The sequence below is a fragment of the Acinetobacter sp. YH12132 genome, from assembly GCF_013418645.1.
GTDB classification, from domain to species: Bacteria; Pseudomonadota; Gammaproteobacteria; order Pseudomonadales; family Moraxellaceae; genus Acinetobacter; species Acinetobacter indicus.
In genome coordinates this window covers 57,672-173,014 of record NZ_VPBR01000001.1, presented here as the reverse complement: position 1 = coordinate 173,014, position 115,343 = coordinate 57,672, and the positions used below count along the sequence as shown (strand labels likewise).

The following is a 115,343-nucleotide window of genomic DNA, read 5'->3' as shown; positions in this document are numbered from 1 at the left end:
TTTTCCTCAAAAGCAGGCATTGTTGCGGTTTTCTGCTACAATGCCGTCCTTGTTCAATATCAGTGTAAGTGAACACGTCTTATGTCTATGCAGCAATCCTACGCAAACATTCTTACTGCCGTTGGTGAAGATTTAAATCGCCCTGGTCTCAAAGATACGCCTATGCGTGCTGCTAAAGCATTTTCGTATTTAACCTCGGGTTATAGCCAGACGTTGGCTGAAGTGACCAACAACGCCGTGTTCCCGTCTGATAACCGTGAAATGGTGCTGGTCAAAAATATCGAATTCTATTCGCTATGCGAGCATCACCTGCTGCCATTTTATGGCCGTGTGCATATTGCCTATTTACCGGAAGGCAATGTTTTGGGACTGTCTAAATTTGCCCGTATTACTGAAATGTTTGCGCGCCGTTTACAGATTCAGGAAAACCTGACCCAGCAGATTGCAGAAGCCGTGGCTGAAGTGACCAAAGCCCGCGGTGTTGCGGTAGTGATTGACTCTGCACACATGTGCATGATGATGCGTGGTGTTGGCAAGCAGGAATCGACCACACGTACCGTGTCATTTATTGGTGACTTTAAAACTGATAAAGATGCACGCCGTGAGTTTTTAAGTGCCGTACCTGAAAGTTACTAAACCTAAATAATGCTGGAGCCTCGACATCTGTTGGGGCTTTTTTATGTCCTGTTTCTTATACTACCGCTGGTTTCCCTGTTATTTTAAGGAATGCAAATGTCTTCAATTTATTTAGCCGGTCAGGGCCTGACCCAAAGTGAATGCAGTGTCGACTTCCCGCGTCCGGATCGTTTGGTCAAAGGCAATCCCAAACGTGATACCTATAGTGCCTATGAACATCCCAATATGAGCTGTGGCATCTGGCAGTGCGAAGTCGGCGCCTGGAATATTGTCTTTGCTGACAATAAACAGGAATTCTTTAATGTGATTGAAGGCGTGGTGCGTATTCATGACCAGCACGGACAATATATTGAAGTTACCGCCGGTCAGGCCGGAATTATTCCACCGGGTTTTGTCGGTACCTTTGAAGTGGTTGCAGCAGTGAAAAAATATTATGTGGTGGTTGAGGCCTAAAATACCGCTTGAGCTTTTTGATGTTTTGGCTGGTTTTATCTTGCTGCTTTGATATAAAAAACGCCCGACAGTTTTGGGCGTTTTTTCATGCCGGGATGAGACTTAAAAGGCTTATTTGGCCAGATAGACCTGATTACGTCCGGCATTTTTGGCGCTATATAAGGCTGCATCTGCGGCATCCAGAAAACGCTGATAATCCGGATGGCCATCATACTGCACTGCGCCAATACTCACGGTAAATTTAAAACTCTCACCTTCAGCAGAACGGATTGGGGTATCTTCAACCCGGCGACGGATGGTTTCGGCAATCATCTGGGCCCGGTTCCAGTCACTATCGACCAGCAGCAATAAAAACTCTTCCCCACCAACCCGGAAAGCATAATCACTGCCCTTGCTCGATTCCAGCAGCACTTCGGCCATAAACTGCAAGGCCAGATCACCGGCGGCATGGCCATAGCGGTCATTAATCTCTTTAAAGAAATCGGCATCAATCGCCAGTAGACTTAAAGGTGAGCGGTTTTTGCGCGAGAACTGGATTTCACGAATCAGGATGGTATTTAAATAACGCCGGTTTAACAGCTGGGTCAGCGAATCATTGCCCGTGCCGATATATTCCGCCACCTGAAACAGCTGATCGACCAGATGCTGGATTTCGCGGTTTTTACAGCGAATCTGCTGAATCAGTAACAGCTTCTGCTGCTGATTGGAAGTGTCCAGCAGCTGCTGGTTCAACTGATCCACCTGATAAATCCGCTGGATAATAAACTCGACCTGCTCGGCGCTGGCAAAAGCATAGGCTGCTTTATGAATGAACCACAGGCCAAATTCAGATTTGGAGAGTGGCGGATGAAACAGCTGTGACTGGTCAGAAAAGGCTTTAAACATCAGCTCATTTTCCCAGTCCAGCAGACAACCGCGCTGGCGGTCTTTTTGCACGGCCACATCCTGCATGGCAGAAAACAGGCGGTAGGTGTGTTTCATATCATTATGAATTTCCACCTTGGCCTCATAAGTGCGGCACATAATTTCCGCGGCCAGGCTCAGCACCTGGGTCATATAATCGGCAGCAGCCAGTACATCGGCCTGCGGGGTTTGCAGAAAAAAGGCAAAACTTTTGCGCTGGATTTCGCGGATGCCGCGAATAATCAGCCAGGAGGGAACGCCAATACGCGCATGCACTTCCCCAACTTTCAGCTGCTTGGCGACAATGGCTTTAAAATCCTGCTTGAACGGAACTGCAAAACTGTCCAGCAGCCATTGCTGCAAGGCATTTTTCAGGCGGCTACGCACCAGTTCATCAGACAGGAAATAAGAGGCTTCCTGCTCCTGCATCATCTGTCGATAAAATTCGGCCACCAGCACCGTGACATGCTGTTGAATGAACTCGAAGCTATAGCTTAAATCGGTTTCAGAAAATTGCCCGCAAATCGCCTGCCACTGCGCTGCAAGTTCCTCTATACGCTCTTGGTTCATACAACCGCCTCACACAGATGAATTACAGCGCAGATTTTAACGCAGCTGTCACATAAGACAATTCTTTTGTGAATTAAATGAATATTCACTTAATAACAATCTGGATTTTCAAGCCTGACTTCACGACTTCAGCTTAAAAGAACCAGGCATAACCAAGACTGGTCTGATGCCAGTCCTGTTGATCCTGCTGCTGATATTCCCAGCCCAGACGAATCGCATGCTGCGGATTCAGCACATATTGCAGCTGGCTGTGCAGTCTCAAATTCCATTGCTGGGCATCTTCCCAGTATGGCAATTCCACTTGCAGCACACTATTCAGCTGCGGACTCCAGATATTCTGGCAGCCCAAGGTGGGTCCGACACCCACGCGCCAGCCACGACCCAGTGCTTTACCGGCCTGTAGATGGTTTTGTAGCTGGGCATAGCAAATATGCTCACGGTCGGCACTGGCCCAGCTATAGCCCATCTGGACCTGTAAATTGGCTACACCATGCTGTTCCTGAGTGCTGAACTGACCATGCTGATCGAGCGCTTCCTGGGTCCAGCCCAGATTAAAACCCCAGGACAATGGTGTTTTAAACGGCGTAATCGGGTTATAGGAGTTCACCGCCAGCACATCGAGCTGACTCAGTTTTAGGGTTTCATCCCGATATTGCAGCGCACCCTGTAAAAATAGCAATTGAGTCCCAGTGCGAAAACCACCTTGCGGATCGAGCAGATCATGATAGGCTTGCCGATGGCCCAGTTCGATAAAGGATTGTCCCTGCACTTCACCAGTGCTTAACGTCAGATTACGCGCATGATGGCCCTGGCTTGGATCAACGTTTGGGACGTCCGGCGCGCGGCGCTGCTTGTCGACCTGAAGCTGGCTTCGCAGGCTGAGTAATTGGCGTAAACGTGGCTGGGCAAAACCGGTTTCGACCTTGCGGGCTAAAAACTGCAGGTACAGATCATCGTAGGCCATTTCCAGTATTTTGGCCTGCTCTAATGCGGTATAAGACTGTAATAACGTATTTAAATCGGCAGATTCGGCAAAAGCCAGCTGATGTGCAGCTTGCGCCAGGTCTGTACCATGCTGGCGGGCTTGAGCCAGTAACTGGGTTTCTAGTGCCGGGCGATAGACCGTGTCTTTGACCAGATCTGAATCTGCCAGCGCCTTGATGGTTTCAACTGGAATCGACGCCACTTTAAACTGTTGCTGTAAATTCAGCTCTGGACGGACCAGATCAATCAGGCCCAATAAACGATAGGCACAGTTATCACTGACAAAATAATAGGGAAAGCTGACGTGCTTCATTTCCCAGATATGTTCCACCAGAAAACGGGTTTCATCCGGGCTTAAATCCAGCTCGTATTCCCATAAATCGCGGCTTTCCAGATCACCATATTCCTTAACCTTGCGGTAATACGGCATGAGGGAATATTCACCCGGATACTGTCCGGTCAGACCTTTCCAGGCATAGGACCAGCTTTGCTCACCCGGCACTGTGGCCGCATAATTTACCGCATAGGAAATCAGGTTCAGTTCCTGCTGATCTTTCGGGTCCAGTCGCAGCAAGGTATGCCCGAACATGGAGCTGGGATTGCCCATAAAATCGGTGGCATAAATTAAAGTGGTTTTGTATGGACGAATCTGGCCAATCCATTCATCCAGTTCCGGACAGGCCACGGCAGCCAGTTCCGTCTGTGGAATATTCAGTTGTTGCACCAGCCAGCGGCTACGTGCCGGAAAACGGCATTGTACCGATTGATTTGGCTCGGCCTGCTGAAACAGCGCTGCAATATTCGCCTGTAATTCCTGATTTAAATCGGGTGTTTTGGCCTCTGTTAAAAAATAGCCGGCATAGCTGACAGTACTCTGCCCGGAAGTATTGGCATACATTAAGCGTTGCCAGGTATTTTGCTGTGCCAGTTGCTGCTGTTCAGCACGCTGGATATACAACTGTGCCGGCGTTGAAGATTCAGAAGAAGACGTCGCGGCATACGCCACAGGAGATAACAAAGCAGCACATACAAAAGCAAGAGGTTTCATTCAGCAGATCAATTCTTATTCGGTTCTTATATAGAGAAAAACCCTGCCAGAAGACAGGGTTTTATGGGATGCTTAATTAGACGTAGGCTTTTAAGATGTCGTCTTGTGCCATCACTGACTGTAAAGAAGCCAGCACTTCAACAGAAGTCTGGTTGTCAGCTGAATAAATTTCAGAGAAGTTTTGTTTGGTCACTGCAAAGAAACGTGCTTTGTCTTCTGCTTTAATGCTCAGTAATTCAGCCAGTACGTTCAGGCTTTCACCCTCGCCTACAGCCATATCACGCGCCAGCGTTTCGGCATTTTCATTGGTAAATGTCACCACTTGCGCAGTTACAGTACCAGTACCGCTACAGCCTAAAGTACCGAAGGTAATACCGAACAACTGGTTTGCAAAAATACCATTGGTTGTAGCAGCTAAAATTTTAGGCACTTTACCAGACTGACCTGCCCAAACTTGAGAACCAATACCACAGCCGGCATCAGCGTCTGCAAATGCTGCTGTTGAACCTGCTGCCAATACTGCTGCCAAAGCTAATTTTTTTAACATAAAAGTCTCCAGAATTTATTATCTGAGTTTGTTATTGTTTCACAATGTGTAATTTTTATTACACTGTTTAAAGATAACGCATCCGCCAGCGAACACAAAACACTTTATACCAAAGTGGAAAAATTATTTTTCTGTATCCTTTAAGTGCGCAGGTTTCAGTTGCCAGATGCCATTTGGCTGACGATCACCCAGAATTTTCAAGACCAGCACCAGACTCAGCAATAACAGCAGATACCAGGACCCCAACTTGCCCCAGCCAACCATATGCCAGCTGTCGACCTGACTTGGATACAGCCAGATCTGGTAAAAGGTGCTGATATTTTCTGCAATCCAGATAATAAAGGCCAGTAACAACAAGACCGGTAACATCGGCAGCTGCATCCGGTGATGCTGCAATTCAAACTGGATACGGGTTTTCCAGAATATCAGTACGCTCCAGGCAAACAGCACATAGCGGATATCCGGCACAAAAAACTTGCTCATAAAATTAATATAAGACAGCACCGCCAGACTCAGCATATTGGCAAAACCCGGCAAGCGAGTAAAAGATACCCGATACAAACGCAAGGACCGGGCAAAGAAACTGCCGACGGCCGAATACATAAACCCGGCAAACAGCGGCACGGTCATAATTTTAAATACGGCCGGCTGCGGATACTGCCAGGACGCAATCGCCGGATGGGTCAGAAAAATTTCCATAATCATCGCCAGCAGATGAAACAGCGCAATGACTTTAGCCTCGGCCCAGGATTCCAGCTTGAGATACAACAGTAAAATCTGGATAAGGACCGCATAAAACAGCAAATAGTCATAACGGAAAAAACCGTAATAGTCCTGGCTACCCAGACTGGCGGTAAAAGCAAAAGCTATCAGCAATAAAATTCCAAATAAGGCAGCCGAAGCTGCCTTATAAGTGAATTCAAAACCTGATTTTAAAATTGTGATCAAGGTTGAATCCTAATATTGTTGCATCTTCTTAAAGGTACTTGGCACTGTATTCATGCACCGTATCAATAAAGACTTTCGGATTGGCCGGATCAACCCATTGGGTAATACCATGTCCAAGGTTGGCAATATAGCCAGTTTTTTCACCATGGGCATAGGCATCATCCAGCATGGCTTTGGTCGCCTTGGCAATTGAGTCCGGGCTTCCATATAACGTGGCTGGATCGAGGTTGCCCTGTAAGGCAGCACGGCCATTCACGGTTTGGCGCGCCACATTTAATGGCGTGGTCCAGTCCAGACCAAAGGCATCGGCACCGGTGGCCACCATTGGCTCCAGCCATTGACCGCCGCCTTTGGTAAATAGAATGACCGGAATTTTACGGCCATCTTTTTCACGTTGCAGACCCGCTACAATCTTTTGCATATAGTTCAGCGAGAACTCGATATATTCACGATGCGCCAGTGCCCCGCCCCAGCTGTCAAAAATCTGTACCGCTTGTGCACCAGCATCAATTTGCGCATTCAAATAGTCAATCACGGCGACTGCCAGACGGTCGAGCAAGGCATGCATCACTTCCGGCTGGGCATACATCATCTGCTTGGTAAAGCGGAAATCCTTGCTTGAACCACCTTCAACCATATAAGTCGCCAGCGTCCACGGACTGCCAGAAAAACCAATTAACGGCACCTGTCCGCCCAGAGCCGAACGAATGGTCGACACCGCATTCATGACATAGTCCAGATCTGACTTGGCATTAAAATTCGGCAGATTGGCGACATCCTGCTCGGTACGCACAGTTTTATGAAACTTCGGACCTTCACCAGCTTCAAAGTACAAACCTAAGCCCAAAGCATCCGGTACGGTTAAAATATCGGAGAATAGAATGGCTGCATCCAGCTCATAACGGCGCAAAGGCTGTAAGGTCACTTCACAGGCAAATTCGGTATTTTTGCACAAGGAAAGAAAATCTCCGGCCTTGGCACGGGTTTCACGATACTCAGGCAGATAACGTCCTGCTTGACGCATCATCCATACCGGCGTGGTATCTACGGGTTCACGCAACAAGGCACGTAGAAAACGATCATTTTTTAAGGCCGTCATTTACTTTCCTAACTTCGACTGAATCTTGCATCCATCATATCAAAAAGGCAGAAATTTTAATAACTTCTTTAGTCCTTTAAAAATGCCGGACTGTAAAAGATAAAAGTGATATTTACACAAAACAGATACTGCATCTCCTCATTTTTTCTGTAATACTTGTGTAGTTTTTAAAATGTAAATGAATAATTCTTAAGGTTGACTTACATGTTCGTTCGCACAGTACTCGCCATGAGTTTAAGTTGCATGTTTGCTGGTACAGCCCTGGCTGCAACCACTGCTGAACAGCCGTTGAATCCTCAATTGATTAGCGATACAGCGGTTGAAGATCCGATTGATCCGCTTGCAACAGACGCATCAGCGGCAGTCGTACCTTCAGAAGTTGAAACGCAAATTACGCAACAAGAAGAACAAGATTTAAACAAGGCTTCAGCGACCCTTGAAGACCTGCAAAATGCCGAAGATACCCAGGCTGATATCGGCAGCGCACCGACAACTGCTGCGCCTGCAACGACTTCAGCCAGCACAGCGCCAGCCAAAGCCTCCTGGACTTTAGATGGCCTGAACAATGCCAGCTGGTATGAAAATATTGGCAAAGGCCAGTTCCCGGTCTATGCGCGCGCGCATGTGATGCTCAATAATGCTCATGCTTCTCCGGGTGCGATTGATGGAACCAGCGGTAAAAATACCCTGAAAGCGATTGCCTCTTTCCAGCAGATGAACGGGATTAAACCGACCGGTGTGCTAACGCAGGAAACCTGGGATGCTTTAATTGCCCGTCAGGGTTCAAAACCGGCTTTCGTGGAATACACCATTACTGAAGATGACCTGAAAGGTCCGTATGTGAAATCAATTCCGGGCGATTATGCACTGCAAGCCAAAATGAAAGGCCTGCACTACACCAGCGTCACTGAAATGCTGGGTGAAAAGTTCCATATGGATGAGAACTTCCTGAAAAAGCTCAATCCAAATGCCAACTTTAACAAAGCCGGTCAAAAACTGATTGTGGCCAATGTGCGTAATGACCTGCCGGAAGATATCCACCTGATTGTGGCGCACAAAGGCGCTAAGCAGCTGTATCTATTTAACAGCCGCAACCAGATGATCGCATCATTCCCGGCCAGTATTGGTAATACCAACACCCCTTCACCAACCGGGACTTATAAAGTGACTGGTGTGGCACCAAACCCGTGGTACAGCTACTCGCCAAGTAACTTTATCCAGGGCAAAAACATGAAGCCACTGTCCTTACCACCAGGTCCAAACGGTCCAGTGGGGAATATCTGGATTGGTCTGAGCAAAAAATCCTTTGGTATTCACGGTACGCCAAACCCGTCGATGATTTCTAAATCCTATTCGCATGGCTGTATCCGTCTGACCAACTGGGATGCCAACGACCTGGGCCGTAAAGTCCGTTCAGGGGTTACGGTTAAATTCCTCGAATAATCTGCTTATACCCCATAAAAAGCCTGCCGATGCAGGCTTTTTTGATTACGGAGGTTTGAATCTATGACGTTGCGAATCTGGAACGATATGTTGCATTCCATGCCTAGAACAGGCACCAGGTAAAACACTAAGATAGCCTCAAGCTCAAAAAGAATTAGAGGATTATCTGATGAACGCCTACTTACATCGTAGTGAAGAACGTGGTCATGTTAAAGCCGGCTGGTTAGACACCAAACACAGCTTTTCATTTGGCAGCTGGTACAACCCGAAATACATGGGTGTGAGTGTGCTTCGTGTGATTAATGATGACCGGATTGCTGCCCACAATGGTTTTGGTACCCATCCGCATGACAACATGGAAATTTTAACCTGTGTACTGGATGGCACCATTTCACATAAAGACAGCATGGGCAATGAACGGCATATCAGTGCGGGTGAATGGCAGCTGATGAGCGCCGGAACCGGGGTTCAGCACAGTGAAATCAACCAGGGCGATGTACCAGTGCATATGCTGCAAATCTGGATTCATCCAAATGTGCGTGATGCAGAGCCAAATTATCAGCAAATTAAACTCGACCCACGTGAACAGCCGAACCAATGGCACCTGATTGTTGGCCCGAACGAACAGGCTCCAATGCATATTCGCCAGCAGGCTGAAGTGAAAACCGCGGTACTTGAAGCCGGCCAAAGCCTAAACGTACAGGCGACCCAGCAGCTCAACTATGTGCATGTGATTCGTGGTGAAGTGCAGATTGGTGAACATACGGTTAAAGCTGGTGATGCACTGTTATTCGCGGAACATGCGGATATTCAGGCAACCGAAGAAAGCCAGATGATCTGGTTTGACTTACCGGGCAAATAAGCCATTTTTCTCTCCCAGAGGTTATGATGATTTTGGCCCAATAGCCGCTCCATTGAGCGGCTATTTTTATGTCTTAAAACTGGCCTTGATTGACTTTTACCTGAGTGTGAACAGTCTATTTAAGCTGCACCCTTTGCAGCAACTCAAATACCATTTATGAAAATAAACTGAATAAAATCGGCCGATTGCCTGTTACCCGATAAAACTCTCAAAACTGAAACTATTTACATTCTCATTGGTAAAAACACTCCACATGAGAAAAATTCTCAGTTATGATAACTGCATAAAAATCATCCTGTGAATTGACCATGAATGCTTATACTGCAGCTCAGGCCAATGTCTTGACCATTCGGCAACTGAGCAAACAATTCGGCTCGCGTTTTGCGGTGCATCAGGCCAGCTGGTCTGCACAGCGCGGACAGATTCTCTGCCTGCTGGGCCATTCTGGCTGTGGCAAAACCACCATGCTTCGTCTGATTGCCGGATTAGAAACCCCAAGCAGTGGCTCAATCCAGCTTGAACAGCAAATCCTGTGGAATGAACAGCAACAGATTCCAGCCGAAGCGCGCAATATTGGTCTGGTGTTTCAGGACTATGCCCTGTTTCCGCATTTAAGCGTACTGGACAATGTCATGTTTGGCCTGAAAAAACTGCCCAAAGCACAGCGTCGGGCGGTGGCCGAGCAGGCGCTACAGCATGTTTCGATGCAGCATCATCTGCACAGCTATCCTTATACCCTGTCTGGTGGCGAGCAGCAGCGCGTGGCCCTGGCCCGTGCCCTGGCACCTAAACCGCAGGTGCTTTTGATGGATGAACCTTTTTCCAATCTCGATCATCGCCTGCGCGACCAGATCCGGCAAAATACCATCGAGATTCTGAAGCAGACTGGCACCACCACAGTTATTGTTACCCATGATCCGGAAGAGGCGCTGCAAATTGCCGATCAGATTATTTTGATGCATCAGGGCGAAATTATTCAGATCGGTACGCCGAAAGCCCTATACCGACAGCCAGCCACCTTATTTGCCGCCCGTTATTTTTCTGCCCTGAATGAAATTCCGGCGCAGCGTGTCGCGCAGCAATTACAGACCTGTTTTGGCGCACATCCCATCAGTGAAGCGCTGGCGCATCACCAAGAGCCAATCCGCTGCTGTTTCCGTCCACATCAGGTGCAGGTGTTTAGCCAGCCGACTACCGGTGCAATCCCGGCGACCGTGCTGTCCTCCAGCTTTATGGGGCATGCCGAACAGCTACGCCTGCAACTGGACCCCGAGACTATTATTCTGGCGCAGGTCAGCCCGGCACACACCGCTTATCAGGAACAGGTCTATGTGAGCCTCGATCTGCAGCAGTGTTTTTTCTTCGTCCAAGATTCACAGCCGGCAGCCACCACCACGACTGAAGTGGCCAATACTTTTTAAATTGACAATAAGGAATGAAAAATGATGAAAGTAACAATCAAAATTCCACTGCTGGCCAGCGGCCTGCTGGCGCTGAGCGGTCTGGCGCAAGCCGCGCAGGTAAACCTGTATACCACGCGTGAACCGGTGCTGATTCAGCCCTTATTAAAAGAATTTACCGAAAGCAGCGGCATTAAGGTCAATACCGTGTTTATTAAAGATGGCCTGCTGGAGCGAGTGAAAGCTGAAGGACGCCGTTCACCGGCCGATGTGATGCTGACCGTCGATTTTGGCAATCTGGTGGATCTGGTCGAAGCAGATCTCACCCAGCGCGTGAATTCCAAAGTATTAAATAATGCCATTCCGGCCAATTTACGTGCAGCCAATGGCCACTGGTATGCCCTGTCAATGCGTGCCCGTGCAGTCTATGCCTCCAAAGAACGTACCCCACTGAACGCCATTCATTATGAAGATCTGGCCAATCCGCAATGGAAAGGCAAAATCTGTATCCGTTCGGGTAGCCATCCCTACAATACCGCGTTAATTGCCGCCTATATTGCCCATCATGGTGAAAAAGCGGCAGAAACCTGGTTACGCGGGGTTAAAGCCAATCTGGCACGTCCGGCCAGTGGCGGTGACCGCGATGTGGCGCGCGATATTCTGGGTAAAATCTGTGATATTGGTGTGGCCAATACCTATTATGTGGGCACCATGCGCAATGGCAATGCTGAACAGCAGCGCTGGGGCAATGCCATTAATGTGGTGTTACCGCGCTTTAAAAATGGCGGCACCCATGTCAATGTTTCAGGTGCAGTTGTAGCCAAACATGCGCCAAATCGCAAAGAAGCGGTACAGTTACTGGAGTTCCTGGCCTCAGATCAGGCTCAGGCCATGTATGCACAAAGTGGTTATGAATATCCCGTCAAACCAGGCGTGAAGATTGATCCGATTATCGCCAGTTTCGGCAAGTTAGATATTGATTCACTGCGTTTAAGTGAGATTGCTCGCCATCGTAAGGCAGCCAATCTGCTGGTTGATAAAGTCCAGTTTAATCACTAAACCTGAATCATCAGATAGCGCGGGCAGACTGCTGCTCGTGCTATCAGTCTTGTGTCCATGTCCAGCCTGTTGATCCCCCTATGACCCAGAAAAAATCTCCTGTAACTGCACTTTTTTCACTCAGTGGCCTGTTTACCCTGCTGGCCTGTCTGCCTGTGCTGGCTTTGCTCTGGACGGCCTTACAGGGCAATAGCGAGATTTGGGACCATCTGCTGCAATATGTGATTCCTCCCACCCTGATTGAAACCGGCCTGTTGCTGTTTGGTGTCGGGATTCTGACGATTCTGATTGGTACCGGCAGTGCCTGGCTGGTCACGGCCTATCAATTCCGTGGCCGTGGTTTTCTGGACTGGGCACTGTTACTGCCCTTGGCCGTACCGACCTATATTATTGCCTATAGCTATATTGATATTTTGCATCCGATTGGTCCTGTGCAGACCCTGCTGCGGGACTGGCTTCAGCTAGAAATGCAGCAGCTCTGGTTTCCGAATATCCGCTCGCTCTGGGGCGCGATTTTTCTGCTTAGTTTTGTGCTGTATCCCTATGTCTATTTAAGCACCCGTGCCATGTTCCTGATGCAGTCAGCCAGCCTGATTGAAGTAGCGCGCAGTCTGGGATTAAAACCGGAACAGGTATTTTTCCGGGTTGCGATTCCGCTGGCTCGCCCGGCCATTGCGGTTGGTGCCAGTCTGGCCCTGATGGAAACCATCAATGATATTGGTGCCACCGAATTTCTGGGCATTAAAACCCTGACCCTGTCGATTTATTCGACCTGGACCAACCAGTCCGATCTGGCCAGTGCCGCCCAGATTGCAATTTTTATGTTGCTGATCATTAGCCTGCTGGTACTGGCAGAACGGCTGGGACGACGCAAACAGCGCTATATGAACTCGGCCCAGCGTAGCCGGCTGATGCCCGCCCAGCCAGTGACCGGCGCCAAAGCCTGGCTGCTATTCGGCCTAGGGCTGATTCCGGTGATTATTGGTTTTCTGATTCCGATCAGTCATTTACTGGTCGAATCTTATCAGCGTTTACAATATGCCGGTTTCTCTGAATATCTGCTGCAAGCCTCAATCAATACGCTTACCTTAGCCAGTATTGCCACTTTTGTGACCATGCTGATTGGCTTTATGATTGTGAGTACCGCACGGTTTAGCCGAAGCAGCTGGCTAAGCCGGGTTGCCAGTTTGGGCTATGCCATTCCGGGCACCGTACTGGCCATTGGCCTGATGCTGTCTTTGGGCGCGATTGATCACGCCGTGGCGGATTTTCTGGAATTCCAGCTTGGTCTGGATACCGGCCTGCTGTTTTTAGGCACCAGTTTCACCTTAATTTACGCCTATGCGGTACGCTTTCTAGCCATTTCAATTGGCGGGATTGAATCGGGGTATAACCGGATTCATGGCGTTTTTGATGATGCCGCACATAATCTGGGCCAGAGCAAAGGCGGGATTCTGACCCGTATCCATTTGCCTTTATTACGTCCTGCACTGATTTCAGCAGCCTTACTGATTTTTGTGGATTGTATGAAAGAGCTGCCGGCCACATTGTTGCTACGTCCGCTGAATATGGAAACCCTGGCCACGCAGTTATATACCGAAGCCTCACGTGGTACCTATGAAGAAGGCGCAATTGCAGCCTTATTGATTGTTCTGGTCGGACTGATTCCAGTGATTTTACTGGCACGGTTGGGGAAAACTGTACGTTAATCTGAACTAGATGAACTGGCTAAACTCTGCTTCAACATTGAGTGCAAGTTTAGCCTTCTCTCTTTTTATAGTGAAAATCGTTTAAAGATAATAGCCTTATAAAATAGAGATACACTTTTGATTTTTAATAAGCTTGGGATAAAGAATTTTATTCAGAAATAGTTTAGGCAGATAGTGCTTAGAATATTATCCTTAAATCCAATTATTTTTTTATTATTCAATAATAACTAAGAATCAAGAATTAAAAACCAATTATTCATCCGTTTAAAAAAATAAAACGGACAATAAAATACTTGGATTGTTAAGAGAAAATGCACGTATCTCAATTACAGAAATTGCGCAGAAAACCCGAAATTCCCGGGCCACGGTTCAAAAGCGAATCGAGTACATGGAAGCGACTAGCATCATTACCGGCTATACGGTACGCATTAAACCGAACCTGAATCCGCAGCTTATTCAGGCCTGGATGAGTATTATGGTGGAAGGCAACAAGGCACAGGCCGTCATCAAGGAGCTACGTCTCGATCCGGCTATTCAGACCTTACATACGACGAATGGCAAATGGGATTTACTGGTAGAAATCCAGTCCGACAATTTGGTGAATTTTGATTTAATTTTAAGTCGGATCAGAAGTATTTCAGGGATTTATAACAGTGAAACCAATATATTACTGTCAACCTATAAAATTTAAATAATTGATTTTAATCTTCATCTGTCGCATATACATTGCGACAGGTGAAAGATTATCGATGATTATTTTATAGAAAAGCAATCTATATAAATATTCGTTTTTCATATTTTATGGTTTTTTATTTTTAGATATTCGAAGCAAAATAATATATCTTAAAGGTATTTATATAATACCTATAAAATATGTTTAGCTCTCCTCTTTAAAATAAATCAGTTCCATATAAAGAATATAAAAATAAAACGGAGCGCAATAAAAAAAGCCCTGACAATGTCAGGGCTTTTTGAATTTGGCGGAAGCGGTGAGATTCGAACTCACGGAGGACTCACACCCTCGTCGGTTTTCAAGACCGGTGCATTAAACCACTCTGCCACGCTTCCAATGGCGGCTATCATATAAAGAAAATTTTAACTTGGCAAATATTTTTCCAGGTTTTCGCAACCGACTGTACAAAATAAAATCAAAATCGTTTAATTTGCTGAATTTTCAAACTTTTCATAGCGAATGTCGACAATATACCAGTGTTTTGCACCTGATGGCGTCTGCACTACTGCTTCATCATCCACACTTTTGCCCAGCAAGGCGCGCGCCATTGGCGAGTCAATTGAAATATGTTGTGGATGATGATCATAAATTTCATCAACCCCGACAATTCTTAGGGTTTTCTGCTCGCCATCATCATTTTCAATATCGACCCAAGCGCCAAAATAGACCTTGCCCTCCTGTTCAGGTGAAAAATCAATAATTCGCAGCTCTTCCAGCCGCTTGCCGAGGTAACGTACCCGACGGTCAATCTTGCGCAGCAGCTGCTTGTTATATTGGTAATCGGCGTTCTCCGAACGATCGCCGAGACTGGCCGCCCAGTTCACTTTTTTGGTAATTTCAGGGCGTTCTTCATGCCACAAATGCTGAAGTTCCGCGACCAGTTTGTCATGTCCACCACGGGTAATTAAGCTCGATTTCATGGCCTTTAACAGCAGAAAAATATGCCTGTAGCTTACCAAAAACTGCTGCCTTCTCCCCAATTACTCCACTTTTAAAGTTTAAAAAATATTTTTCCTAAATAGAATCATTTACTTATGAAACAGTTTTTTATTTTTTTATGGACAAAATTTGACAACTCAAATTTTGGTCTTTATTATGCGCACATCTTTTAATTATGATCATTTTTTAACCTGTGTGGCGTAGCCACATTTTTTATCTTTCATCCCATGTCATTTTGAATGACGTCATGAGTGCCCACCCTCTTATTGAATTTATCAAACTTGAAAAAGTCTGAGGCCTTTTGCCTCCTGCTTTGTAGGGCATAAATTACTTGTAGCGGAGACAACATGCACAGTAGTTCAACTTCTGGGTCGAGGCTTGGCCTTCACTCTTTTTTCAACTCTCTCCCTTTAAAAGTCTTAGTATTAAGCAGTGCGTTAATTCCGTTTCATAGTATTAATGCAAGTAAAGCAGCGTATCAGTTTGATCGCGTGGTCAATCACAATAAATTGACCGTGGTTTCTGTTTCGAATCCGACCACCGTGTTTCAGAACAGTCAGCATCTGCATGGCTTTGGTTATGACCTGGTGCGCAACTATGCGCATAGCCTGAATGTCAAACTCGAGTTTAAAACCGTACCGGACAATGCGACAGCGTTGCAATGGGTGGCGTCAGGTAAAGCCAACTTTGCCATGACCACTGCCAGTATTCAGAGCATTGAAAACAAGCATCTGACCGGTTTTTCGGCCACCTGTGGCGATTTAAACACCTTGCAGAAAAATGGCCTAAACAGCAATTTAAACTGGGTATTTAAACATGCCGATGATCCGCTGAGCCAGACCGCCAGTGCCTTTGTCTGCCGTGGCAAACAAAGCGGTGCCATCAACCAGCTGGCCTCGTTCTATAACCAGAATGTGGTTAAGCAGGAATCCTGGAATACTATCCAGCGTGACTTAAGCAATCGCATGCCTTTATATAAGGCCAGCTTCCAGCGCACTGCGCAGCAGTATGATCTGGACTGGCATTTACTGGCGGCCATTGGTTATCAGGAATCGTACTTAAAGCCGAACTCTGTTTCACCAACCGGTGTTCGTGGTTTGATGATGCTGACCAACAGCACAGCCAAAGCCATGGGCGTCAGTAACCGTACCGATCCAACCCAGAGCATTCAGGGCGGTGCCAAGTATTACAACCTGATGCTGAACCGTTATAAGCATATTCCGTTTCCAGACCGTAACTGGTATGCACTGGTGGCCTATAACATGGGTCCGGGTGCCGTGAGCCAGATTCAGAAGCGTATTCAGGCCACCGGTAAAAACCCGAACAACTGGGTCAACCTGTATGCTTACTTAGACGGCAATAAAGCCAAGAACGGACGTTATCGTCAGGCCTTACAATACGTGACCCGTATCCGTGCCTATCTGGAACACATCAAGACCACGCCGCAGCTGGTGAATATTTAAATGCTTCACCGTTGATCTTCAAGGCAAAAAAAAGCTTACCTTCGGGTAAGCTTTTTTGTGTCGGGTCACAATCAGGTGGTTTGCGCCAAAACGTTTTTGAACAGGTCTTTTTGCTCTTGGCTTGGTTTTGCAGTTTGCAATGCCATTAATTGAGACATATCGCCTTGTACTTTGATTTTACCGGTCATGAAGGCTTGCATGGCTGCAGCCATATCAAACTCCAGGAACACTTTACGTAAGGTCTCAGCATCCATATTCAGGGTTGTTTTTGCATTTGCAGACAATCCTTTCTGGATTTTGCCACCGTCTAAAGCTAATTCTGTATTGCCTGAAGCATCCGTAACAACCAAATTAATTGCAAGATTCGCAAGCGCAGGTGGTAAATTTAAGTCACCAGCTTGAGCCGTCAGGTTCTCTACGGTTGCAAACCAATCATCAGATAAAAAAGCAGGCATGATTATTCCTCAATTTATTTGTTCATTTGTGTCGCCTGTCCAGACAACATTTTTGTGAAGCAATGATGCTTGTGACCTGTTATAGCATGTAATCATAAAAGATGGCTAAGATTTTTTGTACGATGCGTTCAAATTTTATATTTTTAATACAATATTGAAATAATTCAAATATATAAAAAAAGCACTGAACTGAAGTTCAATGCTTTTTTTGACTATTTAGTCAGCTGCATAGCCTAAATTGACCATGTTGATGCGGTTGGACTGACCATCTTCATTCTCGTGCGAATAACTGCCTTTAAAGTCAAACTCGCGCTCGCTATCGAGTGCTTCAAAGTCAAACAGCTCGCGGTCTGCCAGTTGCGATGGTGATACATTTTGCAATGCACCAAAAATACTGTGCAGACGTTTTGGATGGGCATTGTCCCATTCACGCAGCATGTCATTGATAATCGCACGTTGCAGATTTTCCTGCGAACCACACAGGTTACATGGAATAATCGGGAACTGGCGCATTTGCGCGTATTTGATGATGTCTTTTTCTTCCACATAAGCCAGTGGACGAATCAGCATATTCTTCTTGTCGGAAGATAACAGCTTCGGTGGCATCGCCTTTAAGCTGCCGCCATGGAACAGGTTCAGGAAGAAGGTCGCCAGAATATCATCACGATGATGCCCCAGTGCCACCTTGGTTGCCCCAATTTCCTGGGCAAAGCCGTACAGTGAACCACGACGCAGACGCGAACACACTGCACAGTAGGTTTTGCCTTCCGGGGTCAGACGCTTGGTAATACTGTAGGTATCTTTTTCCAGAATATAATACGGGATATTATTTTCTTCCAGATAACGCGGCAGCACATCTTCAGGGAAGCCCGGCTGTTTCTGGTCCAGATTCACCGCCACCACATCAAAATGAATCGGGGCAATACGTTTAAACTGCAACAGAATATCCAGTAAGGTATAACTGTCTTTACCACCCGAAATACACACCATGACCTTGTCACCGTCTTCGATCATCTTGTAATCACGAATGGCATGACCCACCTGGCGACGCAGCTTTTTCAGCAAACGGTAATACGCAGAGCTGGTTGGCAGTTCTGGTTTAAAATTAAATCCTTGATCGGACTCAACTGGCGAGAACATAGACGAGATTTACCCATAAAAAAAATACCGCGCAATTTTAGCCGATTCAGTCCCGGCACGCATCAAAAGAATGTAATTTCCTGCTTGTCATTTTTTGTCATCTCGCTGTCTTTATTTTTATGCTAATTTGAACGTTTGCGTTCATCTTTTAAGCAAGATGCTTATCTTTTGGACTTTTCCACAGTTTTCCACAAAAGCTGTGGATAACTTTGTGGATTTAAAACAACTTGACAAGGTCACTTGCCTGCAATTGAAGGCTTCTATTTAAATTGATCATTTTTTAATCAATTTTATTTATAATTAAAATCAATGGTTTAAGTGTGTCAAGCAGACCAGAATAAAAAAAAATAAATATTTTTTTTTGATTGTTCTGTCAGCAAACAGGGCTTGATTTTTACAAAGTAAACAGGGAAATAAATGTAAAGACTCTTTTCATCAATGTTTTTTTTGTTAAACTCAAACCACCTGTTTGGGGACAGTATGAACTTCGTTACCATAATGAATACGATAATGTATAAAAGATTACATTTTAAACAACTGGCTTTTTGGGGATGTGTGACGCTGCTTGCGGTTGCATCGCACAGTCATGCCGGACAGATTTATGTCTATAAAGACAATAATGGCTCTACCCTGCTGACCAATCGTAAAAGTTCAGACCAGTCCCTGAAAAAAGTCAAAGTGACGTATTATCCCGACAGCAATATTCATCGTTATAGCAACTGGGGCAGCTCTGAAGCATCGGTCTTACCAAGCTATAGCCGCAATAAAAATGCCTTTGACCATATTATCCAGCAGGCCGCGCAGCGCCACGGTATTTCGTCTGGGCTGATTAAAGCCGTCATGCACACCGAGTCCGGCTTTAATGTCAATGCTCGCTCTCCGGTCGGGGCCCAAGGCTTAATGCAGCTGATGCCGGCCACTGCCAAACGTTTTCAGGTTTCTAATGCCTACGATCCTTATGAAAATATTATGGCCGGGGCCAAATATCTGGCCTGGTTACTAAAACGTTTTAACGGTAATACATCCTTAGCATTGGCCGGTTATAATGCCGGTGAAGGCAATGTCGCCAAATACGGCGGCATTCCGCCCTTCCGTGAAACTCAGGACTATGTGCGCCGCGTGACCAGCCGTTATCACAATCTGTACGCCGGTGGCGTCAGCAGTAGCGATCAGGGACCGTTACTGGCCCAATCCAATACGCTTTCTTCTGGTTCGCATTTAACCGCAGCTCAGCCTGCACGCCCATCGCGTGAAATTATTGTTGCTGCAGATGGCAGCTTTACCGATGCACCGGTCCGCTCCTATGCCACGGCACATGCCTCTGCCGCAGCCCGAATCACCATTTCGGACTAAGACGATTTTTTGTTGATTTTCACGATTTTTTCTTGAATTTTTAATACATTCACCGCATATTTACTTGCATGATTTATGAATCAGATTACATTTTCATTTTAAGAGGATTTACTCAATGATGCGGATTGGTTTGTTCTTGCTAACCAACCTCGCGGTACTGGTTGTAGCTGGCATTATTTTGTCACTCTTCGGTGTCGGTAGTTACCATGGCGCGGGTGGCTTAAATCTAGGCAACCTGTTGGTCATCTGTTTTGTCTTCGGTATGGTCGGTTCTTTAATTTCCCTGTTCATGTCTAAATGGATGGCGAAAAAAACCACCGGTACAGAGCTGATTGACCCGAATGCCCCACGTAACCAGGCTGAAGCGTGGTTATTAAATGAAGTTGCACAATTGTCGCAACGTGCTGGCATTAAAATGCCAGAAGTGGGTATCTTCCCTTCTTATCAGTCGAATGCCTTTGCAACCGGCTGGAACAAGAATGATGCTTTGGTGGCGGTTTCAACCGGTCTGCTGGAGCGTATGAACAAAGATGAATTACGTGCCGTACTGGCGCACGAAATTGGTCACGTGGCCAATGGTGACATGGTTACGCTGGCGTTAATCCAGGGTGTGGTCAACGCCTTCGTGATGTTCTTTGCCCGTGTTGCCGGTGATTTCATTGATCGTAACGTATTTGGCCGTGAAGATGGCGAAGCGCCAGGCATTGCCTACTTCGTGATTACCATTGTGCTGGATATCGTGTTTGGTATTCTGGCTTCGGCCATTGTGATGTGGTTCTCGCGTCAACGTGAATACCGCGCCGATGAAGCGGGTGCCCGTCTGGCTGGCAAACAGGCCATGATTTCTGCCCTGTTACGCTTACAGGCCGAATCTGAAATGCCAGATGCAATGCCAAAAGAAATGAAAGCCTTCGCGATTTCTGCCGGTCAGGAACAAGGGTTTAGTCTGGCAGCGTTATTCCAGACCCACCCGACCATTGAACAGCGTGTGGCGGCATTACAGCAGTTAAACCTGCCTTAATAATAATGCCCAACCGTTAAATAGACAAAAGCCTCCATATGGAGGCTTTTGTTTTTATGTGTGATAGATACTGGTTGGAATGATGACAGCTTACTTAAAGATTTAAACCCTGCATCCACTGCCAGACCCATTGCAGCCCGGCCAAGGTCGCCACCACCAGAATGATCAGGAACAACAGGCCTAATAAATCAGGAAGATGAATCCACAGCCAGGCCACCACAGGATTACGCCAGAATGCCGAATATTGCTGCTTCTGCTCCAGTTTTTCATGCAAGAAAGGATGCACCACATGATGGTCACTCTGGATATCATATTCCTGCCGGATATGATCATGCACAATATCCAGCGCCTTACGGCTAGGGCGAATAAAAATATCAAAAATCGTCCCGGCAATCGGAATAAAGCCCACCACCGCATCCATAACCGCCAGCTTCATGACCGGATTCAGTTTGGCTTGTGGCACGCCGACCTGTTTGGCTTTATAAATTGCATAACAGGTCAGCACAAAACCGGCCAGATCGCCGGCCACCGGAATGGTACTTAAAGCCGCATCAGCGCCCACGCCCTGTTTGGTAAACGGAATCCGCACCACCGAATCCATCATATTGGCAAACTTGGCCAGATCACGCTCCAGGCGAATCACCTCTTGCCGGGAAAGTTTGGGTTTGGTGCTGTGCAGCTCTGTCATGAATCAACCTGATTTTTATCTATTTATGTCATGTTTTTACTATACTCGAGCGCGCTGCTCAAACGTTTTACTGCTTTGTAAATACGGGCTAAAACAGCAGCTGGGAAGCAATAAACAGATAAACCACCACCCCGCTGGCATCGCAAATTGAGGTCACCAGAGGTGCCGACGCACTGGCCGGGTCCAGTTTCAGCTTATTGAGAATAAATGGCAGGCTCATGCCAACCAGACAGCCCATCAGTACAATGCCCAGCATACTTAAGGCCAACACCACCGCCACCATCAAATCGCCACGCACATAACCCAGTACCGACACGGCCAGTGCCATGGTGCCACCTAAACAAAGCGCCACCAGACTTTCCCGCCCGAGCAGATAGAACCAGTCACGAAAATGCACATCGCCGGTGGCTAAAGCACGGACCATTAAGGTCGCCGATTGCGCCCCGGCATTCCCGCCACTACCGACCAGCAAGGGCAAGAAGAACACCAGCACAATATGCGCGGCAATAATCTCTTCAAAATGGGCAATCCCAAAACCGGACAGCAAACTGCCAAACACCAGAAATACCAGCCAGAACACGCGCTGGCGATATAAAGATAAAATTGGTGCATTTTTCAGGCTCAGGTTGGGCAAGGATTCAATCGCACCGGATTTTAAAATATCTTCAGTAGTTTCGGCCTCGACAATGTCCATGGCATCATCATAGGTGACAATCCCGACCAGACGCTGCGCCTGATCAACAATCGGCAAGGCCAGAAAATCATAATGCGCCAGCTTCCAGGCAATCTGTTCCTGATCTTCATCGACCTGGCCCATCACCAGATCCGTGGTCATGAGATGCTGCAGCTGTACCTCTGGCGCGGCCTGAATAATCTGCCGCAAGGACACCACACCGAGCAGATGCTGTAGCGCATCTACAATATAAATCAGGTACAGGGTTTCCCGGTCTGCCGCCACCTGACGCAACTGTTCAATCGCCTGCTGGATCGTCAGCTCTGGGGATAAAGTCACAAAATCCGAACTCATGATCGCCCCGGCAGATTCTTCCGGGTAAGCCGCCAGCTGCTGAATTTGCTGACGTTTTTCCGGGGCCAGCTCGGCCAGAATCCACGGCTGTAGCGTCGGACTCAAACCTTTAAACAGGTCGGTCCGGTCATCTGAATGCATGGCACTCATCAGCTGCAACAAATCGGCTGGGTCCAGCTGTTCGGCAATTTGCGCCTGCACAGTTTTTGGCAAAAACTCAAAGATCAGCGCGGCCTGCTCCAGGGTGGGAATCAATCGAACCTGCGCTTGCAGCGACAGCTGTTCAATCCAGACCGCCAAATCGGCCGGATTCATATGCGCAATCAGGGTCTGTACCCGCTCTGGATGCTGCTGCAAAATGGCCTGTTCCAGTGCCTGAAGTTCAAAAGGATTCAGCATAAACCTCTCATCATTATTCTTGGTTATTTTTTAAAATGTAAAGTGATTTGCACTGCATCTGCGTGCTGCCGCAGTGTCCCTGAAGCAGCAGCATTTTTCTCTGTATAAACCCGGCGGATCAGGCCTGTTTCAGTTTAAAGATCGAACGCACCAGTACATACATAAAGGGAATAAAGATCAGCACCAGAACCGTACCGAAAATCACCCCACCCAGCACACTCACGCCAATTTCCTGACGGCTGACCGCACCGGCACCAAAGGCAAATACCAGCGGAATGACCCCGGCCCCAAAGGCCAGCGAGGTCATCAGAATAGGACGTAAACGCAGACTCGCTCCTTCCAGTGCGGCTTCCACGGCGCTGCGCCCCTGCTGCTGCGCCATCGAAGCAAACTCGACAATCAGAATCGCATTTTTACAGGACAGGCCGATGGTGGTCAGCAGTGCAATCTGGAAATAGATATCATTCGGGAACCCGGCCAGGTAGCTGAACAGGATATTACCACCAATACCCAGTGGAATCGCGCTCATCACCGCAGTTGGAATGGTCCAGCTTTCATACAGCGCTGCCAGACACAGGAAGATAAAACCAATTGATACCAGATACAGCAATAAAGCCTGATTGCTGGACTGCTTTTCTTCAAAGGACAAGCCGCTCCAGGCCAGATCGACACCGTCCTGCTGGTCAACCAGCTGCTGAATATCCTGCATGGCCTGACCAGAGCTGGCACCGGCTGCGGTATCGGCTTCCATTTCCAGTGCGGTATAGCCCATAAACCGGTTCACCACTTCTGGTCCGCCGCCCCAGCTCAGGGTAGAGAAATTACCAAACGGCACCATCTGCCCGTTGGCATTACGGACCGACCAGGCCTGCAAATCTTCCGGGGTGGCACGGAACTCGGCATCACCCTGCATAATCACCCGTTTAATCCGGCCACGATCAATAAAGTCATTGATATAACTGCCGCCCCATGCCGCCGACAAGGTGCTGTTAATCGCGCCTTGGCTCAGGCCATTGGCCATGGCCTGTTTCTGATGAATATTGACATTCAGCTCGGCTTTTTCCGGATTGGATTTTTTATCCAGATTGGCAAAGCTGGAATAACGGTCGGCCTGACTGCGCAGGCTCTGGAATTGCTGCTCCAGATAATCACGGCCCTGCCCATTTAAATCTCGCAGCCAAAACTGCAGGCCATCGGTCTGGCCTAAACCGCGCACCGAGGCCGGCATCCCAATCATAATCTGCGCATCTGGATGACGCTGGAAATGCTGCATGGCCCGCTCACGAATTGCCTGCGCAGCATTGTCACTGCCCGGACGATCATCCCAGTGTTTCAGCGCAATAAAGCCCTGCCCCAAGTTCTGGCCAGTGCCGGAGAAGTTACGGCCATAGCGAATCATCACTAGATCAACATTGGCCTGTTCCTGTTCAATAAAATAGGCACGAATCGTTTCACCAACTTCACGGCTTTTTGACAGGGGCGCGCCTTCTTGCAACTTAAATTGCACCGTGAGCATGCCCTGATCTTCACTTGGAATAAAGCTGGTCGGCAAGGCTCGATAGAACAAGGCAAATACCCCGATTAAAGCCACAAAAATCACCAGACAGATGGTGCGATGTTGCAGGGTCCAGCTTGAAGAACGCAGATAATGCTGTTTCAGATTTTCCAGTTTCTGATTAAACCAGGCGGCCCATCGGGCGGTTTTCTGCTTTGGCTTTAAAATTAAGGCACATAAGGCCGGGGTTAAAATCAGTGCCACCAGCAAAGATAAGGACATCGCGGCCACCAGGGTGATGGAGAACTGACGGTAGATGACCCCGGTCGAGCCACCAAAAAATGCCATCGGAATAAACACCGCGGTCAGCACCAAGGTAATCCCGACCAGTGCCCCGCTAATTTCCTGCATCGACTGGATTGCCGCTTGTTTGGCCGAAAGCTGCTGCTCATGCATCAAACGTTCAACGTTTTCTACGACCACAATTGCATCATCGACCAGCAGGCCAATCGCCAGTACCAGCGCAAACAGGGTTAAGGTATTAATGGTCATGCCCAGCACATACAGCACCGTCAGGGTACCTAAAATCACCACCGGTACGGTGATGGTCGGAATTAAGGTGGCGCGCCAGTTCTGTAAAAACAGGAACATCACAATCACCACCAGAATAATCGCTTCAATGAGGGTTTTTACCACCTCTTTCATCGACTCCTTCACAAACGGCGTATTATCGCGTGGATAGACTATCTTGTAGCCTTCGGGCAACTGTTTGGAGAGATGATCAATTTCCTGCTGGATTAAAGCCGAGGTCGCCAGTGCATTGGCGCCAGAGGCCAGGGAGATGCCCAGCGCAGCTGAAGGATAGCCGTTAATCGTATTAAAGGACTGATAATTTTCTGCCCCCAGCTCGACCCGCGCCACATCTTTTAAATAAACAAAACTGCCGTCCTGGGCCGACTTTAAAATTACATTTTCAAATTCTTCGACAGTTTTTAAACGTGAACCGGAGGTGACTTTGGCATTTAAATACTGATCGGTTGCGGTGGGTAAATCGCCAATACTGCCGGCTGCCACCTGGGTATTCTGGGCTTCAACAGCGGCCCGAATATCGCTTGGCATCAAGGCATACTGTTTCAGTTTTAAAGGATTCAACCAGATTCGCATGGCATATTGCGAACCGAAGACATCCACCTCACCCACGCCTTCAATACGCGCCAGATCCTGTTCCAGATGGGTCATCATATAATCGGACAGTTCAATATTGGAACTGTGACCAGCGCTGTCATACAAACCGATGACCATATGGGTATCACCCAGAGATTTGAACACATTCACGCCTTGGCGCTGTACATCTTCAGGCAAACGGTTAATGGCGCTGTTAATCGCATTTTGCACCTGCACCTGTGCGGTATCTGGGTCTGTGCCATTTTCAAAACTGATACTGATACGGCTGCGCCCCGAAGAATCACTGCTCGAGCTAAAATACAGCAGATGATCCAGCCCTCGAATCTGCTGCTCCAGCACCTGGGTCACGCTCTCCTCCACTGTTTCTGCCGAAGCTCCAGTATAAGTGGCACTCACGGTAATGCGAGGCGGGGCAATATCCGGATAACGCTCGACCGGTAAACCTAAAGTGGAAAAAATACCAAACGCCATGACAATAATGGCCAGGACTCCAGCAAAAATAGGACGTTCAATAAAAAATTTTGACAGCATAGATTTGGTCACATGATGGGGTTGAGCCAAGATTTGGTTGAGCACTTCTGAAGGCGCTTTACCCTAGCAAATTTATATTGATATTCAGTGACTAAAGCCAAAAATACAAGAAAATATTACATAAAGATGTGTTGAACGAAAAATAAGGAGAAAATGTGGAGATAAAAGATTTATCTCGCTCTAGCATCATTTACATTGTCGCTATTTTGCAACCTGTCATGAGAATGCAAGTTTTTCCTTCAACACTACGCATGCGTCAAATAAAATAGCAGCATCATCAGAGGACCGCATGCTAAGAAAAACACTGATACTGACCAGCATTCTCACTTTAACTGCTTGTAATAGTGATGATCGTGATAATCAAACGCATAATCCCACTCCAACGCCGACACCACCGGCCTATGTTGAACCTGAAATTATTATTGTCGGACATCGAGGCGCTAGCGCCTTGCGTCCTGAACATACCTTGGAGGCTTATCAAAAAGCCATTGAGGATGGTGCAGATTTTATTGAGCCTGATCTGGTTCCAACCAAAGATGGTTATTTGGTTGCTCGTCATGAAAATGAAATTGGCGGTACGACCAATGTCAGTGAACTGCCACAATTTGCAGATCGTAAAACCACCAAAATCATTGATGGAGTCAGCTTAACAGGCTGGTTTACCGAAGACTTCACCTTAAGTGAACTGAAGCAGCTGAAAGCCCGCGAACGTATTCCAGATATTCGGCCACAAAACACTCAATATAATGATCAGTTTTTAGTGCCGACGATAGAAGAAATTATTGAACTGGCTGATCAGCACTATCAAAAAACAGGAAAAATTATTGGGCTGTATATTGAGACTAAACACCCAACCTATTTCCAGGATTTAAATCTGGCCATGGAAGACCGTTTATTGAGTAGCTTGGCGAAATATGAATATTCGCGAAGTATTGCCCCAGTCTATCTACAATCTTTTGAAGTTAAAAATCTGCAATATCTACGCAGTCAGCTAGATCGTTTAAACACCTTGCAACATGCAAAAATCATTCAGCTCTACAGCGGACAGAGTTCTCAGCCTGCTGATGCACTAAAAGCAGGTCTGGGGACTACTTATGGTCAATTGGCCAGTGCAGAAGGACTTAAAACGGTTGCGCAATATGCTGATGGTGTGGGACCAAGTAAAACCTATATCGTCAGTAATCAGGGAGTAATCACCAATTTTGTGAGTCTGGCACATGCACAGGGCCTGAAAGTACATCCTTATACCTTGCGCCCAGAAAATGATTTTTTACCTGATCGCCTCGATTGTAGTCCAAATCCTGCTGAGAAGTGTGAAACAGGGGCGTTGGCCGAGTTTGAAATCTTCTTTAAAGCCGGTGTTGATGGTGTCTTTACAGATGATCCTGGACTAGGACGTCAGGCTGCAGACCTGTTTTTAAAACAGTAAAAATTCTCATATATTAAAAAAGACGCGGCATGCGTCTTTTTTCTACTTTCAAACAAAACAGCCTATACGATATGCTCAAAATGAATGGTACAGCCCATTAATAAATGCATCAATTCAATCTGCGATGTACACCCGGTTTTTTCATAAATATTCTTAAAATAGGTACGCACCGAGCTTAACGTCAGCTTGCAATGCTCTGCAATCTCTTCAAGTTTATAACCATTAATCAGCACCTCACATAACTCAACTTCCCGATTCGACAAGTGATACTGCTGCTTTAAATAATCTTTGGCTAAATAATATTTCTGCCCGGTTTCAGTCACAAAAACCGCGACATAGGCCTGTTCTGGTAGTCCTTCAGTATTTTTTAGCTGGCTTAAATTAAAAGGAATCACCGTTAGCATTAAGGTACTCTGATCAGCTGCTGTCAGCTCAATCACCCCGCCTGGTTCTTTATTCCATTGACTTAAGTCCGAACCAGCCCCCTCAATGAGCTGATCGAGTTTGGCCTGAAAACCGCGTTCTACCTTTAAACGATTATAACGGTCCAGCTCAATCAGATTGGAGCGATTGAGTGTTTCCTGAGCTTTACTGTTGGCATAAATTAAACAGGACTGCTGATCGAGTAGCAGCACGCCTGTTTTTAAGTGATCTAGAATATGACCTAAAGCCAGTTTCTGCTGCTTGGCCTGACAAAGCTGCCGATGAATTTGTAGTGCCCGGCGTAAATGCTTACCGATCCGCTTAAGAAATTCATGCTCTTCCGGACTATAAGGCTGAGCATCGGGCGCCCGGTGAATACCCAAGACCGCCCAACGATGTTGCCCCTGATCGAGTAAAACAGCTGCGATATGACAAATCCCAGTCGGCTCCAGACAGCGCTCATAAAAGATATATTCATCTGTGCCTGGCATCTGGCCATACGACTGCAAGTTTTGCTCAATGGTATCCCCCACCCCGGTTTGCTGCCATAACGGCGCATGCAGTTTCATATCAATGACTTTAATCCGTTCGTCCTGATAGGCATCAATACAGGCTTGCGGAATGTTATAGGTATGCACAAAGTCATAACTTGGACTTAACTGGTCCAGAGCGGTAAAAATCGCGGTTTTACTGTTGGTGTAGTGCACAATGGCTTCAATTACTTGCGGCCATAAACGCGTATCCATCGCGGCATCATAAATTAACCCAATGATCTGGTGTTCTTGTTCTTTCATCTCTCCCCCAGCTTAATCATTAAGCCCTACCAATTTAATACAAAAGCTCATCATACATTTAATTATTTTTGAACCATTTATCTATTTCTTACTTTTTTATGCATTAAGTTTAGTTTTACTGCATTGTGTTTTTTATTGACCTGCATATAAAAAAATCCCCGCAATTGCGGGGATTTTTATGATCGAATGACCAGCAGATGTATTACATCATGCCGCCCATACCACCCATGCCGCCCATGTCAGGCATTGCTGGTTTTTCTTCCGGGATTTCAGTGATCATGCACTCAGTTGTGAGCATTAAGCCCGCAACAGATGCAGCATGCTCAAGTGCAGAACGGGTTACTTTCGCTGGGTCAAGAATACCCATTTCAAGCATGTCGCCGTATTCACCAGTTGCAGCGTTATAACCGAAGTTACCTTCACCATTTTTCACAGCGTTGATCACAACAGATGGTTCATCACCTGCGTTTGCCACGATTTGACGAAGCGGCGCTTCGATTGCACGGCGCAGGATGTTGATCCCTACGTTTTGGTCATCGTTGGCACCTGTTACACCGTCAAGTGCTTTGGCAGCACGTACCAGTGCAACACCACCACCAGCAACCACACCTTCTTCAACTGCAGCGCGAGTTGCATGAAGCGCGTCGTCTACGCGGTCTTTTTTCTCTTTCATTTCAACTTCAGTTGCAGCACCGATCTTGATCACTGCTACACCGCCTGCCAATTTAGCAACGCGTTCTTGAAGTTTTTCTTTATCGTATTCAGAAGTCGATTCTTCGATTTGCGCACGGATTTGTTGAACACGCTCAGCGATTTGGCCTGCGTTACCCGCACCATCCACAATCACGGTGTTTTCTTTAGATACAGTTACTTTGTGTGCAGTACCTAAGTGTTCAAGCGTTGTTTGGTCTAACTGCATACCGATTTCTTCAGAAATCACAGTACCGCCAGTTAAAATCGCGATGTCTTGCAGCATTGCTTTACGACGGTCACCGAAGCCAGGTGCTTTCACCGCACATACTTTGATGATGCCGCGCATATTGTTCACAACAAGCGTCGCAAGCGCTTCACCTTCAACATCTTCAGCGATAATTAATAGTGGCTTACCTGTTTTTGCAACCGCTTCAAGAACCGTAATCAGTTCACGGATGTTGCTGACTTTCTTGTCTACCAGCAGGATGAACGGGTTTTCAAGTTCAGCAGTCAATGTATCTTGTTTGTTGGCGAAGTATGGAGAGATATAACCACGGTCAAACTGCATACCCTCTACAACGTCAAGTGCATCTTCAAAGCCTGAACCTTCTTCAACAGTGATTACGCCTTCTTTGCCCACTTTTTCCATTGCTTGTGCAATTAAAGCACCTACAGTGGTGTCAGAGTTTGCAGAGATCGAACCGACTTGTTCAATTGCTTTCGAATCAGATGCAGGTTGTGCAGTTGATTTGATTTCAGCCACTAAAGTTTTCACCGCGATGTCGATACCGCGTTTCAAGTCCATTGGGTTCATACCCGCAGTCACTGACTTGATGCCTTCGTTCAGGATGGCTTGCGCCAATACAGTTGCAGTTGTGGTACCGTCACCTGCAATGTCATTGGTTTTAGAAGACACTTCACGAACCAGTTGCGCACCCATGTTCTCGAACTTGTCTTTTAACGTGATTTCTTTCGCAACAGAAACACCATCTTTAGTGATGTGCGGTGCGCCGAAAGAACGGTCGATCACCACGTTACGGCCTTTAGGACCTAACGTTACTTTCACTGCATCTGCAAGAATGTTGACACCCGCAATCATTTTGCTACGAGCTGAATCACCAAATTTTACGTCTTTAGCTGACATGATTTACTCCAATTTTAAATCTTAACTAAATCTGATAACCATTGAGTTAGTGAGAAATTAGCCTTCTAAAACAGCTAAAATGTCAGACTCTTTCATAATAAGCAGTTCTTCACCGTCTACTTTTACAGTGGTGCCGGCATAGGTACCAAACAATACTTTATCGCCAACTTTCACATCTAATGCACGTACGCCATTGTCTGTGATTTGACCATTACCAACTGCAATGATTTCACCCTGAGCAGGTTTTTCAGCAGCAGAACCTGGCAATAAAATGCCGCCAGCAGTTTTTGTTTCTTCTTCGACACGACGAATTACTACACGGTCATGTAATGGACGAATGTTGCTCATAAATAACTCCATCAGACTAAGTCTTCGTTAGATAACTGATGACGACTTATTTATTCCTTTGGTCATCATCAAAATGAATTTTAGATGTCACTTTTGTGGGGATGGAAAAAAACGCTTCAAGGGGAAAAATGAAAAAAAATCTGTTTTTTGTCTTTTTTTTCGCCAGCCATCAGACCACTGTCGCTTTATTCCCCATATTTCTAATACGGTTCAAATTTTTGTGTGCGTTCATTAAAAAAATAGGCCTGAATTTCACCGCTGTCATGAATCACATTAAAGCTGTTATTAAAACGACGATGCAGACGATAAGACAGCGCCGTGCCGGCATGAATATCCAGCACCGGATGACTGGCCTGCAAATGATAAATCTGGTTTAAATCATAGACTGCGGACTGATGCAGATGACCATGCAACAGCCCGAACAGGCCATGCTGACTCCAGCTTTCCAGCGCCATTTTGCCAAGCATTGGACAGTCTTTTACCCCATGCGGATCATCCGGCGGGGTATAAAACGGTTGATGCGCAGCAATCAGCTTGATTTTATGCGCCGGCGCCGCGGCCAGAATCTGATCGACCAGCTGGATTTGCGCCAGCGAAATATGCCCGCGGGTATGGTAACGCCGCCGGATACTGTTTAAACCAATCAGAAAAAAATGCTCGGTTTCCAGCACAGTTTCCATCTTGCCAAAAAACAGCTGATAACGCGCAAATGGATTGACAAAACGGGTCCATAAATCGAATAGCGGAATATCATGATTGCCCGGCACCACCAGATACGGCCGCTCCAGGCTGTCGAGAAACTGCTTACAGTCATAAAACTGTTTAAAACGCGCACGCTGGGTTAAATCACCACTGACCACTATCGCTTCAGCCTGATGCTCCAGGCAAAATTGCCGGATGGCTGCCATGCAGACCGGCTTTTCGGTGCCAAAATGCAAGTCAGACAGATGCAGAATCATAAGGCACCATCATATTTAAGGCATTTTTTTCCACTGTGACTATTAGCGGTGGTCGCATCCGGACAATTTCACCATCAATGGCCACCTGCATGGTTTTTAGTTGTGCATGAATCACCACCTGATCTGCAGCAAAAGTATATACATCGGGCGCTTGTTCAATTTCCCCTTTCACCAGCTGCCATAAAATTTTAAACAAGGTCAACTTATCGCTTTTCGCCACCACAATGCCGGCCACCTTGCCCTGTGCCACCGCTGCAGCAATACGCAAATTCATCTCCGACAATTGCAGCTGGTTATTGCCAAAAAATACCAACGGAGTTTTCACCGGAAACAGCTTGCCATCGACTTCAACTTTTAATTTCAGCTCCTTGCGATGGCGAATCATTACATCCAGACCGGAGGTATAGGCATGTAAAGGAAAGCGACCCAGATAGCGGTTATACAGCTCCCTTTTCTGGATAAATAAAGGATATAGCCCCAGGCTGGCATTGTTTAAATAGATGTGTTCATTGATCCGCGCGATATGCGCCTTGCGTGGCCGGCCGGTTGCAATCACATGCGCTGCCTGAATAATATCTACCGGAATATCAAATACCCGGGCCACATAGTTAAAGGTACCTAAAGGTAAAATGCCCATGGGAATATCGGTATGAATTAGTTTGGCCGCCACAGCATTCAAGGTGCCATCGCCCCCTGCGGCCACCACCACGCCATAATTGTCCGGGTCCTGATGACGTAAAAATACCTGCGCCATTAATTCATCAAAACTAGAATACTGTTCGATATCAAAGGACTGGATTTCAAAACCGTATTGGGAAAAAATCTGGATCAGCTCTTCATATACCTCGGTTTTATGGGTCGCATGAAAGCCTGATTTTTTGTTATACACAATAGACAATGGCTTGAATTGTTCAGACATTTTGTCCACATCTTTAAAGCATTTGTTCTAATTTCAGCCAATTAAGTGGAAATTTAAAGCACCTTTATGTAAAAATCGAATTACCACCATTTATTTAATCAATAATGATTCTCAGAAAAAATTTAGATATAAATTATTGTTTTAAAAAGAAATAAATAAATTAAATAATATACATAAATATAAAAAATAAATAAGATACCCCCTTATTTAAACATTATCTTGTTGTTTTTTATAAACTTATCATTTAGATTGCATTAACTACCAAAATAATTCCTTTAGTCCTTTAGTCTTATTTTTTTCGTCATTTTGTGCTTTAATACAGCCACTTTTTTTTCATATTTCATCTGAGCGGTTCATTTCATCTCTCAGATTGTACTTTGTACAACAGTTTGTACACATTTTAGATAGGCCTCACCATGACCCAAGTGAACGCACCAGAATTCGTTCGTCACCCTAAGCTTATTGCTTGGGTGGAAGAGATTGCTAAATTAACAAAACCAGCAAAAATTGAATGGTGTGACGGTAGCGCAGAAGAATATCAACGTTATATCGACTTGATGATCGCTAACGGCACAATGCAAGCGCTTAACCAAGAAACTCACCCTGGTTCTTATCTTGCAAACTCTGATCCTTCTGACGTAGCTCGTGTTGAAGACCGTACTTACATCTGCTCTGAAAACCAGGAAGATGCCGGTGCGACCAACAACTGGGAAGCGCCTGCAGTAATGCGCGAAAAATTGAACGGTTTATTTGACGGTTCAATGGCAGGTCGTACGCTGTATGTGGTTCCATTCTCAATGGGTCCACTCGGTTCACACATTGCACACATCGGGATCGAGTTAACTGACTCTCCTTATGTTGCAGTCAGCATGTCTAAAATGGCTCGTATGGGTAAAGCTGTTTATGACGTATTAGGTACAGATGGCGAATTCGTTCCATGTGTACACACTGTAGGCGCTCCGCTTGCCGAAGGTGAAAAAGATGTTGCATGGCCTTGCAACAAAGAAAAATACATCGTGCACTATCCAGAAACACGTGAAATCTGGTCTTACGGTTCAGGTTACGGCGGTAACGCATTGTTAGGTAAAAAATGCCTGGCGTTACGTATTGCATCGTTCATGGGTCGTCAACAAGGCTGGTTAGCTGAACACATGCTAATTCTTGGCGTAACCAATCCTCAAGGCGAAAAACACTACATCGCAGCGGCATTCCCATCTGCATGTGGTAAAACCAACTTCGCGATGCTGATTCCACCAGCTGGTTATGAAGGCTGGAAGATTGAAACTGTAGGTGACGATATTGCCTGGATCAAACCAGGTGAAGATGGTCGTCTATACGCAATCAACCCTGAAGCTGGTTTCTTCGGTGTAGCACCTGGTACAAACACCAAAACTAACCCGAACTGTATGGCGACGCTGCACAAAGACGTGATCTATACCAACGTTGCTGTGACTGACAATGGCGAAGTATGGTGGGAAGGTCTTTCTAAAGAAGCACCTGCAAACCTGACCAACTGGAAAGGTCAACCACATACTGGCGAAGAAAAAGCAGCGCATCCAAACGCGCGTTTCACCGTATCTGCAGGTCAATGTCCTTCAATTGATGCTGACTGGGAAAATCCAGCAGGTGTTCCAATCTCTGCATTCATCTTTGGTGGTCGTCGTGCAGACACAGTGCCTCTAATTTCAGAAGCATTTGACTGGGTTGATGGCGTGTATAAAGCGGCAACCATGGGTTCTGAAACCACTGCTGCTGCGGTTGGTCAACAAGGTATCGTTCGTCGTGACCCATTCGCAATGCTGCCATTCGCGGGTTACAACATGGCGGACTACTTCTCTCACTGGTTAGAAATGGGTGAGAAAGTGGGTGCGAAAGCTGAAGCTGCAGGTAACAAACTGCCTGGTATCTACAACGTGAACTGGTTCCGTCGTGATGCTGAAGGCAACTTCGTATGGCCTGGTTTCGGTCAAAACATGCGTGTACTTGAGTGGATCATTGACCGTTGTGAAGGTCGTGCAGATGCTGTAGACACTCCAATTGGCCGCGTTCCAACTTACGAACAGCTGAACTGGACTGGTTTAGATTTCTCTAAAGAGCAATTTGAAACTGTGACAGCACAAGACAAAGATCAATGGATCAAAGAACTGGAAAGCCACACTGAGTTATTCAATAAACTGGGTGAGCGTTTACCAGAAGCATTGAAAAAACGTCAAGCTGAGCTTTTAGAAGCGGTTAAATCTGCTTAATTGCTGATTAACATGAAAGAGGTCGCGAAAGCGGCCTTTTTTATTGCCTGCCTATACACGCTACATTTTACCGGCAATAAATTTCAACACATCATTGAGGAAAGCAGTCGTCCCCAGGTCAGGCTTTTATGGCATACTTGAAAGTATAAATTAGAGATCATGAGCCATAATAGCGATGAACAATACTTATAAACTTTTAGGACTTGCCTGTACGGTTACCCTGCTCACTGCCTGCCAGAGTGGGCCACGCGAATTTAATGGCAATGTCGGTTATCAGATCGAAAGCCGCACTGACAGCACAGCCACCTTGGCTTACACCCTTGCAACACGCAACAATCAGCAATTAGATGAACAGCGCCTACAACGTGCCTGCCAGAAAGTGCTGGCCAGCAATAAAGTCTTTAAATTAAATATTCTCAGCGTCAATGAAATTGCCAACCCGGCGGCCGGTAATAATCTTACTGCTCCAGGACGTCAAATTGGCGATACCCGTGCCACCTTCAGCCTGTCGAATACCCCTGGCCTGCACAGCAGTGAAAATCCGGCCACACGTGATGCCCTCACTGCCCGCCCAAGCACTTTAACTGTGGTGCGCTATACCTGCTCTTAAGCTTCTGCAAGCCAATAAAAAAGACGCTGTTTACAGCGTCTTATAAAAACTGACATTACGAAATTCGGGCGACTCATCTAAATCGGGCCAAGTGGTGGCACTACGCTCATCCAGCTTTTCATATTTGGGATGGCTAAAGTTTTTCACCCGGCTGTCCGCCACCCACACTTCTGGGGCAAATTTTAAAAACTCATCCAGGAAAAAACGGTTGCATTGATCGTACAGCACATCCGCTGCGAGTAGTACATCAACCTGCTCGGCTTTGTAGAGATCATCCAGATATTCCAGCTCGACGCCATTAAGTTCGGCATTGGCCCGACAGGCATCCAGACTGACCTGATCAATATCACAGCAGATCACCCGCTTGGCACCTGCCATTTTGGCAGCAATCGCCACCACACCTGAACCTGCGCCAAAATCCAGCACCACTTTATTTTTCACATGATGTGGTTCAGCCAGCAACCACTGCGCCATGGCCAATCCTGAGGCCCAGCAGAAAATCCAGTACGGCGTATCATTCCAGATCCGGCGGATGACTTCATCATCGAGTTTATCGGTGGGAAAAACCGGCGGAATCAACCAAAGTGAAATCGGTGTTTCAGGCAATTGCTGTGCCTGCAGTTCACAATGTGGAATCACATCATGCAAAGCACTTAATAGATGTTCAGGGGCTTTAGGAAATTGAAAGGTGCAGCTCATTGGGTTTTTATTCTTTATGTATTTCAGCAAAAATCTGATGTTAGAGGTTTTACCCTCATCCCAACCTTCTCCCTGAGCCGTATACGGCGCAAGAGAAGGAGTATCCATTATTTTTACAATGAATTTTCCCTCTCCTGAGCAAGATTTAAAGCACTGCTTTTAAATCGAAGCGCAAGAGAGGGTCAGGGAGAGGTCAATTTATTAACCCAAAGCCTTCTCAGCCGCTTCTACGGTTTGACGAATCAAGGTTGTAATCGTCATCGGACCAACACCACCTGGCACTGGTGTGTAAGCAGAAGCGATGTCTTCGATACCAACGAGTTGGATATCACCAACACCGCCGCCTTCACGTGGGTGGAAGCCCGCATCAACGACCACTGCACCTGGCTTAATCCAGTCTTTCTGAATCAGTTCAGCTTTACCAACTGCGCCCACAATAATGTCTGCCTGCTTCACGAATTCAGCCAGGTTTTGTGTGCGTGAGTGACAGGTGGTTACAGTTGCATTGGCTTCTAGCAGCATCGCCGACATTGGTTTACCCAGAATAGCCGAACGACCAACCACCACTGCATGTTTACCCGCGATTTCGATGTTGTTTTCTTTCAGAATAGTCATGATGCCCGCTGGTGTTGCCGAACCATAGGCCGCTTCACCCATCGCCATACGACCATAACCCAAACAAGTCACACCATCGACATCTTTTTCAAGTGAAATGGCATCGAAGCAGGCACGCTCATCAATTTGTGCCGGTACCGGATGCTGTAACAGGATACCGTGTACATCAGGATTGGCATTGAGTTTTTCAATTTCAGCCAGTAACTGCTCAGTGGTGGTTTCCTGTGGAAGCTCGATTTTTAAAGAGTCCATACCGACACGGCGGCAGGCATTCCCTTTCATACGTACATAAGTTGCAGATGCACCGTCGTCACCTACCAAAATAGTCGCCAGAATTGGGGTACGACCTGTTTTCGCCTTTAATGCTTCTACGCGTGTTAACAAGTCAGCTTCAATTTGCTTTGCTAATGCACGACCATCCAAAACTAATGCCACGGCACATCTCCAAATGTTGATAGGAATCAATTTTGCAAATAATACATGATAATTTAGGCAATTTTCTTTCATATGCCGAATTTATGTGCATATGCGCGATTTATAGTATTGTTTTTTTTCCAGAGCTTGCTAATATGTGCATCACCAAGACGTGGCGGGGTGGCAGAGTGGTCATGCAGCGGACTGCAACTCCGTGGACGCCGGTTCGATTCCGACCTCCGCCTCCAATCTTGGTAAAAATGCCCGAGTGGTGAAATCGGTAGACACAGGGGATTTAAAATCCCCCGCCCTCAAAGCGTGCCAGTTCGAGTCTGGCCTCGGGCACCATTTTAACAGATCTTAAAATGGTGCAGTAAAGAATCCAGCGTCAAGCTGGTTTTTTTATGCCTGCAATTTAGCTTCTGCGTTGACCCTGTCCATGACCCCACAACAGCCCCTGCTTTTTCTACAACAGCTACAACAACACCATCCGGCTGCATTTAAACGCAATTTTCTGCTGTATGGCGCAATAAAAATCAAAGGCATGCTGGATGAGTGGAAAGAAATCCTCCCCTGGGTGCTGGCCCTGCTGATTTTTATTCCGCTGTCGATGGTCCTTGCAGATGTGATTCAGCAGCACTTGCCACAGTTTGATGCCGCACAAAGCAAAAGTATGGCAATTTTAGCGCTCATGTTGCTGTTGATGCTCACGACACCCTATGTGATTTATCAACTCAAACACAGTGCAGCGGCCTTATATCGCATGCTCCGCCATACCCCAATCAAACTGGCGATCGTGATTTTAGTGCAGGCGCTAAATGTCTATTACTGGCAAAGCGTGCTATTGCAAGGGATACTGTTCTTTTTTGCCCTGAGTTTTGGCTTTGTACGTTTTTATAAAGAAAACCTGTTTCGTCATGAGGCTACACCAGAACAGCAATACTGTTTGCAGCAGATTCGCCGTGCAGCGTACTGGTCATATCGTCAGCTTCGTAATACCCACCTAAAAATGTACTTTTATCCCAAAAGTTCGGCACGCTATGCAGACCTGGCGGTACAGCGGATGAAATATGCCAATCTGCATCAGCAAATCATGCAGGTTGAACACAAGTTTGCGCAGCAGATTAAATTTATTGATCTGGACAGTTATCTCAACGAAATCAGCCAATAAAAAAACCGGGACAATCCCGGTTTTTTTATAGAAACAGGGTTTAAGCACTGGCCGGCAGGTCTTTAATTTCCACCAGAGCCGGCGTGTATTGCAGACGGTGATAACGCGCATCATCCAGTTGATAATCTGCTGCTTTGACCGTGTTCACGAATTTCCACTCGGCCAGCATCTCATCTGCCGTAAAGCTGACGGTCAGATAACCTCGCTGATTCAGGTTGCAATAACTCAGCTCATCAATCAGGGTATTAAAGGCAAATTCAAATTCGTATAGCTTGGCCGCCGGAATCTGCAGATATTTTTCCATCCCCGGAGAGGACACCGAACTGGTGGCCAGCTCCACCCCGACAAAGTTCTGCTGGGCATCATACAGCTGTGCAGACCAGGCATTATGAGTATCGCCCGCCAGCACCACCACTTTTTTACCCAGTTGACCCAATATGCTATACAGTGCTTCACGCTCGTAAGCATAGCCATCCCAAGCATCCAGGTTATACGGCACCACGGTCAGAATACGGGCTTTTTCCTGTGCGGTTAAAGTGGGATCGCCCTGTAAATAACGGCTTTTTAGCGTCACCAGTTCTACCAGCATCCGCTCGACATTGGCCAAGGTCTCTACGGTTGCCTGACCACTGGTGATTTGCCCGAGCACCTGCAAGATTTCCGCCGGAATCAGCATTTTCGCCATCAGCACCTGTTGCCCCAGCACATTCCAGATGGCCTGAGATTGGGTCAGCTGCTGCGCCAACCAGGTAAACTGAGTACGGCCAAGCAAGGTACGGTTAGTGTCAGTTAAATCTGCGCTAAATCGGGCGGCATCCAGACCGATCGCGGTTAAATAATGGGCATAATCCAGCTGCTTGTGACGCGCCAATACCCGCGTATCCAGCATATTTAACTGCACCAGCTGACCGAAATTAAACTGGCGATAAATATTCAGATGGTCATTTTCAGAGACCGGACGAATTGGCATCCACTCAAAATAGGCCTGCAATGCAGCCAACTTGCGTGCAAAGAAATCACCTTCGTTGTCCTGATGATTCTCCGCCCCTTCCATCCAGGTATCATTGGTCAGCTCGTGGTCATCCCAGATTACAATAAACGGATGGCGCTGATGCACCGCCTGTAAGTCGGTATCCCCACGATATAAGGCATAACGCTTGCGATAATCATCTAAACGGATAATTTCCTGATTGTTATCTGCGGCCAAGGTACGTCCCAGTTTTTCCGCATCTTCAGTGGCATAACCATCGGCGCCATATTCATAAATATAATCACCCAGATGGATGACCACATCCAGATTTTCCTTGGCCATTTCCTTATAGACATGGAAATAACCGGCCGGATAGTTGGAGCAGGAACAGACCGCAAACTTTACAGCAGCAGTATCAAGCGGCAAGGTTTTGGTTTGGCCTACCGGTGAGCTTTGCGCGCCATAGCGGAAACGGTAGAAATAGGTCTGATTGGCTTCTAAACCGTCTGCATCAACTTTGACGGTAAAGTCCTGCGCCTGTGTGGTCAGCACTTTGCCCGTATTTACAATGTGCTGAAACGCCTGATCGGTCGCGATTTCCCACTGTACTTCCAGACGCATAGCCGTATCTTCGGGGCTAAGACGGGTCCATAGAATCACCCGGTCTGCCAATGGGTCACCACTGGCCACACCATGTAAAAATTGTATTTGTGGCGCATCAGGAGATGGATGCTCTGGATCATCATCGCCACAGGCAGTTAAGCTGAGTGGCAAAGACAGTGCCCCAAAACCAGCAATGGTTTTTTGAATCAGTTCACGACGGTTCATGTGCGTTGTCATACGGTTTTCCTGTTGTTTTTATTTGATCTACCTTAGAAAACCGAGGTTTAGCTTTGATCTCATTTTGATGAAAAAATGATGACAGTCGTTTCCTTCCCTGCCGAGAGTTTAGGCTAATACAATGATTTGCTTGAAAAGAAAGCAATTGTAAGCAAATTTACTTGCCAAGTTTTCCATCCTCCTCTATTATTGCGCACATGCCCGAGTGGTGAAATCGGTAGACACAGGGGATTTAAAATCCCCCGCCCTCAAAGCGTGCCAGTTCGAGTCTGGCCTCGGGCACCATTTTAATAGATCTTAAAATGGTGCAATAAATTACCCAGCGTCAAGCTGGTTTTTTTATGCCCGAAATTTAATAAAACAGATTGAATAGAAAGAGAAGAAATATAAAAAGAAGGATGAAATATCAGGTCACCCTACTCACCTTGCCAAGCTGTTTTTCAAGCATTTATGCCGCCGATGAATCAAGCATTTAATATGATCAAGAAACGCCCGTACAGCAAAGCAACCTGCTGAGTAGGTCTTGCAGGTAGATGAGAGGACTAAAGCATATCCGAAACAGAGCTGCTATTTACTGTACACTCTGTAAGATTGAGCGATAGAATCATCTCAAACCCAGATCACCCCATTATAAAAAAAGAGAGCGGCTTACCACTCTCGATTCGATACCAGCTCTTCCATTTCCAGCTCGAAATAGCCGGCATCTTGCAGCACCATCATCATCGCTTCGGCAATATAGTCCGCCGCAGTATCATCCAGTGATGAGTCCAGATCTTCAAATTGTGGTTTCATCTTGTTGATGACACTTACCGTTTCATGGGCGAAGTGATAAATATCCGCCTCGGACAAATTCGGCTTGGCGACTTTTTTCGCAAACTGTTCAATGGACTGTTTGATTTCAGCGACCAGAATATCGGGATAATAGTCATCGTCAAACATGGGGAGAAGTAAATCTGTAAACATACAGGCACTCAAAACTACAAAAGGTCAAATTCAAGACAGGCTATATAGCACAAAGCCCCTGAAAAGCCAAACTGAGCGAGATTTGAATACCTATATGATATAAAGCAGGCTGGTATAGAGCAGCCCTTAAGCCAATTGCATCGCCTGCCAGATTTTAATGGCATCGGCGGTAGCTTTCACATCATGCGCGCGCACCATACAGGCACCCTGCTGAATACTCAGCAAATGCGCAGTGGCTGAACCAACTGCACGTTGCTGTGGCTCTGCGGCATCCAGCACACTGCCAATAAAACGTTTACGCGACAAGGCAGATAAAATTGGATAACCCATGTCAGTCAGTTTATGGAACTCATTTAGCAATTGCAGATTTTGCTGGACATTTTTGGCAAAACCAAAGCCCGGATCAATCATAATGTTTTCAGCCTTGACCCCGGCATCCAGTGCATCCTGAACCCGTTGCGAGAGTTCACGAATAACATCTGTAGTGACATCTTCATATTGATCCAGATTATTCATGGTGGTTGGCTCACCGCGCATATGCATGATGATCACCGGAATATTTAATTCAGCTGCGGTTTCCAGCGCCTGAGGACGGGTTAAAGCCCGCACATCATTCCAGATATGTGCACCGGCCGCTACTGCCGCACGAATCACTTCCGGCTGTGAAGTATCAATTGAAATCACCACATCCAGTTTGGCCAGCTCCTCGACCACAGGCACCACCCGGCGGATTTCTTCATCAATTTCCACCACCGCTGCGCCGGGACGGGTCGATTCACCCCCCACATCAATGACGGTGGCACCTTCAGCAATCATCTGTTTGGCACGGGCAATCGCCTGCTCTTTTTCATTGTGCTGCCCCCCGTCACTAAACGAGTCCGGGGTTACATTCAAGATTCCCATCACATGCGGCTGAGACAGATCCAAAGTTAAAGCTCCAAAGCTCCATTGACGCTGCGGTAATGGCATCAGCTGCATGTTTTTCTCCTCATTCACAATAAGGCAAATATTGTCTTATGGATAATTCAGTAAAGTAAAGCCTTAGATGTCAAACTGCGGCTTATTTGCATATTGCAACAGCTTGGACAGTCGGCTTAATTTCACAAAAGGGATCATTTTTTTCGTCCGACAAAACAGCTGATAGATCCCCTATTAAAGACAGGAGATTATGACTGACCCTGATAACGCCCCGGCCGATGATTGAGGGCCAAAAAGATACCCATAATCACCGCTGCCAAGATAGACCACAACACCTGCTGATATGGCATCACCCCAAAAGCCAATGCAACGACCACACAATCAATGGCCATTTGTACCTTACCGGCACTGATGCCAGCTTTGTCTTGCAAATACAGCGACAAGATGGTGGCGCCACCCAAACTCGATTGATGCCGGGCCAAAAACAGAATACCGGTTCCCAGCATTAAGCCGCCAGCAATGGCGGCAAAAAGTGGATGCAAATAATGAATGTCCAGATATTGCGGCACAATATAGGTCAATAAAGAAAGTAAGGCCACACAAATAAAGGTTTTCAGCGTGAAGCTTTTGCCCAGTCTGCGCCACGCAAACCAGTAAAACGGCAGATTAATCAGAAAATACAGCAAACTAAACGACCAGCCAGTTGCATAGTGCAGCACAAAAGCAATCCCTGCGGTACTCCCGGTCAGCAGACCTGCCTGTTCATACAGAATCAGGGTAATTCCGACAAACAGCGTTCCTGAGAACAGTGCTAGGCTGTCATCCATATAACTATGTTTAAGCGGATGCATCGATGGTAGAGGCGCAGCTTTTAACGCGCTTGGATTAGATTGGTTATTCATGTTGAGAATCCCCTGTTCACCCTGTACTTGTGGTCTGTGGTGAATAGCATGTGTGTGCTTGTGGCACGTGGTATTTTTATTGCGTTTTTAATATGACAAAGGATAAAAATTTCTACAATCTTTAATTGTTGTCTTTTCTCCTGTCCGGGTTTATGGCTTGCATAGACCTTTCATCTAACCAATTGGGTCAGGTACCCATAAATACATGCAAATTTCATGCATAAAAAAACCACCCGAAGGTGGTTTTCTTAAAATATTCTTAGTTGGCTGGCAATGGTGGTGGTGTGCTTGGACCATTGCTTGGGGTTACATCAATCACCGGATTTTCTGCAACATATACTTTTGGTGGCTGTGGTTCACGGCCTTCCATAATGTCACGAATCTGCTCACGATCAATGGTTTCCCAATCCATCAGCGCTTTTACCATGGCATGGGCAATCTCTTTGTTGTTTTCCAAGATATCCCAGGCCACTTTATATTGCTCATCCAGAATGCGGCGCACTTCACGGTCCACTTCCAGCTGTGTCGCTTCAGAAATGGTCCGGCTACCCAGGCTGCCCATGAAGGATTGCTGTGAATCATCTTCATAAACCATCACGCCTAGTTTGTCCGACATACCGTATTTGGTCACCATGGCACGTGCCATTTTGGTTGCACGCTCAAAGTCGTTCGATGCACCGGTAGATTGCTGATTAATGAAAATTTCTTCAGCAATACGACCACCAAACAGGATTGAAATTTCTTTCAGCATCTTGTCTTTGTAATGGCTGGTCTGATCAAACTCAGGCAACTGCCAGGTTACACCCAGCGCCCAACCACGCGGCATAATCGTAACTTTATGCACAGGATCCGTACCCGGCAGCATTTCCGCCACAATGGCATGGCCTGCTTCATGATAAGCCGTCGCACGACGTTCTTCTTCACGAATCACCATCGATTTACGTTCAGGACCCATGTACAGCTTGTCTTTGGCGTCTTCAAAGTCATGCATGTCGACCGTGTTCTTGTTACGACGTGCAGCAAATAGCGCTGCTTCGTTCACCAAGTTGGCCAACTGTGCACCCGAGAAGCCCGGTGTACCACGTGCAAGGACTTTTACATCCACACCTGTGGTTGAAGGCAATTTTTTCAGGTGAACATTCAAGATTTGCTCACGACCTTTAATATCGGGTAAGCCCACCATCACCTGACGGTCAAAACGACCTGGACGTAATAAAGCTTTATCCAGTACATCGGCACGGTTGGTTGCGGCAATGACGATAATACCTTCGTTGCCTTCAAAACCGTCCATTTCGACCAGCATCTGGTTTAAGGTCTGCTCACGCTCATCGTGACCACCACCAGTACCTGAACCACGGTGACGACCGACCGCATCAATCTCATCAATAAAGATAATACATGGCGCGTGGCGTTTCGCCTGCTCGAACATGTCACGGACACGAGATGCACCGACACCCACGAACATTTCTACGAAGTCAGAACCTGAAATACTGAAGAATGGAACTTTCGCTTCACCTGCAATCGCTTTTGCAAGCAGGGTTTTACCCGTACCCGGAGGACCCACCATCAGGACGCCCTTAGGAATAGTTGCCCCCAGACGTTTGAATTTGGCCGGATCTTTCAGGAAGTCAACGATTTCCACGACTTCCTGTTTTGCTTCATCACAACCCGCAACATCAGTAAAGGTGACTTTAATCTGGTCTTCAGACAGCATTTTTGCCTTTGACTTACCGAAGCTCATCGGACCGTTCTTACCGCCTGCACCGCCACCCATGTTGCGCATAAAGAACATGAATAACAAAATGATTAAGAGCACAGGGAAACTTGCAATCAGCAACTGCATCAACAAACCTTGACGTTGAGGTGCAGTACCTTCAACAACAACGTTGTTTTCAATGAGGCTCGGCATGAGTTCAGGATCTTGAACCGCCGGACGAATACTTTCAAATGGTGAGCCATTGGCTTTTTCACCACTAATTCTTTCGCCATCAATTGTAACTTTTTTAATTTGACCAGCATCCACCGCCGCAACGAACTCGGAATAGTTCATTGACGTTGGCTTATCACTGCCATTGATGTTACTGAAAATCAGAATCAGTACACCAAGTATAATTAGCCACAATACGGCATTCTTGAAGAGATCGCTCAAAGCTTTATTCCCATATCAATCTAATTTGATCATGCCCTTTACAGGGTGACCTTAATGTTAAAGCTGAAGATCAGCCTACAAAACTCTTAAAAACGTACAAAATGCACAATTTTTAACGGCTTGGCAAGTAAACTTTATTTGAATGCCTTCTTCCGGCCCTGTCCGATCAAAAACACTTCTTTCGAACGTGCACGAGAAGCTGCCGGTTTTGCAGTCTTTAATACATCGAAGCTGTCGACGACCTGTTTGCGAAATTCATCGAAGCCAGAACCCTGGAACACCTTCACAACAAACTGTCCGTTTGGCCCCAGCACTTTTTGCGCAAAGTCCAAAGCCAGTTCACATAAATAGATTTGTCGTGGCTGATCTACTGCTCTATTACCTGATGTATTGGGGGCCATATCGGAAATTACAACGTCTACAGTCCGGCCATTTAAAATATTTAACAATTTTTCAAAAACTTCTTCCTCACGGAAGTCACCTTGCAGGAAGGTCACATCTGGTAAGGCATCCATAGGCAAAATATCCGATGCAATCACCAGCCCTTTGTCACCGACCAGTTTGCCGGCAATTTGCGACCAGCTGCCGGGCGCAGCCCCCAGATCGACCACCGTCATGCCGGGTTTGATAATTTTATATTTTTCCTGAATCTCTAGCAGTTTATACGCAGCACGCGCACGATAACCTTCCTTCTGGGCTTTTTTCACGAAAGGGTCATCCAGGTGCTCTCTCATCCACGCACGACTACTTTTGGATAATTTCTGGTTGGTAATGCGTGTTGCCATAACTCTCTAAATATTAAAAACCTTCTAATTTATAATTGTACGTGAAAATTGCCGCGCTTGCAGTACAGATGTGTAGTTAAATGGACGTAGAGGGTGTGATTTTTTCTATTATTTGCATCGATTATTTGCGCAGATTTTACAGCGTTTCAAATTGGGATTTGCTATACTAAGCCGTTTTTAAAATCAGGTTATTTTTATGGCGGCTTTATCTATTCAGGAACGCAAGCGTTTACGTCAAATCGGTCATGCACTCAATCCGGTTGTGATGATTGGCGGACAAGGGCTTACTGAAAATGTCATTGAAGAAACCACGCGTGCGTTAAACGACCACGAACTGATTAAAGTGAAAATTGGCGGTGAAGACCGTGAAGCACGTGCAGCTGTAATTGAGGCAATTGCAGAAGCGACTGGTGCAGAAGTGGTACAGACCATTGGTAAAATTGCCCTGCTGTATAAAAAAGCCAAACCGCAAAATCCAAAATTATCGAACCTGGTTCGTCACGCGCATCTGGCAAAATAATTTTTCCTTATGGCAAGTTATGAACTGAGTGCTTTTGATCGCCGTTTTCAGGCCATCTCCCTGGTCGGGGCGATTGAGCAGCAAAGCCCGTTTAACCTGAATATTGGTTACTGGCTGCGTGATCCGAACCAGTATGTGCAGTGGCCCGATCTGGTGTCTGCGCATCCGCGTCAGGATTTTCTCTGGCAGAACACCTGTTTTGAAGTGTTTATTGGGGTTCATGGGGAAGATTTTTATCGTGAAATTAATCTTTCTCCATCTCAAGCCTGGCAGGCCTATCAGTTTGAGGAATATCGCTATCCGGAAGATATGCCGCCGCAAGCCGCCTATGATATTGAGCTCAACCAGCTGAAACGCACCCATTATGGACTGAATGTCAGTCTGGACTTGGGCGAATTCATGGCCAAGCATAAATTAAAGTGGTCGGATCTGTTCATTGGTTTAACTGCCGTGTTAAACACTTCTGAAGGTGAACACTATTACGCCATGCAGCACAGCAGTCCACAGGCCGATTTTCATAACAAGCGCGATTGGCTGCATCAGTTCTAGGCATTATGTCTGAACTAAAACGCAGTATAAAAAAGTGAGGCACATGACCTCACTTTTTTATTGCCTGCATCGCACGCACCCGCTACAACACGCCTTAGCTTTTAAGGGTGGTGTCGGTTTCAGAAGCAGGTGCCGCCTCTTTTGCTGGTACAACTTTTTTCCAGGTTTCCAAGGTATGTTCTTTGGAGCGCTTGAAGGTTTCAGTTAACTGGTCTTTATGCTTGACTGAAATCTGGCTGACATCGGCTTTAAGCTCTTTGCCAATTTTATTCAAATCTTCAATCACCGCATTAAACTCGGTTTTCACGAACTCTTTTAGTTCACCAAGATCTTTTTGTGAGCTGCCAAAATGCCCCTTGAGCGATTCAATTTTCTGCAGTAGCTCCTTCTTGAGCTGACTGAGCTGCTCCTGCACGCTGCCATTAAATTTTTTCGCTTCGGTCTGCAGTTTTTCCTGGGTCTCCCCGACTGCTTCAGTAACCTGCTGCTTGGCCTCTTGCGCTGCCTGTTCAAGCTTTTCAGTGCCTTCTGCCACCACGTCTTTTAAGGAGTTTTTAGCCGCTGGCTGTTTTTGTTCTGCTGTCATTGCCGTTCACCCGCCTGTTATTATGAAAGACCACAGCATAGTAGAAACAGATAAAATTTAAGTTTTGATTTGTTAGACAATTATTAAATGCTTACATTTCTGTGACATTGCGTGACAAACATGCTTTTGCACCAAAAGAATACTTTTTTATTGGATATTCCGCTTCAAGAACGTGGACTTTTTCAGAGTTGGTGCGTATAATGCGCTGTTAAGTTCAAGCGAGCAGATGTGAGGAGGGTAGGTTGTATAGTAGCCTTCCTTTTTTTTCGTCTACTCGCTTTTTTACAGCCTAAATTTCAGGAGCTTTGGTTTGAGCACCCCCGCCATTTTAGCCCTTGCCGACGGTACGATCTTCAAAGGAACGTCAATCGGTGCATCGGGTAGTACGACTGGTGAAGTCGTTTTTAACACTGCCATGACTGGCTATCAAGAAATTTTGACTGACCCGAGTTATGCACAGCAACTTGTGACTTTAACTTACCCGCATATTGGTAACACAGGTTGTAATGAAGAAGACGCAGAATCTGGTCGTATTCATAAAGTATGGGCCAACGGATTAATCATTCGTGATTTGCCTTTATTGCATAGCAACTTCCGTTCTACACAGTCTTTAGCGGATTACCTGAAGCAACACAATGTGGTTGCCATTGCCGATATCGACACGCGTAAACTGACTCGTATTTTACGTGCAAAAGGTGCGCAAAACGGTTGTATTCTGGCTGGTGAAAATATCACTGAAGAAGAAGCAATTGCAAAAGCACGTGCATTTGGCGGCTTAAACGGTTTAGACCTTGCAAAAGAATGCTGTGACCCGAACGGTTTTGAATGGACCGAAGGCTCATGGGAACTTGGCAAAGGCTTTACTCAACCTGAACTTAAATTCCATGTGGTTGCATACGACTACGGTGTCAAAACCAACATCCTGCGTATGCTGGCAGACCGCGGCTGTAAACTGACCGTTGTGCCTGCACAAACCCCTGCTGCTGACGTACTTGCGTTAAATCCAGATGGCGTGTTCCTGTCGAACGGCCCTGGCGACCCAGCTGCTTGTGATTATGCAATTGAAGCTGTAAAAACTATTGTTGAAACCACCAATCTCCCTGTGTTTGGTATCTGTTTAGGTCACCAGATTCTTGCTCTGGCTTCTGGCGCAAAAACCATGAAAATGGCGCACGGTCACCACGGTGCCAACCATCCTGTACAAAACATCGAAGATGGTACAGTGATGATTACCTCGCAAAACCACGGCTTCGCAGTGGATGAAAGCAACCTGCCAGCAGTCTTGCGTGTTACCCACCGTTCACTGTTCGATGGTACTAACCAGGGTATCCACCGTACAGACAAGCCGGCATTCAGCTTCCAGGGTCACCCTGAAGCCAGCCCAGGTCCACACGACTGTGCCCCACTGTTCGATCATTTCATCGAACTTCTTGAAGCAGCTAAGAAGTAATTAAGGAGCAAATAATGCCAAAGCGTACGGATATTAAAAGCATCTTAATTATTGGTGCTGGTCCTATTGTTATCGGTCAGGCCTGTGAGTTTGACTACTCGGGTGCTCAAGCCTGTAAAGCGCTGCGTGAAGAAGGTTACCGCGTCATTCTGGTGAACTCGAACCCGGCGACGATTATGACTGACCCGGCAATGGCGGATGCAACCTATATCGAGCCAATCACCTGGCAAACCGTTGCAGCGATCATTGAAAAAGAACGTCCAGATGCAGTTTTACCAACCATGGGCGGCCAGACTGCACTGAACTGTGCCCTTGCTCTGGATGCCAACGGTATTTTAGAAAAATACAATGTTGAGCTGATTGGCGCGACTAAAGAAGCGATTGAAAAAGCAGAAGACCGTAAACTGTTTGACGAAGCAATGCGTAAAATTGGTCTGGAATGTCCAAAAGCTGCGATTGCGGAATCTATGGAAGAAGCGCTGGACATTCAGGCGCGCTTCGGTTTCCCTGTGATTATTCGTCCATCATTCACCATGGGTGGTTCTGGTGGCGGTATCGCGTACAACCGCGAAGAATTCCTTGAAATCTGTGAACGTGGTTTCGACCTGTCTCCGACTCACCAGTTATTGATTGATGAATCACTCATTGGCTGGAAAGAATACGAGATGGAAGTTGTTCGTGACAAAAACGACAACTGTATTATCGTCTGTTCAATCGAAAACTTTGACCCAATGGGCGTGCATACTGGTGACTCCATCACAGTTGCTCCGGCACAAACATTGACCGACAAAGAATATCAACTCATGCGTAACGCGTCTTTAGCGGTACTGCGTGAAATTGGTGTAGAAACCGGTGGTTCTAACGTTCAGTTCGGTATTAACCCGAAAGATGGCCGTATGGTTATCATTGAAATGAACCCGCGTGTATCGCGTTCATCTGCCCTTGCGTCTAAAGCAACAGGTTTCCCGATTGCGAAAATCGCAGCGAAACTGGCAGTGGGTTATACCCTGGATGAGCTGAAAAACGACATCACTGGCGGTACAACTCCTGCATCGTTCGAGCCATCAATTGACTACGTTGTAACCAAGGTTCCACGTTTCAACTTCGAAAAATTCCCGCAAGCAGATGCAACACTGACGACTCAGATGAAATCTGTGGGTGAAGTAATGGCAATTGGCCGTAACTTCCAGGAATCTGTCAACAAAGCCCTTCGTGGTCTAGAAGTCGGTGCTTCTGGTTTTGATGAAAAAATCGAAGTGGGTACTGAAGGTGCGCGCGAGAAAATCCTGCAAGAACTTAAAGTTCCAGGCCCAGAGCGTATCTGGTACGTAGCGGATGCCTTCCGTCATGGCTTCACTTTAGATGAAGTATTTGAAGCGACCAAAATTGACCGCTGGTTCCTGATTCAGATTGAAGACATCATCAATACTGAAAACCAGATCAAAACTTTAGGTTTCGGTGATTTAAACGCAGACAACATCCGTGCGTTCAAACGCAAAGGTTTATCGGATCTGCGTATCGCCAACCTGATGGGTATTTCACAAAAACAATTCCGTAAACACCGCTGGAACCTGGGCGTGACTCCGGTTTACAAACGTGTGGATACATGTGCGGCAGAATTCGAATCTGATACCGCTTATATGTATTCAACTTACGATGAAGAATGTGAATCGAATCCATCTGCGAAAGACAAGATCATGGTCATCGGTGGTGGTCCTAACCGTATTGGTCAGGGTATCGAATTCGATTACTGCTGTGTACACGCGGCGCTTGCGATGCGTGAAGACGGTTATGAAACCATCATGGTGAACTGTAACCCTGAAACGGTTTCTACTGACTATGACACCTCAGATCGTCTGTACTTCGAACCAATTACTTTGGAAGATGTGCTTGAAATCGTGCGTACCGAGAAGCCTAAAGGCATTATCGTACAGTACGGTGGTCAAACACCGCTGAAACTGGCGCGTGCGTTAGAAGAGGCTGGTGCACCAATCATTGGTACATCTCCAGATGCGATTGACCGTGCCGAAGACCGTGAACGTTTCCAGCAAATGATTCAACGTCTGCAACTGCGTCAACCAAACAACAGCATCGTAAAATCTGCTGAAGAAGGTATTGCTGAAGCGGCGAAAGTGGGCTATCCACTGGTGGTACGTCCATCATACGTACTAGGTGGCCGTGCGATGGAAATCGTGTACAACGAAGAAGAATTGAAGCGTTACTTACGTGATGCCGTTCAGGCGTCGAATGATGCCCCTGTTCTTCTTGACCGCTTCCTGGATGATGCGATTGAAGTTGACGTAGACTGCGTATCTGACGGTAAAGATGTGGTGATCGGCGGGATCATGCAGCACATTGAACAGGCGGGTATTCACTCAGGTGACTCTGCATGTTCGATTCCACCTTACTCGTTATCAAACGAAGTACAGGACGAAATGCGTCGTCAAACCGTAGCGATGGCCAAAGAGCTGGGCGTTATCGGTTTAATGAACGTACAGTTCGCGGTAAAAGGCGATGACGTTTACATTCTGGAAGTGAACCCACGTGCTTCTCGTACCGTGCCGTTCGTATCTAAGTGTATCGGTGAATCATTAGCGAAAATTGCTGCACGTTGTATGGCGGGTCAATCTCTGGAGTCACAAGGCTTCACAACCGAGATTATTCCTGAGCACTTCTCTGTTAAAGAAGCGGTGTTCCCATTCAACAAGTTCCCGGGTGTTGACCCAATCCTTGGCCCTGAAATGAAATCTACAGGCGAAGTAATGGGTGTGGGTAAAACTTTTGGTGAAGCATTCTACAAAGCTGTGTTAGGCTCGAATGAACGCTTACCAGGTTTGCCAACCGAAGGCGAAATCAAGCATGCATTCATTTCGGTACGTGATTCTGATAAACCACGTGCAGCAGGTATTGCCAAACAGCTTGCAGACTTTGGCTTCAAAATTATCGCTACCGGCGGTACTTATGATGTGATCAAAGCCGCAGGAATTGAATGTGAACGTGTGAATAAAGTAACTGAAGGTCGTCCGAATATTGTGGACCGCTTGAAAAATGGCGAAATTCACCTCATTATCAATACCACTGAAGGCAAACAAGCGCAGCAGGATTCATTCTCAATCCGCCGTTCTGCCCTGCAAGGTAAGGTCTATCATACGACTACCCTGAATGGTGCCGATGCGGTATGCCAAGCGTTAGCCATTAAATTGCCGATGGATGTTTATCGTTTGCAAGATTTAAGCAAAGGTTAATTGTCTACCGAGAAGTCCCGTCACCTCTCGGTGGCGGGCTTTTTTTCATTTATAGAGCTGTATTTTTCTAATATTCAACTTGAGGGACAACAATGCAACGTTATCCTATGACTCCTGAAGGCAAAGTCGCCTTAGAGAAAGAATTACACCAGTTAAAAACTGTTGAACGCCCACGTATTACTGCTGCGATTGCAGAAGCACGTGAACACGGCGACCTAAAAGAAAATGCAGAGTATCATGCAGCACGTGAGCAGCAAGGTTTCTGTGAGGGGCGTATTCAAGACATCGAAGGTAAACTCGGTGCTTGCCAAGTCATTGATGTAAAAGAACTTGAGCAAAATGGTCGTGTTGTATTTGGGGTAACAGTAACCATTGAAAACCTTGACACAGAAGAACGTAAAACTTACAAAATTGTAGGTGATGATGAAGCAGATTTTAAAATTAATAAAATCTCTGTGAACTCTCCAATCGCGCGTGGCCTGTTGGGCAAAAATGAAGGCGATGACGTAAAAATTGTCACCCCGCAAGGTGAAGTTGAGTACGAAATCGTCAGCGTTGAATACATCTAATCCTTAGATGGTTTGACATCCCAAAGCCCCTCTTCTGAGGGGTTTTTTATTATCTTTCAAACAAAAGTTCACGAAAAAATTACAGCAAATGTATATGCTTTAATAGTCAATATTTTTCTATAAATTTTAAAATGCAGCTTATTTGGTTCCGTCAAGATTTAAGAATTCATGATCATGCAGCTCTTTGGCATACTCGCGAAGCTGGCCCTTGCATTGCCTTAGTCGTGCTATCGCCAAAACAATGGCAAGTGCACAATGATGCGCTAATTAAAATTGACTTCTATTTAAGACAACTGAATTATCTAAAAAATGAACTTGCCACGTTAAATATTCCACTTGTTATTTTAACTATTCCATTATGGAAAGACCTGCCAAATCAATTATTAAGCTTATGCCAAAATCATAATATTCAAGCTGTTCATGCCGATATAGAATTGGGTGTAAATGAATTAAAACGCGATGCTCAAACTCAACAGCTATTAGAAAAGAATAATATTCGTTTTGAGTTGTATCATGACCGAACTATTTTCCCTGTTGGAAGCATTCGTAATAAAACTGGTCATCCATATCAAGTATTTGGTGCATTTAAAAAGCAATGCTATGAGAAACTCAGCATAAGCTTGCCACAATGCTACCCAACTATTGAGGTTCAAAAACCAATTCCACAGCACAATGACTTTACAAGAGAAGTTCCACAATTAAGTGATATTTACTCAAATTCAGAAGAAAAAGTAATCAGCGAAAACCTACAAAATCTTTGGCAAATTGGTAAGCATCATGCTTGGGAACTTTTAGATGAGTTTATTGAAAATCAAGTTGAGTATTATCATATTGAACGTGATTTCCCGAATTTGAATAGCACGAGTAAACTTGCAGCTTATTTAAATATTGGCATTCTTTCTATTCGCCAATGTTTACAAGCTTTGTTTCGCCACAGTCACGGCTGTATGGAATTTGAAAACAATGGGCAACAAATTTGGTTAAATGAACTCCTTTGGCGTGAGTTTTATCAGCATATTTTATTCGACTACCCTCGCGTATCGAAAAACTTACCATTTAAATTAGACACTCAACGCATTGTATGGCGCAATGCTCCTGAAGATTTACAGGCTTGGCAGCATGGGCAAACAGGTATCCCAATTGTAGATGCTGGCATGCGACAGTTACTTGCAACGGGTTGGATGCATAACCGTGTTCGTATGATTTGCGCGATGTTTTTAAGCAAAAATTTACTGATAGATTGGCGTTTAGGCGAATCATGGTTTATGCAGCATTTAATTGATAGTGATTTGGCTGCCAATAACGGTGGATGGCAGTGGTGTGCATCTACAGGAACAGATGCTGCACCGTATTTCCGTATTTTCAACCCTGTAAGTCAGTCGCAAAAGTTTGATGCAAATGGCGATTATATTCGTCAATGGGTACCTGAAATTTCACATTTAAATGCGAAACAAATTCACGAACCTTATGCGAAAAATCCACAACTAAAATTGGATTATCCAAAGCCGATTGTAGATTTAAAAAGCAGTCGTGTTCGTGCAATTGAGGCCTTTAAGCATTTGAGTTAACTTCGGCTATAATGGCGTTACGCTTGTTCTTTGATTGCTCTTATGGCTGAACCCTTAATTAATTCCCCTGTTAAGCATTGGTGTGAATTCGAATTTATTTCTAAAACTATGAAAAACCCTAATATTCACATTAAGGGAAACTATTCTTATTATTCTGCTTATTGGGATCAGGGTTTTGAGCGTTGTGTTGTGCGTTATTTGCATGACAAGCCTTCTACGCCTGAGAAGCCAATTGATCAGCTTTATATTGGCAATTTCGTGTGTTTTGGGGCGGAATGCGTGATTATGATGGGCGGTAATCAGTTACACCGAACTGACTGGATTTCTGCCTTTCCGTTTGATACGCGCAGTTTTGTACCTGCTGGCGATACTGTTATTGGTGATGGTTGCTGGATTGGCTCACGTGCCATGATTATGCAAGGCGTGACGCTGGGTGAAGGTGCAATTGTGGCAACTGGTGCGGTCGTAACAAAAGACGTTCCACCTTATGCCGTGGTGGGAGGAGTTCCTGCCAAAATTATTAAATATCGCTTTCCACAAGAAGATATAGAAAAACTGCTTTCCCTTAAAATTTACGAGATGGATGAAAAGCAGTTTTTAAAGATGCGGGAACAGTTGCAGACAGAGGATGTTGCTGCTTTGGTTGATTATTTCAAAGACTGCTGATTATTCCCTTGGACTTTTGCTTAGGCCAAGCATCAGGTCAAAACTTTCATCTAATCGATATTAAAACTCAAAAAACCTGAGCTAAACACATTCTAAAGCTAGACTTAATGAAATAAGCCTTCAACTTTAGTGTAAACTGCTGATTAATTACTCAAAAACATGTTAAATTAGAAAGGCTTAAACTTTCTTAAAAAAATAATTATCCCTATGAAATTACTGGGTTTTATTATTTAAAAATAAGCGCTAAGATAACATTAAGGCAATAGAAAGTGTTCCCTCAATTTTTTATTGTTGAATGACACAATAAGGAGAAATAACGATGGCATTTCAACACATTTTAGTTCCAGTGGACGGTTCTGAAACTTCTTACGCAGCAGTTGCCAAAGCAGTCGAGCTTGCCAAAGCTTTCGGCAGTAAAGTAACCGTTGCACAGGTGTTAACACTCGATCCATATATTGCATCAGAATACATTTCAGCAGGCCAGACCAATGACCTGATTGAACGTGCGCGTGTGTCTATTCTCAAAACACTGGATGAAGCCAAAGCAAAATTCCAGGAACAAGGTGTAGCAGTTGAGTCTCGTCTGCTTGAAGGTCAAGTGATTCATCGTGAAATTGCACGTGCTGCAACTGAAATGAATGCAGACCTGATTGTGATGGGTTCTCATGGCCGTACCGGTTTGAAAAAGTTATTCCTCGGTAGCGTCGCGCAAAGCGTACTGGGCGAAGGTAATGTTCCTGTACTCATCGTACGTTAATCTTTCCTCCAGAAAATTCCCTGTACCTGCGGGTATGGGGAATTTTTTATTTTTAGGGCTGCCATTGATACTGCTTTAAGCTCACCTTGTTATTCAGGACCACTACACCCTCCTGTATCAGTTTTAACGCCTGTATATTTTCACCCTGCGCATTGATTTTGCTTAGGCTAATTTTCCCTTGCGCATTTAGCACCCGATGCCATGGCAACACATGCCCCGGTGCCAGATGTTTCAGTACATAACCCACCAGACGCGCATGTTTCGGCAAACCGGCCAGTTTTGCAATCTGACCATAGGTGGCAACTTTACCAGGTGGAATCTGGGCAATCACCGCGGTGATATAAGCGGCCAACTCCTGACTGGGACGTGCTGGAATAGACATAAAAAGAATCTTAGAGTGTTGAAATCTATTGGGATGAAAAGCTGTGCTGGTTAGAAAAGCTAGGCTTAAAAAACTAGAGGACATGCAGTTGCACATCCTCCTGTATTCACCTTGAGTTAAAAAGCGGATGCAACACTTTAGATGGCTTGTCCAAAGGTATCGCAATCATTCATATTGCCCGACTTCAGACCAGTATTAAACCATTGCACGCGCTGGGCACTGGTACCATGGGTAAAGCTATCCGGCACTACTTGTCCGCTCGAACGTTTTTGCAAATAGTCATCGCCAATTTTATGTGCGGCATCCATCGCTTCCTGTACATCGCCCTGTTCCAGGAATTGAGTACGCTGATGGTTATGATGCGCCCAGACACCGGCCAGACAATCGGCCTGAAGTTCCTGACGAACCGATAACTGGTTGCCTTCGACCTGACTGGCACGCTGACGCATCTGCTGTACCTGTCCGGAAATCCCCAGAATGGTCTGAATATGATGGCCGACTTCATGTGCAATCACATAAGCCTGGGCAAAATCTCCAGCCTGATCCTGACGCGATAATTCGGTCTGGTTCTGCTCGCCGGAAATTCCCATCTGGGTGCGCATATCTTTAAAGAAACCAGTATCTAAATAGACTTTCTGATCGGCCGGGCAATAAAACGGCCCCATGGCAGCGCTGGCATTGCCACAGGCGGAACTGACCGCACCATTAAACATCACCAGTTTGGGTGGCACATATTGCTGGTTCAGCTGCTGGGCAAACACCTGCGTCCAGGTATCTTCGGTATCGGCCAGAATGGTACCAATAAACTCCATCGATTCCTGCTGCTCCGGCGTCGGATTTTCCAGACCACGCGTTTCCGCGCTCTGCCCCTGATTGGTCACCTGTTTGGTGGCCTGATAGGCTGTTTGCGGATCGACCCCAAAAAACTTCCAGGCCACAAAAGCCACCACCAGACCCAGAATACTGATCCCGCCGGCTTTGGCACCGCCACCACCGCGACGATCTTCTACATTGCTACTGACGCGACGACCTTTCCAACGCATAGCAATCTCCTTATTATCTTTATCTCTTGGCTAGAATTTTACATAGTTTAAGAGGCTTTGGAACGTGGCCAGACCTTTTTCACCAGACCAATTAGCGCCACCACAATCAAACCGGCAATAAAGCCCACAGCAAAATTGATCAAGGTTGGAGTAAGCGCACCAAAAATACTGCCGATATTGGGAATTTCCTGCACGTATTCCACACTGTCTTCGGTAAAGTGATGTACCAATGGAATAGCGTGGTTGATAATCCCGCCGCCCACCAGGAACATGGCCAGAGTCCCGACAATCGACAGGATTTTCATCAAGATTGGCGCAAAGGCCAACAAGCCGCGCCCGACCGACTGTTTAAAATTAGAAGCCTGTTCCGAGAGATGCAGCCCAATATCATCAATCTTGACAATAAATGCCACTAACCCATAGACCCCAATGGTCATGGCGATGGCAATAATACTCAGCACTGTGACTTTTACACCAAAGGCCGCGGTAGCTACAGTACCCAAGGAAATGACAATAATCTCTGCCGAGAGAATAAAGTCGGTCCGGACTGCCCCTTTGATTTTTTCATTTTCAAACGTGGCCAGATCGGTTTCGGTTTTAATTAATTCCTGCTGCGCTTCTTCGGCAGTTTTGGCTTTTTTCTTGTGCAAGGAATGCAGGACTTTTTCAACCCCTTCATAACATAAGAATAAACCGCCCACGACCAGTAACGGGTTAATCAGCCACGGCGCCACCACGCTAATCAGTAGAGCTAAAGGCACCAGAATCAGTTTATTGACAAAAGAACCTTTGGCCACGCGCCAGACCACCGGCAGTTCCCGCTCCGAACGTACACCGCTGACCTGCTGGGCATTCAGGGCCAGATCATCACCGAGTACACCGGCCGTTTTCTTTGCGGCCATTTTACTCATGACCGCCACATCATCTAAAACAGTGGCAATATCATCTAATAATAGTAATAAGCTACTCGCCATAATTTTTATCCTTATCGTGTTCTAGGCTTATTCTAAGGAGAAATCTTCCAAAACTTTGTATTTACTTCATTAATAAATCTTTAAAATTTCCAGACAATTGTTGATTCTGTTCGGCTTATCCCGTGACATTCAAAAATATTATGCCGTACAATGTAGCCCAATCATCGGTATAGAAATGTCGTAACAACGACTTGGAAGAGATAATGAGTAATCAAGATAATCGTCCTGTTATTTTGACTGGCGACCGTCCAACCGGACAACTTCACCTCGGTCATTTTGTAGGTTCTTTACGTTCACGTGTAGGTTTACAGGATTCTCACCATCAACATCTTTTACTTGCCGATGCTCAAGCCCTGACTGATAACGCCGACAACTTTGAAAAAGTACGTCGTAATATTATTGAAGTGGCGACCGATTACCTGGCCGTGGGCATTGACCCGACCAAAACCACCATTTGTGTTCAGTCTTGCCTGCCGGCCTTGAATGAACTGACCATGCTGTATTTAAACTTTGTCACTGTGGCACGTTTAGAGCGCAACCCGACCATTAAATCTGAAATTCAGATGCGTGGTTTTGAACGTGATATTCCAGCTGGTTTCCTGTGCTATCCAGTTGCCCAAGCGGCCGATATTACCGCGTTTAAAGCGACTGTAGTGCCCGTGGGTGAAGATCAGATTCCTATGATCGAACAGACCAACGAAATTGTACGCCGCATTAACCGTCAGGTAGGTCAGGACCTGCTGCCTGAATGTAAAGCACTGCTGTCGAATGTTGGCCGTTTACCTGGTTTTGATGGTAAAGCCAAAATGTCAAAATCATTGGGCAACACCATTGTGCTCGATGCTACTGACAAAGACATTAAAAAAGCAGTAAATGCCATGTACACCGACCCGAACCACCTCCGCATTGAAGATCCGGGCCAGGTTGAAGGCAACGTGGTATTTACCTACCTAGATGCTTTCGATCCGAACAAAGAAGAACTGGAAGAATTAAAAGCCCATTATCGCCGTGGTGGTCTGGGTGATGGTACCGTGAAAAAACGTCTGGAAGGCATTTTAAAAGAGCTGATTGGTCCAATCCGTGAACGCCGTTTAGAACTGGCCAAAGATCCGGATTACATCATGGATATCTTAAAGACCGGTACCGATAAGTGCCGTGACATTACTCAAGCCACTTTAGATGAAGTTAAAGCCGGTTTAGGGGTGTTCCGCTTCTAAGCCCCATGCTGATCTTGAAAAGCCTTTCCTCGCGAAAGGCTTTTTTATGCTACGTTTACAATGATGGAGAAAATATGGAGAGAAATGTCACACAATTTTTATAGAAGCAACAATCTTTAACATGAATTTACCTGAACGCTGCTGAACCCTGCCTCATGCCGGCGTATTCTAGTCATATGTTCTAGGAGCAATCCTAATTCATAACATTTCTCCTTTACCGAAACTGTGCAAGCAGATTCGTTGTTCTACGCAATGATCACCCCAATCATTGCGTATTTTTTTGCCTAAAATATGCAGGTTTTTTAGACAAAAACGCGGCCTAATGCTATGCTAGGCGCATTCAATAATAATATATATTTTGAATATCAATAATTTAAACACAACAGAACAATAGAGTATTCAGTTATGTGGGATTTGCTCACTCACCCTTCCAATCTGATTTTTAGTGTCTGTATCTGCCTGCTGTTTTTCTTTGCCCTGCTGGAAGTGTTTCTGTTACTGGCCGGTGGCGGCAGTCAGGGCATTCTGGACCAGTTCCTGCCAGATGACTTAATTCCGCATAAAGATGTAGAAGTGAATATTGATGGTTCTAGTGGCCTGTTGGTCCAGTTTCTGGACTGGCTGTACATTGGCCGGGTACCGCTGCTGATCTGGCTGATTATTTTCCTGACCTTATATGGTTTGTCTGGCCTGATTTTACAATCAGTGCTGTTTCAATGGATCGGTCAATATATTACAGCCTGGATAATGGCACCGGCCTGTCTGTTTCTGAGCATGCCCCTGGTGCGTTATAGCGCCATGCTGATTGCCCGCATTTTACCGCAAGATGAAACCACCGCCATTTATAGTGACGAGCTGATTGGCCGCACAGCCACCATTATTTTAGGTGTGGCTACTCCCAATTCTCCGGCAGAAGCCAAAGTGCAGGATCAGCATGGTCTGACCCACTATATTCTGGTAGAACCGGAACAGGACGAAAGTTTTCAACAGGGTCAATCCGTAATTTTAACGGGGAGAACCAAAATTGGCTTTTATGCCATGCATTTAAATTAACAACTGAAAAACACAAGAGATAACAATGTTAAGTTCAAATATGTATAACGTCTTGATTATTGCCGGAATTATTTTCCTGGCCTTATTTGTGATTGGTTTAATCCTGGCCCGCCTGTATCGCCGCTCTAGCAAGGAAATTTCCTTTGTGCGTACCGGTTTTGGCGGTGAGCATGTCATTCTCGGCGGGGGGGCGATTGTGTTACCGGTGCTGCATGAAATTATTCCGGTCAATATGAATACCCTGCGTCTGGAAGTGCGCCGTGCTGAAGATCAGGCCCTGATTACCCGCGACCGTATGCGTGTCGATGTCATGGCCGAATTTTATGTGCGGGTTAAACCGACCGCTGAATCTATTGCCACCGCAGCACAAACGCTGGGGCAAAAAACCATGTCCCCGAATGAATTAAAAAATCTGGTCGAAGGTAAATTTGTCGATTCTTTACGTGCCGTAGCCGCAGAAATGGCGATGGAAGAACTGCATGAAAAACGCGTCGACTTCGTACAGAAAGTACAGCAGGTGGTGTCGGAAGATCTGTTTAAAAACGGTCTGGAACTGGAAACTGTATCTTTAACCGGACTGGATCAGACCAGTTTCCGCTACTTTAACCCGCAAAATGCTTTCGATGCCGAAGGTCTGACCAAATTAACCGAAACCATTGAAGACCGTCGTCGTAAACGTAACGACATTGAACAGGATGCCGACTTAGCCATTAAAGCCAAAAACCTGGAAGCCGAACAGGCGCGCCTGCAGATTCTTCGTGAAGAAGAATATGCCAAGTTACAGCAAGAACGTGAAATTTCGGTACGCCGTGCTGAACAGCTGGCGGAAATTGCAGCCCAGGAAGCAGCCAAAAAACGTGAAGCGGAAGAAGCCCGCATTGCTGCTGAACGTGAAATTGAACTGAAACGGATTGGCTCAGCACGTGATGTCGCCAATGAAAATATTTTAAAAGAACAGCTAGTCCAAAAAGCCCAAGTGGAACAGAAGAAAACCATTGAGCTGGCCGAACAGGACCGCGCCATTGCCATTGCGGAAAAATCCCGTGCCGAATCTGAAGCCAAAGCGCAGGCCGATTTAGCCCGTGCTCAAGCGGTAAAAGCAGAAGAAGAAGTGATTACCGTACGTGAAACCCAGCGCGCAGAACGTGCCAAGGCAGTCGAGCTGGTGGCTGCCAAGCAGGCCGCTGAAAAAGATGCGATTGCCATTACTGTTGCTGCTGAAGCGGGCAAACAGGCGGCGGTCGATGAAGCGGAAGCGGTGCGGATTACCGCAGAAGCCAATGCAGAACAGCTGCGTTTAAAAGCGCGTGGTGAAGCCGATGCCAAAGTCCTGCTGGCACAAGCGATGGAAAAACAGTATCAGGTTGATGCTGAAGGTACCCGTGCAGTCAACGAAGCCAATAACATCCTGTCGACGGAACAGGTCGAAATGCAGGTACGTCTGGCCATGCTGAAATACCTGCCAGAAATTATCCGTGAAAGCGTCAAGCCAATGGAAAATATTGATGACATCAAGATTCTGCACGTCAATGGTTTAAATGGGATGGGCAGCGCACATGTCGATGGCAGCGAACACGGTCATGGTCAAGTGGCCCTGTCTGATCAGGTGGTGAACAGTGCCCTGCGCTATCGTTCGCAAGCGCCGTTAATTGACAGCCTGATGAGTGAACTGGGTATTCATGGCGGTGATATTAACGGTCTGACCCAAAGCCTGAAATCTCAGCCGAAAATCAATCAGGAAACTTCATCAACTTAAATGAGGTGAATAAAAAAACGCAGCTAAGGCTGCGTTTTTTATGGCTGTTTTTCAATGTTCTATGATGAAGACAGTGGCTGATGAACTTCAAATTTTTCCAGCTGTCCATCTTGATCATAATGTAAGGTCAGATTTTTGGCCTGCTGCAAATACGCCATTTCAGTTGTGTCGACCTGAAAACTTTCCGCCAGCTGCTCAGTCTGAATATGCTCCGGAAAAGCCCGGCGCTCATTATCACGAAAACGCAGCCAGTTATACACAGCCCAGATCAGCAGAATCAGAATAAACACCATAATCGCCAGCCCCAGATAAAACAGGCTGAACGAGCTTTGCGGCGCCGACATCACAAACAGCTGCTCATATACGGTATAGCCCTGAAACAGCCACAGCAACATAGTGATCAGAGGCAGGAATAACCAGATCCAGGCCAGCCAGCCCAGAAAGAATAGTCCATAGCCTGCGGCCTTGTTACGTACATAGCGCGGCTCATCAATATATTCTGGTAGCTCCAGCTGAGCTTCATCCTCAATCATTTTAAATTTAGCCATGCTCGTGCTCCTTGGTAAAACCACGGTCCGGGCTGACCCAGCGTGCACGTTTCTGCTTTTTCAGCAAAGTTTTTGGCACAGACACCACCGTGGTCAGCGCGGTAATCAGCCAGAAAAATAGCGGATACCAGATTACCCAGAAATAGGTTCTCAAGGTACGGTTTTTATCATATTGATGATCGATCATTAAGCTGACCAGAAACTGCAGCAAACAGGTCAGGCCCAAAATCACCCCGTACCACTGCGGCAGAATCGATTGAATCGCCCACTCACCCGGCAAGGGGAAAAACAGCCCATAAAAATACAGCACAAAGATGCCCATAATCACATAGGCCCATAGCACGCTGATGATCGATTCAATCACAATCGGCCACATCCGTCTAAGGCGCCATTTAAACAGTTTTGGCACATAGGCAATCAGCACTTCAATCCCGCCTTGTGCCCAGCGCAAGCGCTGTTTCCAGAGACCTTTAAACGTTTCCGGCATATAGATATAACACAGGGCTTTGGGCACATATTGCAAATCCCAGTGGTCGAACTGCAAACGCCACGAAACATCAATATCTTCCGTAATCATGTCATCACGCCAGTAGCCAATCCGGTCCAGCGCGGTTTTACGAAAACCGGCAATCGCACCTGATACGGTAAAAATCCGGCCATAGGTGCGCTGCGCGCGTTTAATCAATCCAATAATCGAGGAAAACTCACCAACCTGAATTTTACCCAGCACACTGGAGCGGTTAATAATCCGTGGATTACCGGTAACCGCCCCGACACGCGGGAAGCTGGTCAGCTGATGCATCATCCAGAATACCGCGTGTGGATGCAGCAGCGCATCACCATCAATACAGACCAGAAATTCATAGCGACTGACCATTGCCCCGGCTCTTAAGGCATAGGCTTTGCCCTGGTTTTCGGCCAGATGGACCACCCGCAGCTTTGGATATTGCGTGGCCAGTTCATCCAGAATTGCTGCAGTCCGGTCCTGACTGCCATCATTGACTGCAATTACTTCAAATTCCGGATACTGGCTTTGCATGGCAAACTTGATGGTACGTCTGACCTGCTCTTCTTCATTGAAGCAAGGAATGATAATACTGCAGCCTTCATCGCTCGGTTCAGGGAAATGATCCTGACGGTATTCCCGTTTAAAATAAAACCAGATCCCGCCTGCAATCCACAGCCAGGCCATCAGCAAGGGATATAAAAATGCAAAACCAAAATAAAAATCATTAAAACTCAATTTCGAGAACACTTCCATCATTGCGGCTCTCCCTGTTCCAGGACATAGGGATCACGATAACTCAGCGGACTTGCATTCAGGCTCAACGCCCGGTACAGGTGCTGATGCACGGCCTGCCCATGGGTCGGCTGATAATTATCAATACCAATTTTTTGAATGCCCTGACGTCTCAGCTGCTGATATATCTGCTGATAATGTCGCCACTCTGTTGCAGTGCTATCCGAATTGATCTGCAAGTTAATCATCAAATGCTGCTTTTCCCGCTCATTTAACTGGTTTAAAGCCTGATGCAGATTTTTGATGGCTTGGGGGGATGCCAACGGATCGACAGCCAGATACAGGAAATCGGCATGATCCGGCAGTTGCTGCAGCAGTTTTTTCAGTCCGTCAAGTGGCTGATTCTGAATCTCCAGCTTTAATGCAGTCTGATAGTTGTTACTGATATTGGCATAGTATTTACCCTGGCTTTTGGTCCGGTTCTTGATGCTCAACACCTGTTGCAGCTGTGCCTGACAGCTTGCACTCCATTCAGCCTGAAATACGGCGCAATGTAACGCATCGCCGGTTTCAATCATCAGCCCTTCAATCGAGCTGTTGTTTTTCACCAGATCTGCGGTCAATTCTGCCAGATCATAACCTTGCCGGGTTTCCAGACTCAGCGGCATTTCTGCATATACCCGATTAGCAATCCGGGTCCGGGCCTGCCATACCACCCGGTTCAGCAAATCCTGAGCCACCGGCAAGCTTCGATTCGGAAAATAAGCCACATCAATTTTACCATCGGCATTCTGATCGGCCACCGCATTTAGGACCAGCGTATTGGATTGAAAGGCATTGACCTGATTGAGCAGCTGGCTCAAATGTGCTTCTGATGCGGTGATATTGCTCCCTGCCAGATCTGCCAGGTTAATGCGTAATAAACTTTTACGCTGCTTATGCGGCGCCCGGCTATTCATTAAGAAGTCTTTAATTTCACCAAACACTTCTTCTGGTGATGGGTTTTCCGTAATCAGGGCACGCTGATAGGTGGTATCGGCATCGGCCAACGTCAATACACTGCCCAGACTAAACGACATTGGTAGACCGGCTTCACGGGCCAGCGCTTCAGTTTCCTTGGTCACCGCACCATACGGCCAGAAAATGGCACGGGTATTGATTCCCAACTCACGATCCAGAATCTGCTTTGATTGACGCAAGTCTTTTACCACTCGCTTCGCATAGGCGCGATCAGATTCATAACGCTGCTGGGCCGGGAAATATTCACGGGTAATCGCGGCTGGCTGCTGGTTTAGCTGCGGATTGGCAATAATCCCGTGATGCAAGTCATCACTGTGTGAGGCAAACTCGACCAGACCGGATTGCTGCATTTCACGCATCTGCGGCCAGTTCATCAGGTTGCCCTCCCCATAGGCTTCATAGGCATCTTTGGTATTGCCATTAATCCAGCTGGTCGGAATGGCAAAAACAGCCGGAACCTGATGCAGCTTTAATAAGGGGAAAATATGGCTATAGCTGCTGAGTGCGCCATCATCAATGGTAATTAATACTGCTTTTTCCGGTAAGGCTGTCTTGTGCTGACGGGCCCGCCAGACATCTTCTAGCCGAATGGGCTGCCAGCCATGTTCTTTAATCCATTGCAGGAACTGGGCAAAGTTATGGGTACTGATGGCGTATAAATCACGGTCACCCTGTTTGGCAACGTCATCACGCACATCATGAAAAGTTAAGGTAACAAATTCATAGGCCTGCGCATCAAGCGGCGCTGTAGTTGCTGCTGGCGCTGTGCTGGTCTCGGCCTGCACGGTCAAAGGAGAATAAACACATGCAGCGATACAGGCACTCAGGAGTAAAGCGGGTTTCATTTGCATTAGAATCGTCCTTCAAAGCCGAATACTGCATAGGTTTTTTCTTCTGTTTTGCCATCGTATGGATGGCTGCCCCAACCAATGCCATAGTGCAGTTTCCAGGTTCGTGACACATGCCAGTCATGGCGATACAACAGGTTATATATCGGCTCATTGGAATAGTCTTTCTGTCCAAATGTGCCCAGCGTCAGTTCAAAATGCTGATTAAAATGTTGCTCATAACGACGCCAGGTCATCCAGTCATGTTCCAGTTTCAGCTCTAAACTATGGCTGGATTCAGGATTAAAATAATCCACGGCGACGGGCTTATTTTTTCCATAATAGCCGCTGAGCGTGGCACGACTCAGATGATGCGGGGCCTGATAAAACTGCTGGCTAAAATAGGCCTGATATTCCTGACGGGTGTTGCCATCATCAATATCGGTCAATTGAAATTGTGCACCGGCTTTACGCGACTCGTTGGCCTGCCAGTTAAAACCCGCCCGATACGACTGTCCTTCATGTGCTTTGGCCATTGCCTGCAACGGAATATCGGCCTGGGTATTCACCGCCAGATGATATTGCCAATGATCATTTAACCAGTGTGACCAGTCCAGTGCAGCGCCCACACGGTCTTCATCTAAAGATTGAGACAGCAACAGGCTGGCATACTTGCGATCTTTGGACCAGGCCACACCCAGACCTAAACGCGGATCATCCAGGGTGCCATCTTCATAACGCCCCTGCCGATGCTGATGGTCAATAAAAACCTGATAATGCTCATTTAGCCACGGGCTGTTAAGACGGGTCCAATGAGTACGCTCTTCTGAACCTTTTAAACGGTTCAGCAACTGTTCCTGATCGGAACGACTTTCAGAAAAATAACTTTCATGCTGAATGCTGAAATGATCGCGATCCTTTAATTCTTTGCGGCTTAATTGCACACCGGTATCATCTGCAGCCGTCTGTAACAAGGCCTGATTCAGCTGACGCCAGCCCCTAATATCATTCAGGGCTTGGGCATTTTGCATCTGGTTAATCTGGGTGATTTGACTGACCTGATCCAGGCCATTCCACTGCTCCAGCGTTTGTTGGGAAGTCAGTGGTTTTTCACGCCAGCGCTGAATTTGTGCCAGATTGTTCTGATAGGCCAGATTATTCGGTGCAATTGAAACCAGGGTTTCAAAATACTGCTCGGCTTTGGCATGTTCGTTGCGGTAGGCATAGTTCAGCCCTTTTAAAGCCAGATACTGCTCCCGGTCTTCATGGGTACTGCGGTCCACGCCTTTGGCCTCGCTATAACGATAACGCGGTAACTGACGGTCCATGTCCTGAATCAGCTGATCAGCCTGCTTGAATTTTTCCTGTTCGATATAGGCATAATACAAACCAGCATACACCGTATAGTCTGCATAGTTCTTTTCCTGAAACAGGCTTAAATACACCGGTTCAGCCAGTTCCGGTTGTCGGGTGGCCAGATAGGCATCGGCAATGGCATGGCGTACATAAGCCGGCCAGTTTGCAATTGGCTGATGCTGCTGTTGCACAATTTTCAAGACCTGCTGATGACGCTTACGCTGTCCCAAGGCATACAGATAATCGGCATAGAATGCGCGCTGCAGTTCGGCGTCAGCTGCCACCTGTGGTTCATGTGCAGCCATATCGGCCAGTACCGCATCCAGCTCGGTATAGGCTGTTGCATATTCACTGCGCAGTTGTGCCGTTTTATAGGCCTGTACTGCATTCTGAATCCGGGTAGAAAACTGGTGCTGTTTGACTTGCAATAATAAACGAGGATGGCTCTGTGCTAACTGTTGTTGCAGCAGATAGTTCTCTGCTGCATGATGCTTGCCATTAAGCATCAGCGACAGTACATATTGTTCATGGCCTGCAATGCTGCTTTGCTTTTTTAATCCGGCTTCGGCTGCCTGCAAGGCTTGTACCGGCATATTCAGGATACGATAGGTATAAGACAGTAAACTCAGGTCATCGGCACTAAGCTGTTGCCATTGCAGGTTTTTCAGCAACGTTTTAGCGGCTGCTGCCTGACCCGACTCGGCTTCCAGTACCGCGTGCCAGACTTTGCCGCTGGCCTGGGTATTTAAAGGCTGAAACCGGGCCAGATACGCTTTGGCCTGAGCGTACTGCTTGGCATCACGGAGCACCTTGATAGCGCTGACCTGGGCATAGGCAGGAAAGGTTTTAGGTTGAATCTGCTGCGTTAGGCGGTATAAATCCTGTGGATGTACCACAGGCTGACCATAGGCCAAAACTAGATAATCCGCAATTAACTTTTGATCTGTGGGAAATTGAGCTAATAACGCCTGCAAGCGATTGAGTCCAGAGACCACCTGCCCGGACCGAACCATCTCCACCGCGTGCTCACGTTGCTGATCAAGCGTATTGGCATGAGCAGAAGAAAAAAATAAAAAAGAGCAAAGCGACAGACACTGAATCGGCATGATCGTTGTTATTTTGATCATATAAATTCTCAAGTTTCTGATAATTATTGCTCGATATTCTATTAAAGTGTGATGTAAATCACAATTACAAGGCAATCATTTTATTTGTTTTGTATGCTTTACTTTTTCCTCAATAGAAGCGTCATCATTATCTATGTTCTTTGCCATAAAAAACCCCAAGAACTGGGGTTTTTTAGTCAGGTAGGTTTTACACCAAACCTTTGGCCTGCAATACTTTCAGCATGGTTGAACCGAGCTCGGCCGGGCTACGGGTATAAGCCATTCCGGCACGTTCAAAGGCAGCAAATTTCTCCTCTGCGGTTCCTTTACCGCCAGAAATAATCGCGCCAGCATGGCCCATGCGTTTGCCTTTTGGTGCGGTTACACCGGCAATATAGCCCACCACAGGCTTGGTCACATGCGCCTGAATGTATTCGGCTGCTTCTTCTTCGGCTGTGCCGCCAATCTCACCAATCATGATAATGGCTTCAGTTTGAGGATCGTCCTGAAACAGTTTCAGACAGTCAATCTGGTTCATGCCCGGAATCGGATCACCGCCGATGCCGATACAGGTCGACTGGCCCAGACCCAATTTGGTGGTTTGCGCAACCGCTTCATAGGTCAGCGTTCCTGAACGCGAGATAATCCCGATTTTCCCTGGCTGATGAATATGACCTGGCATAATCCCGATCTTACATTCGCCCGGGGTGATAATACCCGGACAGTTCGGGCCAATCAGGCGTGTACCATTACCATTGGTTTCCAGATAGCGTTTGGCTTTTAGCATATCTAGGGTCGGTACACCTTCAGTAATTACCACAATCAGTTCAATACCGGCATCGACTGCTTCAACAATCGAGTCCAGTACAAAAGGTGCGGGTACATAAATCACCGAAGCATCGGCCTGAGTTTCACGAACTGCCTGCTTCATGGTGTTAAATACTGGCAGGTCTAAATGGGTTTGACCACCTTTACCTGGAGTTACACCGCCGACAACACGCGTGCCATAATCCAGCGCCTGAGCCGAATGAAAGGTTCCGTTTTTACCAGTGAAACCCTGAACCAATACTTTTGTGTCTTTATTTACTAATACGCTCATGATGCATCTCCTTAAGCTTTTACCGCAGCAACAATTTTTTCTGCAGCATCGGCCAGGCCATTTGCAGAAATTAAGGTCAGGCCAGATTCATCCAGTAATTTGGCCCCCAGTTCAGCATTGTTTCCTTCCAGACGTACCACCACCGGCACGCTGACATTGACTTCCTGAACTGCTGCAATAATCGCTTCCGCAATCATGTCACAACGTACAATCCCACCAAAAATATTGATTAATACTCCCTGAACCGAATTGTCGGCCAGAATAATTTTAAATGCTTCAATCACGCGCTCTTTGGTTGCACCGCCACCGACATCAAGGAAGTTGGCCGGTTGACCACCATACAATTTGATGATGTCCATGGTTGCCATGGCAAGACCGGCACCATTGACCATACAGCCAATATTACCTTCTAGCGCTACATAGTTCAGATCGAACTCAGAGGCTTTCAGTTCGCGCTCATTTTCCTGACTCTTGTCACGCAGCGCCGCCACTTCCGGCAAACGGTACAGCGCATTGGAATCAATGCCAACTTTGGCATCGACACATAAAATTTCACCGTTTTCACGTACAGACAGCGGGTTAATTTCAAACAGGGCAAAATCGTTTTCAATAAAGGCCTGATACGCCGCGGTCATGATTTTGACAAACTGGTTGATTTGTCCATCTTTTAAGTTCAGGGCAAACGCAACTTCACGTGCCTGAAATGGTAATAAACCGACTAGAGGATCAACTTCAACTTTAATAATTTTTTCTGGGGTTTCTTCTGCGACTTTTTCAATTTCGACCCCACCTTCGGTTGAGGCCATAAAGGTCACGCGACGGCTAGAACGATCCACCACGGCACCTAAATATAATTCACGCTCTACCGGATAGACATCCTGGGCCACCAGAATACTGTTCACCGGCTGGCCATTGGCATCGGTCTGATAAGTGACCAGTCGAGTACCGATCAGCTGATTGGCATACTCTGCCGCTTCTTCAGCCGATTTCACCACTTTCACACCACCCGCCTTACCACGGCCACCCGCATGCACCTGGGCTTTCATGACAGCGAATTTGCCACCGAGCTGTTCAAATGCCTGTACTGCTTCATCTGCATTGGTTGCAAGCAGACCTTCCTGCACCGGCATACCATATTTTTTTAATAGCGCTTTGGCTTGGTACTCATGTAGATTCATTTATTTACCTTTTACTACTTTTCACGTTTTTTTATGACTCGCTAAAACTCCAACATCCATCGTCGTGAGTATTAACATTTATACAGTTTTATCGTTTTAGTTTTAGATGATTATTCAAACAAAAACAACCACCAAATGAAAAAGAGCGGTCGAAACCGCTCTTTTTTTATTTATTTACGCTTACGCTGAATCGCGTGGATGGCACGTCCATCGACGGCCAGTGCCGCTTCGTGCACCACCTCAGAGAAGGTTGGGTGACCGAATGTCATTAATTGTAAATCTTCAACTGAAGATACAAATTCAAGCGCGATCATACCTTGGTGAACAATGTCAGACGCCGCAGGTCCAATCACGTGCATACCCAGTAAACGATCTGTTTTAGCATCGGCAACGAACTTCACGAAACCAGCACCTTCACCGGCAGCTAAAGCCCGGCCGTTGACTGCGAAACCGAATTGACCGGTTTTCACTTCATGACCTTTTTCTTTGGCCTGCTCTTCTGTTAAACCTACCCACGCCGCTTCAGGGTGTGTATAGATGACAGAGATGATGGTGTCATAGTTCACTTGAGCAGCATGACCGTGAATACGTTCAACTGCCATTACGCCTTCTTCCATGGCTTTGTGTGCCAGCATTGGACCGCGTACCAAGTCACCAATTGCGTATACGCCTTCAACAGAAGTCGCACACCAGTCGTTCACTTCAACCAGACCACGTTCAGTCAGTTTGATACCACAGTCATCAGCCAGTAAGCCTTCAGCATACGCACGACGACCCACACACACGATCAGCTTGTCGAAAGTCTGTTCTTTCTCTTCGCCGCCTTGGGTGTATTTTACAGTTACTTCACGACCGTTGACTTCAGTGCCAGACACTTTCGCGCCTACACGGATATCCAGACCCTGTTTGGTCAGCAGTTTCTGGTAGTCTTTTGCCAGCGCTTTATCCGCCATTGGCAAGAAGGCATCCATTGCTTCAAATACAACAACTTCAGCACCTAGACGACGCCATACTGAACCAAGCTCCAGACCGATCACGCCGGCACCAATCACACCTAAACGCTTCGGTACTTCAGGGAACTCAAGCGCGCCAGTAGAGTCAACAATAATGTCTTGATCAACAGGAGCTACCGGAATGTTCACTGGTACAGAACCAGACGCAAGAATTACGTATTTTGGTTCTAGAACCTGAGTTTCACCTTCGTGAGGAACAAACTCAACTTTCTTACCCGCCAGTAATTTACCAGTACCTTTTAACCATTCGATACCATTGCCTTTCAGCAACTGGTCAATACCGCCAGTCAACTGGTCAACAATCTTGTCTTTACGTGCCAGTAATTTAGACAGGTCAAAGTTTACTTCACCTGTCGTAATACCATGATCAGCCAGGTGATGAACGGTATCTTCATAACGGTGTGAAGAATCAAGCAGTGCTTTAGACGGGATACAGCCCACGTTTAAGCAGGTACCACCTAAAGATGGTTTACCTTTGTGGATGCGTTTTTCGATACATGCCACTTTAAAACCAAGCTGAGCCGCACGAATGGCTGCTTCATAACCGCCTGGACCACCGCCAATAACAACTAAATCAAATTGTTGAGACATTTTTATCTCCAATCAATCTCTCTAAATCCCCCCTTTTGCTCAAGGGGGAACCTTTCCCCTCTTTTTTAGAGGGGTTAGGAGAGATTTTTAATTAATAAATTATAAGTCAAGGATAAGTTTAGCTGGCTCTTCTAACAATTCTTTGATTGTTACAAGGAAACCTACCGCTTCTTTACCATCGATTAAACGGTGGTCATAAGACAGCGCTAAATACATCATTGGCAAGATTTCAACCTGACCATTGACTGCCATAGGACGTTCCTGGATTTTGTGCATACCCAGAATAGCAGTTTGTGGTGTATTCAGAATTGGCGTAGACAGCAGTGAACCGAAAGTACCACCGTTAGTAATGGTGAATGTACCGCCAGTCATGTCTTCAATCGCAAGTTTACCTTCACGTGCTTTCGCAGCATAAGCACCAATGCCAGATTCAACTTCAGCGTAGTTCATACGGTCTGTATCACGTAATACAGGAACCACCAGACCACGGTCAGAAGATACAGCTACACCGATGTCATAGTAACCGTGATAAACGATATCGTCGCCATCAATTGATGCGTTGACTGCTGGGTAACGTTTTAGCGCTTCAGTCGCAGCTTTTACGAAGAATGACATGAAGCCAAGACGCGCACCGTGGCGTTTTTCAAATGCGTCTTTATATTGCTTACGCATTTCCATGATTGGTTTCATGTTCACTTCGTTGAACGTCGTCAACATTGCAGTTTCTTGAGTCGCTGCAAGTAAACGTTCAGCTACACGCTTACGTAAACGCGTCATAGGAACACGTTTCTCGATACGCTCGCCTACTGCTGCAGTTAAAGGCGCAGCCGCTGGTTTCGCCTGATGGTTTGCCACATCTTCTTTGGTGATGCGACCGCCACGGCCTGTACCTTGTACGTCAGCAGCGTTGATACCTGTTTCAGTCAATGCTTTACGCACTGCTGGTGCCTGGTCCGCAACTGGTTGAGCACGCTCAACTACAGGTGCTGCACCTGCTTCAGTTTTCGCAGCGGCCTGTTCAACTTTCTCTTCAGACTGAACTGCTTGAGTTTGCGCAGCGCCAGATACAGCACCTTCTTCAAACTGTGCAATCACTTCATTTGAAAGTACAGTATCGCCTTCATTTTTAATGATTTGAGCAATCGTACCGTCTGCAGGAGCTACAACTTCCAGAACAACTTTGTCAGTTTCAATGTCACAGATCACTTCATCACGTGATACTGCTTCACCTGGTTGTTTGTGCCAAGTCGCGATTGTTCCATCTGCAACTGACTCTGGAAATACCGGTGCTTTAATTTCGGTTGCCATTACTTCGAATCTCCTGTTATTCAACTACGATCGCAAGCGCGTCATTGATGAGCTGAGCTTGTTGTTTTGCATGCAAATATGGTGAACCACACGCTGGAGCGGCAGAAGCCTCACGACCAGCAAAGCTGATACGAACCTGTTTACCAGCTTTCATCACGTCATCATATAGACGCGGCGCGATGAACAACCAAGCACCTTGGTTCTTCGGTTCTTCCTGAGTCCAAACCAGTTCTTTCACGTTTGGATAAGCTTCAAGAATTTCCGCAATGCGTTGTTCTGGGTATGGATACAACTGTTCAATACGAACAATTGCCGTGTTGTTCAATTCTTTTTCACGACGTTTTTCAAGCAGGTCGTAATACACTTTACCACCACAAAGTACCAGACGGGTCACGTCGGCCTTGTTGATGTTGCTGTCGATTTCGTCAATCACGGTCTGGAAGGTACCAGTTGCCAGCTCATCAAGAGATGAAGTTGCCAGCTTGTGACGCAGCAATGATTTCGGTGACATCACAATCATTGGCTTACGGATTGGACGAATTGCCTGACGACGTAAAGCGTGGAAAATCTGTGCTGGTGTAGTCGGGGTAATCACTTGCATGTTGTCTTCAGCACACAGCTGTAAGAAACGTTCTAAACGTGCAGATGAGTGTTCCGGACCTTGACCTTCAAAGCCGTGTGGCAGCAACATGGTTAAACCACATACACGTTCCCACTTGGTTTCACCAGAGGCGATGAACTGGTCAATCACCACTTGCGCACAGTTAGCGAAGTCACCAAATTGTGCTTCCCAAATGATCAGACCGTGTGGAATCGTGGTCGCATAACCATATTCAAATGCCAGTACCGCCATTTCAGACAATAGCGAGTCATATAAAGCAAAACGCGGCTGGTTTTCTTTCACATGGCACAATGGAATATAAGTTTCGCCATCAACCTGGTTATGCAGTTTGGCATGACGGTGCGAGAAGGTACCACGACCTACGTCTTCACCAGTAATACGTACCAGGTAACCCTGATCTAGCAGTGTTGCATAGGCTAGAGTTTCAGCAGCACCCCAGTTCAGCGGCATTTCGCCGGTCTGCATTTTCAGACGTTCGTCAATCACTTTAGACACCTGACGCTGCATCACGAAACCTTCTGGAAGTTTACGCATGCCTTCACCAAGCTCTTTTAAGCGCTCAGCCGGGAAAGTGGTATCCCATTCGTCAGTGTATTCATGGCCCAGGTACGGCGTCCAGTCCACAAACATTTTCTTGTTCGGTTCAAGAACCAGCGCATTGGCAACGTGATTACCTGCTTCAAGATCGGCACGGTAGTCTTCAACCATTTGGTCTGCAGCAGCGCGATCTAATACGCCCTGTTGTACTAGTTGGTCTGCATACAAAGTACGTGTAGTGGCTTTCTTGTTGATCACCTGATACATCAGTGGCTGGGTTGCAGATGGCTCATCCGCTTCGTTGTGACCACGACGACGGTAACAGAACAGGTCAATCACTACGTCTTTACGGAAAGTATGACGGAAGTCGTGTGCCAATTGCGTTACGAAGATTACTGCTTCAGGATCATCACCATTCACGTGGAATACTGGCGCCTGAACCATTTTCGCGATGTCGGTACAGTATTCTGTAGAACGCGCATCACGTGGATCAGAGGTAGTGAAACCAACCTGGTTGTTAATTACGATGTGCACAGTACCACCCACGGTATAACCGCGTGTTTGTGACATCTGGAAAGTTTCCTGGTTCACGCCCTGACCTGCAAATGCAGCATCACCATGTACGATTAATGGCAATACGTCATCGCCACCAATGTCTTTACGACGTACTTGACGGGCACGTACCGAACCTTCAACCACAGGTCCAACAATTTCAAGGTGCGACGGGTTAAACGCCAATGCCAAGTGAACTTCGCCACCTGGGGTCATTACGTTAGATGAGAAACCTTGGTGGTACTTAACGTCACCCGAACCTTTCTTGTGTAAAGATTTACCTTCGAACTCGCCAAACAGGTCAGCCGGGTTTTTACCCATGATGTTAACCAGCAAGTTCAGACGGCCACGGTGTGGCATACCAATCACGACTTCTTTACAACCAACCGCACCGGCACGTTGAATTAGTTCGTTAACCATTGGAATGAAAGATTCACCACCTTCCACACCAAAGCGTTTTGCACCAACGTATTTATTACCTAAATATTTTTCCAGACCTTCAGCGGCAGTTAAACGCTCAAGGAAGTGTTTTTTCTGTTCTGCATTGAAGCCATACTGACCACGGGCACTTTCAAGACGCTGTTGAATCCAGCGTTTCTCTTTGGTGTCAACAATGTGCATGTACTCTGCACCAATTGAACCGCAGTAAGTTGCTTCCATCGCTTCAACCATTTCGCCCAGCGTGGTATCTGTTTTACCAATCGCCAGGTTGCCTGTGTTGAATACGGTATCTAAATCAGATTTGGTTAAACCGTGCGCAGCAAGATCAAGATCTGGCACTTCTTCGCGTTTTGCCAAACCTAGCGGATCTAATTTTGCTTTTTGGTGACCACGATTACGATACGCTGCGATCAGTTGCAGGACGCCTATTTGACGACGTTCATGCTCAGAGCTTACCGCGCTTTGAGCCACAGACTGAATACGATTTGAGTTGCGACCCAATAAAAGGAATTGCTCACGTACATTGCTATGAGGTTGATCACCTTTTGGGAATTTATCGAAGTACACTCTCCAGTCTTCACCAACTGACTCTGGAGACGTTAAATACTGCTCATAAAGTTCTTCAATATACGCTGCACTATCAGCGGAAAGTTCAGTGTCAAGACGCAGAGCGTCAGCAACTTCTTGCATTTGTGGACCCATTTCCTATTGCAAAAACATTTTTCAGGATGCTTTTTAAGCAAAACCCATGATTGATAATGTCAAATTGGTAACATGACATTCGTCCCCATTCGACAACTGTCATGAGGCGTTATCACTACATTAGGACTACCCAATGTGAATAATGAATCATAACGCCCTGATTGGCATCATCACTCATTTTATACTCGGCCAAAACCGAGCAATTTTTTTGCAAATCGACTTAGAAAAATTAATTCGGCAAATTAGCTTTTCTAAATAGGTTTACTCTAATTTCTGGCTTTCTACATCTCTTTAAATGTTGAAAAAATGTACATAAATTCAACCTCAATTTTTAAATATAGAAGTTTATTAATCGTAACATGATCTCCAACTCTCAATTGATTTTTTTGACGTATACCCCCTATAAATTGGCGAAATACAAGAAACATATTTTGCTCTAACATATGGTGCTTTATTTAATAATTAGAAGCAATTAAGACCAAAGTCCAACGGCTTCTTTATTCCATAAAACAAAAGAGAGCACATCTTTCAATCTGCCCTCTTCAACTTGCGTTATATAATAACATCTTGCACCACTTTTTGCAGTCTCATGCCCCATTTCTGGGCGTATTAAAACAAAATACCATCACTCTATTACACTTTTTTAGAAGATTGATTTAAAACTATTCACCTGCACTTTTCATACCCAGTTTGTATGCAGCAATGCATCTCATCAGACCAACCCCATTCAAGTGTTCAATAAAACAGCATAAAAAAAGCACATCCAGAGATGTGCTTTTTGAATTCACCAAACTGGCGTTCAGATTAACCCGCAGTATCCAGAAGCATGTTACGGATGTGACCGATTGCTTTGGTTGGGTTCAGACCTTTCGGACAAACTGACACACAGTTCATGATGCCTTTACAACGGAACAGCGAGAACGGGTCATCAAGACGCGCCAGACGCTCTTGAGTTGCAGTATCACGTGAATCGATGATGAAGCGGTAAGCATTCAACAGCGCTGAAGGACCCAGGAATTTGTCCGGGTTCCACCAGAATGATGGGCATGAAGTTGAACAGCATGCACATAAAATACATTCATACAAGCCATCTAGGTGCTCACGGTCTTCCTGAGACTGTAAACGCTCTTTTGGTGGCGCAGGCTGGTTGTTGATCAAGAATGGCTGAATCTTGTTGTACTGGTCGTAGAACTGATTCATATCAACAACTAGGTCTTTGATCACTGGCAGACCTGGTAATGGACGAATGGTGATTTCATTTGGTAAATCGTTCAGGTTCCAAAGACACGCCAAACCGTTTTTACCATTGATGTTTACACCATCAGAACCACAAATACCTTCGCGGCAAGAACGACGGAACGTTAAAGTTTCGTCTTGTACTTTCAACGCCAAAAGTGCGTCAAGCAACATACGATGCTTATCAGTCAATTCCAGCTTGAATGTTTGCATGTACGGTGCTTTATCCTTATCAGGATCATAGCGGTAGATATGAAATGTACGAGTACCTCTACTCATCTTGTTTCTCCTGATTAGAATGTACGTGGTTTAGGTGGAATAGCTGCAACAGAAAGCGGCTTGTAACGTACTGGTTTGTACTCAAGACGGTTGTCTGCAGAGAACCACAGAGTGTGCTTCATCCACTCATCATCACGACGACCATAAGAATAAGTCGGGTGATCTGGTGGTAATTCAAAGTCTACAACAGTGTGCGCACCACGACATTCTTTACGCGCAGCAGCAGAAATCAAGGTTGCTTTTGCGACTTCGTATAGGTTTTCAACTTCTAATGCTTCTACACGTGCAGTGTTGAAGACTTTAGATTTGTCTTTCAGGTGGATATTGCGAACACGTGGTTCAAGCGCAAGAATCTGTTTCACACCTTCTTCAAGCAATGCTGAAGTACGGAATACACCTGCGTGATCCTGAACGATGTTACGAATTGCATCCGCAACTTCTTGAGCGTTTTCACCTGAAGTTGATTCGTCAAGTTTACGAATACGGTTCAGCGTGTTTTCAAGTACAGTTGTAGGTAGTGGTTCGTACTCGCCATCGTGCTGTTTAGTTACATACTCAATGATATGTTGACCAGCCGCTTTACCAAATACCACCAGGTCAAGCAGTGAGTTAGTACCTAAACGGTTTGCACCGTGTACAGATACACATGAACATTCACCAATTGCATAGAAACCTTTTACAGGTTTCGCAAAGTCACGGCCTTCTGCATTTGTAGAATATGTGTCAGTGTCTTTGTCGTAGTTAGCAACCAGTGGAGTCGTTTCACGAGATTCTGGAACAACAACCTGACCATGAATGTTGGTCGGAATACCACCCATTTGGTAATGGATTGTTGGTACAACCGGAATTGGCTCTTTGGTACAGTCAACGTTCGCGAATTTCTTGCCAATCTCGAATACAGATGGCAGACGTTTCATGATCGTGTCAGCACCCAGGTGCGTCATATCCAGCAAGATGTAGTCTTTGTTTGGACCACAACCACGGCCTTCTTTAATTTCCTGGTCCATAGAACGTGATACGAAGTCACGTGGCGCCAAGTCTTTTAAAGTAGGAGCATAACGTTCCATGAACGGTTCGCCAGAATCGTTACGAAGGATACCACCCTCACCACGACAGCCTTCCGTTAACAATACGCCTGCGCCCGCAACACCTGTTGGGTGGAATTGCCAGAATTCCATATCCTGTAATGGAATACCTGCACGAGCAGCCATACCAAGACCGTCACCCGTGTTGATATACGCGTTAGTAGAGGCACGGTAAACACGACCTGCACCACCAGTAGCGAATAGCGTCGCTTTAGCTTGGAATACCGCAATTTTACCTGTTTCCTGGTCAATTGCAGTTACACCCAGTACGTCGCCTGCTTCGTTACGGATTAAGTCAAGTGCAATCCATTCAACGAAGAATTGAGTACCCATTTTCACGTTGCTTTGATAAAGCGTGTGAAGCAGCGCGTGGCCTGTACGGTCAGCAGCAGCACATGCACGTGGCACAGCTTTTTCACCGTAGTTTGCAGAGTGACCACCGAATGGACGCTGGTAAATTGTACCGTCTGCGTTACGGTCAAATGGCATACCCAAGTGTTCTAATTCATAAACCACTTGTGGCGCTTCACGCGTCATGAATTCGATCGCGTCTTGGTCGCCTAACCAGTCAGAACCTTTAACCGTGTCATAGAAGTGGTAGTGCCAGTTATCTTCTTGCATGTTACCAAGAGATGCACCAATACCACCTTGCGCTGCAACTGTGTGCGAACGTGTTGGGAATACTTTGGTCAGTACTGCAACTTTCAAACCCGCTTGAGCAAGTTGGTAAGATGCACGCATACCTGAACCACCACCACCAACGATGACTGCGTCAAAAAATTGGTGTGGAATATTTGAATAATCTTCTTTAGGGTTAATCGCGCCCATGATATCTTCCTATCAATTCGCCCAGAAAATCTGGATTGCCCAGATTGCGTATGCAAAAACAGCAATAATCACTGCTGAAGTCAGCACTAGGCGTAAACCTGAAGCTGAAGGACCCATCTGACGAGTAGTCACGTAATCTGTGAATACCTGCCACATACCAATCCATGCGTGTGCAACAAGAGATAAGACTGCCAATAAAGATAAAATCTTCATTGGTAATGTCATCATAAAGCCGTACCACTGTTCAAAGTTAAATCCGCCATTCAGCAGAATCCAACCAAATACCACAACGGTATAAACAGCAAGAACAACAGCACTTACGCGTTGGATAAACCAGTCGCGAGAACCTGAACCCGTTAAACCTGTAGCACTTTTCATTAGAGAACAATCCATACAAAGGCTGCGAGAATACCAATCGCAGACAAGACTAATGCGATAGTAGCTGCAACACGACCACTTTGCAGTTCCTCTGCAACACCAAGGTCAGCAAGTAAATGCTTGACACCAGCGATGAAGTGATAGATTAATCCGGCTACAAATACCCATACGATAAAGCGGACAAAGAAACCGTTAAAGATTTCCTGTACTTCTGCAAAACCTTCTGGCGAAGACAAAGACTTGTCTAATAACCAAAGAAGTACCGGTACGAGTAAAAATACGATGACACCTGAAAGACGGTGTAAAATTGATGCAATAGCCACAGGTGATTTTAAGTTTACTGATAAAACTTGACCCATGGACAAATTGACAGGTCTGTTGCTTTTCACAGCGGGCATCCTGTAAGTAAAAACTCCATCCGGAGTTTGTTGGAATTAATTCGAAGGAAAGCTGGCATTGCTAGGCATTCGAATGCCTATATTCAAAACGACACTGAATTATAAAACGTCAACTATTAAAATACAAACAACCGCACTGGGCTTTTTGAACAAAAAATCCTTAAATAAGAATCATTAACAAATAGGTAATTTATGAAACACATCAACCGGATACATCTTTAAGGCATCATCTCACTGTTTTTTATTAATTTATTTTATATTTCTGCTATTGGTTTTAGCTATAATTGCAATTTTCACCGGACTGAAATATTTAGACTAAAGCAGCACAGTAAATGTCTAGACACTATATTATTGAATCTTTTCACTTTATCTTTGGGTGCCTGAATATTTTTTCCTTGAATATTTGCTATCAGGCAAACAACATGAAATATTTTCAGCGCCCTGCCCGTGCTTCCCGCTTCAGGCCGGCATTTGGATTTTGAGTCTTGCAAAAGCTGACAGATTGCTCTGACTTTACTTGCAATTTCAGCGCATCAGAACAAGTTAACTGGCTGAATGGCTGATTTAATCAGCTATTTTTTAACCAGTTAAACCTAAAAAAATGACAGACTTAGCGCTTTTATTTATGAATAACAAAGCAGCAGCAGAACCGGCAAAGCCCAGCTAAGTTATGAAAAACAGATACATTTCGGAAAGCTTAAAATTCCAGCAGCCTGGCTTTTCAAGAGCTTTTAACGCTAAAAAATTGCTTACAATTAAAGCATTCCTATTATTTTTTTCTGCACCTGTCCGGGAATTTGACTTATTATAGCGCGTCGGTGCTGTGATTTTACTCAGTTTTTCATACGAATATTTTTTGACTAAGCTGCTGTGTCAGCGTCACTTTTTATCCATAAGTATAATTGACAAAATTTCAGTACACACTAATCTTATAGCAAATTTTCGATCCGTCTGATTCGCGCATTAAAAGATTGATACTACGAGTCAGATCAACATTCACCAGGACAGGAGATCTATTGAATGTCTGAAGCAACTGGCAAGAAAGCCGTTTTACAGCTTGATGGCAAAGAAATTGAATTACCAATTTACAGCGGCACATTGGGCCCAGATGTAATTGACGTTAAGGATGTGTTGGCTGCAGGTCACTTTACTTTTGATCCTGGTTTTATGGCGACAGCTTCTTGTGAATCTAAGATCACATTCATTGACGGTAACAAAGGTGTTCTGTTACACCGCGGTTACCCGATTGATCAATTGGCGACTAAAGCTGATTACCTGGAAACTTGCTACCTGTTATTAAACGGCGAGCTTCCAACAGCTGAGCAAAAAGAAGAATTTGACGCGAAAGTTCGTAACCACACCATGGTTCACGACCAAGTTAGCCGCTTCTATAACGGTTTCCGTCGTGATGCGCATCCTATGGCGATCATGGTTGGTGTTGTGGGTGCATTATCTGCGTTCTATCACAACAACCTGGACATCGAAGATGTTAACCACCGTGAAATCACTGCGATCCGTTTAATCGCGAAGATTCCTACTTTAGCGGCTTGGAGCTACAAGTACACTGTGGGTCAACCATTCGTTTACCCACGTAACGACTTAAGCTACGCTGAAAACTTCCTGTACATGATGTTTGCTACGCCTGCAGACCGTGACTACAAAGTGAACCCGATTCTTGCCAAAGCAATGGACCGTATCTTCACTCTTCACGCTGACCACGAGCAAAACGCGTCTACATCTACAGTACGTTTAGCGGGTTCTACCGGTGCTAACCCTTATGCTTGTATCGCTGCGGGTATCTCTGCACTTTGGGGTCCTGCGCACGGTGGTGCGAACGAAGCAGTTCTTAAGATGCTGGATGAAATCGGCACTGTAGAAAACGTTGCTGGCTTCATGGAAAAAGTGAAGACTAAAGAAGTTAAACTGATGGGCTTCGGTCACCGTGTTTACAAAAACTTCGACCCACGCGCGAAAGTAATGAAAGAGACTTGCGACGAAGTTCTTGGTGCATTAGGTATCAACGATCCACAATTAGCGTTAGCAATGGAACTTGAGCGTATCGCGCTTTCTGACGAATACTTCATCAAGCGTAACCTGTATCCAAACGTAGACTTCTACTCTGGTATCATCCTGAAAGCGATTGGTATTCCGACAGAAATGTTTACTGTGATCTTCGCGCTTGCACGTACAGTTGGTTGGATCAGCCACTGGTTAGAAATGCACAGCGGTCCTTACAAGATCGGTCGTCCTCGTCAGCTTTACACTGGCGAAGTTCAACGCGACATCAACCGTTAATCCGGTTCGCGTTCAACGACGAAAAAACCACCCGTTTGGGTGGTTTTTTTATGGACATTCAAACTAAATGCGCGTTTCGACCAGACCGAGGCAACGCCAATATTCAGCGCAAAAGTACGTTAAGCTACCTGATAATGCTCCAGATCTAGGCGCTGTAAACGTCGCTTTAACTCGGCCAGTGACCACGGCCAGGCGGCAAAGTTGCGACCATTCTGGTCCAGATAATAACTTTGACAGCCGCCACGGTTAAACACAGTTTTCTGCACATGAGTCTGTACTTTGGCATTGTGGTATTTCAGCACATCCGGCTTGATTTCAATGCGCTTTAAGCCCTTGGCTTTCATTTGCAATAAACCACTGACAATATAGTCCAGTTGCGCTTCAGCAATGCCAATAAAGGAATCATAGACCAGAATATTCGGCCCGAGCACCAAAAAGGCATTGGGTAAATGCTGGATACTGGTGCCCAAAAAGGCTTCGGGTGAACTGCTCTGCCACAGCTCGGAAAGTCGTTGGCCTTGGGCATTCTGCACACGGCGACCAATCGGTGGATGTGACACCTCAAAGCCCGTTCCCCAGATAATCACATCGACCTCATGCCGGTCACCATTGGCGGAAATCACCGTATTGCCTTCAATTTCCACCAAGCCATGCGGAATTAAAGTGCTATTCGGGGCCTGCAAGGCCGGATAATAATCATTGGCAAACAGTAAACGCTTACAGCCGACCGAAAAATTGGGGGTAACCGCCTGACGTAAAGCCGGATCTTTGACCTGTAATTTTAACAGCTGCCGGCTGAGTACATTCACGGGCTCCAACAAAGGTGGATGACGCAGGCCAAAATTAATCAGATTCAAAGATTGCGATACCGCACCGCGCCAACGCTGCTGGATGGCCGGAAACTTGGCCAGTGTACTTTTCATCACCTGATTCAGAGGCAGATCAGGCTTTGGCAGGACCCACGGCGCTGTACGCTGGAAAATATATAACTCTTTGGCCAGAGGCTGAATTTTCGGAATAAACTGAATGGCCGAGGCGCCGGTGCCAATGACCGCAATGCGTTTACCACGCAGGTCATAGGCATGGTTCCAGCGTGCCGAATGGAACATTTCGCCCTTAAAACTGTCGATACCTTTAATTTTCGGCAGTTGCGGCTCGGTAATCGGGCCGGTAGAGAAAATCACGGTTCTGGCCCGATATCGCCCTTTGCTGGTGTTGAGCTCCCACATCTGTTCAGTCTCATTCCAGCGTGCATCTTGCAGTTCATTATGAAATTCAATCTTGGCATATAGCTGAAAACGGGTCGCCACATCTTCCAGATAACGCAGGATTTCCGGCTGCTTGGCAAATAAATGACTCCAGCCATGACTTGGCGCAAAGGAAAAAGAATATAAGGCCGAGGGCACATCACAACCACAACCCGGATAGGTATTGTCCCGCCAGGTGCCTCCTACCCGGCCGGCTTTTTCCAGCACCAGATAATCCTGATAGCCAGCCTGATTCAGTTTATAGGCCGCTGCCAGACCGGAAATACCCGCCCCAATAATAATGGTGTCATAGACCCGGCTTGGCATAGTAGTTGATCTACCGCGCTGCTCAGTTGTTTGAGAATTTGGCTGATTGGCCCCTGCCCTTGCTGATGCTGCACTGGCACTTTTGGCTTTTCGACTAGGCTTTTTGAGCACAAGATCGGCCGGCTCAGCGACCGTTTGCAACGTGACTTGATCATCTTGTTTCATTTTTTTCTACTCAGGATTTTTGTACATATTTATTGAATAATGGATAACCCACACCCAGCAGCTTGGTATATAAACGCGGCGCGGCACGCTTGAACCACCAGAACAGTTTGGCATCTGGCTGTGGAATGGTATACAGCTCGCCCCGGTCTAAATTGTTTAAGGTCTGCGCTACCACCTGCTCACAGCTGACAAAGGCATGATGGGTCAGCAAATGATCTGCCAGTCCCGAATAATGCGCAGGCAAACGGCCATTTTTCATGATATTGGTCGGCACCAGCGTTGGGCATAACACATTGATGCGAATATTGGCGCCACGTAACTCGGCAGACAGGGTTTCAGACAAGGCCAGTACGCTGGACTTGCTGACGTTATAGGCGGTCATTTCCGGCACTGCGGTATAACCAGCAGCCGAAGCGACATTAATAATCGCACCACCACCCTGCTGTTTCAGTTTCGGTACGAAATAATGACAACCGTGGATCACGCCCCATAAGTTGACCTGCATACACCATTGCCAGTCGGCCAGGCTGACTTCATCAAACTTGCCACCCAGCCCCACACCGGCATTATTGATCAGCAAAGTCACCGGATGGCCCAACAGCTGTTCAGACTGTTCAGCCAGTTGCTGCACCTGCTCGGCCACACCCACATCACATTGCAACGCAAAGGCCGCAGTAGCAAACTGGTGTTCAATCTGCTTGGCGGTTGCTTGAGCCGCCGCCAGATTGATATCGGCACAGATCACGCTGCCACCACGCTTGGCCAGTTCCAGCGCAAAACTGCGTCCAATCCCACTGCCTGCACCGGTCACCACCGCATAGGCCTGCTGGCTCAGTCGCACTTTTTTTGCAAATAATCCCATCATCCTTCTTCATCCTTACACTTTGAGCGCCGGGGTAAATTCCTTGACGAAATACGGCGTTAACACCCCGCTTTCCGGATGCAGCAAACGTTCCTTGTAATAGGCTAAAAAGGCCGAAGTATCATGGTCATTCGGATGAAAACCGGGACGCAGATAATCCAGAATATGCGCCCAGCTACTGCCATACACGCCATCTTGCAGACCAAAAATCAGCTTGATGCTACGCGGCAGGTCTTTCCAGTAACTCAGGCTAAACAAATTAGACGGTTTGCGATAAAACGGCACCAGCAGCGAGGCAATGGAAATCAGCACCAGGATGGTGATGAGCGCCGGGAAGAAACCGGCAATGCGCAAGCCATAACTGTTGGATAAAGACTGGAACACATCATAGGCAATGTCTTTGTGTTCCGATTCTTCCAGCATGTGCCACATCCAGATGGCACGCTGCTTTTCATCATGCGACTGGAAGAAAATTTCCTCATGATTCATCATGTACTCGGCCAGCACCGCGGTGAAATGTTCAATGCCAGCCATCAGCGACAGTTTCATCGGCTGTGGCAAACGGTTAAAGCCGTGATCAAAGACAAATCTGGCCCAGGAACGGAACAGCTCAACCGGCAGATCGGCATCCCGAAAGGCATCATTCAGCTCTTCATGCAATCTGGAATGTAGCGCCTCCTGGCCAATTAGGGAGGTGACCCGCTTTTTTAGCACGGGATCATTTAACAGCTCACGATGATAACGCGCGGTGTCAATCACCAGATCTTCGCCATAGGTCAGGAAAATCGACAGCGAGGCAAAATAGGCACTGGCCAGTTCGGCATTCAAGTAAAATTTGGGGTCTATTTCTTCGGCCTTAAAGTCGAATTTCATATGCCGGATTGGGAGGGCAGCCGACTGTTTCTCGGCATCAAAAGGTGTCGCGCTGAAAAAATGGCGAACAGGCTGAGGTAAAAACTGAGCAATCTGCATGGCTATTCTCTTTGTTTTGTCCATTTGAGCCAGGTCAAGACACCGTGGTCATCGACCTGAATGAGACCAAAACTAAGCCAGCCCTGCATTGAAACCAGTTGCCAAAATCGTCATAAAATTGGCAAATCGTGACTTTAAAAAATATTGTCTGACAATTTGCTCACACTTTTTTCCGCAGAGCTCATTTCCTTGTCAATTGGGGTCAGCGCCTATTTGGACACTCTGTCACTGCGGTTACTGGGCAGATAACGCACTTTGCGTTCTTTGGACTGATAAATCCACTGATGATCGAACAGGCCCTGATTCAGATGTTCAAAACGGAAGTTACCAATCGCTACCGCATAAAAACCGGTGCCCTGCTGTTTCTGCTGCTCGACTTGGGCCATCAGTTCTGTCGGTAACTGCCCCATGATGAAATCGGACACCACCAGCACATCGGCATTGTGAAAATTTGGCTGGGCCAGCATCGACAGGGCATGTTCGATGGCGGGAATAACATCGGTGCCGCCATGAAAAGACTGGCTAAGAAAGTGAATCAGATCATCCAGCGAATAGCCTTCGAGTAAATTCAGGCTGGTCAGCTGGGTCGAGAAGTTAATCAGATACATCGGGCGTTTGGCTTTCATGGCCTGAATTGCCAGATACAGACTCATGGCTTTGGCAATCAGCTCCGGCTGGCCGTGCATGGAACCGCTGGTGTCCAGACACAAAATCATCGGGCCTTTTTGCCCCAGACGCTTGTGCCGTGCTGTTTGATCCTGAATTACCCGACTGCTGTGCTGACCTTGCAGGTTAAAGCTCATCAGGTTGGATTCCAGATATTTCAGGTCAAATAAAAGCGCCAGATCGGGATCGGCCAGTAAGGCCAGCTCGCTCGGCAGCGCCAGATTCAAATCCTGCGCCAGCTGAATGCCGGTAATTTCTTCGTGCCAATGCTGCTCCAGCAATTCCAGCTCCTGCTCTGGCCGATGCTGCTGCACGGCCTGGCGCGGATAATGTGCAGGCTGGGCAGAACCGATTTTCTGACACAAGGCTTGCAGCTCACGATCCTCCTGCAAATAGCTGGCCCATTGCTCAAACTGCTGGATATCCTGTGGTTGTAACTGGCCTCTGGAATAGTCAATAAAAATACCGGTTTCGATGCCGGTGGCATCTTTGTATTTGGCCAGTCGCTGCATCTGGCTGAGAAAATCGCGAATCTCATCCAGAAAAGCATCCCGCTGCAAGGCCAGCTGCTCAAATTCCCAATGAGCAATGGCTTCGGTCAGTTTACGTTGCCATTTTTCTGTTAATAACTGTGCCTGTAGCTCGCGCTGTCCGGCAGAGAAAGTAGCGCTTTGAGTCCAAAACGGGCTTAAATCAGGCAGCCCCAGCTGAGCCTGAAAATCCTGATATTGCACCTGCATCTGCTGAAACTCGGCGCTATTGATGGAGGGCTGCGCCAGCCAGTGTTCCAGTTGCTGCTGCACTTCCCTATAAGGATGCTGCTGATCGAGACTGGATTTGGCCTGATAGGCCCAGGCCCGGACTTTATCATCCAGATGCTGACTGACTTTCTGATCATCCAGCCAGTGTTTTAAGGAGGAGTCGGCTAGTTCCTGATACAGCTGTCCGGTCAACTGCTCTAACGCTGTATGCTGACGCTGATGCTGCTGCAGGTCTAGCCTTGACATAGCTGTTCCAGCCGCGCGCAGTCTTGCAGTTGCAGCTGATAGCGCTGTAACTGCTGCTGCACATGCTGTTGTAACTGGGCACTGTCGGCGGCGGCAACAAAGACTGAAGCAAAATGTGCTGACTGGGCATCAAAACGCTGCTGTAACAGGGCTAAGTCTTCGCTCAGTGCATTTTGTAGCTGGGCAAGCTCTCCCCGCAACTGCTGCACCAACTTTTCATCAATGACACGGCGTGCGCTGCCTTTCGGGTATTTAATATACGGTGTGACCACTTCTTCCAGCCCATAATAGCCGCCTTTTAAGGTACAGAGCCGGCCGCCATTAAAGTTACACACGATGCCGCGAATTTCCTCACCGGAAGCATCCACAGCAAAGAAATCCTGTTTGCTGTCCATTTTATTTAATAACAGATACAGCACTTTATCCTGATAATGATGATCCAGGTGAGTCACTGCTCTTAAGTACTCCTTGTCCTGAATCAGATAGCTTTCATAGACATCATCGGTATAGTAAAAAGCGTTCAGCATCTGCTGTTCCAGCTCGTCTTTGCGCTGAATTAGTGACTCCAATTGCAAATCGGCATGCAAGCCAATCTCCAGAATGGCCTGATCAATCAGCTTGTGCATCTCCCGAATATCTTCCAGCTGATTCCACAGGCAGGATTTCAGAAGATACAGATCACTGACCAAGACCTGCGGCCGGCCATTTAAAAATGCCGCAGCTTTGAGCAGATAGGCTACACGTTGCCAGCGCCGGTCCGAAATATAGACCGACAAGCCATCGACATGCTGCTGTAAATACTGGCGAATCAGATCAATCACCTGTAATACCAAAGCCGGCAGCTCAATTTCATGAATCTGTTCGCGCCATTCGGCCAGCTCGGCCTGGGTAATTTTAAGTGATTCATCAAGCTGTAAATGAGCACTGCCCGGTTTGGCTTGTAGCAGCTGATGAAAATTGCCGGCCTGCTGAATGGGTTCGACCACCAGACGCAAAATAAAACGGTCATACAGCGCATCCAGTCCCTGATTCGGTTCAGGAATTTCATTGGATGCACCAATCAGCACACTTAAGGGCACCTGCTGCAGCTGCTCGCCATTTTTAAAGACTTTTTCATTCACCAAAGTCAGCAAGGTATTTAAAATGGCCGGGCTGGCCTTCCAGATTTCATCCAGAAAAGCAAAATCGGCACAGGGCAGATAATGCTCGGTTTTACGGATATAGTGATCTTCTTTTAGAGCTTTAATTGACACCGGGCCAAAAATTTCTTCCGGGGTACTAAAGCGGTTCATCAAATATTCAAAATAGGCATCGACCTCAAAAGCGGCTGCAACCCGTCTGGAAATCAGGCTTTTGGCCGTGCCCGGCAAGCCGTATAAAAAGGTATGACTGCCGGCCACAGCGGCCAGCAAGGTTTGTGCGATCACCTGTTCACGTTCATACATCTGCTGGGACATTTGCGAAATAAGTGTATGAATACGTGCTTTCATCGAATACCTGAACGTGCGCGAAAAACTGCATTGTAACGGTTTGCGGAAATGAAGAAAAACCGGCAAGCCACCGCAGATGAAATTTTTGCTACAAATTTACCTGCCAGTTTTGTTATAACTGGGAAAATTGAATGGCCCGACCTGATCTTTCACCATGCTGTTACTGAAACTGTTACCGCTACTGCTACGCCTGCTTAAACTGGAGCAGTTTCGCTGCCGGGCTTTAACCCCGGGCGAAATTGCGTTATGCCAGCGCGTGTTCGGGCAGCTGATTGATTACAGCCGGGTCAGCATCATGAATCATCCTTATTTGCCCTGGCAACCGGCGCATATTCTGATGGCGCCGCAAGGTTATATTCATGTGCGTGATCCGCTGTACCGGGAAGATTATAGCCAGGCACCGCTTGCCTTTCAGGCGGTGCTGATTCATGAAATGACACATATTTACCAGCATCAGCAGCAGATTAATGTGCTGCTGAAAGGTGCGCTGCTGCAAACCGCTTTTTATCTGTCTGCCGGGCGGTATAATCCCTACCGTTACCAGCTGATTCCCGGTAAACCGTTTTTTGCCTACAACATTGAACAGCAAGGCGATATTGCCCGCGATATTTTTTTAAACAAGATTGACAATATTATTCTGCATCCACCGGCTTAAACTGCGCTGCAATAGCGTTTGCATATTGAAAAATGCCGGTTTTTTGTGCCATCAGGCCCGATTCACCGAACCCATGCTTTTGTTACTCAAGCTTACTAAATAAAGCATTATGCGCCTTCTCTCACGGCGCGAATTGCCGCTACTATGCAATTATCCTGAATATGCTCTAGCATCTGAATTAATTTAAGATAAAATAAACCCGTCTGATTTTTTGCATTGCAAAATAAGATTTTATCAAGTCGTATGCGTATTACTTTTTATACTTGAGCCAGTCGGCAGTACTTTTTAGTATCAGAATGCACCGCTGCCCGATCACCATAATTACAAGCGGCAGCCCGTGTATTCAAAACCCTATAGGAATAGGACGTAAATTAATGAAATCTTTTAAAATTGCCCTTGCACAGTTCTCTCCATACATTGGCAATCTCGAAGCAAATGCGCAAAAAATGCTTGAACAAGCAAATGAAGCGAAAAAACAACAGGCTGACCTGATCATTTTCCCAGAGCTTTCTCTGATTGGTTATCCAGCAGAAGATTTGCTGTTACGCCCAAGCCTCAAAAAACGCACGCAAAAAGCGTTTGAACAGCTCAGCCAGATTAAAGACATCGTTGTGGTATTTGGTTTTGTCAATGAAACTGAAGATGGCCAGCGTTATAACTCGGCTGCGGTAATGAAAGATGGCCAGATTCTGGGTATTTATAACAAGCAGAATTTACCGAACTACGGCGTGTTTGATGAAAAACGTTATTTTAACGAAGGTCATCAACATCTGGTCTTTGAATACTTGGGGCATAAATTTGGCGTACTGATTTGTGAAGATGTCTGGTCTTTAGCCACTGTACAGCAACTGGCCCAGCTGAATGTAGAAACCGTGCTGGTGCTGAATTCATCGCCATACGAAGTTGGTAAACCACAGCACCGTATTGATACCATGACTGCGCTGGCCAAACAGCTGAATCTGAACCTGGCCTATGTCAATCAGGTTGGTGGTCAGGATGATCTGATCTTTGATGGCACCAGCTTCCTGATCAGCAAAGACGGTGAACTTGCTTTACGTGCGCCAACCTATCAGGAACGCCTGTTTGTGGTGGAGTATGAAGCCGAACAGCAGCGCTATAAAACGGGCGAACAGGCGGCAGCCCTCGACACCATGGCTGAAATTTATCAGGGTCTGGTGCTGGCAACACGTGACTATGTACAACGTTCAGGTTTCCCAGGCGTGATTCTGGGTTTATCTGGCGGGATTGACTCTGCACTAACCTTGGCCATTGCGGTTGATGCCCTGGGTGCAGACAAAGTACAAGCGGTGATGATGCCGTATACCTATACCGCGCAAATTAGTGTAGAAGATGCTGCACAGCAAGCCAAAACCATGGGTGTGACCTTTGGCATTGCCGAAATTCACTCGATTGTGAACAGCTTTATGCAAACCCTGTATCCATTCTTTGGCAATAGCCCGGTTGATACCACCGAAGAAAACCTGCAGGCCCGTGCCCGCGGTACGTTGCTAATGGGCTTATCCAATAGATTTGGCAACCTGGTCCTGTCGACTGGTAACAAATCTGAACTGTCAGTCGGTTACTGCACCCTGTATGGCGATATGGTTGGTGGTTATGCAGTTCTCAAAGATGTCTACAAAACCATCGTGTTTGAACTGGCCAAATACCGGAACAGTATAAGCGAACAGCCGGTGATTCCGGAGCGTGTAATTAGCCGTCCGCCATCAGCTGAACTGAGCCCGGACCAGAAAGATCAGGACTCTTTGCCACCGTATGATGTGCTAGATGCGATCCTGTATGCCTATATTGAAGAAGACCTGAGCCAGGACGATATTATTGCCAAAGGCTTTGATCAGGCTGTGGTTGAAAAAGTGGTGCGTCTGGTTGACCGCAATGAATACAAACGCCGTCAGGGCGCAATTGGTCCACGCATTACATCACGTTCTTTTAGCCGTGAACGCCGTTATCCATTAGTCAATGGCTGGAAACCGGGCCTATAAGCCCCTGATCTGATCCATCCTAAAAACCTCAAGCCAGTCTTGGGGTTTTTTATTGTCTGCTGGAATGAGGCTACTTAGAATACGCATCTTCCCCTGCCATCTAAACCGATCCTATATTTTTGAGTTCTACGTCATTCAAAAAAACCAATATCAATGAATCGTCTAGGTTGACTAAAAACAGATAGACAACGGTCTATGTTTAACCCTATGTTCAAGATATGCATGAGCTAAAATTGGATGCAATGGATTTCATATGACACTAAGAAATACCCTGCAGACTTTAGAACAGATTTATCATTATTTAACTGAACGTCCGCATTTTCATCGCTATAGCCAGTATGAGCACCTGAACGCGTTTTTCGCCGAAATCCATGATACAGGCAGTATCGAGTTTGAAGCTGGGCAGTCTTATCTGTTTAAAGGTATATTTAATGGCAAGCCTAAAGTGATTGATGGTTCTAAAGCGCCGGCCCTTGCGCATAAACAGGAATTCTTAAGCTGGGTACAGCAACAGCTGAATTCCTAAGCCAGCATTTTATTCATCGCTGGTATCTAAATTGCGCGGAGAGTTTGCACAACATTTTTTTGGACTTTTTGAACAGACAAAAAAAGAGACCAAGCTGAGAGCTTGGTCTTTTAAAATGGTGGCTATGACGGGACTTGAACCTGTGACCCCCGCATTATGAGTGCGGTGCTCTAACCAACTGAGCTACATAGCCGTAAACTGTGTGCGCATTATCTAAAGTTCGGACTTTATCGTCAAGATATTTATCTACTCAAATGAACACTGTTTAAGCAAAACATGACGTTTTTATTAATTTTTAACCGGATTTGCAATTTTTTACTTGGGTCAAACCCTTTCGCTGACTATGATGAAACTTTCCAGGATCAATCATTTGAACACAATGCAGTTAAAAATATGGATCAGTAGTCTGCTAGTTGCGACATTATCGGGCTGTCAGCTGGTTGCCCCACTCATGGTGGACTATAACGGGGTACGCCGCGATGTCGCAGAATTTATTAATGGTCATCTCTGGTTCACCATTCCGCAAAAACGCATTCTGGTCGAGTATGCCAAAGGCCAGCAGAAGATTTTAACCGCAGATCGCCTAAGTCCTGAAGCACAACAGGCGCTTGCACAGGAACGCTATGAAGGCCGTTATTGTGCTGCACAAAAAATTACCGTGTCCAAACTGGATCAGGTCGATGAGAAAATTTTTGTCTATGCCGACCAGCAGCAACGCTGGCAACAGATTCAACAGCTACAGCAGACGCTGAAGCTGGATGTGCAGCAGCTCAACTGCGAGCACAGATTTTAAAGACAAAAAAAAGATCACATAAGGATGTGATCTTTAAAAATGGTGGCTATGACGAGACTTGAACTTGTGACCCCCGCATTATGAGTGCGGTGCTCTAACCAACTGAGCTACATAGCCGTAAACTGTGCGCGCATTATCTGCTGTAATGTTTATAACGTCAAGCCCTTCTACAGGCTAATTGTACAAAATTTGGTGAAGTGAACCGATAAGCCGGGTTCTGTCGAGAACGATCATTCCTCTAGGCGTACAATCACTCATACGCTCAAGCGACCTACCCGAATCCAGTACGGGCCGTACCTCAGGATTCCTATTTGGTCTTGCTTCTGGTGGGGTTTACCATGCCATGAACTGTTACCAGTCATGCGGTGCGCTCTTACCGCACCCTTTCACCCTTACCTTCGATTTCTTCCGAAAAAGAAACCTGAATGAAGGCGGTCTACTCTCTGCTGCACTTTCCGTCGGCTCACGCCGCCCAGGCGTTACCTGGCACCCTGCCCTATGAAGCCCGGACTTTCCTCCCCTGCTTTAGTCACGGAGACCTCCACAGCAGCGATCGTCTGGTTCACTTCGAGGGCGCATCTTAACAAATAAATGCACTAATTGCTCGTGCTTTTTTGATCAATCAGTTTTTGATACTTTTCCAGCAATTGTTCCTGGGTTTCGACATGATGGGGATCATGCGGAATACAGTCCACCGGACAGAATAACTGACACTGCGGTTTATCATGATGCCCGACACATTCGGTACACAGCGCCGGGTTGATTTCATAAATCAGCTCGCCCATGAAAATAGCCTCATTCGGGCACACAGGTTCACAGACATCGCAGTTAATGCATTCATCGGTAATATATAAAGACACGCTACCAACCTTGTTGATGTTTGCGTTCAAAGGCTTCGACCACGGTTTGCGGTACAAACTTGGTCACATCTCCTTTTAAACGCGCAATTTCACGCACCAGCGTAGATGAAATAAACGAATATTGCTCTGACGGCGTTAAAAATACCGCTTCAAAATTGGTATCCAGCTGACGGTTCATATTGGCCAGCTGAAACTCGTATTCAAAGTCAGACACTGCACGTAAACCACGCAGTACCGCCGTGGCCTGCTGTTCGCGGAAGAAATTCACCAGCAGGCCATCAAAGCCGACAAATTCCACATTGGGTAAATGGCTGAGTGAGGTTTTGGCCAGTTCTACCCGCTCATCTAGAGTAAACACCGGATTTTTATGATGACCAATGGCAATTGCGACCACCACTTCATCAAACATTCTGGCCGCCCGTGTTACTAAATCGATATGACCATTGGTGATTGGATCAAAGGTCCCCGGATAAATCACGCGAGTTTTAGACATCCATTTTTACTCTAGTTGGTTTTGTAGAGCCATATTTTAGCAAAAACTTGATTTATTGGTGAATAAACTCGGCCAATTTCACAAAAATCCTGCGATAGTGCTGTAATTCAGCGCTGATTTTGGAATTGTCAGCATGCCTGTGTTTGGGGCACAATAGGCCTAACGTTGGAAGTGACTCATTATGGCGAAAGCAACTGTAGTTAAAAAAAATACCAGTGGCACGATTGCACAGAACAAACGTGCACGCCACGATTATTTTATTGAAGAAAAATTTGAAGCCGGACTGTCCCTGCAAGGCTGGGAAGTCAAGTCTTTGCGTGCCGGTCGTATGAGCCTGACCGAAAGCTATATCACCTTTAAAAATGGTGAAGCCTTCTTATTTGGCGCCCAAATTCAACCTTTACTGTCGGCTTCGACCCATGTGGTGCCTGAAGCGACCCGTACCCGCAAGCTGTTACTGAACCGCAAAGAAATTGCCAAACTGCTCGGTGCGGTGAACCAGAAAGGTTATTCCTGTGTGCCGCTGGTCTGTTACTGGAAAGGTCCGCTGGCCAAACTGGAAATTGCCCTGGTGAAAGGGAAACAGCTGCATGATAAACGTGCCACTGAAAAAGACCGTGACTGGCAGCGTGATAAAGCCCGTTTAATGCATAAATAAGCACGTTTGAACACAAGTACTTGATGTAAAAATGCCTCCAACATGGGAGGCATTTTTTATTGCATCATTGGAAAGCAAACTTATTTCTGTTTTAAGCCCACCAGATAAGCGCCAAACTTCACCGCTGTTTCCAGGTCACCTTCTGGCGGGGTAACGTCAACGCTGGCATTGTCAGACTGGGTCATTAAGCCCAGAAAGCTCGACATCCGGTTAATATCATGCGGACTACGGCCTGTTGGCATAAACGGCAAGCCCGACCATAACATGCCATGCTGCATGGCAAATAAATTGATCTGCTGTAACACCGCCAGCTTGTCACCGCTTAAACCGCCGCCATTGGTAAAGCCAGCAGCAATTTTGCCCTGCCAGCTTCGCGCCAGCCAGCGTTTTGAAGATTGTTCCATAAACTGTTTCAGTGCCGAAGTCAGACTGCCCATATAGGTTGGACAGCCCATGACCAGAATATCGCTCTGATCCAGCACATCCCAATCGACCTCGCTCACTGCCATTAAATGTACTTCAGCTCCGGCTTTTTCGGCGCCCTGCACAATATGCTGTGCCACCTTAGCGGTATGGCCATAGGGACTATGATACACAACACAGACTTTTACTTGCGACACAGATGTTTGATCAGTAACAGACATGGAAACTTTAAAAACCCAATAATTCAGTCAAGTTTAGCATTGATCAGCGATAAAAACGAATGTTGCCATGCGTCCGGTTTTGGCCTGACGACGATAAGAATAATACTCCTCGGCCTGCCGATAGGTACACTGATCACCACCTAAAATGGTGGTTACCCCCTGCTCGGTCAGGATATAGCGGGCAATCGCATATAAATCGGCATAGAATTTTCCGGCCTGTTTCCCTGCCTGAAAGGCGCTGCTTAATGCGGGATATTTCTCACAAAATACCTGCTTTACTTCGGCCCCTACCTCAAAACACGGCTGGCTAATGGCCGCGCCTAACCAGGCCCAGGTCGGTGGGTGCTGCATGGCGGCAATGGTATTTTCAACAATACCCTGTGCCAGACCTTTCCAGCCGGCATGTAAATTGGCCACTTCAGTGCCATCCTGATTGCCCAGCACAATGGGCAGGCAGTCGGCGGTCATCATCATTAAGGCATGGCCTTTGCGCTGCGTGACCAGTCCATCGCCTTCCGGTGCATTAAAATGCAGCTCATCATTTATCACATGACACAAGGTGCTGTGGGTCTGGTTCATCCAGCTGATTGTATTAACACCGTATTCGGCCAGCTGTTCCAGTAACAGCATACGATGCTGCTGCACCCGTTCCGCTGCATCCTGTACATGCAAGGCTAGGTTAAAACCGGCCAGTTCCGGTACTTGCGCTGGCAAGGCCTGCTGATGCTGAATCCGCGTTTGCGCCACATAAACCTGTGCCGGTAATCCCTGAATAAATTGCATCTCAGCTCCTGTGTTCACTTAAAAGCGGCGTTGAGATCATACTTTCTCAACGCTGCAGAACGGTTTAATAGGCAGCGTTTTCGCTACGCAACACATCCACCAGCTGGCTGAAATCTTCCGGCCACGGCGCTTCAAACATCATGTCCTGTTTGGTACGTGGATGCACCAGCCCCAGTTTGGCCGCGTGCAGTGCCTGACGTTTAAAACCGCGCAAGGTTTCATTGAGCAGCTCGGAGGCTCCAGCCGGCACACGCACACGTGGCATATACACCGGATCGCCAATCAGACCATGACCGATATAGCTAAAATGAACCCGAATCTGATGGGTACGGCCGGTTTCCAGACGCGCCTGAACCCGGGTGAAATGCTGGAAACGCTCTTTCACGTTATAGTGGGTCACGGCGTCTTTGCCGCCCGGAAGCACTGTCATTTTGACACGGTCGACCGGATGGCGCTTGATCGGTTCATCAATGGTGCCGCCGGCAATGATATTGCCATATACCACCACGTCATAAATCCGGTACACCGACTTGTTGGCCAGCTGCTTGCTCAGGTCAAACTGTGCCTCAAGATTTTTCGCCACCACCAGCAAACCGCTGGTGTCTTTATCAATACGATGTACCAGCCCGGCACGTGACAATTCTGCCGATTTTGGATAATGGAACAGCAAGGCATTGACCAGTGTGCCGGTAATATTGCCCGCACCAGGATGCACCACCATGCCAACCGGTTTATTAATCACTAAAATATCATCATCTTCATAGGCAATATCTAAAGGGATGTTTTCAGGCTGACTGTTGGTCTGTGCTTCAAGTTCAACATTTAAACTTAACAGTTCATTGCCTTCGCACTTGTACTTTGGTTTGACAGTGTTACCATTCACCAACAAATGACCATCTTTTAGCCACTGCTTCAGTTTTTCACGTGAAAAATCACTCCAGATGAGGGCTGCAACCTGATCGATACGTTGCCCCAGATAGCTTTCATCCAGTTGAAATTGCAACGATAAACGTGTTGCAGTTGGGTCTGAAGTATGATTATCTGCATCCTCAGAATCATCAAGTAAATTGAAGTCAGTTTCAGGGATGTTGGAATTGGAAGATTGTGCTTGAGACATTTGATCATTCAGACAAAAGTGGTTTAATAGCGCAATTGTAGCTCATTGCCCGTAATAACAGAGGAATTTTTATGTCGCTACCACGTTATAAAATTACCATGCTAGCTCTTTCACTTGGCGTTGCATCTGCAATCGTGGGCTGTAGCAGTAATCCAAAAAAAGAAGTGGTCGATACAGGTCCGCAATCTAGCGAACAAGTTTATATTCAAAAAGCAGAACGAGCACTGGAACGCGGGCAATATACCGATGCTATCCAGCATCTTGAAGCATTAGAAACCTATTATCCTACCGGTGAATATGCCCAGCAGGCACAACTTGAGCTGCTGTATGCAAAATTCCAGCAAAAAGATTATGAAGGTGCAGTCGCACTGGCCGACCGTTTTATCCGGATGAACCCGCAGCATCCAAATGCTGACTATGCCTACTATGTGCGCGGCGTGGCCAATATGGAACAGAACTATGATGGTTTAATCCGTTATACCTCGTTAAAACAGGCGCATCGTGATGTCAGCTATTTAAAAGTGGCTTATCAGAACTTTGTCGATTTCATTCGCCGTTATCCATCAAGCACCTATGCTGTGGATGCTGCACAACGTATGCAGTTTATCGGGCAAGAGCTGGCAGAAGCGGAAATGAATGCGGCACGTTTTAATATTAAACGTAAGGCCTGGGTCGCCGCGGTGGAACGTTCACTCTGGGTAATCGAACATTATCCGCAAACCCCACAGATTCCGGAAGCAATTGCCACCGCAGCCTATGGTTATACCCAACTGGGTGACCGTGCCACTGCACAACAGTATATTGACCTGTTAAAACTGAACTATCCAAATCTGGTTAAAGCCGATGGCTCTGTAAACCTGCGTGCTGCACGGAATGAAGGTAGCTGGCTAAACCGTGCGACTTTGGGTATTTTTGGTCGTGAAGCACAGGCCACCACCGAACAGCAGCAAAAACTGGCCAACCAGCAGGAAGAACCACGTAGCTGGACCAACCGTTTAAGTTTTGGTTTGCTGGACCGTCCTGAAAAACAGGAAAACAGTGAAGCGGCCGAGTAAACATAATTAACATCCATGACTGTCTTAAATTTGATTTAAACATTCCATTGGATACGCGGATGTGGCAGGGATGCCACACGTTCCCCATCACAACAAGGATGTTGTGTATGGGGAACAAAGACTTTTGCCTACTTTGGGTCTTTCCAAAGTAGGAAATTCTCCATACAAAGCCCTTAACAGGCCGAATGAAAATAGAGGCCCAACACACTTAAAATAAAATTTTTTTCTTCCTTTTATTGTCCTAACATAAGTACAGCTTTGAAAAATAGCGAGTAAGGATAGAGCTTTTAACCTGTTTTTCAATTTTGCAAAATATAAAGCATACGTTACTATACTTGCCCTTTTATCTTGGCCACTTGCCTGAACACGCAAAACCGGATAGAAAGGAAACAATACACTGTAATCTCTATACCCTGTCGATCTGTTCGACCTACCGCTTAACCGACCCGATAAAAACAGTATGGCTATTCCTCAACACACGATTGATCAGATTCTGGATCGGACCGACATTGTCGATCTGATTGGTCAGCGCGTGAAACTGAAAAAAACCGGGCGGACCTATTCGGGCTGTTGTCCATTTCATCAGGAAAAAACCCCGTCTTTCCACGTTTATCGCGACAAACAGTATTATCACTGCTTTGGCTGTCAGGCCAACGGCAATGCAATTCGCTTTTTAATGGATATCGACAGCCGTAACTTTGTCGATGTCATGAAAGATCTGGCCAGTCAGACCGGTATCGAGCTGCCAAAAGACAATCAGGACAGCAAAAAACTGGTCTATAAACGCGAGGCCAAAAAACCGGCGCCACCGGCCAAAACTGCACCCGCGCCAGCAACACCCACACCGACCGAAACTGATCAAGTCCCTGCTGCACATTTTGATCCTTTTGAGCAGTTCCAGCCAGCAGATGATCCCTTTGCCGGTTTTGAACAATATCCGGATTTTGATCAGGAGCCGATCCAGGAAGGCAACCTGTTTGATCTGCTGGAAAATGTGGCGCAGTTTTATGAACAGCAGTTACCGCACAGCCAGTCGGCACAGCAATATTTTCGCCAGCGCGGTTTAAGCGCACAGACCATCCAGTTCTGGCGTTTGGGCTATGCACCGGAAGACTGGCAGCATCTGGAAAAAGCCTTTCCACAAGATATTGAAGGTTTAAAACTGCTGGGGCTAATTCGTACCAGCGATTCCGGCCGTGATTTTGACCTGCTACGTGACCGGGTGATTTTCCCGATCCGCGATCACAAAGGGCGTGTGGTCGGTTTTGGTGGCCGTGCGCTCAATGATGAAATCAAGCCGAAATATATCAACTCGCCCGATTCGGAAGTCTTCCACAAAAACCAGCTGCTGTATGGCCTATACGAAGGCCGCAAGCAGAAAGCCCAGGACTGGCTGATGGTGGAAGGCTATATGGATGTGATTGCGCTGCAGCAATATGGCATTTATGGCGCCGTGGCAACGCTGGGGACTGCCAGTAATACCGAACACCTGAATATTCTGTTTAAGCAGAACTCACGCATTACCATTGCCTTTGATGGTGATGCCGCAGGTCAGAAAGCAGCACGACGTACGCTGGAAATTGCCCTGCCCCTGCTGAATGATGGCCGTGAACTGAAGTTTTTTGTGCTGCCGGATGATCATGACCCAGACTCGCTGATCCGCCGTGAAGGTATTGAAAATTTCCGCCGCCTGCTCGATCAGGCGCCGCTACTGTCTGATTTTGTGTTTGCGCATTTAAGTCAAAACCATGATATCAGCAAGCCCGAAGGCAAAAGTCAGGTGATGGGCGAGTTAAAACAGCTGACTGAACTGTTACCGAAAACCGGCTCTTACCGTTATCTGCTGCAACAGTTTTTCCGGGAAAAACTCGGCTTTAACCGCAAATGGCAGCCACATACCAATAATGATGCCTCACTCAGCTTTAGCACCAAGGTTGATGCCGAAGAATATGTGGTGGCGATTCTGATCAACCATCCGTATTTATATATTCATTTTGAACCGTTACGCGCACTGATTCCGGCCGATCAGTTACTGGCCAAAATCCTGCAAATCTTTAACGGAATTTTTGATGAATTACCGGATGATCCAGAACTGGCCAAATACTATGTGCTAGGCGCCTGTGCGGCTTATCACTACGAATTACAGCGCATTTTACAGCAAGCCAATGTCGGCGATTACACCACTTCGCCAGAGAAAGCTGACAAGCTGGCCGAAGATTTTTCCATTAAACTGCAATACCACTTCTTGCAGCAAAAAATCCGCTCGAAGAAATTTAGCAGTATTGAAGAAATGCGTAATCTGAAACATCAGATTTATCAGATTGATAAAAAACGTTCTCTGACCTTACTGGAAGAATAAGCGGCATTAAAACAATGCTGAACCATCACAATGGCTTAGCGTTTAGATTTACGCCGTTTGGCACTGACCTGCTGCAGTTCGCTTTGCAGCATTTCAAAGTATTCCGGATCTTCGGCTTTGGCCGCCTGACGCAGCACAATCGAGGTGGGATGCAGCAATTTCTGGGTCAAACGGTAAGAAAATTCCTGTAACACCTGTGCCGCATTTTCACCTTTGGCAATTCGCGCCATCGCCAGTTGCAGTTCTTCCTGACGTAACGTTTCACCCTGCTCACGATAAGCCTGAATGGTACTGCCGGCACTTTTGACCTTTTGCTGGGTTACCAGTTCGGTCGCCAACTGATTCACCATCACCTCGGCTTCTACCGCGGCCTGACGACGCTGTGCCAGATTCTCATCAATCACGCTTTGCAGGTCATCGACACCGTATAAATACACACCATCTAGTGATTCGACTTTCGGGTCGATATCACGCGGAACAGCCAGATCGACCAGCAACATCTGCTGGTAACGACGCTTTTTCAGCGCGGCTTTGACTTCTTTATAGCCAATCACCTGATGCAGGCTGCCGGTACAGCTGGAGATCACATCGGCGCGATGCAAATGTTCTGCCAGCTGTTCAAATTCAATAATTTCAACTTCTACCCGATGGGCAATTTCCTGGGCCAGATTTTCAGCACGGGCGCGGGTACGGTTACAGATCATGACCTTGGCCACGCCCATTTCCGCCAGATGTTTGGCCACCAGGCTGTTCATTTCACCTGCCGCCACCACCAGCACGGTCAGCTTGTCCGGATGGCTAAACACCTGTAGCGCCAACTGTGCTACTGCATAGCCCATGGACACCGCATGACTGCCGACTGCTGTTTCAGAACGCACCCGTTTGGCCGCATAAAAGGCGTATTCAAAAATATGGTTTAAATCTTGCGAAACCGTGTGGGCATCTTTGGCCAAAGATAAGGCCGATTTGACCTGCCCCAGAATTTGCGGTTCACCGAGCATTAGGGAATCGAGGCCGCTGGCAACGCGCATTAAGTGGGTGACAGCCTGCGCATTTTCATAGCGATAAACGTGATTTTGTAGTTGTTTGACATCCAGACCATTTACCTGGGCGAGCCAGCCCAGCACCGTGTCTGCATGGTCAGACATGGCGTACACTTCAGTTCGGTTACATGTAGAAACCACCACCATGTCATTTAACAGGTGGCTCTGGCTTTGTTCGGCAAGTAATTGAGTTAACTTTTCAGGGTTAAAAGCAATTTGCTCACGCAATTCTACAGAGGCGGTTTGATGGTTGACACCCAATGCAAAGAAAGACATATCAGATCATCATTTCGCTAAATTTATGCTATTGTGCAATAACGGTGTCATAAAAAGCATTACTTGGATCAAGAAAAATTGCGTCAAACAACCAGCCGGCTTAGCGGCGCGACAATTAAGCAATATTCTACCACAATCTTACTCGTGGGTAGCATGGCTTCTAGTGCTCATATTAGAGCATCTGGAGATTTTTTCCATGCACCTACAAATCTGAATGCCATAAAACAAAGCATGGTGGCGGAATTTGCCCTCGCCTCAAATGACGTGGCCACCGCCTTACATAACTATACTGTACTGGCAATTAAAAGTAATTCAACCAGTATTAAACAGCGCGCACTGAATATTGCACTGGAACACAATGACTTAAATGCAGCTTTGGACATTGCCACCCACTGGGTGATTCAGGAACCGGAAGATGTTCCAGCCCTGTTTTATCTGGCGCATATTGCCCTGAAAGCGCATGAATATGACCTGGCCGCTGAAACCCTGGACAAGATTCTGGCCATTGATGCCACTGCCGATTTAGAACAGATTCTGGCCGGTATTGCCCCGGAGTCGCCAGAAGATCGTGAGTTTCTGATTCAGGCACTACGCACCAGCAAAGAAAAAGATAATCCCTCAATTCTGATTCTGATTGCCGGTTTAAAAGCCCAGAATGGCCAGTTAGAAGAAGCGCTGGAAACGGTCAACCGGGTGCTACGCAAACGTCCGAAAGTGACCGGTTATATCCTGCTCAAAGCCAGCCTGCTAAGTGCGCTGCAAGACTCAAAAGCTGCCCAGGAATGGTATGCCAAATCCAGCCGCAAACATAAAAACAATCTAGAAGTACGTCTGGCTGAAGCCAAATATCTGTTAAAAACCAATCAGCCGGAATTGGCCCTGACCAAACTGGAAGCGATGCTGGAAAAATGGCCAAAGGAAGATGAAGCCCTGTTTCTGGCTGGTCTGACCAGTATTGACTTGAAGCAGTATGAAAAGGCCGAGAAATATCTGGTCGAGTTGCGCTATTCCAACCAGTATCAAAATGAAGCCTATTACTATCTGGCGGTCAATGCCGAGCGTAAACAGCATTTTGAAACCGCCAAAGCCTATTACCGTCTGGTCGATGGCAGCCTGTATACCGTTTCGCGGCGCAGCATGATCAATATTTATAGCCAGCAAAGCCGCCAGCATGAAGCCTTACGCTTTTTAACCCAGGAACGGGTCAATTATCCGCAGCATGCCAGTTTTTTATATCAGGCTCAGGCGGAAATTCTAAAGCGCATGAACAACAAGACTGCCGCCTTAAGACTGCTGGATGAAGCCATCCGCAATTTACCCGATGATCCGGAACTGCTGTATTCAGAAGTGTTGCTGCTAGACCCTTATCAGGACAAAGACAAACTGGACCGCTTGCTGAAAAAGCTGTTACAGGTCGAGCCGAACAGTCCGACTTATTTAAATGCCTATGCCTATACCCTGGCGCTGCAAAACCGCCGGCTGGATGAAGCACGCCAGTATGTGGAACAGGCACTGGAATTCGCCCCGGAACAGGCCTCAATTCTGGATACTTTAGGCCTGATCAGCTATCTGCAAAATGATTTTGACACCTCTGCCCAGGTGCTGGAAAAGGCTTTTGCCTTAAGTGCAACAGTCAAAATTGGGGTCCGTTATGCCAAGGCGCTGTATATGCAGGGCAATTTGACAAAATTTCGTCAAGTTTTACAACAACTCCAACAAAAATATCCAAATGATCCGCAATTAGAACAGCTTCATTCGTTATTGTTACCGCAACACAGCCCTCAGAGTTAATACGCATGCAACTTATTTCCAAACTCAGTCTTAGTCTTGTCACGGTCAGCACCCTGGTGCTGGGTGGTTGTCAGCAGTTCACCCAACCGCAAACACCCGCAAGCCCAATGGTTGAGGCAGAAAATCAGTTTCATCTGCAAGGAAAAATCGGGGTACGCACACCACAGCAATCAGGCAGCGCCTTTTTTAACTGGCTGCAACAGCAGGAACAGTTTGATATTGAGCTAAGCGGCATTTTAGGCGTCGGTAAAACACAGATTTCCGGCCAGCCGGGACAAGTCACACTGAATAGCGCCAAAACCGGCACCATTCAGGCAGCAACAGCCGAAGAACTGCTGCAGCGGGCCACCGGCTGGCAAGCGCCAATCAGTCATATCATTGACTGGGTGCAGGCACGTCCGGCCACCACACAGGCCAAAGTCGCTTACGATAGCCAGCGTCGTCCAACCCAGTTTCTAGAAGATGGCTGGACCGTTGATTTAAGCTATAACGAACAGGCGCGTTTGCCAAACCGTTTAATTTTAAAGCAAACATTTGAATCCGGTCAGGAGAACCGTATTACAATGGTGATCCAAAACCGTTAATTTTGTGCTGTCATGATTCGTGTTCCCTCACCTGCCAAACTGAACCTGTTTTTGCATATTACTGGCCGCCGTGAAAATGGCTATCATGAACTGCAAAGCATTTTCCAGCTGATCGATCTCTACGACTGGCTTGAATTTGAGCCATTGGATACAGCCGAGATTCAGATCGACGGTTTAAATTCAGTCGATCTGGAACAGAACCTGATTTATCGGGCGGCGCAGATCTTAAAACCTTTTGCCCAAGCGCCGACCGGTTTAAAAATCCGGCTGGACAAACAGATTCCTATGGGTGCCGGACTTGGTGGTGGCTCATCCAATGCCGCCACCACCCTCATTGTGCTGAACCAACTGTGGCAATGTGAACTCAATTCTGAGCAGCTGGCCGATTTAGGGGTGCAACTGGGCGCCGATGTGCCGATTTTTGTCCATGGCCGCAATGCCTGGGCAGAAGGTATTGGTGAACACTTAACATTCATAGACTTAGAACAAAAACAGTACATAGTGCTAAAACCTGACTGTTTTATCAGCACTCAACTGCTTTTTTCACAAAAAACGTTGACAAGAGATACGAAGCCATCTAAATTTTGCGCCTATCAGTTGAAGCCATCTGATTTCGGAAACAACTTTGAGCCACTGGCCAGAGCCTTATATCCTGAAGTCGATGAAGCCATGCAATATCTGGATCAGTTCGGAGTTGCCAAGCTTACAGGTACAGGTGCCTGTGTTTTTATTGAAGTGACTTCAGAAATGAAGATTGATGAGATTCTGGCTCAGGCACCATGTAAAGCTTACCTGGTCCACAGTTTAGCCGAATCACCATTAATTCATTTCAAAGTTGAATAGGGGTATCGCCAAGTGGTAAGGCAGCGGGTTTTGATCCCGCCATCCGTTGGTTCGAATCCAGCTACCCCTGCCATTTTTCACCTGTAGATGTACTGTATTAGGGGTATCGCCAAGTGGTAAGGCAGCGGGTTTTGATCCCGCCATCCGTTGGTTCGAATCCAGCTACCCCTGCCATCTTACAGTCATCAAATTTAGGGGTATCGCCAAGTGGTAAGGCAGCGGGTTTTGATCCCGCCATTCGTTGGTTCGAATCCAGCTACCCCTGCCATTTTCTCGAAAAAGACAGAGCATTGGTTTGCTGTTCTGCTGTTAATTTACCTTGACATCGACCAGCAAAAATATTAAAGTTCTGCCGCATTAGGGGTATCGCCAAGTGGTAAGGCAGCGGGTTTTGATCCCGCCATTCGTTGGTTCGAATCCAGCTACCCCTGCCATCTATTTCCATACATTCCAACCGCCAAGGGTGCTTCATGCCCAATCTTGTCGTTTTTAGTGGAACTGCGCATCCACAATTCGCCCAAAAAGTCGTAAGCCATCTTCACATTCCTTTAGGTGCTGCCTCAGTCGGTCAGTTTTCTGACGGTGAAATTGCTGTAGAAATTACCGAGAATGTACGTGGTAAAGACGTTTTCATCGTTCAGCCTACTTGTGCCCCAACCAATGATAACCTGATGGAAATCCTGGTGATGGCAGATGCATTGCGTCGTGCAAGTGCTGGCCGTATCACTGCCGTGATTCCTTATTTCGGTTATGCCCGTCAAGATCGTCGTCCTCGTTCAAGCCGTGTGCCAATTACTGCAAAAGTGGTTGCAGATATGTTGACCACTGTCGGTATTGACCGCGTGGTGATGATTGACCTGCACGCTGACCAGATTCAAGGTTTCTTCGATATTCCTGTAGACAACATTTACGGTACGCCAGCGCTGCTTGCTGACTTACGCCAGCAGTCACACGACAACCTGATGGTGGTTTCACCTGACGTGGGTGGTGTCGTACGTGCCCGTGCTGTTGCCAAGCAAATGGGGGATATCGACCTTGCGATCATTGATAAACGTCGTCAAAAAGCCAATGAATCACAAGTGATGCATTTGATTGGTGATGTGAAAGATCGTGACTGCGTCATCGTGGATGACATGGTCGATACCGCAGGTACCCTGTGTAAAGCAGCAGATGCACTCAAAACTTTTGGTGCGCGTAAAGTGGTTGCTTATGCTACTCACCCGGTGCTGTCTGGTAAAGCGATTGAGAACTTAAAGAATTCTGTGATTGATGAACTGGTTGTTACTGACACCATTCCATTATCAGAAGAAGCTCAAAACCTTGGCAAGATTCGTCAGGTTTCAGTCGCAAGCATGGTTGCTGAAACAATTCGTCGTATTAACAACGAAGAATCTATTAGCGCAATGTTCGATTCTTATCTATAATAGTGCGCTAAATTTTCAAAAGCCCTGCTTTATGCAGGGCTTTCTATCACCAGATCGGTCGCAGGTCTGGTTTATTTAACCTGAAATAGGATGTCTATCATGGCAAACTTCGTATTAAACGCTCAAGCGCGTGAAGCAGCTAACCAAGGGAAAGGTGCGAGCCGCCGCCTTCGTCACGCTGCTCAAGTTCCAGCTATCATTTATGGTGGCGACGCTGAGCCAGTAGCAGTAACTTTAGAACTTCGTGAGCTTGTAAAAGCTTTAGAAAGCAATGCTTTCTTTGAAGAAGTTGTAGAAATCAAAGTAGGCGACAAAGTTGAAAACGTGAAAATCCAAGCGTTACAACGTCACCCTGCTAAAAACACACCAATGCACGCTGACTTCAAACGCGCATAAGTGTTAATGGTGTAAATTAGTGTCAAATATTTCACTGATTGTTGGTTTGGGCAACCCAGGTACTGAGTATGCCCAAACCCGCCATAATGCAGGCTTCTGGTTTGTTGAACGCCTTGCAGATCAATATGGCATCTCTTTAAAAGCTGATCCGAAATTCAAAGGCATCAGCGGTCGCGGTAATATTGAAGGTCAGGACGTTCGTCTGCTATTACCAACAACCTTTATGAACCGTTCCGGTCAAAGTGTTGTGCCCTTCGCCAAATTCTATCAAATCGCACCTGAAGCCATGCTGATTGCCCATGATGAACTGGATATGAATCCGGGGATTATTCGCCTGAAAACTGGCGGCGGTCATGGTGGTCATAATGGTTTACGTGACATCGTTCCACACACCGGTCCAAATTTCCACCGTTTACGCATTGGTATTGGTCATCCGGGGTCTAAAGAACGTGTTTCCGGTCATGTGCTCAGCAAAGCCCCAAGCCAGGAACAAGGCTTGATGGACGATGCCCTCAGTCACGCGCTGTCTCGCATGAAATTACTGGTCAATGGCGAGATTCAGCAAGCCATGAACCAGATCAATGCCTATAAACCCAACGAATAACCTAATAATTGTTGAACAATCCTGCTTGCCATCTGGCAAAATTGGGCGCAAAATGCGCTCGTCGGCTGATTCGGTCGCAGTGATTGATTCAACCATAAGATAAAGATCTTAGGTCCACTAAGGAGACGCTAGCCATGCTATCTCGTTTATTAAAATGCAAAATTCACCGTGCTTTCGTGACACATGCGGAACTTCATTATGAAGGTTCATGTGCAATTGATGGCAAACTTATGGATTTAGCTGGCATTCGCGAATACGAAGAAATTCACGTCTGGAACGTAACCAATGGCAAACGCTTTACCACTTATGCGATTCGTGGTGAAGACAATTCAGGCATCATTTCAGTCAATGGTGGCGCAGCACATCAGGCAGATGTCGGCGATATCATCATTATTGCGACTTTCGGTGATTTCACTGAAGTAGAAGCCAATGCGCATAAACCACGCCTGGTATATGCCAACCCGGACAACACCGTGAGTCACACCGCCAACTGTATTCCGGTACAAGTCGCTTAAGACCTAAGATCATCCTACGAAAAAGCCCGCACATTGCGGGCTTTTTTATGGCAGAAATATAAGTCATGGGTTACTTAAAACAGATACTGCCCTGCTGTGCTGATTAGTCCATACAGCGCAATCAGAATTAAAAGAGCACCACACAGCGCCAGTACCGGCCGATAACCGCGTGACAGCGTTAAACGGTAAAAACCCAAATACAACAAAGACAAAGTCAGAAAATCCAGTACAATCCAGCTGGCGGTCAGCAAGATTAGACTATCATTAAAATGATCGGTGACCTGAATAAATTGCGGGAAAAAGGCACTAAAAAACAGAATATCTTTCGGATTGGAAATCCCGACCAGAAAACCCTGCCGAAATCCGCCTACAGCGCTGGCCGTCTCCTGTTTCGGTCCGGCCGCTGCCCGGCTTTCCTTGAGAATGTCCACCCCCAAATAGGCAATATAGACACAGCCTAGCAGCTTAATTAAATCCAGCCAGAAGGCCTGAATATTGAAGATGCCTTTTAAAATCAGCACCGAGCAGGCAATTAACAGCAAAGAAGCTAAATTAGTCCCGACAATGGTCTGAAACGCCCGCCGGTAACCACCTTTGAGTCCGGCACCAATCACCAGCATCATCACCGGGCCTGGGGTGGCAATCATGATCACCACCGCCAGACAGTACAACAGATATTCAGCCATATTGATCATCTGTGGTACTCCTGCGCTACTCTTGCTTAAACCTTAGGATGAAAAACTAGTCATCCTCTTCCAGACTGACTTTTAATAAATGCTGGCTAATGCCATCGGCACGTAAAAATGCCAGGTCATAACTCGCAGTCGCCAGTGCCAGTACCCGACGCTCAAATTCCTGCCACAGTGGTTTAACCTGCGCGGCCTGAATACCAAGACCACTGTCATCGGCCAGATGCTTGTTTTTTTCACATAATTTGAGCGCATGATATAACTTGCGGCCTGCGCTGGCATCGGGACGTAAACGCACCCGCTTTGACAGGACAAAATGCTCTACCTGCGGCAAGCGGGCAAATGGCAACATTGGTACCAGAATCTGGTCCAGCTGGGCATCCAGACGCTGCCAGACAGCCGTTTGCTGTTCGGGGGTATAGCCATTCCAGCGTATCACTTCATGATTAAAACGACGACAACCACGACACACTGAATCACCAAATACCGTAGAGCAGCGGCCTGCACACGGGGTCAATGAGGCGATTCGACGATCCGTACTCAAAATATACTCCAGAAAAGCGCAGTAATGCCGGCCTGAATGCGGCCGTATTACTTTTGGTAAAATCATAGGCGAGGATAGGCATCATAGCCGACTCTATCGCAGATTTAAAACCATATTTCTGTTCTGGATTTCTCGCTATCTGGGCACTTTCACGCTAAAATATGCCCCTCAAATTTTTTATATCACATTGGAGTACTCCATGAACGCTACTGTAGAACAGCTTGCACCTGTAGAACAGCAAGCGACCTCTGGTTGGGTTGTTGCCGCACTTTATCAATTCAAAGAAGTTCAAGATCCTGCAGATCTACAACAACGTCTTTTAGACTTGGTAAACAGCATCAACCTGTGTGGTACTCTCATTGTGGCGGGTGAAGGGATTAATGGTACGGTGGCGGGCGACCGCGAAGCCATTGATCAGGTACATCAGTTTCTTTTAAACGAAGGCTTTAGCGCGATGGAATATAAAGAGTCGCACAGCGCCGACAAGCCTTTCCGTAAAATGAAAATCAAGCTGAAAAAAGAAATTGTGACTTTGGGTGTAGAGGTCAAACCACGTGATCTGGTCGGCCATTATCTGGACCCGAAAGAATGGAACGAACTGATTGCACGTGATGACGTAATTTTAATTGATACCCGCAATGACTATGAATACAAGGCCGGGACTTTTAAAGGCGCGATTGATCCACAAACTGAAACCTTCCGTGAATTTCCAGACTATGTGAAAAAAGAACTGGAACAGCACAAAGACAAGAAAATTGCCATGTTCTGTACCGGTGGGATTCGCTGTGAAAAATCCACTTCGTTATTGCTACAAGAAGGCTTCCAGGAAGTTTATCATCTGAAAGGCGGTATTTTGAAATACCTCGAAGAAACCCCGGCAGAAGAAAGCCTGTGGGAAGGTGAATGTTTCGTATTTGATGGTCGTACTGCGGTTACGCATGGTGTGGAAGAAGGTCAAAATACCAAGTGTCATGCCTGTGGTTGGCCTTTACTGCCAGAAGAAGTGGCAGAACCAAGCTATGAACACGGCGTATCTTGTAAATACTGTATTGATAAAACCACAGAAAAACAGAAAGCCGGCTTCCGTATGCGTCAATCTCAGATTGCAGCGGCAAAACGCAAACGTCTGTAATAATGTAAACCAGTACAAATAATTTTACAAAAAGCCCTATTTATAGGGCTTTTTTTACGTCTGTTCACATACCAGAATCAATTCAATACCAAAGCACCCTCTGGTACTAACAGAAGCCAGTCATGCTTAGGCTAAACTCCAAATCACAACAAAAACAATGCAGTTTTATTTTGACGTACAGATTCTCACCCATGGACAAGGATTGACTTATGCAAAGAACGATAACAACACGCTATAAACACCAATTCCGTACTGCCTTACTGCAACGAGCGCATCAGCAGCAAGATCTGCAATTGCACCACCTGAAACAGCAGCTTGAACAGCGTTCACACTTGTTTATTGTGGGGTTTGGCACCGTGCTCGGCGCGATTCTGGCAATGTTTATTGCCTATCACCTTTCCAATATCTGGAGTGGTTACCTGATTGTCGCTGTCTTGCCGCTGCTGGTGGCGTATGGGCTTCGAAAAGTCTATGTGCACACCCTGTCGCATACCGCTGAGGAAGATTTTTAGTTACGTTTCAGCTCTTTACTGAAAAACCAATCCTCTTTAGCATGAAGGTCTAATTTTTAGGCCTTCTTGACTTTATGAACCTGACCGAATGGATTATTTCCATTATGGAACAGCTGGGCTACTTCGGTATTGCCCTGCTTATGTTTCTGGACAACGTATCCCCCCCTATTCCTTCCGAAATTATTATGCCTTCTGCTGGTTATTCGGCCTCACAAGGTGAATTACTGTTTGTTGGTGTCGTGATTGCCGGCTGTTTCGGTTCGCTACTGGCAGCGGCCTTGCTGTACTGGATCGGCTATAAATTCGAACATGATGCAATTTTCCGCTTTGTCGACCGCTACGGCAAATACCTGTTCCTAAAATCGGCCGATGTCAAAAAATCACTGGACTGGTTCGAGCAGTATGGACATCGCATTGTCTTTGCCGGACGCATGATTCCGGCGGTACGCTCTTTAATTAGTATTCCCGCCGGCATGAGCCGGATGCCCTTCTGGAAATTCATGTTCTACAGCAGCCTCGGCACCATCATCTGGACCACTTTTCTGGCTGCGGTCGGGTTTTATTTTGGCGAAAATCAGGCGCTGATGCAGAAAATTTTTAGCCAGGTCGGCTATGTCATTATTGCAATTGTGATTGCGATTATCGGCTGGATTCTATACCGTAGGTATATGCGTAAACGCGCTTCGTGATGTGCATTGGCCGAGCTACAGGCCAAACTTGGGGATTCAATGAAACACTATTTGCTGCATTTGGCTGCGGTCTACAGCATTGCGCTGGTCCTGCTGACCATGGTTCTAGTTTATGGTTTAAATCTTGGGGTATTAACCCTTTTTCCAACACTGGTGGTGGTCGCGCTGATCAATGCCAAACATTTTGTAAAACGTGAAAAACGCCTGCCGACCTCAGATGAAAGAATTCAGCTGATTTGGGGCAGCAGTGCCGTGGCCATCATCATTGGCAGCCTGTTTATCTTTTTTATGGTGCTGATGAACCCCTATGCAGAGCAGATTATTCAATCGGCTGAGAAAATGGGACTGGCCCTCATGGCAGTGTTGATGCTATGTATGGTCGCCATCCATGGTGCGGTATTTTATGCCGCCTACGTCTGGTATGCCGCTTATTGCGCCAAACAGTAATAGTTAGTCGATTTTCAGACACTGTTAAATCAAATTATCCTGAAGTAAATTCTTTCGTGCAGATGGGTGACTTCCGGACAGCGCATCTGCATAGAAAATTTAACCGTATGTAAGTAAGCCCTGCTTTTCGTCACCAGAAACCGACATAAGTTATTTATCTTAACGTGAAAGGTGCAATTCTCCTGCCCGCGCCGGGTGCTGTCTGATCTAAGTTAAAACTCAAGCGATCCGATTGATCTTAATTTTTTGATTCATTTTACTTAGATCATCATCAGCCCCAAGAGGATACAGACATGACGAATCCAGAAATAGAAACCCAGCGCCAGCAGGAACAAAAACGCGAACAGGTCAAACAGCTGCCAAAACAGCAGCAGCAACAGCTGAATGCCAACCCGAAAACCGGTGAAACCGGCACCCATCCGGTGGGCACCGGTGTCGGTGCGGTCGGCGGTGCAGCCACAGGTGCCGCAGTCGGAGCCACCACCGGCCCGATTGGCGCAGTGGTCGGAGGTACCATTGGTGCCGTGGTGGGTGGTCTGGTTGGTAAAACCGCTGCGGAAGCCGAAAACCCGACCGAAGGTGATGAAGATATTTACTGGCGTGAACACAGCCAGAGCCAGCCTTACTACACCAGCCTGCAAAACACACATCCGGACTTAAGCTATGAGCGCGATTATCAGGCCGCCTATCGGGTCGGTTATGCCCAGCGTTCACGCTATGAACCGGGTACACGCTTTGAAGATGTAGAACCCGATTTACGCAGCGAATGGGAGTCCACCAAGGGCGATACCCGTTTGGCCTGGGAAGATGCCAAACATGCGGTGCGTGATGCCTGGAACCGTATGACCCGCTAATGTAATCCGGCTATAAAAAAACACCTCCGAGGAGGTGTTTTTTTATTTATTCGGTTTGCATCAGTTTGGAGTGTGATACATCAAATACAGTTCATTAAGGTTGTCCGGAATTTCTTCCGCCAGCTCATCCATTAACTGACCATTACGACGGAAGCTTTCCATTTGCGGGTCTTCTTCATCAATGCCGCTAAACACCATGATTGGTAAAGTCAGATCTACCAGCTGTTCTTCAAATTCTGGCGTGAACCAGGCTTCTTCATTCAGGAACATGGCATCCACAAAGCCCACACTCCAGTCGCCCAAGCTTGATTCTACATCTGCTTCTTCAATTTCGAATGGAAATTCAATGCCTTCTTCATTGGCCAGGTTTTGACGAATGGATTCGAGCCAGGTTTTCACCTGCGCTACGATTTCTGCCGGCACTTTTTTCTGGTTGCCTTCAAACAGTTCATCCAGCCATTGGTCAAATTGCGGGCCGACTGCAATGGCACACAAAAAACCATGAGTGGCAGCAAAATCTAGACCGTATTCGTTCTGGTCACCATCTAGATATTCACTCAACAGGTCTAAATCTAAAGCACTCATCTTAAATCCAAAAATCGTCTATACAAGGTATAGCATAGCATTTTCCGAAGACTTTACTGAACCCAAATTTCAGTCATCTTCGTCGTCAAAATCATCTTCGTCGAAGTCATAATCAAAATCCTTGAGATCACGCTCCAGTCGACGCTGTGCCAGCAGATCATCAATCAGGCGACGTTTTTCTAACGATTCTTTCGCACTGATTTTACCTGCCGCTTCATCGAAGCTGACATCATCATCACCGTAGTTATCATCTAGTTCAAAATCTGTTGAAGACACTAAAACTACCTCAGAATGAAAAAATGTGAATGGGTTTAGCCGCTATTTATCTGCCTTTGAAAAAGTTGTCAAGTTTTATTTATATTTTTTGTTTTTCCCGACTATTTTTGGCTTGTATTTCGCGCTAAAATTTGTGTATTTATGAAGACCTTATCTGAATAAGTATAGTTTAAAGCATATGACAAGAATATTTCGCGGACAAAACGGATGCCAGACTTGAAAACCGGGCAAGATGCCCCATATTCCTATTCAGTTTTGCTTTCAAACATTTTTATAAAATCATGCTTGATTGATCAAATCAGAAACTTTTACAGCAAATTGTGCTATCATGCACGGTTTTTCACTGCCACAGATTCAACGAAGAGTAAGCAAAGATGAGCGATATGACTTCCCCTACTTCGCAAG

Annotated in this window: 102 protein-coding genes, 10 tRNA genes, 1 other RNA gene and 1 pseudogene (1 of these 114 only partly in view); 54 read left to right on the top strand and 60 right to left on the bottom strand. The window is 46.5% G+C overall.

Annotated features, from left to right (window positions below; translation table 11 throughout):
• The first annotated feature begins 87 nt into the window (after positions 1-87).
• Positions 88-636 carry a GTP cyclohydrolase I FolE gene (folE, locus tag FTU67_RS00790; RefSeq protein ID WP_005176473.1) on the top strand — a complete coding sequence of 183 codons (549 nt, stop codon included), beginning with the start codon at positions 88-90 and terminating at the stop codon, positions 634-636.
• A 96-nt stretch (positions 637-732) separates the two neighbouring features.
• Entirely contained in the window at positions 733-1,089 is a 357-nt protein-coding gene (locus FTU67_RS00785; protein ID WP_005176472.1) for a cupin domain-containing protein, read from the top strand.
• A 111-nt stretch (positions 1,090-1,200) separates the two neighbouring features.
• Here FTU67_RS00785 and FTU67_RS00780 read toward each other — a convergent pair whose 3' ends face one another.
• The 5 genes from FTU67_RS00780 to hemE form a co-directional block, all read right to left on the bottom strand.
• On the bottom strand, positions 1,201-2,562 hold the full coding sequence (locus FTU67_RS00780) for a diguanylate cyclase (protein WP_104473477.1): 1,362 nt from the start codon (positions 2,560-2,562) through the stop codon (positions 1,201-1,203).
• Between the two features lie 133 nt (positions 2,563-2,695).
• Entirely contained in the window at positions 2,696-4,594 is a 1,899-nt protein-coding gene (locus FTU67_RS00775) for a DUF4105 domain-containing protein (protein ID WP_180006714.1), read from the bottom strand.
• A 76-nt stretch (positions 4,595-4,670) separates the two neighbouring features.
• Complete coding sequence (locus FTU67_RS00770; protein WP_005176467.1) at positions 4,671-5,141, bottom strand: DUF3015 family protein; 471 nt, start codon at positions 5,139-5,141, stop codon at positions 4,671-4,673.
• 123 nt (positions 5,142-5,264) lie between these two features.
• Positions 5,265-6,089 carry a DUF817 family protein gene (locus FTU67_RS00765; RefSeq protein WP_016659970.1) on the bottom strand — a complete coding sequence of 275 codons (825 nt, stop codon included), beginning with the start codon at positions 6,087-6,089 and terminating at the stop codon, positions 5,265-5,267.
• Between the two features lie 28 nt (positions 6,090-6,117).
• The gene (gene hemE, locus FTU67_RS00760) at positions 6,118-7,188 is read right to left on the bottom strand and encodes a uroporphyrinogen decarboxylase (RefSeq protein WP_168398982.1); all 1,071 of its coding nucleotides are present in this window, start codon (positions 7,186-7,188) and stop codon (positions 6,118-6,120) included.
• Positions 7,189-7,392: 204 nt separating this feature from the next.
• Between hemE and FTU67_RS00755 the strand changes: the two genes are divergently transcribed.
• The 6 genes and pseudogenes from FTU67_RS00755 to FTU67_RS00730 form a co-directional block, all read left to right on the top strand.
• A complete protein-coding gene (locus FTU67_RS00755) occupies positions 7,393-8,631 on the top strand; it encodes a L,D-transpeptidase (RefSeq protein ID WP_016659969.1) in 1,239 nt (412 codons plus the stop codon).
• Positions 8,632-8,800: 169 nt separating this feature from the next.
• Complete coding sequence (locus FTU67_RS00750; RefSeq protein WP_005176460.1) at positions 8,801-9,493, top strand: pirin-like bicupin family protein; 693 nt, start codon at positions 8,801-8,803, stop codon at positions 9,491-9,493.
• Between the two features lie 308 nt (positions 9,494-9,801).
• Positions 9,802-10,914, top strand: a complete 1,113-nt coding sequence (locus FTU67_RS00745; RefSeq protein WP_180061308.1) for an ABC transporter ATP-binding protein — start codon at positions 9,802-9,804, stop codon at positions 10,912-10,914.
• Positions 10,915-10,938: 24 nt separating this feature from the next.
• Complete coding sequence (locus tag FTU67_RS00740; RefSeq protein WP_016659966.1) at positions 10,939-11,952, top strand: extracellular solute-binding protein; 1,014 nt, start codon at positions 10,939-10,941, stop codon at positions 11,950-11,952.
• A gap of 80 nt (positions 11,953-12,032) precedes the next feature.
• Positions 12,033-13,661 carry an iron ABC transporter permease gene (locus tag FTU67_RS00735; RefSeq protein WP_180036424.1) on the top strand — a complete coding sequence of 543 codons (1,629 nt, stop codon included), beginning with the start codon at positions 12,033-12,035 and terminating at the stop codon, positions 13,659-13,661.
• 271 nt (positions 13,662-13,932) lie between these two features.
• Positions 13,933-14,352: pseudogene (locus tag FTU67_RS00730) on the top strand (Lrp/AsnC family transcriptional regulator); the annotation flags it as partial.
• Positions 14,353-14,639: 287 nt separating this feature from the next.
• Here FTU67_RS00730 and FTU67_RS00725 read toward each other — a convergent pair.
• Together FTU67_RS00725 and greB are read right to left on the bottom strand one after the other, a co-directional pair.
• Positions 14,640-14,729, bottom strand: a tRNA-Ser gene (locus tag FTU67_RS00725).
• A 90-nt stretch (positions 14,730-14,819) separates the two neighbouring features.
• Positions 14,820-15,314 (bottom strand): transcription elongation factor GreB, encoded by a 495-nt coding sequence (gene greB, locus FTU67_RS00720; protein WP_005176376.1) that lies wholly within the window; start codon positions 15,312-15,314, stop codon positions 14,820-14,822.
• 366 nt (positions 15,315-15,680) lie between these two features.
• Between greB and FTU67_RS00715 the strand changes: the two genes are divergently transcribed.
• A complete protein-coding gene (locus FTU67_RS00715; protein WP_005176374.1) occupies positions 15,681-16,796 on the top strand; it encodes a transglycosylase SLT domain-containing protein in 1,116 nt (371 codons plus the stop codon).
• Positions 16,797-16,867: 71 nt separating this feature from the next.
• On the opposite strand, the gene FTU67_RS00710 is transcribed toward FTU67_RS00715, so the two are convergent.
• Both FTU67_RS00710 and ttcA read right to left on the bottom strand, forming a co-directional pair.
• Positions 16,868-17,251 (bottom strand): SCP2 sterol-binding domain-containing protein, encoded by a 384-nt coding sequence (locus FTU67_RS00710; RefSeq protein WP_016659963.1) that lies wholly within the window; start codon positions 17,249-17,251, stop codon positions 16,868-16,870.
• A gap of 216 nt (positions 17,252-17,467) precedes the next feature.
• Entirely contained in the window at positions 17,468-18,391 is a 924-nt protein-coding gene (gene ttcA, locus FTU67_RS00705) for a tRNA 2-thiocytidine(32) synthetase TtcA (RefSeq protein ID WP_005176370.1), read from the bottom strand.
• A gap of 510 nt (positions 18,392-18,901) precedes the next feature.
• Here ttcA and FTU67_RS00700 point away from each other — a divergent pair.
• Together FTU67_RS00700 and htpX are read left to right on the top strand one after the other, a co-directional pair.
• A complete protein-coding gene (locus tag FTU67_RS00700) occupies positions 18,902-19,744 on the top strand; it encodes a lytic transglycosylase domain-containing protein (RefSeq protein ID WP_034597413.1) in 843 nt (280 codons plus the stop codon).
• A gap of 115 nt (positions 19,745-19,859) precedes the next feature.
• Positions 19,860-20,765 carry a protease HtpX gene (gene htpX, locus FTU67_RS00695; protein WP_005176364.1) on the top strand — a complete coding sequence of 302 codons (906 nt, stop codon included), beginning with the start codon at positions 19,860-19,862 and terminating at the stop codon, positions 20,763-20,765.
• Between the two features lie 94 nt (positions 20,766-20,859).
• Here htpX and FTU67_RS00690 read toward each other — a convergent pair whose 3' ends face one another.
• From FTU67_RS00690 to FTU67_RS00680, 3 genes are all read right to left on the bottom strand, one after another.
• Positions 20,860-21,453, bottom strand: coding sequence for a DUF4112 domain-containing protein (locus tag FTU67_RS00690; protein ID WP_005176362.1), 594 nt, complete (start codon positions 21,451-21,453; stop codon positions 20,860-20,862).
• Between the two features lie 88 nt (positions 21,454-21,541).
• Positions 21,542-22,879 carry a magnesium transporter gene (mgtE, locus tag FTU67_RS00685; RefSeq protein WP_005176359.1) on the bottom strand — a complete coding sequence of 446 codons (1,338 nt, stop codon included), beginning with the start codon at positions 22,877-22,879 and terminating at the stop codon, positions 21,542-21,544.
• Between the two features lie 118 nt (positions 22,880-22,997).
• The gene (locus FTU67_RS00680; protein WP_168370418.1) at positions 22,998-26,090 is read right to left on the bottom strand and encodes a multidrug efflux RND transporter permease subunit; all 3,093 of its coding nucleotides are present in this window, start codon (positions 26,088-26,090) and stop codon (positions 22,998-23,000) included.
• Positions 26,091-26,379: 289 nt separating this feature from the next.
• Between FTU67_RS00680 and FTU67_RS00675 the strand changes: the two genes are divergently transcribed.
• Complete coding sequence (locus FTU67_RS00675) at positions 26,380-27,519, top strand: glycerophosphodiester phosphodiesterase (protein WP_180036422.1); 1,140 nt, start codon at positions 26,380-26,382, stop codon at positions 27,517-27,519.
• Between the two features lie 62 nt (positions 27,520-27,581).
• On the opposite strand, the gene FTU67_RS00670 is transcribed toward FTU67_RS00675, so the two are convergent.
• From FTU67_RS00670 to FTU67_RS00650, 5 genes are all read right to left on the bottom strand, one after another.
• The gene (locus FTU67_RS00670) at positions 27,582-28,736 is read right to left on the bottom strand and encodes a LuxR C-terminal-related transcriptional regulator (RefSeq protein ID WP_180036421.1); all 1,155 of its coding nucleotides are present in this window, start codon (positions 28,734-28,736) and stop codon (positions 27,582-27,584) included.
• A 202-nt stretch (positions 28,737-28,938) separates the two neighbouring features.
• Positions 28,939-30,573, bottom strand: coding sequence for a chaperonin GroEL (gene groL, locus FTU67_RS00665; RefSeq protein ID WP_127798938.1), 1,635 nt, complete (start codon positions 30,571-30,573; stop codon positions 28,939-28,941).
• A 57-nt stretch (positions 30,574-30,630) separates the two neighbouring features.
• Positions 30,631-30,921 (bottom strand): co-chaperone GroES, encoded by a 291-nt coding sequence (gene groES / locus FTU67_RS00660; RefSeq protein WP_004810787.1) that lies wholly within the window; start codon positions 30,919-30,921, stop codon positions 30,631-30,633.
• 200 nt (positions 30,922-31,121) lie between these two features.
• Positions 31,122-31,880 carry a metallophosphoesterase gene (locus FTU67_RS00655; protein ID WP_180036420.1) on the bottom strand — a complete coding sequence of 253 codons (759 nt, stop codon included), beginning with the start codon at positions 31,878-31,880 and terminating at the stop codon, positions 31,122-31,124.
• Positions 31,861-32,799: a diacylglycerol kinase family protein gene (locus FTU67_RS00650; protein ID WP_180036419.1), complete on the bottom strand. Its 939-nt coding sequence runs from the start codon at positions 32,797-32,799 to the stop codon at positions 31,861-31,863. The genes FTU67_RS00655 and FTU67_RS00650 overlap by 20 nt, the downstream gene beginning before the upstream one ends.
• Positions 32,800-33,215: 416 nt before the next feature.
• Here FTU67_RS00650 and FTU67_RS00645 point away from each other — a divergent pair, with 416 nt between their 5' ends.
• Positions 33,216-35,045, top strand: coding sequence for a phosphoenolpyruvate carboxykinase (GTP) (locus FTU67_RS00645; RefSeq protein WP_005176337.1), 1,830 nt, complete (start codon positions 33,216-33,218; stop codon positions 35,043-35,045).
• Positions 35,046-35,220: 175 nt separating this feature from the next.
• Positions 35,221-35,655, top strand: coding sequence for a hypothetical protein (locus tag FTU67_RS00640; protein ID WP_005176335.1), 435 nt, complete (start codon positions 35,221-35,223; stop codon positions 35,653-35,655).
• Positions 35,656-35,685: 30 nt separating this feature from the next.
• On the opposite strand, the gene FTU67_RS00635 is transcribed toward FTU67_RS00640, so the two are convergent.
• Entirely contained in the window at positions 35,686-36,354 is a 669-nt protein-coding gene (locus tag FTU67_RS00635) for a methyltransferase (protein ID WP_034597408.1), read from the bottom strand.
• Between the two features lie 201 nt (positions 36,355-36,555).
• Positions 36,556-37,404 (bottom strand): bifunctional methylenetetrahydrofolate dehydrogenase/methenyltetrahydrofolate cyclohydrolase FolD, encoded by an 849-nt coding sequence (gene folD / locus FTU67_RS00630; protein WP_005176331.1) that lies wholly within the window; start codon positions 37,402-37,404, stop codon positions 36,556-36,558.
• Between the two features lie 153 nt (positions 37,405-37,557).
• Between folD and FTU67_RS00625 the strand changes: the two genes are divergently transcribed.
• The 3 genes from FTU67_RS00625 (at position 37,558) to FTU67_RS00615 (ending at position 38,554) form a co-directional block, all read left to right on the top strand.
• Positions 37,558-37,631, top strand: a tRNA-Cys gene (locus FTU67_RS00625).
• 14 nt (positions 37,632-37,645) lie between these two features.
• Positions 37,646-37,731 (top strand) — tRNA-Leu (locus tag FTU67_RS00620).
• A 91-nt stretch (positions 37,732-37,822) separates the two neighbouring features.
• Complete coding sequence (locus tag FTU67_RS00615; RefSeq protein ID WP_005176329.1) at positions 37,823-38,554, top strand: hypothetical protein; 732 nt, start codon at positions 37,823-37,825, stop codon at positions 38,552-38,554.
• Positions 38,555-38,594: 40 nt separating this feature from the next.
• On the opposite strand, the gene FTU67_RS00610 is transcribed toward FTU67_RS00615, so the two are convergent.
• Entirely contained in the window at positions 38,595-40,364 is a 1,770-nt protein-coding gene (locus FTU67_RS00610; protein WP_180006791.1) for an alkaline phosphatase, read from the bottom strand.
• Between the two features lie 199 nt (positions 40,365-40,563).
• Here FTU67_RS00610 and FTU67_RS00605 point away from each other — a divergent pair.
• Positions 40,564-40,649: transfer RNA gene (locus FTU67_RS00605), tRNA-Leu, on the top strand.
• Positions 40,650-41,012: 363 nt separating this feature from the next.
• Here the strand turns inward: FTU67_RS00605 and FTU67_RS00600 are convergent.
• The 5 genes from FTU67_RS00600 to rlmE form a co-directional block, all read right to left on the bottom strand.
• Entirely contained in the window at positions 41,013-41,327 is a 315-nt protein-coding gene (locus FTU67_RS00600; RefSeq protein WP_016659949.1) for a DUF5713 family protein, read from the bottom strand.
• Between the two features lie 126 nt (positions 41,328-41,453).
• Positions 41,454-42,305 carry a dihydropteroate synthase gene (folP, locus tag FTU67_RS00595; protein WP_180006792.1) on the bottom strand — a complete coding sequence of 284 codons (852 nt, stop codon included), beginning with the start codon at positions 42,303-42,305 and terminating at the stop codon, positions 41,454-41,456.
• A 188-nt stretch (positions 42,306-42,493) separates the two neighbouring features.
• A complete protein-coding gene (locus tag FTU67_RS00590; protein ID WP_016659947.1) occupies positions 42,494-43,147 on the bottom strand; it encodes a YitT family protein in 654 nt (217 codons plus the stop codon).
• A gap of 259 nt (positions 43,148-43,406) precedes the next feature.
• Complete coding sequence (gene ftsH / locus FTU67_RS00585) at positions 43,407-45,296, bottom strand: ATP-dependent zinc metalloprotease FtsH (protein ID WP_168398992.1); 1,890 nt, start codon at positions 45,294-45,296, stop codon at positions 43,407-43,409.
• Positions 45,297-45,430: 134 nt separating this feature from the next.
• On the bottom strand, positions 45,431-46,081 hold the full coding sequence (gene rlmE / locus FTU67_RS00580) for a 23S rRNA (uridine(2552)-2'-O)-methyltransferase RlmE (protein ID WP_005176316.1): 651 nt from the start codon (positions 46,079-46,081) through the stop codon (positions 45,431-45,433).
• Positions 46,082-46,277: 196 nt separating this feature from the next.
• Here rlmE and yhbY point away from each other — a divergent pair, with 196 nt between their 5' ends.
• Together yhbY and FTU67_RS00570 are read left to right on the top strand one after the other, a co-directional pair.
• Positions 46,278-46,601 (top strand): ribosome assembly RNA-binding protein YhbY, encoded by a 324-nt coding sequence (yhbY, locus tag FTU67_RS00575; RefSeq protein WP_005176314.1) that lies wholly within the window; start codon positions 46,278-46,280, stop codon positions 46,599-46,601.
• Positions 46,602-46,610: 9 nt separating this feature from the next.
• Complete coding sequence (locus FTU67_RS00570) at positions 46,611-47,150, top strand: DOMON-like domain-containing protein (RefSeq protein ID WP_075167187.1); 540 nt, start codon at positions 46,611-46,613, stop codon at positions 47,148-47,150.
• A gap of 94 nt (positions 47,151-47,244) precedes the next feature.
• Here FTU67_RS00570 and FTU67_RS00565 read toward each other — a convergent pair whose 3' ends face one another.
• Positions 47,245-47,736, bottom strand: coding sequence for a hypothetical protein (locus FTU67_RS00565; protein WP_160243447.1), 492 nt, complete (start codon positions 47,734-47,736; stop codon positions 47,245-47,247).
• A gap of 310 nt (positions 47,737-48,046) precedes the next feature.
• Here FTU67_RS00565 and carA point away from each other — a divergent pair, with 310 nt between their 5' ends.
• From carA to FTU67_RS00535, 6 genes are all read left to right on the top strand, one after another.
• On the top strand, positions 48,047-49,186 hold the full coding sequence (gene carA, locus FTU67_RS00560) for a glutamine-hydrolyzing carbamoyl-phosphate synthase small subunit (RefSeq protein ID WP_005176309.1): 1,140 nt from the start codon (positions 48,047-48,049) through the stop codon (positions 49,184-49,186).
• A gap of 14 nt (positions 49,187-49,200) precedes the next feature.
• A complete protein-coding gene (gene carB, locus FTU67_RS00555; protein ID WP_016659941.1) occupies positions 49,201-52,431 on the top strand; it encodes a carbamoyl-phosphate synthase large subunit in 3,231 nt (1,076 codons plus the stop codon).
• Positions 52,432-52,523: 92 nt separating this feature from the next.
• Positions 52,524-53,000 carry a transcription elongation factor GreA gene (gene greA / locus FTU67_RS00550; RefSeq protein WP_152342225.1) on the top strand — a complete coding sequence of 159 codons (477 nt, stop codon included), beginning with the start codon at positions 52,524-52,526 and terminating at the stop codon, positions 52,998-53,000.
• A 131-nt stretch (positions 53,001-53,131) separates the two neighbouring features.
• Positions 53,132-54,568 (top strand): deoxyribodipyrimidine photo-lyase, encoded by a 1,437-nt coding sequence (locus FTU67_RS00545; protein ID WP_180061307.1) that lies wholly within the window; start codon positions 53,132-53,134, stop codon positions 54,566-54,568.
• A gap of 42 nt (positions 54,569-54,610) precedes the next feature.
• Entirely contained in the window at positions 54,611-55,234 is a 624-nt protein-coding gene (locus tag FTU67_RS00540) for a CatB-related O-acetyltransferase (RefSeq protein ID WP_005176296.1), read from the top strand.
• Between the two features lie 319 nt (positions 55,235-55,553).
• Entirely contained in the window at positions 55,554-55,991 is a 438-nt protein-coding gene (locus FTU67_RS00535; RefSeq protein WP_005176293.1) for a universal stress protein, read from the top strand.
• Between the two features lie 52 nt (positions 55,992-56,043).
• Here FTU67_RS00535 and FTU67_RS00530 read toward each other — a convergent pair whose 3' ends face one another.
• From FTU67_RS00530 to FTU67_RS00520, 3 genes are all read right to left on the bottom strand, one after another.
• On the bottom strand, positions 56,044-56,373 hold the full coding sequence (locus FTU67_RS00530; RefSeq protein ID WP_168390664.1) for an MGMT family protein: 330 nt from the start codon (positions 56,371-56,373) through the stop codon (positions 56,044-56,046).
• A gap of 137 nt (positions 56,374-56,510) precedes the next feature.
• Positions 56,511-57,416 carry a neutral zinc metallopeptidase gene (locus FTU67_RS00525; protein ID WP_005176288.1) on the bottom strand — a complete coding sequence of 302 codons (906 nt, stop codon included), beginning with the start codon at positions 57,414-57,416 and terminating at the stop codon, positions 56,511-56,513.
• 47 nt (positions 57,417-57,463) lie between these two features.
• Positions 57,464-58,390: a DUF808 domain-containing protein gene (locus tag FTU67_RS00520; protein ID WP_075174426.1), complete on the bottom strand. Its 927-nt coding sequence runs from the start codon at positions 58,388-58,390 to the stop codon at positions 57,464-57,466.
• A gap of 203 nt (positions 58,391-58,593) precedes the next feature.
• On the opposite strand from FTU67_RS00520, the gene trpS reads away from it, so the two are divergent.
• From trpS to FTU67_RS00505, 3 genes are all read left to right on the top strand, one after another.
• Entirely contained in the window at positions 58,594-59,607 is a 1,014-nt protein-coding gene (gene trpS, locus FTU67_RS00515) for a tryptophan--tRNA ligase (RefSeq protein WP_005176282.1), read from the top strand.
• 405 nt (positions 59,608-60,012) lie between these two features.
• Positions 60,013-60,660 (top strand): YqiJ family protein, encoded by a 648-nt coding sequence (locus FTU67_RS00510; protein WP_005176281.1) that lies wholly within the window; start codon positions 60,013-60,015, stop codon positions 60,658-60,660.
• Positions 60,661-60,685: 25 nt separating this feature from the next.
• The gene (locus tag FTU67_RS00505; RefSeq protein WP_127798958.1) at positions 60,686-62,416 is read left to right on the top strand and encodes a flotillin family protein; all 1,731 of its coding nucleotides are present in this window, start codon (positions 60,686-60,688) and stop codon (positions 62,414-62,416) included.
• Between the two features lie 59 nt (positions 62,417-62,475).
• On the opposite strand, the gene pgaD is transcribed toward FTU67_RS00505, so the two are convergent.
• The 13 genes from pgaD to sdhC all read right to left on the bottom strand — a co-directional run bounded on the left by pgaD (position 62,476) and on the right by sdhC (position 80,760).
• Entirely contained in the window at positions 62,476-62,964 is a 489-nt protein-coding gene (gene pgaD, locus FTU67_RS00500) for a poly-beta-1,6-N-acetyl-D-glucosamine biosynthesis protein PgaD (protein ID WP_005176275.1), read from the bottom strand.
• Complete coding sequence (gene pgaC / locus FTU67_RS00495) at positions 62,957-64,225, bottom strand: poly-beta-1,6-N-acetyl-D-glucosamine synthase (RefSeq protein WP_171260915.1); 1,269 nt, start codon at positions 64,223-64,225, stop codon at positions 62,957-62,959. Before pgaC ends, pgaD begins: the two co-directional genes overlap by 8 nt.
• On the bottom strand, positions 64,225-66,075 hold the full coding sequence (gene pgaB, locus FTU67_RS00490; RefSeq protein ID WP_180006794.1) for a poly-beta-1,6-N-acetyl-D-glucosamine N-deacetylase PgaB: 1,851 nt from the start codon (positions 66,073-66,075) through the stop codon (positions 64,225-64,227). The genes pgaC and pgaB overlap by 1 nt, the downstream gene beginning before the upstream one ends.
• On the bottom strand, positions 66,075-68,534 hold the full coding sequence (pgaA, locus tag FTU67_RS00485; RefSeq protein ID WP_180006795.1) for a poly-beta-1,6 N-acetyl-D-glucosamine export porin PgaA: 2,460 nt from the start codon (positions 68,532-68,534) through the stop codon (positions 66,075-66,077). The genes pgaB and pgaA overlap by 1 nt, the downstream gene beginning before the upstream one ends.
• Before the next feature lie 187 nt (positions 68,535-68,721).
• Positions 68,722-69,612, bottom strand: coding sequence for a succinate--CoA ligase subunit alpha (sucD, locus tag FTU67_RS00480; RefSeq protein ID WP_104471739.1), 891 nt, complete (start codon positions 69,610-69,612; stop codon positions 68,722-68,724).
• An 11-nt stretch (positions 69,613-69,623) separates the two neighbouring features.
• Positions 69,624-70,790 carry an ADP-forming succinate--CoA ligase subunit beta gene (sucC, locus tag FTU67_RS00475; RefSeq protein WP_005176263.1) on the bottom strand — a complete coding sequence of 389 codons (1,167 nt, stop codon included), beginning with the start codon at positions 70,788-70,790 and terminating at the stop codon, positions 69,624-69,626.
• Positions 70,791-70,960: 170 nt separating this feature from the next.
• Positions 70,961-72,394: a dihydrolipoyl dehydrogenase gene (gene lpdA, locus FTU67_RS00470; RefSeq protein ID WP_045796462.1), complete on the bottom strand. Its 1,434-nt coding sequence runs from the start codon at positions 72,392-72,394 to the stop codon at positions 70,961-70,963.
• Positions 72,395-72,493: 99 nt separating this feature from the next.
• On the bottom strand, positions 72,494-73,702 hold the full coding sequence (gene odhB / locus FTU67_RS00465) for a 2-oxoglutarate dehydrogenase complex dihydrolipoyllysine-residue succinyltransferase (RefSeq protein ID WP_104471741.1): 1,209 nt from the start codon (positions 73,700-73,702) through the stop codon (positions 72,494-72,496).
• 16 nt (positions 73,703-73,718) lie between these two features.
• Positions 73,719-76,544 (bottom strand): 2-oxoglutarate dehydrogenase E1 component, encoded by a 2,826-nt coding sequence (locus FTU67_RS00460; RefSeq protein ID WP_180006796.1) that lies wholly within the window; start codon positions 76,542-76,544, stop codon positions 73,719-73,721.
• Positions 76,545-77,360: 816 nt separating this feature from the next.
• Positions 77,361-78,071, bottom strand: coding sequence for a succinate dehydrogenase iron-sulfur subunit (locus FTU67_RS00455; protein ID WP_005176256.1), 711 nt, complete (start codon positions 78,069-78,071; stop codon positions 77,361-77,363).
• Positions 78,072-78,085: 14 nt separating this feature from the next.
• Positions 78,086-79,984 carry an FAD-binding protein gene (locus FTU67_RS00450; protein WP_005176254.1) on the bottom strand — a complete coding sequence of 633 codons (1,899 nt, stop codon included), beginning with the start codon at positions 79,982-79,984 and terminating at the stop codon, positions 78,086-78,088.
• 12 nt (positions 79,985-79,996) lie between these two features.
• Complete coding sequence (gene sdhD / locus FTU67_RS00445; RefSeq protein WP_005176252.1) at positions 79,997-80,362, bottom strand: succinate dehydrogenase, hydrophobic membrane anchor protein; 366 nt, start codon at positions 80,360-80,362, stop codon at positions 79,997-79,999.
• A complete protein-coding gene (gene sdhC / locus FTU67_RS00440) occupies positions 80,362-80,760 on the bottom strand; it encodes a succinate dehydrogenase, cytochrome b556 subunit (protein ID WP_005176242.1) in 399 nt (132 codons plus the stop codon). The genes sdhD and sdhC overlap by 1 nt, the downstream gene beginning before the upstream one ends.
• Positions 80,761-81,780: 1,020 nt before the next feature.
• Between sdhC and gltA the strand changes: the two genes are divergently transcribed.
• Positions 81,781-83,055: a citrate synthase gene (gltA, locus tag FTU67_RS00435; RefSeq protein ID WP_005176240.1), complete on the top strand. Its 1,275-nt coding sequence runs from the start codon at positions 81,781-81,783 to the stop codon at positions 83,053-83,055.
• Positions 83,056-83,174: 119 nt separating this feature from the next.
• On the opposite strand, the gene FTU67_RS00430 is transcribed toward gltA, so the two are convergent.
• The 5 genes from FTU67_RS00430 to FTU67_RS00410 all read right to left on the bottom strand — a co-directional run bounded on the left by FTU67_RS00430 (position 83,175) and on the right by FTU67_RS00410 (position 89,791).
• Positions 83,175-84,629 (bottom strand): NAD(P)/FAD-dependent oxidoreductase, encoded by a 1,455-nt coding sequence (locus FTU67_RS00430; RefSeq protein WP_180056931.1) that lies wholly within the window; start codon positions 84,627-84,629, stop codon positions 83,175-83,177.
• Positions 84,630-84,804: 175 nt separating this feature from the next.
• Positions 84,805-85,656, bottom strand: a complete 852-nt coding sequence (locus tag FTU67_RS00425; RefSeq protein WP_180056933.1) for an SDR family oxidoreductase — start codon at positions 85,654-85,656, stop codon at positions 84,805-84,807.
• A gap of 15 nt (positions 85,657-85,671) precedes the next feature.
• Positions 85,672-86,628 carry a metal-dependent hydrolase gene (locus FTU67_RS00420; RefSeq protein ID WP_180056909.1) on the bottom strand — a complete coding sequence of 319 codons (957 nt, stop codon included), beginning with the start codon at positions 86,626-86,628 and terminating at the stop codon, positions 85,672-85,674.
• A 209-nt stretch (positions 86,629-86,837) separates the two neighbouring features.
• Complete coding sequence (locus FTU67_RS00415) at positions 86,838-88,301, bottom strand: VWA domain-containing protein (RefSeq protein WP_005176227.1); 1,464 nt, start codon at positions 88,299-88,301, stop codon at positions 86,838-86,840.
• Positions 88,289-89,791 (bottom strand): AAA family ATPase, encoded by a 1,503-nt coding sequence (locus FTU67_RS00410; RefSeq protein WP_180056910.1) that lies wholly within the window; start codon positions 89,789-89,791, stop codon positions 88,289-88,291. The genes FTU67_RS00415 and FTU67_RS00410 overlap by 13 nt, the downstream gene beginning before the upstream one ends.
• Before the next feature lie 154 nt (positions 89,792-89,945).
• Between FTU67_RS00410 and FTU67_RS00405 the strand changes: the two genes are divergently transcribed.
• The 3 genes from FTU67_RS00405 to FTU67_RS00395 all read left to right on the top strand — a co-directional run bounded on the left by FTU67_RS00405 (position 89,946) and on the right by FTU67_RS00395 (position 92,972).
• A complete protein-coding gene (locus FTU67_RS00405; protein ID WP_016659914.1) occupies positions 89,946-90,446 on the top strand; it encodes a hypothetical protein in 501 nt (166 codons plus the stop codon).
• A 374-nt stretch (positions 90,447-90,820) separates the two neighbouring features.
• Positions 90,821-92,446 carry an NAD+ synthase gene (locus tag FTU67_RS00400; protein WP_180056911.1) on the top strand — a complete coding sequence of 542 codons (1,626 nt, stop codon included), beginning with the start codon at positions 90,821-90,823 and terminating at the stop codon, positions 92,444-92,446.
• A 253-nt stretch (positions 92,447-92,699) separates the two neighbouring features.
• Entirely contained in the window at positions 92,700-92,972 is a 273-nt protein-coding gene (locus FTU67_RS00395; protein WP_180056912.1) for a hypothetical protein, read from the top strand.
• Positions 92,973-93,088: 116 nt separating this feature from the next.
• Here the strand turns inward: FTU67_RS00395 and FTU67_RS00390 are convergent.
• Positions 93,089-93,165, bottom strand: a tRNA-Met gene (locus tag FTU67_RS00390).
• 186 nt (positions 93,166-93,351) lie between these two features.
• Between FTU67_RS00390 and FTU67_RS00385 the strand changes: the two genes are divergently transcribed.
• The gene (locus FTU67_RS00385; RefSeq protein WP_225876425.1) at positions 93,352-93,765 is read left to right on the top strand and encodes a hypothetical protein; all 414 of its coding nucleotides are present in this window, start codon (positions 93,352-93,354) and stop codon (positions 93,763-93,765) included.
• A gap of 40 nt (positions 93,766-93,805) precedes the next feature.
• Here FTU67_RS00385 and FTU67_RS00380 read toward each other — a convergent pair.
• From FTU67_RS00380 to coaD, 4 genes are all read right to left on the bottom strand, one after another.
• A tRNA-Met gene (locus FTU67_RS00380) sits at positions 93,806-93,882 on the bottom strand.
• A gap of 73 nt (positions 93,883-93,955) precedes the next feature.
• Positions 93,956-94,334: RNase P RNA component class A (rnpB, locus tag FTU67_RS00375), an RNA gene on the bottom strand.
• A gap of 27 nt (positions 94,335-94,361) precedes the next feature.
• Entirely contained in the window at positions 94,362-94,625 is a 264-nt protein-coding gene (locus tag FTU67_RS00370) for a YfhL family 4Fe-4S dicluster ferredoxin (RefSeq protein ID WP_034597403.1), read from the bottom strand.
• Position 94,626: 1 nt separating this feature from the next.
• Complete coding sequence (gene coaD, locus FTU67_RS00365) at positions 94,627-95,118, bottom strand: pantetheine-phosphate adenylyltransferase (protein WP_005176208.1); 492 nt, start codon at positions 95,116-95,118, stop codon at positions 94,627-94,629.
• Between the two features lie 181 nt (positions 95,119-95,299).
• Between coaD and smpB the strand changes: the two genes are divergently transcribed.
• Positions 95,300-95,776 (top strand): SsrA-binding protein SmpB, encoded by a 477-nt coding sequence (gene smpB, locus FTU67_RS00360; protein WP_005176206.1) that lies wholly within the window; start codon positions 95,300-95,302, stop codon positions 95,774-95,776.
• An 80-nt stretch (positions 95,777-95,856) separates the two neighbouring features.
• Here smpB and FTU67_RS00355 read toward each other — a convergent pair whose 3' ends face one another.
• The 3 genes from FTU67_RS00355 to rluD all read right to left on the bottom strand — a co-directional run bounded on the left by FTU67_RS00355 (position 95,857) and on the right by rluD (position 98,320).
• Positions 95,857-96,420, bottom strand: a complete 564-nt coding sequence (locus FTU67_RS00355) for a flavodoxin family protein (protein WP_104500249.1) — start codon at positions 96,418-96,420, stop codon at positions 95,857-95,859.
• A gap of 33 nt (positions 96,421-96,453) precedes the next feature.
• Entirely contained in the window at positions 96,454-97,203 is a 750-nt protein-coding gene (gene pgeF, locus FTU67_RS00350; protein WP_005176194.1) for a peptidoglycan editing factor PgeF, read from the bottom strand.
• A gap of 64 nt (positions 97,204-97,267) precedes the next feature.
• Entirely contained in the window at positions 97,268-98,320 is a 1,053-nt protein-coding gene (rluD, locus tag FTU67_RS00345) for a 23S rRNA pseudouridine(1911/1915/1917) synthase RluD (RefSeq protein ID WP_180061306.1), read from the bottom strand.
• Between the two features lie 71 nt (positions 98,321-98,391).
• Between rluD and FTU67_RS00340 the strand changes: the two genes are divergently transcribed.
• The gene (locus tag FTU67_RS00340; protein WP_005176190.1) at positions 98,392-99,375 is read left to right on the top strand and encodes an outer membrane protein assembly factor BamD; all 984 of its coding nucleotides are present in this window, start codon (positions 98,392-98,394) and stop codon (positions 99,373-99,375) included.
• Positions 99,376-99,835: 460 nt separating this feature from the next.
• Entirely contained in the window at positions 99,836-101,734 is a 1,899-nt protein-coding gene (locus tag FTU67_RS00335; RefSeq protein WP_104488032.1) for a DNA primase, read from the top strand.
• A gap of 35 nt (positions 101,735-101,769) precedes the next feature.
• Here FTU67_RS00335 and hemA read toward each other — a convergent pair whose 3' ends face one another.
• On the bottom strand, positions 101,770-103,053 hold the full coding sequence (hemA, locus tag FTU67_RS00330) for a glutamyl-tRNA reductase (RefSeq protein ID WP_016659909.1): 1,284 nt from the start codon (positions 103,051-103,053) through the stop codon (positions 101,770-101,772).
• Between the two features lie 78 nt (positions 103,054-103,131).
• Between hemA and FTU67_RS00325 the strand changes: the two genes are divergently transcribed.
• From FTU67_RS00325 to panD, 11 genes are all read left to right on the top strand, one after another.
• Complete coding sequence (locus tag FTU67_RS00325; protein WP_180056916.1) at positions 103,132-104,844, top strand: tetratricopeptide repeat protein; 1,713 nt, start codon at positions 103,132-103,134, stop codon at positions 104,842-104,844.
• Between the two features lie 5 nt (positions 104,845-104,849).
• Positions 104,850-105,428 (top strand): lipoprotein insertase outer membrane protein LolB, encoded by a 579-nt coding sequence (lolB, locus tag FTU67_RS00320; RefSeq protein WP_016659907.1) that lies wholly within the window; start codon positions 104,850-104,852, stop codon positions 105,426-105,428.
• Between the two features lie 12 nt (positions 105,429-105,440).
• Positions 105,441-106,271 (top strand): 4-(cytidine 5'-diphospho)-2-C-methyl-D-erythritol kinase, encoded by an 831-nt coding sequence (gene ispE, locus FTU67_RS00315; protein ID WP_180056917.1) that lies wholly within the window; start codon positions 105,441-105,443, stop codon positions 106,269-106,271.
• Positions 106,270-106,344 (top strand) — tRNA-Gln (locus tag FTU67_RS00310). Before ispE ends, FTU67_RS00310 begins: the two co-directional genes overlap by 2 nt.
• Before the next feature lie 26 nt (positions 106,345-106,370).
• Positions 106,371-106,445 (top strand) — tRNA-Gln (locus tag FTU67_RS00305).
• A 19-nt stretch (positions 106,446-106,464) separates the two neighbouring features.
• A tRNA-Gln gene (locus tag FTU67_RS00300) sits at positions 106,465-106,539 on the top strand.
• A 91-nt stretch (positions 106,540-106,630) separates the two neighbouring features.
• Positions 106,631-106,705: transfer RNA gene (locus FTU67_RS00295), tRNA-Gln, on the top strand.
• 36 nt (positions 106,706-106,741) lie between these two features.
• Complete coding sequence (locus FTU67_RS00290; protein ID WP_005176171.1) at positions 106,742-107,695, top strand: ribose-phosphate pyrophosphokinase; 954 nt, start codon at positions 106,742-106,744, stop codon at positions 107,693-107,695.
• A gap of 99 nt (positions 107,696-107,794) precedes the next feature.
• Complete coding sequence (rplY, locus tag FTU67_RS00285) at positions 107,795-108,091, top strand: 50S ribosomal protein L25 (protein ID WP_005176167.1); 297 nt, start codon at positions 107,795-107,797, stop codon at positions 108,089-108,091.
• A gap of 19 nt (positions 108,092-108,110) precedes the next feature.
• Positions 108,111-108,695 carry an aminoacyl-tRNA hydrolase gene (gene pth / locus FTU67_RS00280; RefSeq protein WP_087662153.1) on the top strand — a complete coding sequence of 195 codons (585 nt, stop codon included), beginning with the start codon at positions 108,111-108,113 and terminating at the stop codon, positions 108,693-108,695.
• 134 nt (positions 108,696-108,829) lie between these two features.
• Entirely contained in the window at positions 108,830-109,210 is a 381-nt protein-coding gene (panD, locus tag FTU67_RS00275) for an aspartate 1-decarboxylase (RefSeq protein WP_005176160.1), read from the top strand.
• A gap of 74 nt (positions 109,211-109,284) precedes the next feature.
• On the opposite strand, the gene FTU67_RS00270 is transcribed toward panD, so the two are convergent.
• Both FTU67_RS00270 and FTU67_RS00265 read right to left on the bottom strand, forming a co-directional pair.
• Positions 109,285-109,902: a LysE family translocator gene (locus tag FTU67_RS00270; protein ID WP_180056934.1), complete on the bottom strand. Its 618-nt coding sequence runs from the start codon at positions 109,900-109,902 to the stop codon at positions 109,285-109,287.
• Between the two features lie 49 nt (positions 109,903-109,951).
• Positions 109,952-110,443, bottom strand: a complete 492-nt coding sequence (locus FTU67_RS00265) for a DUF1289 domain-containing protein (protein ID WP_075174416.1) — start codon at positions 110,441-110,443, stop codon at positions 109,952-109,954.
• 199 nt (positions 110,444-110,642) lie between these two features.
• Between FTU67_RS00265 and FTU67_RS00260 the strand changes: the two genes are divergently transcribed.
• The 5 genes from FTU67_RS00260 (at position 110,643) to FTU67_RS00240 (ending at position 114,077) form a co-directional block, all read left to right on the top strand.
• Positions 110,643-111,575, top strand: a complete 933-nt coding sequence (locus FTU67_RS00260) for a rhodanese-related sulfurtransferase (RefSeq protein WP_005176153.1) — start codon at positions 110,643-110,645, stop codon at positions 111,573-111,575.
• 209 nt (positions 111,576-111,784) lie between these two features.
• Positions 111,785-112,087, top strand: coding sequence for a hypothetical protein (locus tag FTU67_RS00255; protein ID WP_005176151.1), 303 nt, complete (start codon positions 111,785-111,787; stop codon positions 112,085-112,087).
• 74 nt (positions 112,088-112,161) lie between these two features.
• Positions 112,162-112,776: a DedA family protein gene (locus FTU67_RS00250; RefSeq protein WP_180061305.1), complete on the top strand. Its 615-nt coding sequence runs from the start codon at positions 112,162-112,164 to the stop codon at positions 112,774-112,776.
• Between the two features lie 39 nt (positions 112,777-112,815).
• A complete protein-coding gene (locus tag FTU67_RS00245; protein WP_075167535.1) occupies positions 112,816-113,223 on the top strand; it encodes an ABZJ_00895 family protein in 408 nt (135 codons plus the stop codon).
• A 293-nt stretch (positions 113,224-113,516) separates the two neighbouring features.
• Complete coding sequence (locus FTU67_RS00240; protein ID WP_016659900.1) at positions 113,517-114,077, top strand: glycine zipper domain-containing protein; 561 nt, start codon at positions 113,517-113,519, stop codon at positions 114,075-114,077.
• 60 nt (positions 114,078-114,137) lie between these two features.
• Here FTU67_RS00240 and FTU67_RS00235 read toward each other — a convergent pair whose 3' ends face one another.
• Both FTU67_RS00235 and FTU67_RS00230 read right to left on the bottom strand, forming a co-directional pair.
• Positions 114,138-114,662 (bottom strand): YecA family protein, encoded by a 525-nt coding sequence (locus tag FTU67_RS00235; protein ID WP_005176137.1) that lies wholly within the window; start codon positions 114,660-114,662, stop codon positions 114,138-114,140.
• A 69-nt stretch (positions 114,663-114,731) separates the two neighbouring features.
• Positions 114,732-114,938, bottom strand: coding sequence for a PA3496 family putative envelope integrity protein (locus tag FTU67_RS00230; RefSeq protein WP_005176134.1), 207 nt, complete (start codon positions 114,936-114,938; stop codon positions 114,732-114,734).
• Between the two features lie 374 nt (positions 114,939-115,312).
• Here FTU67_RS00230 and rpoD point away from each other — a divergent pair, with 374 nt between their 5' ends.
• On the top strand, positions 115,313-115,343 hold the start of the coding sequence (gene rpoD, locus FTU67_RS00225) for an RNA polymerase sigma factor RpoD (RefSeq protein ID WP_180006803.1). 1,862 nt of this gene lie beyond the right edge of the window; the window shows 31 of its 1,893 coding nt (coding positions 1-31); the start codon lies at positions 115,313-115,315; its stop codon lies beyond the right edge, outside the window.

Bases quoted from the DNA above. Each gene is read 5' to 3' on its own strand.
- FTU67_RS00640 (WP_005176335.1), top strand. From the start codon at position 35,221: ATGAACAATACTTATAAACTTTTAGGACTTGCCTGTACGGTTACCCTG.
- FTU67_RS00430 (WP_180056931.1), bottom strand. From the start codon at position 84,629: ATGCCAAGCCGGGTCTATGACACCATTATTATTGGGGCGGGTATTTCC.
- FTU67_RS00450 (WP_005176254.1), bottom strand. From the start codon at position 79,984: ATGGGCGCGATTAACCCTAAAGAAGATTATTCAAATATTCCACACCAA.
- rluD (WP_180061306.1), bottom strand. From the start codon at position 98,320: ATGTCTCAAGCACAATCTTCCAATTCCAACATCCCTGAAACTGACTTC.
- FTU67_RS00395 (WP_180056912.1), top strand. From the start codon at position 92,700: ATGACACTAAGAAATACCCTGCAGACTTTAGAACAGATTTATCATTAT.
- smpB (WP_005176206.1), top strand. From the start codon at position 95,300: ATGGCGAAAGCAACTGTAGTTAAAAAAAATACCAGTGGCACGATTGCA.
- folE (WP_005176473.1), top strand. From the start codon at position 88: ATGCAGCAATCCTACGCAAACATTCTTACTGCCGTTGGTGAAGATTTA.
- lpdA (WP_045796462.1), bottom strand. From the start codon at position 72,394: ATGTCTCAACAATTTGATTTAGTTGTTATTGGCGGTGGTCCAGGCGGT.
- FTU67_RS00565 (WP_160243447.1), bottom strand. From the start codon at position 47,736: ATGACAGCAGAACAAAAACAGCCAGCGGCTAAAAACTCCTTAAAAGAC.
- odhB (WP_104471741.1), bottom strand. From the start codon at position 73,702: ATGGCAACCGAAATTAAAGCACCGGTATTTCCAGAGTCAGTTGCAGAT.
- FTU67_RS00260 (WP_005176153.1), top strand. From the start codon at position 110,643: ATGAACGCTACTGTAGAACAGCTTGCACCTGTAGAACAGCAAGCGACC.
- FTU67_RS00510 (WP_005176281.1), top strand. From the start codon at position 60,013: ATGTGGGATTTGCTCACTCACCCTTCCAATCTGATTTTTAGTGTCTGT.
- ttcA (WP_005176370.1), bottom strand. From the start codon at position 18,391: ATGTTCTCGCCAGTTGAGTCCGATCAAGGATTTAATTTTAAACCAGAA.
- pgaB (WP_180006794.1), bottom strand. From the start codon at position 66,075: ATGCAAATGAAACCCGCTTTACTCCTGAGTGCCTGTATCGCTGCATGT.
- FTU67_RS00670 (WP_180036421.1), bottom strand. From the start codon at position 28,736: ATGAAAGAACAAGAACACCAGATCATTGGGTTAATTTATGATGCCGCG.
- FTU67_RS00525 (WP_005176288.1), bottom strand. From the start codon at position 57,416: ATGCGTTGGAAAGGTCGTCGCGTCAGTAGCAATGTAGAAGATCGTCGC.
- sdhD (WP_005176252.1), bottom strand. From the start codon at position 80,362: ATGAAAAGTGCTACAGGTTTAACGGGTTCAGGTTCTCGCGACTGGTTT.
- FTU67_RS00415 (WP_005176227.1), bottom strand. From the start codon at position 88,301: ATGTCAAGGCTAGACCTGCAGCAGCATCAGCGTCAGCATACAGCGTTA.
- FTU67_RS00460 (WP_180006796.1), bottom strand. From the start codon at position 76,544: ATGCAAGAAGTTGCTGACGCTCTGCGTCTTGACACTGAACTTTCCGCT.
- FTU67_RS00545 (WP_180061307.1), top strand. From the start codon at position 53,132: ATGCAGCTTATTTGGTTCCGTCAAGATTTAAGAATTCATGATCATGCA.
- FTU67_RS00410 (WP_180056910.1), bottom strand. From the start codon at position 89,791: ATGAAAGCACGTATTCATACACTTATTTCGCAAATGTCCCAGCAGATG.
- rlmE (WP_005176316.1), bottom strand. From the start codon at position 46,081: ATGGCAACACGCATTACCAACCAGAAATTATCCAAAAGTAGTCGTGCG.
- FTU67_RS00675 (WP_180036422.1), top strand. From the start codon at position 26,380: ATGCTAAGAAAAACACTGATACTGACCAGCATTCTCACTTTAACTGCT.
- FTU67_RS00740 (WP_016659966.1), top strand. From the start codon at position 10,939: ATGAAAGTAACAATCAAAATTCCACTGCTGGCCAGCGGCCTGCTGGCG.
- FTU67_RS00520 (WP_075174426.1), bottom strand. From the start codon at position 58,390: ATGGCGAGTAGCTTATTACTATTATTAGATGATATTGCCACTGTTTTA.
- gltA (WP_005176240.1), top strand. From the start codon at position 81,781: ATGTCTGAAGCAACTGGCAAGAAAGCCGTTTTACAGCTTGATGGCAAA.
- FTU67_RS00535 (WP_005176293.1), top strand. From the start codon at position 55,554: ATGGCATTTCAACACATTTTAGTTCCAGTGGACGGTTCTGAAACTTCT.
- FTU67_RS00570 (WP_075167187.1), top strand. From the start codon at position 46,611: ATGGCAAGTTATGAACTGAGTGCTTTTGATCGCCGTTTTCAGGCCATC.
- FTU67_RS00405 (WP_016659914.1), top strand. From the start codon at position 89,946: ATGCTGTTACTGAAACTGTTACCGCTACTGCTACGCCTGCTTAAACTG.
- FTU67_RS00255 (WP_005176151.1), top strand. From the start codon at position 111,785: ATGCAAAGAACGATAACAACACGCTATAAACACCAATTCCGTACTGCC.
- FTU67_RS00385 (WP_225876425.1), top strand. From the start codon at position 93,352: ATGCAGTTAAAAATATGGATCAGTAGTCTGCTAGTTGCGACATTATCG.
- pgaA (WP_180006795.1), bottom strand. From the start codon at position 68,534: ATGATCAAAATAACAACGATCATGCCGATTCAGTGTCTGTCGCTTTGC.
- FTU67_RS00785 (WP_005176472.1), top strand. From the start codon at position 733: ATGTCTTCAATTTATTTAGCCGGTCAGGGCCTGACCCAAAGTGAATGC.
- pgaC (WP_171260915.1), bottom strand. From the start codon at position 64,225: ATGGAAGTGTTCTCGAAATTGAGTTTTAATGATTTTTATTTTGGTTTT.
- FTU67_RS00715 (WP_005176374.1), top strand. From the start codon at position 15,681: ATGCACAGTAGTTCAACTTCTGGGTCGAGGCTTGGCCTTCACTCTTTT.
- yhbY (WP_005176314.1), top strand. From the start codon at position 46,278: ATGGCGGCTTTATCTATTCAGGAACGCAAGCGTTTACGTCAAATCGGT.
- pgaD (WP_005176275.1), bottom strand. From the start codon at position 62,964: ATGGCTAAATTTAAAATGATTGAGGATGAAGCTCAGCTGGAGCTACCA.
- FTU67_RS00610 (WP_180006791.1), bottom strand. From the start codon at position 40,364: ATGACAACGCACATGAACCGTCGTGAACTGATTCAAAAAACCATTGCT.
- FTU67_RS00530 (WP_168390664.1), bottom strand. From the start codon at position 56,373: ATGTCTATTCCAGCACGTCCCAGTCAGGAGTTGGCCGCTTATATCACC.
- greA (WP_152342225.1), top strand. From the start codon at position 52,524: ATGCAACGTTATCCTATGACTCCTGAAGGCAAAGTCGCCTTAGAGAAA.
- coaD (WP_005176208.1), bottom strand. From the start codon at position 95,118: ATGTCTAAAACTCGCGTGATTTATCCGGGGACCTTTGATCCAATCACC.
- FTU67_RS00780 (WP_104473477.1), bottom strand. From the start codon at position 2,562: ATGAACCAAGAGCGTATAGAGGAACTTGCAGCGCAGTGGCAGGCGATT.
- FTU67_RS00690 (WP_005176362.1), bottom strand. From the start codon at position 21,453: ATGACAGAGCTGCACAGCACCAAACCCAAACTTTCCCGGCAAGAGGTG.
- FTU67_RS00615 (WP_005176329.1), top strand. From the start codon at position 37,823: ATGACCCCACAACAGCCCCTGCTTTTTCTACAACAGCTACAACAACAC.
- FTU67_RS00540 (WP_005176296.1), top strand. From the start codon at position 54,611: ATGGCTGAACCCTTAATTAATTCCCCTGTTAAGCATTGGTGTGAATTC.
- FTU67_RS00635 (WP_034597408.1), bottom strand. From the start codon at position 36,354: ATGAGCTGCACCTTTCAATTTCCTAAAGCCCCTGAACATCTATTAAGT.
- FTU67_RS00245 (WP_075167535.1), top strand. From the start codon at position 112,816: ATGAAACACTATTTGCTGCATTTGGCTGCGGTCTACAGCATTGCGCTG.
- FTU67_RS00700 (WP_034597413.1), top strand. From the start codon at position 18,902: ATGTATAAAAGATTACATTTTAAACAACTGGCTTTTTGGGGATGTGTG.
- FTU67_RS00240 (WP_016659900.1), top strand. From the start codon at position 113,517: ATGACGAATCCAGAAATAGAAACCCAGCGCCAGCAGGAACAAAAACGC.
- pgeF (WP_005176194.1), bottom strand. From the start codon at position 97,203: ATGCAATTTATTCAGGGATTACCGGCACAGGTTTATGTGGCGCAAACG.
- mgtE (WP_005176359.1), bottom strand. From the start codon at position 22,879: ATGCTGAATCCTTTTGAACTTCAGGCACTGGAACAGGCCATTTTGCAG.
- FTU67_RS00455 (WP_005176256.1), bottom strand. From the start codon at position 78,071: ATGAGTAGAGGTACTCGTACATTTCATATCTACCGCTATGATCCTGAT.
- FTU67_RS00250 (WP_180061305.1), top strand. From the start codon at position 112,162: ATGAACCTGACCGAATGGATTATTTCCATTATGGAACAGCTGGGCTAC.
- FTU67_RS00755 (WP_016659969.1), top strand. From the start codon at position 7,393: ATGTTCGTTCGCACAGTACTCGCCATGAGTTTAAGTTGCATGTTTGCT.
- lolB (WP_016659907.1), top strand. From the start codon at position 104,850: ATGCAACTTATTTCCAAACTCAGTCTTAGTCTTGTCACGGTCAGCACC.
- htpX (WP_005176364.1), top strand. From the start codon at position 19,860: ATGATGCGGATTGGTTTGTTCTTGCTAACCAACCTCGCGGTACTGGTT.
- groES (WP_004810787.1), bottom strand. From the start codon at position 30,921: ATGAGCAACATTCGTCCATTACATGACCGTGTAGTAATTCGTCGTGTC.
- carB (WP_016659941.1), top strand. From the start codon at position 49,201: ATGCCAAAGCGTACGGATATTAAAAGCATCTTAATTATTGGTGCTGGT.
- FTU67_RS00655 (WP_180036420.1), bottom strand. From the start codon at position 31,880: ATGATTCTGCATCTGTCTGACTTGCATTTTGGCACCGAAAAGCCGGTC.
- panD (WP_005176160.1), top strand. From the start codon at position 108,830: ATGCTATCTCGTTTATTAAAATGCAAAATTCACCGTGCTTTCGTGACA.
- FTU67_RS00425 (WP_180056933.1), bottom strand. From the start codon at position 85,656: ATGGGATTATTTGCAAAAAAAGTGCGACTGAGCCAGCAGGCCTATGCG.
- hemA (WP_016659909.1), bottom strand. From the start codon at position 103,053: ATGTCTTTCTTTGCATTGGGTGTCAACCATCAAACCGCCTCTGTAGAA.
- folP (WP_180006792.1), bottom strand. From the start codon at position 42,305: ATGCAGCTGATGCCATTACCGCAGCGTCAATGGAGCTTTGGAGCTTTA.
- greB (WP_005176376.1), bottom strand. From the start codon at position 15,314: ATGAAATCGAGCTTAATTACCCGTGGTGGACATGACAAACTGGTCGCG.
- FTU67_RS00590 (WP_016659947.1), bottom strand. From the start codon at position 43,147: ATGAATAACCAATCTAATCCAAGCGCGTTAAAAGCTGCGCCTCTACCA.
- FTU67_RS00600 (WP_016659949.1), bottom strand. From the start codon at position 41,327: ATGTTTACAGATTTACTTCTCCCCATGTTTGACGATGACTATTATCCC.
- FTU67_RS00355 (WP_104500249.1), bottom strand. From the start codon at position 96,420: ATGTCTGTTACTGATCAAACATCTGTGTCGCAAGTAAAAGTCTGTGTT.
- FTU67_RS00745 (WP_180061308.1), top strand. From the start codon at position 9,802: ATGAATGCTTATACTGCAGCTCAGGCCAATGTCTTGACCATTCGGCAA.
- sucD (WP_104471739.1), bottom strand. From the start codon at position 69,612: ATGAGCGTATTAGTAAATAAAGACACAAAAGTATTGGTTCAGGGTTTC.
- sdhC (WP_005176242.1), bottom strand. From the start codon at position 80,760: ATGCCCGCTGTGAAAAGCAACAGACCTGTCAATTTGTCCATGGGTCAA.
- ispE (WP_180056917.1), top strand. From the start codon at position 105,441: ATGATTCGTGTTCCCTCACCTGCCAAACTGAACCTGTTTTTGCATATT.
- FTU67_RS00420 (WP_180056909.1), bottom strand. From the start codon at position 86,628: ATGCAGATTGCTCAGTTTTTACCTCAGCCTGTTCGCCATTTTTTCAGC.
- FTU67_RS00650 (WP_180036419.1), bottom strand. From the start codon at position 32,799: ATGTCTGAACAATTCAAGCCATTGTCTATTGTGTATAACAAAAAATCA.
- FTU67_RS00645 (WP_005176337.1), top strand. From the start codon at position 33,216: ATGACCCAAGTGAACGCACCAGAATTCGTTCGTCACCCTAAGCTTATT.
- FTU67_RS00340 (WP_005176190.1), top strand. From the start codon at position 98,392: ATGTCGCTACCACGTTATAAAATTACCATGCTAGCTCTTTCACTTGGC.
- FTU67_RS00235 (WP_005176137.1), bottom strand. From the start codon at position 114,662: ATGAGTGCTTTAGATTTAGACCTGTTGAGTGAATATCTAGATGGTGAC.
- FTU67_RS00680 (WP_168370418.1), bottom strand. From the start codon at position 26,090: ATGCTGTCAAAATTTTTTATTGAACGTCCTATTTTTGCTGGAGTCCTG.
- groL (WP_127798938.1), bottom strand. From the start codon at position 30,573: ATGTCAGCTAAAGACGTAAAATTTGGTGATTCAGCTCGTAGCAAAATG.
- rplY (WP_005176167.1), top strand. From the start codon at position 107,795: ATGGCAAACTTCGTATTAAACGCTCAAGCGCGTGAAGCAGCTAACCAA.
- FTU67_RS00710 (WP_016659963.1), bottom strand. From the start codon at position 17,251: ATGCCTGCTTTTTTATCTGATGATTGGTTTGCAACCGTAGAGAACCTG.
- FTU67_RS00775 (WP_180006714.1), bottom strand. From the start codon at position 4,594: ATGAAACCTCTTGCTTTTGTATGTGCTGCTTTGTTATCTCCTGTGGCG.
- FTU67_RS00770 (WP_005176467.1), bottom strand. From the start codon at position 5,141: ATGTTAAAAAAATTAGCTTTGGCAGCAGTATTGGCAGCAGGTTCAACA.
- FTU67_RS00750 (WP_005176460.1), top strand. From the start codon at position 8,801: ATGAACGCCTACTTACATCGTAGTGAAGAACGTGGTCATGTTAAAGCC.
- FTU67_RS00505 (WP_127798958.1), top strand. From the start codon at position 60,686: ATGTTAAGTTCAAATATGTATAACGTCTTGATTATTGCCGGAATTATT.
- sucC (WP_005176263.1), bottom strand. From the start codon at position 70,790: ATGAATCTACATGAGTACCAAGCCAAAGCGCTATTAAAAAAATATGGT.
- FTU67_RS00400 (WP_180056911.1), top strand. From the start codon at position 90,821: ATGAAATCTTTTAAAATTGCCCTTGCACAGTTCTCTCCATACATTGGC.
- FTU67_RS00735 (WP_180036424.1), top strand. From the start codon at position 12,033: ATGACCCAGAAAAAATCTCCTGTAACTGCACTTTTTTCACTCAGTGGC.
- trpS (WP_005176282.1), top strand. From the start codon at position 58,594: ATGAGTAATCAAGATAATCGTCCTGTTATTTTGACTGGCGACCGTCCA.
- hemE (WP_168398982.1), bottom strand. From the start codon at position 7,188: ATGACGGCCTTAAAAAATGATCGTTTTCTACGTGCCTTGTTGCGTGAA.
- FTU67_RS00290 (WP_005176171.1), top strand. From the start codon at position 106,742: ATGCCCAATCTTGTCGTTTTTAGTGGAACTGCGCATCCACAATTCGCC.
- FTU67_RS00335 (WP_104488032.1), top strand. From the start codon at position 99,836: ATGGCTATTCCTCAACACACGATTGATCAGATTCTGGATCGGACCGAC.